The sequence below is a fragment of the Komagataeibacter europaeus LMG 18890 genome, assembly GCF_000285295.1.
Classification (GTDB): Bacteria; Pseudomonadota; Alphaproteobacteria; order Acetobacterales; family Acetobacteraceae; genus Komagataeibacter; species Komagataeibacter europaeus.
This window is the reverse complement of record NZ_CADP01000001.1, coordinates 59874-174711: the sequence shown is the minus strand read 5'-3', so window position 1 is coordinate 174711 and position 114838 is coordinate 59874. Positions and strand designations below refer to the sequence as shown.

Below are 114838 nucleotides of genomic sequence, written 5' to 3'. Positions count from 1 at the left end.
CCGGTGCTGGCGATTGATTCCAAATTCCCGACCGAAGCCTATGAACGTCTTCTGCAGGCGGTGGACGACTGCAACCCCGACGCCGAACGCGCCGCCCGCCGCGCGCTGGAAACCACCCTGCGGATCGAGGCGCGCAAGATCGCGACCAAATACATCGTGCCACCCGTGACGGTTGAATTCGCCGTCCTGTACCTGCCCACTGATGGGCTGTACGCGGAGGTCGCGCGTATTCCCGGCCTGCTGGATGAAATCGGCCGGACCTATCGCGTCATCGTGATGGGGCCGGGTCTCATGCCCGCCATGCTGCGCACCATCCATCTTGGTTACGTGACGCTGGCGCTGGAACGGCGCACGGATGACATCGCGCGCCTGCTGGGCGCCACGCGCCAGGAAATGCTGCGTATGGACGGGGTGCTGGAAAAACTGGCCCGCAATGCGTCTGCCATGTCATCCTCCATTGACGAAGCCCGCAGGCGCACCGGCCTCGTGACCCGCAGGCTACGTGAACTGGATGTGGATACCGCCGCCGCCCCTGCCGGGGATGACGGGGTGAACCCGGCTTCCGCCATGGGGGAGGGGGCAGGCGCGCAGGCCGACATGGCGCCGTCATGGTCGCGCGAAGGGGCGGGTGGGCATGGGACGTAGCTGAAAACGATTTTAATTGGCCCCGCTCCGGCACGCGCTGCATAAGGAAGGGATGATGAGTGTTCCGTCCGAAGCCCACCGTCCTGAAAGCGCGCCCGTTTCCCCCACGGGCGGGACCGCGCCGCGTGTCCTGCTGGTGGAGGATGACAGCAAGATCGCGCAGGAAGTGGTGGAGGAACTCGAAAGCCGCCATTTCCACGTCCAGCATGAGGAATCAGGCGCCGCCGGCCTGGCGATGGGGCTGAACGCGCATTTCGATGTCATGATCGTGGACCGCATGCTGCCCGAACTCGATGGCCTGACGCTGATCGAGACCCTGCGTGAGCGCAGGGTGCATGTGCCCGTGCTGGTGCTGTCCGCCCTGTCGGCGGTGGATGACCGGGTCAGCGGGCTGAAGGCGGGCGGCGATGACTACCTGACCAAGCCGTTTGCGATGGAGGAACTGGCCGCGCGGCTGGAGGCGCTGCTGCGCAGGCCTGATAATTCACGCCATACCATGCTGCGCGTCGGCCCGCTGGAAATGGACCTGATCGAACGCACGGTCACGCGCGATGGCGTGCCGATCGACCTGCTGCCGCGGGAATTCCGCCTGCTGGAATACCTCATGCGCCGGCCGGGACAGGTGCTGACACGCAACATGCTGCTGGAGGATGTGTGGAATTACCGCTTCATTCCCCAGACCAACCTTGTGGACGTGCATATCGGCAAGCTGCGCCGCAAGATCGATGAAAGCGGCAAGCCCCCCCTGATCCAGAGCATCCGGGGCGCGGGGTTCATGCTGCGTGCTTCGTAACGAACTGTTCCGTACCGCCACCTTCCGCCTGACACTGGCGGTGGTGGCGGCAATGATCTGTTCGGCGGCGTTGCAGTTCTTCTTCGGTTACAGCCAGGCCAGCGTGTTCGAGGCCCGGCGGTCCGACATGCTGCTGCTGCGCGAAGCCAGCATCCTGCAGCGCGAACCCCCTGCCGAACTTGAGCAGCAGGTGCGCGACCGCGCGACCGATGACCTGCGCATCATCATGAACGTCACCACGCTGTTTGATGCACAGCAGCATTATATCGTGGGCGACCTGCACAACTGGCCCACCGGGCTGGTGGCGGACGGGCATGTCCATGTCGTCGAACCCGAGGCAATGGGCGGTGGTTCCGCCACCCTGCTGCGCATGGTGGCGGTGCGTGTGCGGGGGGGACGTTATCTGGTGCTGGGGCGCAGCCGGCACATGCGCACCGAACTGCGGCTGATGATGCGGCATTCCATGCTGGTCTCGATCGTGCCGACCGTCCTGTTCGCGCTTATGACCGGCATCTTCCTCAGCCATCGCGCCCTGTCGCGGGTCAAGGACATGCATGAGGCGATCGACCGCATCATGGAAGGCGACCTGCATGAACGCCTGCCGGCGGGAAAACAGAATGACGACCTCCAGCGCCTGGCGGGCAGCGTCAACCGCATGCTGGACCGGCTGGAACAGCTGCTGGATGAAATACGCGACGTGGGCAATGACATCGCCCATGACCTGCGCACGCCGCTTGCGCGCGTGCGCGCGCGCCTTGACCGCGCCCTGAATGCCGGGCACTCGGCCGAGGCGCTGCGCAATGTCATTTCCCGCACCATCGACGACCTGGACCAGTCCTTTTCCATCATCACCGCCCTGCTGCGCATTGGCGAGATCGAGAACGGCCGCAGGCGCGCGGGGTTCGGCACGGTCGACCTTGGCGCGCTGGTGGCCGATATCGTGGATCTGTATGAACCCATAGCCGAAACCAAGGGTATCATCCTGTCATATGGGGACGCGGACACGCCGATACAGGTGCAGGGGGACAGGGACTTGCTGATTGAGGTGCTGGCCAATCTGGTGGACAACGCGATCAAGTTCACGCCCGAAGGCGGCCGGGTTGAAATCCGCACCCGTATGAGCGGGGACTGCGCGCTGCTGCAGGTTGTCGATACCGGAATCGGTATTCCGGCGGGGGAACGCAAGGCGGTCATGGGGCGTTTCTACCGTTCGGATAAAAGTCGCCACATTCCCGGCAGCGGGCTTGGGCTGAGCCTGGTATCGGCCATCCTGGCGCTGCATCACGCGCGGCTCGACATCATGCCGTCGCGTGTGCATGACAGCCTGCCAGGGGTTACAATGGGTATCATTTTCCCACCATCGACCTTGATTCAGGCTGGAAACTAAATTGAAATTTCATTTGCGACCCGTCATGCCCCCGTTAACACCGGAAGGACAGACGGGGAGACGAGATATGTACGAACACTACCTGTCCCGGCCCGGGTCCGTGGAAGGTCAGCCGACCGGGCGGAGGGAAACAGGCCACGCATGAACGGTATCGTTGTTACCGCGCTCAAGCGGCCCTATACTTTCGTCGTCCTTTCCATCCTGATTGTCGTATTCGGTGTCCGTGGACTGCTGCGCACGCCAACCGACGTCTTCCCCAGCATCAATATTCCCGTCGTTGCGATCTGCTGGACCTATACCGGCCTCATGCCCGAGGATATGTCCGGCCGCGTCGTCTATTATTACGAACGCGCCCTGACCGCGACGGTCAACAATATCGAACATATCGAAAGCCAGTCCTATTACGGGCGCGGCATCGTGAAGGTGTTCTTCCAGCCCGGTACCGATACCGCCGTGGCGCAGACGCAGATCACCTCCGTTTCCCAGACGGTCATCAAGCAGATGCCCGCGGGCATGACCCCGCCGCTTGTGCTGACCTACAACGCATCATCCGTGCCGGTGCTGACGTTGCAGGTGTCGTCCGATTCCATGACGGCGTCGCAGATCTATGACATGTCCTCCAACCTGATCCGCCCTGCGCTGGTATCGGTTGCGGGGGCGGCCATTCCCAACCCGTATGGCGGCCAGCCGGGCAATATCATGGTTGACCTGGACCAGAGCAAGCTGCTGGCCCATGGCCTGTCCGCGACCGATATCGGCAATGCGCTGGGCAAGCAGAACATCGTGCTACCTGCCGGCGACCAGCAGATCGGCGCATTCGACTGGATGGTCCAGACCAATGCCTCGCCTGAGGAAATAGACAGTTTCAACAACATGCCCATCAAGCAGGAAGGCAATTCCGTCGTCTACCTGCGTGATGTGGCGTGGGTGCATGCCGGCGGGCCGCCACAGACCAACATGGTGCTGGTCAAGGGGCATCAGGCCGTCCTGATCGTCATCATGAAAAGTGGCGACGCCTCCACCCTGTCGGTGGTCAGCGGGATCAAGGCGCTGCTGCCCTCCATTGTCCGCACGCTGCCGCCGGGCGTCGATATCACCGTGCTGGGCGATGCCTCGACCTTCGTGAAGGAGGCGGTGCGCGACGTGGTGCAGGAAATGGGCACCGCCGCCCTGCTGACCAGTCTCGTGGTGCTTCTGTTCCTGGGGTCGTGGCGATCGACGGTCATCATCGCCACCTCCATTCCGCTGGCCATGCTGTGTTCGGTCATCGGGCTGGGCATGGCGGGGCAGACCATCAATGTCATGACGCTGGGTGGTCTGGCGCTGGCGGTCGGTATCCTGGTTGATGACGCCACCGTCATGATCGAGAACATCGACGCCCACCTTGAAATGGAAAAGGATCTGGAAACGGCCATCATCGACGCCGCCAACCAGATCGTTATCCCCACCTTCGTGTCCACATTATGTATCTGTATCGTGTGGATGCCGCTGTTCCAGCTGACGGGTGTCGCGGGCTGGCTGTTCATGCCCATGGCTGAAGCCATCATCTTCGCCATGATTGCATCCTTCATCCTGTCGCGCACGCTGGTGCCGACCATGGCCAAATACATGCTGGCGGCACAGGTCGCGGCCCATGCGGCGGCCAAGGCGGCGGGGGGACACCAGGAACCGCGCAATATCTTCGGTCGCTTCCAGCAGGGGTTCGAGCGGAAGTTCATTGCCTTCCGCAACCGTTATCGCGCCATCCTTGAACACCTGATCAGCATACGCGGGCGGTTCGTGCCGATATTCGGCCTCGGGGCGTTCTGCTCGCTCGTGCTGCTGGTGTTCGTGGGGCAGGACTTCTTTCCCGAAATCAATTCCAATGCGCTGGCGCTGCACATGCGCGCGCCGATGGGCACCAAGATCGCCGAAGCCGGCAAGATTTCCATGCTGGTGAATTACGAGATCGAACGCCTGCTGCCCGGGCAGGTCGAAAATATCGTCAACAACTGCGGCCTGCCGTTCAGCCCGCTCAACCAGGCCTTTATCCCCACGCCCACCGTTGGCGCGCAGGACTGTGACCTGACCGTGACGCTGAAGGATGAGGAAGCGCCCGTCGCGAAATACCGCACGATCCTGCGCAAGGGGCTGGCGGAGAAATTTCCCGGCACCGAGATCACCTTCATGCCGGCCGACCTGACGGCCAAGATCCTCAATTTCGGCCTGCCCGCACCGCTGGACGTGCAGGTCACGGGGCGCAACCTGTACGCCAATTTCGACTTTGCCGAAAAGCTGGCTGAAAAGCTGCGCCATGTCACCGGCATTGCCGACGTGGCGGTGCAGGAACCGCTGAATACGCCCACGCTGCGCGTCAATGCCCGCCGGACCTACGCGCTGGGTACCGGCCTGACCGAAGCAGACGTGGCGAACAACGCGCTGGCCGTCCTGTCGGGCAGCGGGCAGGTGGCGCCGACCTACTGGCTGGATCCCAAGACCGGGGTTTCGCATCTGGTGGATATCCAGACGCCGCTGCAGTTCCTGCAGACCATGAACGACCTTGAGACCATTCCCATCGACAAGGGCGACGGCAACCCGTCGGACAAGGCGCCGCAGATCCTGGGCGGGCTGAGCGACATCGTGCAGACCGGCACCCCGGGCGAGGTCTCGCACTACAACATCATGCCGGTGTTCAACATCTACGCCTCGACCGAGGGACTGGACCTTGGCGCGGTGTCCCGGCAGGTCGCCCGCGTGGTGGACGATGTGCGCAAGGACCTGCCCGCGGGGTCCAGCCTGACCATCCGTGGTCAGGCGGAGACCATGAACGGGGCGTATACCCAGCTTATCGGCGGCCTGGCGATGTCGATCCTGCTGGTGTACCTGATCATCGTGGTCAACTTCCAGTCATGGCTGGACCCGTTCATCATCATCACGGCCCTTCCCGGAGCGCTGGCGGGGATCGCATGGAGCCTGTTCCTGACGCATACGGCGCTGTCGGTCCCGGCGCTGACGGGGGCGATCATGTGCATGGGCACGGCCACGGCCAACTCCATCCTTGTCGTATCCTTCGCGCGGGAACGGATGGATGTGCATGGCGATGCGCTGCGCGCCGCGATCGAGGCGGGGTATGAACGTATCCGTCCCGTGCTGATGACGGCGTCGGCCATGATCATCGGCATGCTGCCCATGTCGCTGAGCAATTCGCAGAACGCCCCGCTGGGACGCGCCGTGATGGGCGGCCTGCTGGTGGCGACATGCGCGACCCTGCTGTTCGTTCCCTGCGTATTCGCCCTGATCCATTCCAGAAAGTCCAAGAAGTCCGCCGCTGGCGAAGGAGAACACGCATGACCGCCACAGGCGAAACCCCCAAGCCACGCATGTCCGGGCGCGCGCGGCTGTATGTCACCCTGGGTGGGGTTGTGGTGGCCGCCATTGTCGCGGGTGGCATTCTTGAACGCCGGATCCATGTCTCGCACCTGAAGGACGTGGCGCAGGACGCGGCCATTCCCCGCGTGCAGGTCATCATGCCGCAGAAGGGACCGAAGACCCGCACGCTGGACCTGCCGGGCAATATCTCGGCCTGGTACCAGGCGCCCATCTTCGCGCAGGTCTCGGGCTATGTGCAGATGTGGTACAAGGATATCGGCGCGAAGGTGAAGGCGGGCGAGATCCTGGCCACCATCGACACGCCGGGACTGGATGCGCAGTACGCGGCATCCAAGGCCAATTTCGACGTGGCCATGGCGCGGTACAGGCTGGCCCAGATCACCGCCAAACGCTGGCGTGCGCTGCAGGGCACGCAGGCCGTGTCACAGCAGGAAGTGGACGTGCAGGCCGCCAATGCCGAAGCCCGGCAGGCGGAAGTCGAGGCCGCGCGTCACGAAGTGTCCCGCTACGCGGCCCTGATTGCGTTCAAGCAGATCGTGGCGCCGTTTGACGGCGTGGTGACATCGCGCCTGGCGGATGTGGGCGATTACGTGAACGCGGGCGGTGGCGATGTCTCGTCCCGTGGCACCGCAACCGAACTGTTCAGCGTGGCGGACGTGCACCGCATGCGCGTGTTCGTGTCCGTACCACAGGATTATGCCGACATCATCAGCCCCAAGCTGGAAGGTGACGTGTCTGTGCCGCAGTATCCGGGGCGGGTGTTCAAGGCCAAGTTCCTTGCGACCGCCAAGGCGTTCAATGTGGGCACGCGTACGGTGACGACCGAACTGGTGGTCGATAATGACAAGCGCGAACTGTGGCCGGATTCCTATGCCAATGTACACTTTGTCGCACCCGGTGATCCCGATATCCTGATAATCCCCGAAGGTGCCCTTGTGTTCCGCGCGCAGGGCATGCAGGTGGCGGTCGTGGACGCCGATGACCGCATCCGCCTGCGCAATGTAACGGTTGGCACCAATCTGGGGACAAAAGTGCAGGTTCTGGCAGGTATCGGTCCAAAGGACCGGATTGTGAACAACCCGTCGGCGGGTCTGCTGGAAGGCCAGAAGGTCTATCTGGTCGGTGCGACGCCGGGATATAATGACGCAGGTGCGACCGCCTCGCCCGCGGTGGACAAGGGGGATGACGTGCGGGCCATGCCCGCGGGCGACAGCAACGCGGGCGATACGGGGGTGCGCCAATGAACGGCGCGCCACGCGACCCGTCATGCCCCATGCTGTCCCGTCGCATGCTTTCGCTGGCCGGATGCGCCGCAATCGCCAGTACGCTGGGGGGGTGCGTGGACCTGGCCCCGAAATACCATGGCCAGCATTACATGCTGCCCGACAACTGGAAGGGGGATGCCGTGGTGCAGTTCGGCACCCCGCAGGATGGCGCGGCCAGGGGGGACTGGTGGAAGGTCTTTCACGACTCCACCCTTGATGAACTGGAAGAACGCGCCAGCCACCTGAACCCGAACCTGCAGGCGGACGCGGAAGCCTTCACCCAGGCGCGGGACATCGTGGCGGAAGCGCAGTCGAACCTGTACCCACAGATATCGGGTGGGGCCGGCGCGTCACAGAACCAGGCATCCAACCACCGTCTGTGGCGAGGCGTGGGGTCGACCGGCCCGATCTACATGTCATCCGAACAGTATAGCGCCGCGGCACGGTGGGAACCGGATTTCTGGTCCGCCATCCGTAACCGCAGGCGCGTGCAGCAGCGTCTGGCGCAGGCGGCGGCGGCCGATTTTGCGGTGGCGCGGCTGAGTATCCAGTCCGAACTGGCCAATGACTACATGCAGTTGCGCGGGATGGATGCGCAGCACGCGGTCTATCTCGACTCGATCCGGTATTACGAAACCGCGGTCAAGATCACCAAGATGCGGCAGGCTGGCGCCATCGCGGCCGGAATCGACGTATCGCGCGCCCAGACGCAGCTTTCGTCCACCCAGGCGGCGGATACGGACCTGCAGGCCCGGCGCGCCGTGATGGAGCACGCGATTGCGATCCTGGTGAACGTGACCCCGACCAGTTTCCATATCCAGCCCCGTAACCAGATTACCTTCCCCAAGGTGGCGACCCCGGTCGGCATTCCGGCCACCCTGCTGGAACGCAGGCCCGACATCGCCAGCGCCGAACGGCACATGGCGGCGGCCAACCGGGCCATCGGCGTTTCGCGCGCGGCGTTCTTCCCGCGTGTAACCTTCAGCGCGACAGCCGGTTTCATGGATAACGGCTTCACGCTCGATAAATTCGCCAACGGCATGTACTCCTATGCCGCGCAGGCGGCCATGCCCCTGTTCCAGGGCGGGTTGCGGCGCGCGGAAGTGCAGCGCAACTGGTCGCAGTACCGTCAGGCGGAAGACCAGTACCGCGGCATCGTGCTGGATGCGTTCAAGGATGTGGAAGACGGGCTGAGCCTGACGCATGACCTCAATATAGAAGCCGCCCAGCAGGCGGATGCCGTGCAGGCCTCCATGCGCACGCAGAACATGACCATGCAGCTTTATACCGGTGGCCTGACCAATTACCTCGACGTGGTGGTGGCGCAGGTCGCGGCCCTGCAGGCGCGCATTTCCGAAGTGCAGGTGGAAACCCGCTACATGCAGGCGCAGGTAGAATTGATCCGCGCGCTGGGCGGTGGATGGAGCACGGCGGAACTGCCGAACAACAAGCAGCTCAAGCCTTTCGACCCCATGCAGTACACGCATATGCGCATGCCACGGTCCTTCAGTGGCGTGAATGTCGATAATGGCCCCGATTCCCTCGACCTGTCGGGCAAGGGATTTCATGACGGGGACTTGACAGCCCCCGCCAAATAGCGGTAGGTGCGCGCCTCTTATCGGAACGCGGGAGGACGCGCTTCCTGTCCATGCGGGGCAGGGGCGGGCCACCAGAACCGCGGTCCGGGTGAAACAGTCAGGAGCCCCGGATATGGCCAAAAAAATCGTTGGCTACATCAAGCTGCAAATCCCCGCCGGCAAGGCGAATCCGTCCCCGCCGGTTGGTCCGGCACTGGGTCAGCGCGGCCTGAACATCATGCAGTTCTGCAAGGAGTTCAACGCAAAGACGCAGGGTCTCGAACCCGGTATGCCGATTCCCGTCGTCATCACCGCGTATGCCGACCGTACGTTCAGCTTCATTACCAAGACCCCGCCGAACACCTACTTCCTGATGAAGGCTGCCAAGATTTCCAAGGGCAGCTCCACGGTAGGCAAGGCGGCGGCAGTCGGTAAGGTCACGATCGCGCAGCTGCGCGAGATCGCCGAGACGAAGCAGAAAGACATGAACGCCAACGATATCGACGGCGCCGTGCGCATGCTGGCGGGTTCCGCCCGCTCCATGGGCCTCGACGTGGTGGAGGGCTGATTACAATGGCAAAGAACAAGCGTCTGACCGCAGCCCGCGCCGCTGTCGACAGCACGAAGCAGTATGGCCTGGATGAAGCCATCAACCTGGTCAAGAACAACGCCAAGGCGAAGTTTGACGAGACCGTCGAAATCTCCATGAACCTGGGCATCGACCCGCGTCATGCAGACCAGATGGTCCGTGGCCTGCTGTCCCTGCCCAACGGCACGGGCAAGACCCTGCGCGTTGGTGTGTTCGCCCGCGGCCCGAAGGCCGAGGAAGCAACGGCGGCCGGTGCCGACGTGGTTGGTGCCGAAGACCTGGCCGAAAAGGTGAAGGCTGGCGAAATCGAGTTCGATCGCTGCATCGCGACGCCGGACATGATGGCGCTGGTCGGTCGTCTGGGCAAGATCCTCGGCCCGCGTGGCCTGATGCCCAACCCCAAGCTGGGCACCGTGACCATGGACGTGAAGGGCGCGGTTTCCGCGGCCAAGTCCGGTCAGGTCGAATACCGCGCGGAAAAGGCCGGTATCGTGCATGCAGGCGTTGGCAAGGCGTCGTTTGACGAAGCCAAGCTGGCTGAAAACATCCGTGCGTTCGTGGACGCCGTCCAGAAGGCCCGTCCCACGGGCGCGAAGGGCACGTATGTAAAGAAGATCGCCCTGTCCTCTACCATGGGGCCGGGTGTTACGGTTGACACGTCCGCTTTCACCGCGGACTGACGTCAGCTGAAGAATGACCCTGCCCTGTAACAGGGGTGGGGGAACAGGGGATGGCGGCCTGGCCGCCATTTTCCGAACCTGTCCATGACCGGATGTGGCGCAAGCCTTGATTGCCCGCAGGGGCTGCAACCGGGAGACGGGGATTGCCGGATCGGGGCGAAAGCCCGCACTGGTTGTTCCGTTTGAAAGGACAGGCGAACCGGGATATGACCGGCACGCCGGAATATCCCAAGGGTAAACCCTACCTGTCGGCTTCTTGCTGGCAGGTGATGATGGAGACGGGATTTGGACCGTACGGAGAAGCGGGAGTTTGTTGCCTCCCTCGCAGCCGTGTTCGCTGAGACGTCCATGGTCATCGTCACCCGTAATGACGGGCTGAGCGTGGCTGATGTGACGGAACTCCGGCGTCGCGTGCGTGCGGCAGGAGCTACACACAAGGTCGCGAAGAACCGGCTGGCCTCTCTCGCCCTGGCAGGGACCCAGTTCGAAGGCATCAAGCCGCTGCTGAAGGGGCCGACCGCGTTGTCGTGGGCGGATGAACCCGTAGCAGTGGCGAAGGTGCTGGTCGAGTTCGCCAAAACCAATGAAAAGCTTGTTCTGCTCGGTGGATCGCTTGGTGCCCAGACGCTCAGCGTCGAAAGCATCAAGGCTCTGGCCGAGCTGCCGTCCCTGGACGTTCTGCGCGCGCAGCTGGTGGGGCTTATCTCCACGCCGGCAACGCGTATCGCAGGCGTGCTGCAGGCGCCGGCCGGACAGCTTGCACGGGTTTTTGGTGCCTATGCCAAGACGGGCGAAGCAGCCTGAGACCTATGACCCGGCCCGCCGGGTTATCAAAAAAATGGCATTTTCCTGAAAAAACGGGATTGTGCCGTGCCAACCAGTGTATAAATTAGGAAGACCAAAATTATGGCCGATCTGAACAAGATTGTTGAAGACCTGTCCGCTCTGACCGTTCTGGAAGCTGCCGAGCTGTCCAAGCTGCTGGAAGAAAAGTGGGGCGTTTCCGCCGCTGCTCCGGTTGCTGTGGCTGCTGCCCCGGGTGCCGCTGCTGGTGGCGCGCCGGCTGAAGAGAAGACCGAGTTCGACGTTGTCCTGACCAAGGCGGGCGACAAGAAGATCAACGTGATCAAGGAAATCCGCGCGATCACGGGTCTGGGCCTGAAGGAAGCCAAGGATCTGGTCGAGGGCGCGCCCAAGACCATCAAGGAAGGCGCCAGCAAGGATGAAGCCGAAAAGATCAAGAAGACCCTTGAAGACAACGGCGCTGCTGTCGAAATCAAATAAGTTGGCCAATCGGGATGCGTCGTTTATGACGCACTCAGGCTGATTGTTCAGGTGAGGGTGGAAACCGTCTGGTTTCCGCCCCCTTGGGCGTTACAGGCACCCTGGCCGCGAGGCTTCGGGTGCCTTTGGCGGTAGTGAAGGGTTGGTCGGGCCATGGGGCCGGTTGATCCGCCAAGGATTTTTACGGGCCGCGCAGTCCGCGTGACATTCGTGTCACGGTCGTGCGGACCTGTGTGGATGGGGGCTGGATAGGCGATGAACGCGATTACAAAATCGTTCACGGGACGCAAACGCATCCGCAAGAGCTTCGGGCATATACCCGAGGTCGCTCCGATGCCCAATCTGATCGACGTGCAGCGGGCAAGCTACGAGACGTTCCTCCAGATGAATGTGGCGCCCGACAGCCGGACGCCGACGGGCCTGCAGGAAGTGTTCCGTTCCGTCTTTCCGATCAATGATTTCGCGGGGCGCGGGCGTCTGGAATTCGTCAGCTATGAGCTGGAAGAACCGAAATACGACGTCGAGGAATGCATTCAGCGTGGTCTGACCTTTGCCGCGCCGCTGAAGGTGATCCTGCGCCTGATCGTGTGGGACGTGGATGAAGATACCGGGTCACGCTCGATCCGCGATATCAAGGAACAGCCGGTTTACATGGGCGACATGCCGCTCATGACCGATAACGGCACCTTCATCATCAACGGGACCGAGCGTGTTATCGTCAGCCAGATGCACCGCAGCCCCGGCGTGTTCTTCGATCATGACAAGGGCAAGACCCATTCTTCGGGCAAGTTCCTGTTCGCCGCGCGCGTCATTCCCTATCGCGGGTCGTGGCTCGATTTCGAATTCGACAGCAAGGACCTGATCTACGTCCGCATCGACCGCAAGCGCAAGCTGCCGGTCACCACGCTGCTGTACGCCCTGGAAGGCGCGGCATCCGAAGCCGCCCGCGCCGCCAAGGCCGCCGAGGGCGGCGACGTGGAGTCCATGGAAATCCGTGGCATGGATCCCGACGAGATCCTGAGCTACTTCTATGGCAAGGTCGAGTTCACCAAGACGGAAAAGGGCTGGGCCCGCCGTTTTGACGCCGATTCCTTCCGTGGCATGAAGCTGCTTGAGCCGCTGATCGATGCCCAGACGGGTGAGGAAGTCGCCCCGGTCGATGCGAAGCTGACCGCGCGCATGGTCCGCAAGATCGCGGAAACCACCAAGGAAGTGCTGGTCGGTCCGGCCGGGCTGATCGGGCGTTTCATCGCGTCCGACATCGTCAACGAACACACGGGCGAGATCTTTGCCGAAGCCGGTGACGAACTGACCGAGCAGAAGCTGGAAGAACTTGAGGAAGCTGGCCTGACCACGCTGTCCACCCTGGCGGTTGACGCGGCCAATGGCCCGTGGATCCGCAATACGCTGGCCGTGGACAAGAACGCCTCGCGCGATGAGGCGCTGACCGATATCTATCGTGTCATGCGCCCCGGTGAGCCGCCGACGCCCGAGACGGCGGAAGCCATGTTCTCCGGCCTGTTCTTCGATCCCGACCGTTATGACCTGTCCGCCGTTGGCCGCGTGAAGATGAACATGCGCCTTGGCGTGGACGTGCCCGATACGGTGCGCGTCCTGCGCAAGGAAGACATCCTGCGCACTGTCAAGATCATGTGCGAACTGAAGGACGGTCGCGGCGCGATTGACGACATCGACAACCTTGGCAACCGTCGCGTGCGTTCGGTTGGCGAACTGATGGAAAACCAGTACCGCGTTGGCCTGCTGCGCATGGAGCGCGCCATCCGCGAACGCATGGGTTCGGTCGATATCGACACGGTCATGCCGCATGACCTGATCAACGCCAAGCCGGCGGCGGCCGCGGTGCGTGAGTTCTTCGGCTCATCCCAGCTCAGCCAGTTCATGGACCAGACCAACCCGCTGTCGGAAGTCACGCACAAGCGTCGCCTGTCCGCACTCGGCCCGGGTGGGCTTACGCGTGAGCGTGCGGGCTTCGAAGTCCGTGACGTGCACCCGACGCATTATGGTCGTATCTGCCCGATCGAGACGCCGGAAGGCCCTAACATCGGCCTGATCAACTCCCTCGCCACCTATGCCAAGGTGAACAAGTACGGCTTCATCGAAACCCCGTACCGCATGGTTGAGGACGGCGTTCTTCAGGATGGCTGGAAATACCTTTCCGCCATGGAAGAGGAAAAGTTGGTCGTTGCCCAGGCGGATGCGAAGCAGGACGCGCAGGGTCACCTGACGGACGACCTGGTTTCGGTGCGCCGTGGCGGTGACTTCCGTCAGGTTCCGCCGACCGACGTGACGGCGTGTGACGTCTCGCCCAAGCAGCTTGTCTCGGTTGCCGCGGCCCTCATTCCGTTCCTTGAGAACGATGACGCCAACCGCGCGCTGATGGGCTCGAACATGCAGCGTCAGGCCGTGCCGCTGGTGCGTTCGGACGCGCCGCTGGTCGGCACGGGCATGGAAGCCGCCGTGGCCCATGACTCGGGTGCCGCGATCGTGGCCAGCCGCCATGGCGTGGTGGACCAGATCGATGGCGCGCGTATCGTTGTCCGCGCGACGGATGATGCCGGTGCGACGCAGGGCGTGGATATCTACCGCCTGCGCAAATACATGCGTTCCAACCAGTCCACCTGCATCAACCAGCGTCCGCTGGTGCGCGTGGGTGACCAGGTCCGCGCGGGTGAGATCATCGCCGATGGTCCGTCCACCGAACTGGGTGAACTGGCGCTGGGCCGTAACGTGCTGGTCGCGTTCATGCCCTGGAACGGTTACAACTTTGAAGATTCGATCCTGATTTCCGAACGGATCGCGCGTGATGACGTGTTTACCTCGATCCATATCGAGGAATTCGAGGTCATGGCCCGCGACACAAAGCTGGGCCAGGAAGAAATCACCCGCGACATCCCCAATGTCGGTGAGGAAGCGCTGCGCAACCTCGACGAAGCCGGGATCGTGTATGTGGGCGCTGAGGTGAACCCCGGCGATATCCTGATCGGTAAGGTCACGCCAAAGGGCGAAAGCCCGATGACGCCGGAAGAAAAGCTGCTGCGCGCCATTTTTGGTGAAAAGGCGTCCGATGTCCGTGACACCTCGCTCAAGCTGCCGCCCGGCACGACGGGTACCATCGTGGATGTGCGCGTGTTCTCCCGCCGTGGCGTGGACAAGGACGAGCGCGCGATGGCGATCGAGCGCGCCGAGATCGAACGCCTGGCCAAGGACCGCGACGATGAACGCGCCATTCAGGAACGTTCCTTCTACAACCGTCTGCGCGAGCACCTGATCGGCCAGACGGCCGGTACGGGCTTCAAGGGCATCCGTTCAGGCACCGAGATCACGGATGAGGTCCTGTCCGAGCACCCTCGTGGCGCATGGCGCAACATCACCGTGATGTCCGATGAGGTCATGGCGGAACTGGAAACGCTGCGTCGTGAATTCGATGCCGCCGTTTCCAAGATTCAGGCCCGCTTCGACAACAAGGTCGAGAAGCTGCAGCGTGGTGACGAACTGCCGCCGGGCGTGATGAAGATGGTCAAGGTCTTTGTCGCGGTGAAGCGCAAGCTGCAGCCGGGTGACAAGATGGCTGGCCGTCATGGCAACAAGGGTGTCGTCTCCCGCGTTGTGCCGGTTGAGGACATGCCGTTCCTTGAGGATGGCACCTCGGTTGACATCGTGCTGAATCCGCTTGGCGTGCCGTCGCGCATGAACGTGGGGCAGATCCTTGAGACCCATCTGGGCTGGGCCTGCGCCAATATTGGCCGGCAGGTGGCCCAGCTGGCCGATGAGTACCAGCGCCATGGCGAAAAGCGCCAGGAACTGCTTGATGAACTGAAGTCGGTTTATGGCGACAAGGTTTATGACGAGCAGATCGGCGACATGACCGACGCCCAGCTGCTGGAGCTGTGTGGCAACCTGCGCAAGGGCGTGCCGATTGCAACGCCGGTGTTCGATGGCGCGTCCATCCCGGATATCGAGACCATGCTGCAGAAGGCAGGCGTGGATAAATCCGGGCAGTCGCAGCTGATCGACGGGCGCACGGGTGAACCGTTCGAACGCAAGACCACGGTCGGTTATATCTACATGCTCAAGCTGCATCATCTTGTTGATGACAAGATCCATGCCCGTTCCATCGGCCCGTACTCGCTGGTGACCCAGCAGCCGCTGGGCGGCAAGGCGCAGTTCGGTGGGCAGCGCTTTGGTGAAATGGAAGTGTGGGCGCTGGAAGCTTACGGCGCGGCTTACACACTGCAGGAAATGCTGACGGTCAAATCGGATGACGTGTCCGGTCGTACCAAGGTGTATGAAGCCATCGTGCGCGAGCAGGATGATTTCGAAGCCGGCATTCCGGAAAGCTTCAACGTCCTGATCAAGGAACTGAAGTCCCTTGGCCTGAATGTTGACCTGGAACAGAGCGGTTCCTGACCGGGCCTTGTGTTGCACGTCGGTCCATACATTTTTCTTTCAGGAGTGGAAGCAGGTAACGCGGCTGCTTCCGCTTCATTCCCTCAGGGGGTTTGCGGCGCATGAATGAACTCATGAAGATCCTTGGTCAGGGCGGCCAGGCCATGACCTTCGATCAGATCAAGATCCAGCTGGCTTCGGCCGAGCAGATCCGTTCCTGGTCGTACGGCGAGATCAAGAAGCCCGAGACCATCAACTACCGGACATTCAAGCCGGAACGTGATGGCCTGTTCTGTGCGCGGATATTCGGTCCGATCAAGGATTACGAATGCCTGTGCGGCAAGTACAAGCGGATGAAATTCCGCGGCATCATCTGCGAAAAGTGCGGCGTTGAAGTCACGCTGGCCAAGGTCCGGCGTGAACGCATGGGCCATATCGAACTGGCAAGCCCCGTCGCCCATATCTGGTTCCTGAAGTCTCTGCCCAGCCGTATCGGCCTGATGGTCGACATGACGCTGAAGGATCTGGAAAAGATCCTGTATTTCGAAAGCTATGTGGTTCTGGAACCCGGCACGTCGCCGCTCAAGCAGTACAGCCTGCTGACGGAAGACCAGTACCTTGACGTCATGGACGAGCATGGCGACGAGGGGATCGAGGTCGGAATTGGCGCCGAGGCGATCAAGAAGATCCTGGAACGCATCGACTGCAAGGTCGAAAAGGAAGAACTGCGCCAGGAACTGAAGGACACCACGTCCGAGGCCAAGCGCAAGAAGCTGGTCAAGCGCCTGAAGCTGGTCGAGGCCTTTGCCGACAGTGAATCGCGCCCGGAATGGATGATCCTGGAACTGGTGCCGGTCATCCCGCCCGAACTGCGGCCGCTGGTGCCGCTGGATGGCGGCCGGTTCGCGACGTCGGACCTGAATGACCTGTACCGTCGCGTCATCAACCGTAACAACCGTCTGAAGCGGCTGATCGAACTGCGTGCGCCGGACATCATCGTCCGTAACGAAAAGCGCATGCTGCAGGAATCGGTCGATGCACTGTTTGACAATGGCCGTCGTGGCCGTGCGATCACGGGGGCGAACAAGCGCCCGCTGAAGTCGCTGTCCGACATGCTCAAGGGCAAGCAGGGCCGTTTCCGTCAGAACCTGCTGGGCAAACGCGTTGACTACTCCGGCCGTTCGGTCATCGTGGTCGGTCCGGAACTGAAGCTGCACCAGTGCGGCCTGCCCAAGAAGATGGCGCTGGAACTGTTCAAGCCGTTCATCTACTCCAAGCTGGAAAAATACGGTCACGCCACCACCATCAAGGCCGCGAAGCGGATGGTGGAAAAGGAACGTCCTGAAGTCTGGGATATCCTTGAAGAAGTGATCCGCGAACATCCGGTCATGCTCAACCGTGCGCCGACGCTGCACCGTCTGGGCATCCAGGCGTTCGAGCCGGTGCTGATCGAAGGCAAGGCGATCCAGCTGCACCCGCTGGTCTGCACCGCGTTCAACGCGGACTTTGATGGTGACCAGATGGCCGTTCACGTGCCGCTGAGCCTTGAGGCGCAGCTGGAAGCGCGCGTGCTGATGATGTCCACCAACAACATCCTCAGCCCCGCCAACGGCAAGCCCATTATCGTGCCGTCACAGGATATCGTGCTGGGGCTGTACTATCTCAGCCTCGAAACCCCGGAATTCCGCGCGACCCCTGACCAGAACAGCTATGATGACAAGGGGCAGGTGACGGTTGCGGGTGCGCCTTCCTTCTCCAGCGTGGGCGAAGTGGAATATGCGCTCAGCACGGGCGCCGTAAAGCTGCATGACAAGATCCGCGCGCGTATCGAGAATGTCGATGCCGAGGGCAAGGTCACGCGCGAAACCGTCGTGACCACGCCGGGCCGCATGCTGGTGGCGCAGATCCTGCCGCGCAACGCCGCGTTGCCGTTCTCGCTGATCAACCGCCAGTTGACCAAGAAGATCGTGTCGGACGTCATCGACGCGGTTTACCGTCACTGTGGCCAGAAGGAATGCGTGATCTTCTGTGACCGCCTGATGGGCCTTGGTTTCCGTCACGCGGCGAAGTCGGGCATTTCCTTCGGCAAGGATGACATGATCGTCCCGACCGAGAAGAAGGAACTGGTCGACCGCACCGCTGCCGAGGTGAAGGAGTTCGAACAGCAGTATCAGGACGGCCTGATCACCGCGGGCGAACGCTACAACAAGGTGGTCGATGCCTGGTCGCGCTGCACGGACGAAGTGCAGGCCGCGATGATGAAGGAGATTTCCAAGCAGGAAATCGGCAAGCCGACCAACTCCGTGTGGATGATGAGCCACTCCGGTGCGCGTGGGTCGCCAGCACAGATGAAGCAGCTGGCCGGCATGCGTGGCCTGATGGCCAAGCCGTCGGGTGAGATCATCGAACAGCCGATCATCGCCAACTTCAAGGAAGGCCTGTCGGTTCTCGATTACTTCACCTCCAGCCATGGTGCGCGTAAGGGGCTGGCTGATACCGCGCTGAAGACCGCGAACTCGGGTTACCTGACCCGCCGTCTGGTCGACGTGGCGCAGGACAGCATCATTGTCGAGGAAGACTGCGGCACCGAACGCGGCCTGACGGTCCGTGCGGTCATGGATGGCGGCGAGGTTGTCGCGTCCCTGTCCGAACGTATGCTGGGTCGTACCCTTGCCGCCGACGTGCTGGATCCGGCGACCGGCAAGATGCTGTTCCCGCGCAATACGCTGATCGAGGAAGCCCAGGCCGAGCAGATCGAGAAGGCGGGTGTCGAAAGCCTGCTGATCCGATCCGTGCTGACCTGTGACAGCCGTGTGGGCGTGTGTGGCCACTGCTATGGCCGTGACCTTGCACGCGGCACGCCGGTCAATATCGGTGAGGCCGTGGGCGTCATCGCCGCCCAGTCCATTGGTGAGCCGGGCACCCAGCTGACCATGCGTACCTTCCATATCGGTGGTGCGGCGCAGCGTGGCGCCGAACAGTCGATGGTCGAGGCGTCGCGTGACGGCAAGGTGACGATCCGCAACAAGAACGTTGTGCATAACAGTCAGAACGTGCCCATCGTCATGTCGCGTAACTGCGAAATCCTGCTGACGGATGACCGCGGCACCGAACGCGCCCGCTACCGTGTGCCTTATGGTGCGCGCCTGCTGGTGGAAGACGGGGCCGAGGTCACGCGTGGCCAGAAGATGGCCGAGTGGGATCCGTACACCCTGCCGATCATTACCGAACAGCCCGGTAAGGTCGAATACCTTGACCTGATCGACTCCATCACCCTGGTGGAGCGGATGGATGAGGTGACGGGCCTGACGTCGAAGGTGGTCGTGGACTACAAGCAGGCCTCCAAGGGGATCGACCTGCGTCCCCGCCTGCAGCTGAAGGACGCCAATGGCGATGTGGTGAAGCTGGCCAACGGCAACGACGCCCGCTACTTCCTGTCGCCTGACTCGCTGCTGTCGGTTGAAAACGGCGCACAGGTCAACGCAGGCGACGTGCTGGCGCGTATCCCGCGTGAAGGTTCCAAGACGCGTGACATTACCGGTGGTCTGCCGCGCGTGGCCGAACTGTTCGAGGCCCGCCGTCCGAAGGACCACGCCATCATCTCGGAAACCGAGGGGCGTGTGGAATTCGGCAAGGACTACAAGTCCAAGCGCCGTGTCATCGTGAAGAACGACGAGACGGGCGAGGAGACGGATTACCTGATCCCCAAGGGCAAGCACGTTTCCGTCCAGGAAGGCGACTTTGTCCAGGTTGGCGATCCGCTGGTCGACGGTCCGCGCGTGCCGCACGACATCCTGAAGGTTCTGGGGGTCGAGGCGCTGTCCGACTATCTCGTCAACGAGATCCAGGACGTCTATCGACTGCAGGGTGTGAAGATCAATGACAAGCACATTGAAGTCATTGTCCGCCAGATGCTGCAGAAGGTGGAAATCCTTGAGCCGGGCGATACGACCTACCTGATCGGTGAGACGGTGGACCGTATCGAGTATGAGGAAGAGAACACCAAGCGCCTGAACATGGGCGAGCGTCCGGCTGTTGCCATGCCTGTGCTGCAGGGCATCACGAAGGCGTCGCTGCAGACGCAGTCCTTCATCTCCGCCGCATCCTTCCAGGAGACCACACGTGTCCTGACGGAGGCCGCGACGGCAGGGAAGAAGGATACGCTGAACGGCCTGAAGGAGAACGTGATTGTCGGCCGCCTGATCCCGGCAGGGACGGGCAGCGTGATGAACAAGCTCCGTGCCGTTGCGGCGGGCGAGGACAAGCAGCGTCTGGCCCAGGCCCGCGCTGCGGTGGCCACCACCAAGGCCGCCGAATAACAATACGAGTGAAATGCCAGGTACCGCAGGCCGGTATCTGGCATGATTCGGTGCTGCACTATTGTCACCATCCGATTCAGGCGGTATCAGCGGCCTGACGGAGCGGTGCTCCGAGTCCGGTGGAACAGAGTCGCTCTGTCGGACTGCTAGCGAATCCTGCGCAAGGCTTGACTTTTGGTCAGTTTGCCCGTAGGTAACGCGCCCTCGGCTAGCCCTGTCTGAAAGACGTCGTTGGCCGTCGAATGCAGCATGCAGACATGCGGTGCCGCAGTCCGGGAATCGGGCTGCTCAGGCCGGATGTAAATATGATGCCCGAACGGATGGTTGTCATTCGTTGGGGTTTTGTTGTGAACGACAGTCGGCAACCAGATATGGGGTTGGCCGGCCGAATTTTGTAAGGATCGGGAAAGGCGTATGCCGACCATCAACCAGTTGATCGCGAAAGGTCGCGAGCCCGCAGCCAAACGCAACAAGGTTCCTGCTCTGCAGGGCTGTCCGCAGAAGCGTGGCGTTTGTACTCGTGTTTACACAACCACACCGAAGAAGCCGAACTCGGCTCTGCGTAAGGTGGCAAAAGTTCGCCTGACCAACGGGTATGAGGTTGTGAGCTATATTCCGGGTGAGGGGCATAACCTCCAGGAACATAGTGTTGTCCTGATCCGTGGTGGTCGCGTTAAGGATCTTCCTGGCGTGCGTTATCACATCCTGCGCGGCGTTCTGGACACCCAGGGTATCGCCAAGCGTCGTCAGCGTCGCTCGCTCTATGGCGCGAAGCGTCCTAAGTAAAAGGAATAACGAGGCATGAGTCGCCGTCATCGCGCAGTAAAGCGCGAGATTCTTCCCGATCCGAAATTTGGTGATGTCGTCATTACGCGTTTCATGAACGCCCTGATGTACGACGGCAAGAAGTCCACAGCCGAAGGGATCGTCTATGGCGCCCTTGAGGTGCTGCGTCGCCGTGGTGGCGCTGCTGCGGACCCTGTGGTCATGTTCCACAGCGCGCTGGACAACGTCAAGCCGGCTGTCGAGGTGCGTTCCCGCCGTGTTGGTGGCGCCACCTATCAGGTTCCGGTCGAAGTCCGGGCCGAGCGCCGTCAGGCGCTGGCAATCCGCTGGCTGATCGACGCGTCGCGCAAGCGGGGCGAGAACACCATGCAGGATCGTCTGTCGAACGAACTTCTTGACGCCGTCAACAATCGTGGCGCCGCGGTCAAGAAGCGCGAAGACACGCACCGCATGGCCGAAGCCAACAAGGCATTCAGTCATTACCGCTGGTAAAGGCGGTCTGGCCGGTCTATTGACCGGCCCGGCTTCCGAAACGGAACTTTCCAACCCGACTCTCGGCACGAGGCCGAGTTAACGGAGAAAACGATGGCAAAGGCTAAATTTGAGCGGAATAAGCCGCACTGCAACATCGGCACGATTGGTCACGTCGATCACGGCAAGACCTCGCTGACCGCTGCTATCACCAAGACGCTGGCGAAGGCCGGTGGTGCGGAATTCAAGGCGTACGACATGATCGACGCCGCACCTGAAGAACGCGCCCGTGGCATCACCATCTCGACCGCGCACGTCGAGTACGAGACCGCGAAGCGTCACTACGCACACGTCGACTGCCCCGGCCATGCTGACTATGTGAAGAACATGATCACCGGTGCCGCGCAGATGGACGGCGCGATCCTGGTTGTGTCCGCTGCTGACGGCCCGATGCCGCAGACCCGTGAGCACATCCTGCTTGCCCGCCAGGTTGGCGTGCCGGCGCTGGTCGTGTTCCTGAACAAGGTTGACCAGGTTGACGATCCGGAGCTGCTGGAACTCGTCGAAATGGAAGTGCGTGAGCTGCTGTCCGCTTACCAGTTCCCCGGTGACGATATCCCCATCATCAAGGGTTCGGCCCTGGTGACGCTGGAAGATGGCGATCCGGAAGTCGGTGAAAACCGCGTCATGGACCTGATGAACGCCGTTGACGAATACATCCCGCAGCCGGAACGTCCGATCGACCGTCCGTTCCTGATGCCGATCGAGGACGTGTTCTCCATCTCCGGTCGTGGCACCGTGGTGACGGGCCGTGTCGAGCGTGGCGCCGTGAACGTTGGCGACGAAATCGAGATCGTTGGTCTGCGCCCGACGCAGAAGACGACCGTGACCGGCGTTGAAATGTTCCGCAAGCTGCTTGATCGCGGTGAAGCAGGTGACAACATCGGCGCGCTGCTGCGTGGCACGAAGCGTGAAGACGTTGAGCGTGGCCAGGTGCTGGCGAAGCCGGGTTCCATCACCCCGCACACCAAGTTCAAGGCGGAAGCCTACATCCTGACGAAGGAAGAGGGTGGCCGTCACACGCCGTTCTTCACCAACTATCGTCCGCAGTTCTATTTCCGCACGACCGACGTCACCGGCGTCGTTCACCTGCCGGAAGGCACGGAAATGGTCATGCCTGGCGATAACGTCGCCATGGATGTGGAGCTGATCGCTCCGATCGCCATGGATGAAGGCCTGCGCTTCGCTATCCGCGAAGGTGGCCGCACCGTTGGTGCAGGTGTTGTTGCTTCCATCACGGCGTGATTGGACAGTAACTGAAGTGTGGAATCCCGGTCGGAGCGATCCGGCCGGGTTTCCATTGCGGATCGGGTTCCCCCGAATCAGGTAAAGTTGGACTGAAACAGAAAGATGGACAACCAGAACATCCGCATTCGCCTGAAGGCGTACGATCATCGGGTGCTTGACAACAGCACGAAAGAGATCGTCAACACGGCGAAGCGTACGGGTGCGCGGGTTCGGGGTCCTATCCCGCTGCCGACGCATATTGAACGGTTCACCGTGAACCGCTCCCCCCACGTGGATAAGAAAAGCCGCGAGCAGTTCGAAATTCGGACCCATCGCCGGCTGCTCGACATTGTCGAGCCGACCCCGCAGACCGTGGACGCTCTCATGAAACTCGACCTCGCCGCTGGCGTGGATGTCGAGATTAAACTCTAAGGTCCAGACGATGCGCACCGGATTGATCGCAAAAAAGCTGGGTATGACCCGGCTGTTCAAGGAAGACGGCACACATGTGCCGGTGACTGTCCTGCAGGTTGATGATCTGCAGGTGGTTGATGTCCGTACGACCGAGCGTGATGGCTACACCGCCGTCCAGCTTGGTTCGGGCAAGGCCAAGGTCAAAAATGTGTCGAAGCCGAACCGCGGCCATTTTGCCAAGGCCAAGGTCGAGCCCAAGAAGAAGCTGGCTGAATTCCGCGTTGCGGATGATGCCGTCCTGGAAGTCGGGGCTTCTCTGTCCGCTACCCACTTTGTGGTGGGACAGAAGGTGGACGTTACCGGCACCAGCAAGGGTAAGGGTTTTGCCGGCGCGATGAAGCGCTGGAACTTTGCCGGTCTCGAAGCCACCCACGGTGTCTCGATCAGTCACCGTTCGCACGGTTCGACGGGTAACCGTCAGGATCCGGGCAAGGTTTTCAAGAACAAGAAGATGGCTGGCCATCTCGGTTCCGAGCGTGTGACCACGCTGAACCTCGAGATTGCGGCTGTTGACGCCGAAAAGAACCTGATCATGATCCGCGGCTCCGTGCCGGGCGGAAAGAATGAGGCGGTTCTGGTTCGTGATGCGATCAAGAAGGCCCGTCATGCCGAGGCGCCGTATCCGGCGGCCCTGGTTGAGGCTGCGGGCTGAGGATAGAGGGCAATGGATTACGATATCAAAACCCTCGATAACGGAAGCGCAGGCAAGGCCAGCCTTCCCGACGAGATTTTCGCCGCAACACCGCGCACGGATATCATGGCGCGTGTGGTGCACTGGCAGCTGGCAAAGCGCCGGGCAGGTACGCACAAGGTCAAGGGCATGGGGGAAATCTCCGGCACGACCAAGAAGCCGTACCGCCAGAAGGGCACCGGCAGCGCCCGTCAGGGTTCGCTGCGTTCGCCGCAGTACCGTACCGGTGGCGTGGTTCATGGCCCGGTCGTGCGCGACCATGGCTATGATCTGCCCAAGAAGGTGCGCCGTCTGGGCCTGATCTCCGCGCTGTCGCAGAAGGCGGCGGAAGGGAAGCTGGTCGTGCTTGATGCGGCGACTGCCTCGGGCAAGTCCGCTGAGCTTGCGAAGAAGCTGAAGGTTCTGGGCTGGACATCCGCCCTGATCGTGGATGCCGCCGTTGAAGAAAACTTCGGCCGTGCCGCGCGCAACCTTCCGAAGATCGACATTCTCCCGACCATCGGTGCGAATGTCTATGACATCCTGAATCACGATGTGCTGGCGATCACCCGCGCAGGTGTTGAGGGACTGAAGGAGCGTCTGGCATGACCAACATCCTGGCAATCCGCAAGAAGGCGGAACGCATGTCGCGCGAAGCGATGTACGACATCATCCGCGCGCCCCTGATCACGGAAAAGGCCACGGCTCTGTCCGAGAAGAATCAGGTCGGTTTCAAGGTTGCGATCGATGCGACGAAGCCGGAAATCAAGGTAGCGGTCGAGACGCTGTTTGGCGTGAAGGTTCTGGGTGTCAATACGCTCATCCAGAAAGGTAAGGCCAAGCGCTTCAAGGGACGTCCCGGCCAGCGTTCGGATGTGAAGAAGGCGTTTGTCCAGCTTGCTGAAGGTCAGTCCATCGACCTGACAGCGAAGCTGGTCTGACGTGGGGTGACAAGAAATGGCATTGAAGCACTTTAATCCAGTTACCCCCAGCCTGCGCGGAACGGTTCTGATCGACCGCAAGGAGCTGTGGAAAGGCAAGCCCGTCAAGGGCCTGACCGAGGGGAAGAACAAGAGCGGCGGCCGTAATAACCACGGTCGCACCACCTCGCGTTTCATCGGTGGCGGACACAAGCAGTCCTACCGCTATGTCGATTTCAAGCGTCGCAAATTCGACGTGGTCGGCACGGTGGAACGTCTGGAATACGATCCGAACCGTACGGCCTTCATCGCCCTCATCAAATACGAAGATGGCGAACTGGCTTACATCATCGCACCGCAGCGCCTGAAGGTGGGCGATCAGGTTGTTGCTGGCACCCGCGCCGATATCAAGCCGGGCAATGCAATGCCCCTGTCGTCGGTTCCGGTGGGTACGATCATCCACAACATCGAGCTCAAGGCCGGTGGTGGTGGCAAGATCGCCCGTTCCGCTGGCACCTATGCGCAGCTGGTCGGCAAGGATGTGGGCTATGCCCAGATCAAGCTGCAGTCCGGTGAACTGCGTGTCGTCCGTGCGGAGTGCATGGCCACCATCGGTGCCGTGTCCAACCCGGACAACATGAACCAGCATCTGGGAAAGGCCGGCCGTAACCGCTGGCTGGGCCGCCGTCCGCATAACCGTGGTGTCGTCATGAACCCGGTTGATCACCCGCATGGTGGTGGTGAAGGGCGGACCTCGGGCGGTCGTCATCCGGTTACGCCATGGGGCAAGCCGACTAAGGGTTACAAGACCAGGGTCAACAAGCGTACGGACAGTCTGATCATCCGTCGCCGGAAGACCGGCAAGTAAGGGGCATTTAAGATGGCACGTTCCGTCTGGAAGGGCCCGTTCGTGGACGGGTATCTGCTGAACAAAGCCGATGCATCGCGCGCGTCGGGCCGTAACGAAGTGATCAAGATCTGGTCGCGTCGATCCACCATCCTGCCGCAGTTCGTCGGACTGACGTTCGGCGTCTATAACGGGCACAAATTCCTGCCCGTGCAGGTTTCCGAGAACATGGTGGGGCACAAGTTCGGTGAGTTTTCACCGACCCGTACCTTCACGGGTCATTCTTCGGACAAGAAAGCGAAGCGGGGCTGATCATGAGCAAGCCTAAGCATCCGCGCACGCTCGCGGAAACCGAGGCGCAGGCGCTGACGCGGAACATCCGCATCAGCCCGCGCAAGCTGAACCTTGTTGCGGGCCTGATCCGCAACAAGCCGGCCGCGCAGGCGATCGCCACCCTCACATTCTCCAAGCGTCGTATCGCCCAGCAGGTCAAGAAGACCCTGGAAAGCGCGATCGCCAACGCCGAGAACAACCATCAGCTGGACGTTGACCAGCTGGTCGTTGCCCGTGCAGAGGTGGGCAAGTCGATCGTGATGCGTCGTTTCCACGCACGTGGTCGTGGCCGTTCGGCCCGCATCGAGAAGTTCTTCAGCCACCTGACCATCGTCGTGGCGGAAAAGAAGCCCGAAGCTGAAACCGAAAAGAAGGCGGCCTGATCCATGGGACATAAAGTTAATCCGATCGGGCTGCGGCTCGGTATTAACCGGACATGGGACAGCCGCTGGTATGCTGATGCCGATTATGCGCGTCTGCTGCATGATGACCTGAAGCTGCGGTCCTACCTGCGCCGCAAGCTGTCCGGTGCCGGCGTATCCCGCGTTGTGATCGAACGCCCGGCCAAGAAGCCGCGCGTGACCATCTACGCGGCCCGTCCGGGCGTCGTGATCGGCAAGAAGGGCCAGGACATCGATGTGCTGCGCAAGGATCTGGCCCGCATGGCCAAGACCGATGTCGCGCTGAACATCGTCGAAATCCGCAAGCCGGAAATCGATGCGACCCTGGTGGCCGAGAACATTGCCCAGCAGCTCGAACGTCGTGTTGCCTTCCGTCGCGCCATGAAGCGTGCCGTGCAGTCCGCCATGCGCCTGGGTGCGCAGGGGATCCTGATCAACTGCTCCGGCCGTCTGGGCGGTGCGGAAATCGCACGTGTCGAGTGGTATCGTGAAGGCCGCGTGCCGCTGCATACGCTGCGTGCGGACATTGATTATGGTGTGGCGACCGCCAAGACGACCTATGGCACCTGTGGTGTGAAGGTCTGGATCTTCAAGGGTGAGATTCTTGCCCATGATCCGCTGGCGCAGGACCGTCGCGCCGCCGAACAGGCCCCGCAGCGCTAATCTGCGGGGCCCAATGGACCTAAATGCGCCAGGCGGCGCGTGAGGATTTAGAAAATGCTTTCTCCCAAGCGGACAAAGTACCGCAAGGCCCACAAGGGGCGTATTCATGGGTTGGCCAAGGGTGGCACGACCCTGAATTTTGGGGCTTTTGGCCTGAAGGCTCTGCAGCCTGAACGGATCACTGCCCGCCAGATCGAAGCTGCCCGTCGTGCCATTACCCGCGCCATGAAACGTGCCGGTCGTGTCTGGATTCGGATTTTCCCTGATCTTCCGGTCTCGACAAAGCCTGCAGAAGTGCGTATGGGGTCCGGCAAGGGGTCGCCTGAATATTGGGTGGCTCGTGTGAAACCGGGTCGTATCCTGTTCGAGATCGAAGGCGTGCCGCCGGAAGTCGCGCGTGAAGCGCTGGCTCTGGGTGCGGCGAAGCTGCCGATCAAGACCAAGTTCGTGACCCGTATCGGAGAGGCGTGAGATGGCAAAGGCAACAAAGCCGGCCGATCTGCGTGCCAAGACTGTTGAAGAACTGGATACGCTTCTCGTCGATCTGAAGCGCGAGCAGTTCAATCTTCGGTTCCAGCATGCGACCGGTCGGACCGAGGGGCAGTCCCGCATGCGCGAAGTTCGTCGTGAAATCGCGCGTGTGAAGACTGTCGCAACCGAGGTTGTGAAGAAGAGTTCCGCTGGCCACGCGCCGGCAGTAAAGTCCTGAAGGGAGACGGGCGATGCCAAGGCGCGTCCTGACCGGACGGGTAACCAGCGACAAGATGGACAAGACCGTAACGGTTCTTGTCGATCGTCGCGTTATCCATCCGTTGTATAAGAAGTTCATTCGTCGCTCGAAAAAGTATGCGGCGCATGACGGCTTGAATGAATGCAAGGTGGGCGACACGGTGCGCATTGAGGAATGCAAACCGATTTCCCGCCGCAAGACCTGGACTGTCGTTGTCCGGAATGGCCAGCCGCTCGNCGCGGCTGCCGCCGGTGCCACGTCTGGTGCGCAGGCGTAAAGAAGGGCATAGACCATGATCCATCCCGAGACCAACCTTGACGTGGCCGACAATTCCGGCGCCCGTCAGGTGCAGTGCATCAAGGTGCTGGGCGGTTCCAAGCGGAAGACTGCCTCGGTCGGCGACGTGATTGTCGTGTCCGTCAAGGAGGCCATCCCCCGCGGTAAGGTCAAGAAGGGCGACGTGCACCAGGCGGTGATCGTCCGCACCTCTTACCCCGTGCGTCGCGCCGATGGCAGCGCCATCCGCTTCGACCGCAACGCGGCCGTGCTGATCAACAAGCAGCAGGAGCCGATTGGCACCCGTATCTTTGGCCCGGTCGTGCGCGAACTGCGTGCGCGCAAGTTCATGAAGATCATCTCGCTGGCACCGGAGGTGCTGTAATGGCTGCTCGTATCAAGAAGGGTGATCAGGTTCTGGTCACCACCGGTGGTTCCAAGGGAACCCGTGGCGAGGTTGTTACAGTCCTGCCCGCAGCCAACAAGGCTGTCGTGCGCGGCGTGGCGATTGCAAAGCGTCACACCCGTCCTTCCCGCATGGGTGAGCAGGGCGGCATTGTCCAGAAGGAAATGCCGGTTCACCTGTCCAACCTGAAGCTGATCGATCCCAAGAGCGGCGACCCGACGAAGGTCGGCTTCCGCGTTCTGGAAGATGGTCGCAAGGTTCGTGTCGCCAAGGCGACCGGCGAAGTTATCGAAGGCTGAGGAGGCGGGTATGTCTGAAGTGAAAGAAACCCGTCCTGTGCCGCGCATGCAGAAGCGCTACCAGGATGAGATGCGCGCGAAGCTGCGTGAGCAGTTCGGGTACAAGAACGAGATGCAGGTTCCGCGTCTTGAGAAGATTGTCCTGAACATGGGCGTGGGCGAAGCGGCCGGCGATCAGAAGAAGCTGGATGCGGCCGTCAAGGAAATGACCCTGATCGCAGGTCAGAAGCCGGTCAAGACCGTGGCCAAGAAGGCCATTGCCGGTTTCAAGATCCGTGAAGGGCTGCCGATCGGGTGCAAGGTGACGCTGCGTCGTGCGCAGATGTTCGAGTTCCTGGATCGTTTCGTGACGATCGCCCTGCCGCGCGTGCGTGATTTCCGCGGGCTGCCGGCGAACAAGGGTTTCGACGGTCGTGGCAACTTTGCGATGGGCCTGAAGGAACAGATTGTCTTCCCGGAAATCGAATACGACAAGGTCGACGAAATCCGTGGCATGGACATCATCTTCGTGACCACCGCGAAGACGGATGCGGAAGCAAAGGCTCTGCTCAAGGCGTTTGATCTGCCCTTCGCTGCATAAAAATGTAGCGAAAGGGCTTCCGTCTGAAGTCCAGAAGACCTAATACACACGTTGTTTGGAAAACCGTTGGGACTGGCCCGACAGGTTCCGGAGGGTAAAACAAGGCATGGCCAAAATTTCCGCCGTTAACCGGAATGTCAAGCGCGAGCGCATGGCAAACCGGGACCGGGCTAAGCGGACTGCACTGAAGAACATCATCATGGACCGGTCTCTGCCGGTTGAAGATCGCTTCGATGCGTCGCTCAAGCTTGCTGAACTTCCTCGCAATGGTTCGCGCGTCCGCGTGCGTCTGCGCTGCAAGTTGACGGGGCGTCCTCGCGCCAATTACAGAAAGTTCGAACTCTGCCGTATCGCCCTGCGCGACCTGGCCTCCAATGGTCAGATCCCGGGCATGGTCAAATCGAGCTGGTAAGGGCAGGGAACGATGTCACTTTCTGATCCTTTGGGTGATCTGCTCACCCGGATCCGCAATGCGCAGCGTGCACGGCATGCTGCCTGCGTGGCGCCAGCTTCCAAGCTGCGCGCCAGTGTTCTCGAGGCGCTGCGCCGCGAGGGATATATCCGTGGTTTCTCACGTGAGGAACTGCGCAAAGGTGTGGCCCAGCTGCGCATCGAGCTGAAGTATCTCGATGGTGAGCCGGTCATCAAAGAAATCCACCGTGTGTCCAAGCCGGGACGCCGCGTCTATTCCAAGATCAAGGAACTGCCGCGCGTGTATGCCGGGCTGGGCGTGTCGATCCTGTCGACGCCGCGCGGTGTTCTGTCCGACGCGGAGGCCCGCGCTGCCAATGTTGGCGGTGAAGTCCTCTGTCGTGTATTCTGAGGAGGGATAAATGTCGCGAGTGGGCAAATATCCCGTCGAATTACCGTCGGGCGTTCAGGTTTCCATTGCTGACGGTGTGCTGACGGCAAAAGGCAAGCTGGGTGAACTCAAGCTGCCGCTGTCCAGCCACGTTTCGGTTGATGTCGCGGATGGCAAGGTTGCCGTCAAGCCGGTCGATACCCAGGCACAGGCCCGCATGATGTGGGGAACTACCCGTTCCCTGATCGCGGGCATGGTCAAGGGCGTGTCCGAAGGGTTTTCCAAGACGCTGGAAATCTCCGGGACAGGTTATCGTGCCGCGGTGCAGGGTAAGAATCTGGTCATGAATCTCGGTTATTCGCATGACATCGTCTATGCGATTCCGGCAGGGATCAAGATCACGACGCCCCGCCCCACGGCGGTCACGGTCGAAGGCATTGACAAGCAGCGGGTTGGTCAGGTCGCACTTGACATCCGCAGCTTCCGCAAGCCCGAGCCCTACAAGGGCAAGGGTGTCCGTTACGAAACGGAAACCATCCGTCGCAAGGAAGGTAAGAAGAAATAATGAGCACGCAGAAGGATCTGCGGGAACGGCGGCGTCAGCGCCTGCGTTTCCAGCTTCGCCGCAAGAGCGGTGGCCGTCCGCGTCTGTCGGTGTTCCGTTCGGGCAAGAACATCTACGCGCAGGTGATCGACGATGCTGCTGGCCGGACCCTGGCCGCGGCATCGAGCCTGGACAAGGACCTGCGTACCGCCCTCAAGGGTGGTACGGACGTCAAGGCGGCGGGTGCGGTTGGCAAGCTTCTGGCAGAGCGCGCAGTGGCTGCAGGTGTGTCGAAGGTCGTTTTCGACCGCGGCGCGTATCTCTATCATGGGCGTATCAAGGCCCTGGCGGAGGCTGCCCGTGAGGGCGGTCTCTCGTTCTGACGAAAGGGTCACGCATAATGGCACGTGAACCGAGAGAAGGCGGCCGGGGTGGTCGCGACCGTGATCGCGAAGGCGATGATCTGGTCGACAAGCTGGTCACGATCAACCGCGTTGCGAAGGTTGTAAAGGGCGGTCGCCGCTTTGCATTCGCCGCGCTGGTTGTGGTTGGTGACCAGAAGGGTCGCGTCGGGTTCGGTGCGGGCAAGGCCCGTGAAGTTCCCGAAGCAATCCGCAAGGCGACCGATCGCGCCAAGCGGACGATGATCCGCGTTCCGATGAAGGAAGGCCGCACGCTGCATCACGATGTGGCCGGTCACTTCGGTGCGGGCAAGGTTGTCCTGCGTTCCGCTGATGCGGGCACGGGTATCATTGCCGGTGGTCCGATGCGCGCGGTGTTCGAAAGCCTGGGCATCAATGACGTGGTGGCGAAGTCCCTCGGGACCCGGAACCCGCATAACATGGTGAAGGCGACATTCGCCGCGCTGGAGCGTTGCGCCAGCCCGCGTTCGGTTGCCAACCGCCGTGGCAAGAAGGTTTCGGACATCCTGGGACGTCGCGAGGCTGCGGCAACGACGGAGGCCACGGCTGATGTCTGATACCAAGGCAAAAGTGCGCGTCACCCAGGTGCATTCCGGGAACGGACAGAAGCCGGGCCAGCAGGCGACACTGATTGGTCTGGGCCTGAACAAGATTGGTCGTACGCGTGAACTGGAGGATACCCCTTCGGTTCGCGGTATGATCCGCAATGTGTCCCACCTGATCAAGGTGGAGGATTGAGATGAACCTGAACGAACTTCGTGACAACGAAGGCGCGCGTTATACCAAGAAGCGTCTTGGTCGCGGCATCGGCTCTGGCAAGGGCAAGACGTCGGGCAAGGGTGTGAAGGGTCAGAAGGCGCGTTCCGGTGTTTCCCTGAACGGTTTTGAAGGCGGTCAGCTGCCGATCTACCGTCGTCTGCCCAAGCGTGGATTCAAGAACATCTTCCGCAAGGAATATGCGATCGTGAATCTGGGCGTGCTGGACAAGGCGATTGCGGCAGGCAAGGTCGATGCCAAGGCTGTCGTGACGGAAGAGACCCTGGCCAAGGCTGGTCTGGTCGGTTCCGGCCGCTTCGCCGGCATCCGCCTGCTGGCGGATGGCGAACTGAACCATGCCGTGACCATTGAAGTGTCGGGTGCTTCGGCCGGTGCCGTTGCCGCTGTTGAAAAGGCAGGCGGCAAGGTGCAGGTCAAGGCGCAGAAGCAGCAGGCTCCTGCCGCGGAATGACCGATCCCGGGCACAGGCACGTTCTGTACCCGGAGCATAATAAAAGCGATGCTGCTTGCACTCGGCGGGCGCATCGCTTTATTACTTTTTGCGGTTTTTTTTATCATGACAGCGTCCCGCCTCCAGCGGTGGCGCTGTTCTTGTGAAAGGATGGGCGCATGGCCTCCGCGGCCGAACAGTTGGCTGCCAATCTGAATTTCAGTTCCTTTGCCAATGCAACGGAACTGAAAAAGCGTATCTGGTTCACGCTGGGTGCGCTGATCGTATATCGGATTGGCACCTATATCCCCGTCCCTGGCGTCGATGCGACGGTGATGGGGCAGCTTCTGGCCCGGCATCAGGGCGGTATTCTGGGTATGTTCGACATGTTTACCGGTGGTGCGCTGGGGCGCATGACCGTGTTTGCACTGAACATCATGCCCTATATCAGTGCCTCGATCATCGTACAGCTCATGTCGGCGGCAATTCCCTCGCTTGAAGCACTCAAGAAGGAAGGGGAGGGCGGACGGCGCAAGCTGAATGAATATACGCGCTACCTGACGGTCGTGATTGCGCTGTTCCAGGCCTACGGCATCGCCATAGGGCTTGAGAACATGCATACGGAAGCCTGGTCTGCCGTTGTCTCCCCCGGGCTCTTCTTCATCGTGTCCTGTGTGCTGACCCTTGTGGGTGGCACCATGTTCCTGATGTGGCTGGGTGAACAGATTACGTCGCGGGGGGTCGGCAACGGTATCTCGCTGATCATCTTTGCGGGTATCGTGGCGAACCTGCCCAATGCCCTGGCCAGCCTGTTCCAGCTTGGCTATACGGGCGCGCTGTCCCCGTTCTTCGTGCTGGTGTTCCTGGTGCTGGCGGCTGTTACGATCGCCTTCATCGTGTTCATGGAACTGGCGCAGCGCCGGGTGGTCATCCAGTACCCCAAGCGTCAGGTCGGCCAGCGCATGTTCGGTGGCGATTCGACCCACATGCCGCTGAAGGTAAACACGGCGGGCTCGATTCCGCCCATCTTTGCATCGTCCGTGCTGCTGATTCCGGTCACGATTGCGGGGTTCGTCAACAACAGTTCCATGCCCGGCTGGCTGTCCTTTCTGGGGCAGGAACTGGGACAGGGGCAGCCGCTCTACATGCTGTTCTATGCGGCGATGATCGTCTTTTTCTCCTATTTCTATGCGGCGGTTACCTTTAACCCGCAGGAAACGGCGGAAAACCTGCGCAAGCAGGGGGGCTTTGTGCCAGGCATCCGGCCGGGAGCGAATACGGCTGCGTTCTTTGACCGGATCCTGACGCGCATCACGACCATCGGGGCGCTGTATCTTGTCGCGGTCTGCCTGTTGCCGCAGATCCTGATCAGCCATTACAACGTGCCTTTCTATTTCGGCGGCACGAGTCTGATCATTATCGTGACGGTGACGATTGATACGGTGACGCAGGTGCAGTCGCATCTGGTCGCGCATCAGTATCAGGGACTTATGCGCCGGGGACGGGGCAGAAAGGGCAGAATGCGGTGAATATTATTTTTCTTGGCCCGCCGGGTGCCGGTAAGGGCACCCAGTCAAAGCGGCTGGAAGAACGGTATGGTATCGCCCAGATTTCAACGGGTGACATGCTGCGTGCGGAAGTCGCGGCCGGAAGCCCGCTGGGGCAGAAGGTCAAGACCATCATGGCGGAAGGCCAGCTTGTGCCTGATGACCTGATCATCGCCATGATCGAAAAGCGCATCCGGCAGCCTGATTGCGCGAAGGGGTTCATCCTGGATGGCTTCCCGCGCACCCGGGCGCAGGCAGAAGCATTGGACCAGATGCTGACACGCAGTGGCCAGCATATTGATGCGGTGCTGCTGCTGGATGTGGACGAGAACGCACTGGCTGACCGCATTGCGGGTCGTTACACCTGCGCCAAGTGCGGCGCGGGCTATAATGACCTGTTCAAGAAACCGAAGGTCGCAGGCACGTGTGATGTCTGTGGCGGGCATGAGTTCATTCGCCGGGAAGATGACCGGCGGGACACCGTGGCCGCGCGCCTGAAGGCCTACCGCGAACAGACGGCGCCGATCCTGCCTTATTATGAGGAAGAGAAGCGTCTGTACCGTGTCGACGGGATGGCGGATATCGATACAGTGACCAAGGAAGTCTTCGCTGTTATCGATCGTATCACGAAGAAGTGATGCAAAATAATTGACTCGCATGGGGGCAGCAGTATATTGCGCGCCCTCAAGGTATGAGCGTCACATGAGTCGCCCGCTGATGGTGCGGCTCGTATGGCCAGAATGAATGATGATGGGGTTGGCCGGCTCGAAACCGGTATGTTCACGGCGCTCCTGCCAATAGGGCAGGTGGTGTGAAGCAGCCCTGCCTGATAGTTAGTGCCCTGTATCAGGGCGGACGAGGAGTAAGTGGCGTGGCACGTATTGCCGGCGTGAACATCCCAACCAACAAACGGGTCACCATTGGCCTGCGTTATATCTATGGTATCGGGGCCACCAAGGCCCAGGCGATCTGCGACCAGCTGGAAATCCCGGCTGAGCGGCGCGTGAACGAACTGTCTGATGACGAGATCGGCAAGATCCGTGAACTGATCGACAGCAAGTATCGCGTGGAAGGTGATCTGCGCCGCGAAGTGGCGATGAACATCAAGCGCCTGATGGACCTTGGCTGCTACCGTGGTCTGCGTCACCGGCGTGGGCTGCCTGTCCATGGTCAGCGGACTCATACCAACGCCCGTACCCGCAAGGGTAAGGCCGTGGCTATTGCGGGCAAGAAGAAGGCAACCCGCTAATCAGCGGATTGTCCGGTATGTAAGCATGGGGGGCAGCCCGCCCCATGCGCCGTTTGAACTGACAGGATCGAGAAAACTATGGCGAAAGCTGCGGCTCCGCGTATTCGCAAGAAAGAGCGGAAAAACATCATTTCCGGTGTGGCGCATGTGCTGTCCACCTTTAACAACACCATGATCACCATCTCGGATGCACAGGGCAATGCGATTGCCTGGTCTTCCGCCGGTGCCCAGGGCTTCAAGGGATCGCGCAAGTCCACGCCGTACGCGGCGCAGGTTGCCGCCGAGGATGCGGGCCGCAAGGCACGTGAACACGGCATGGAGACGCTGGAAATCGAGGTTTCCGGTCCCGGGTCGGGGCGTGAGAGCGCACTGCGTGCCCTGCAGGCTGTCGGTTTCTCGATCACGGCCATCCGTGACATGACGCCGGTTCCGCACAACGGCTGCCGTCCGCGCAAGCGCCGTCGCGTCTGAACCGCAATCTGCTTAGTCGTATTCCCCCGCATGCGGGGGAAGATTGTCATTCCGGTATCCTGCCGCAGGGTACCATCTGCCATCGTAACGGGTGGCAGATCAGTCTTGAAAGGCCATTACCTTGGTCCTCCAGAAAAACTGGCAATCCCTGATCAAGCCGGAAAAGCTGGAAGTCGAACCGGGGGCGGAACCTTCACGCATTGCCACAGTCGTTGCCGAACCGCTGGAACGCGGCTTTGGCATGACGCTGGGTAACGCGATCCGTCGGGTTCTGCTGTCGTCCCTGCAGGGGGCTGCGGTTACGGCAATCCAGATTGACGGCGTGCTGCATGAATTCTCGTCGGTGGCGGGCGTTCGTGAAGACGTGACCGACATCGTCCTCAACATCAAGCAGCTCGCGCTGCGGATGCATGGTGAGGGGCCGAAGCGCATGGTGCTGACGGCCACGGGCCCGGGCGAAGTGCGTGCCGGACAGATCCAGACGGGTCATGATATCGAAGTCATGAACCCCGACCTCGTGATCTGCACCCTTGATGAAGGGGTGAAGTTCGGGATGGAATTCACCGTGAACATGGGCAAGGGGTATGTCACCGCGGCGGCCAACCGCCCGGAAGACGCGCCGATCGGCCTGATCCCGGTTGATGCCATCTACTCGCCCGTGCGGCGCGTATCCTACAAGGTGGAACAGACCCGTGTGGGTCAGGTCACCGACTATGATCGCCTGCTGCTGACGGTCGAGACGAATGGCGCGGTCACGCCGGAAGATGCCGTGGCGCTTGCCGCGCGTATCCTTCAGGACCAGCTGCAGCTGTTCATCAACTTTGACGAACCGCGCACCGTGCGTACGGAGGAGCCGCAGGATGACCTGCCGTTCAACCGTAACCTGCTGCGCAAGGTTGACGAACTGGAACTGTCGGTCCGTAGCGCGAACTGCCTGAAGAACGACAACATCGTCTATATCGGTGATCTGGTTCAGAAGACCGAGCAGGAGATGCTGCGCACGCCGAACTTCGGCCGCAAGTCGCTCAATGAGATCAAGGAAGTCCTGACCGCCATGGGGCTTTCACTGGGTATGAATGTCCCGGCGTGGCCGCCGGAAAATATCGAAGATCTGGCCAAGAGGCTCGACGAGCCGTTCTGATCCTCGGAACCGGATAAAACAGGAAATTACATCATGCGTCACGGTGTTGCCGGCCGTAAGCTCGGCGTTACCTCGTCCCATCGACTGGCCATGTTTCGCAACATGGCTGTCGCCCTGATCAAGCACGAACAGATCACCACCACGCTGCCGAAGGCGAAGGAACTGCGCCCGGTTGTGGAAAAGCTGATCACCCTTGGCAAGCGTGGCAATCTGCACGCCCGCCGTCAGGCTTTCGCCCAGCTGCGTGACGACAAGATCGTGTCCAAGCTGTTCGACACGGTGGCCGACCGTTACAAGGCACGTCAGGGTGGTTACACCCGCGTGCTGCGTGCGGGCATGCGCCACGGTGATGCAGCCGACATGGCTGTGATCGAACTGGTTGACCGCGATGTGTCGGCAAAGGGCAAGGACAGCGGTCCGCGTCCGGAAGCCACTCAGGAAGACCATCTGGCAGCCTGAGGCACTTCGGTTCCTGCGTGAAAAAGCCCGGCCTCTGGCCGGGTTTTTTTTATGTTGGCAGCCAGTCCGGCATTCTGTCGTCGTGATATGGATATTCGATCACGATATGTATATTTCGATACGCTTTCGACATGCAGGACCATCCCTGCGCAGCAGACAGGGCTTCAGCCATGACAGGATCAGTTTTCGGGCGTGTGATACGCCGCGGGCTTTATGCCATGACCGCCGTGATCGGCCTGTGTGGCAGTGTCCAGGCTGCGACAGTGCGGGTGGGGTACATTCCTGTCATCGGGTCGGCGCCGCTGTTTGTCATGCAGGGCAAGAACTGGGCGCGCGACGCGGGTATCGACATGCAACTGGTCCGGTTCCAGTCCGGGCCGCAGGCCATCCAGGCGCTGGTATCGGGCAAGATCGACGCCTATGTGGCGGGTGTCCTGCCGCTGCTGCAGGCGCGTGCGCATGGGGCGGATGTAAAGGTCGTGGCCAGTGCCGCGACCGAGGAACTCGAAATCGTCTCCCGCGGTGCGCTGGCGGATGGCCTGCCAGAACAGCCTGCGGGGCTGGGTGCTGATGAGGTCCGTCAGCGTTTCGCGGATTTCGCCACGAAGGCGGGGCACAGGCCCAAGATTGCGGCCCAGCCCCTCGGGTCGGTGCCCGATACGCTGCTGCGATACTGGCTCAAGGTCCGCAACGGACTGGATCCGGCGCAGGTGGCGGATATTGTCGGCATTGATATTGATGCAGCCCAGCAGGCTTTTCTGGCCGGTGCGGTCGATGGCGCCATCCTGCGCGAACCGGCGCTGACCATTATCCGCCATCGCATGCCCGGCATGCGGGTGCTGGCGTCGGGGCATGACCTCATGCCAGGGCAGCCGGGCTCCGTGCTGGCGATCGTCAACGAGGACGCACCGGATCGCGCGGCATGGAAAAACGCGTTCCTGGCCGGTTTCGTGAAGGCCACGCACCTGCTGGCCACCGATCCGGAACAGGCGGAACCCTATGTCCAGCAGGCGCTGGGTGGGGGCATGCTGCCCAGGGACATCATTATCGAGGCGCTGAAGGTATCGGCGCATGATTATGTGTCCGATCCCGCCAGCATCATGGACGCCGTAAGCAAATTGCAGGATTTCGAGGTGCAGAGCGGTTTATTACGCAAGGCGGAACCGGTGGCGGCGCTGTTCGACCTTGAAAGTTACCGGCAGATCGCACAATGACGCCTTCCCGTTCCATCTGGACGCGACCGCTGCTCGGGGTGGTGGGCCTGATTGTGCTGTTCGGGGCATGGGAAGCCTCCATCCGGCTGGGCTGGGTGCCATCCGGCCTGCTGCCCGCACCCAGCAGCCTTGGCCCGGCATGGCTGGAAGAAGTGCGCAGCGGGGCATGGATACAGGCCATCAGGGACAGCCTGACCCATTACGTGATGGGACTGGTCATCGGTTCAGTCCTGGGCATGCTGACCGGCCTGCTATGCGGCACGGTGCCGCTGCTGGACGGATTGCTGTCCGGCGTCGTGCGGGTATTGCGGCCCATACCGGGGCTGGCATGGGTGCCGTTCGCCATCCTGTGGTTCGGGCTGGATACAGCGGGGGCCACGTTCGTGATCGCCATTTCAGTGTTCTGGATCAATTTTTATGCCGCCTACGGGGCCGTGCAGGCGATTGACCCGGACCTGTATGAAGTTGCGGCGTCCTTTGGCCATGGCGGGTTCTTGGCGCGACTGCGCACGGTAGTCATTCCGGCCTCGGCCCCCGGCGTGCTGGCGGGGCTGCGCACTGGTCTGGGCCAGGCATGGATGTCGGTCGTCGCGGCGGAACTGTTCGGCGTGCCCGGCATTGGCGCGCGGATGATGCAGGCGTCCAGCCTGCTGGCGACCGACCTTGTGGTGGTCTACATGCTGACCATGGCACTGCTGTATGCCCTGACTGACACGGCGTTCATGCTGGTGCGCAAAAGGCTGCTGGGCTGGCAGGGATGAACGCGGTGGTAACGGACACGGACGATGTGGTGGTCAGGCTGGAAAATATCGGCCTGTCGCATGACCATGGGCACAGCTTTATCCTGCGGCATGTGAATCTTGAAATCAGGCGTGGCGAATTCGTGGCCGTGCTCGGCCCGTCCGGCGTGGGCAAGTCCACATTGCTGCGGGTCATCATGGGACTGGTCCAGCCCAGCGAGGGCACGGTCAGCCTGCATGCGTCCCCCACGGCGGCGCATCGCCCGGCGGCCATGGTGTTTCAGGACGCCAAGCTCATGCCGTGGCGCAGCGTGCTGCGCAATGTGGAACTGGGTCTGGAAGGGCTGGGACTGACACGCCCGCAGCGGCGCGAACGGGCCATGGCGGCGCTGGAACTGGTGGGGCTTGCGGATACGGCGGACAGGTGGCCACGCCAGCTTTCGGGTGGGCAGCGCCAGCGCGTGGGGGTTGCGCGCGCACTGACGGTGGAGCCGGACCTGCTGCTGATGGACGAACCCTTTGGTGCGCTAGACGCCATCACGCGCGGTGCCCTGCAGGATGAACTGCTGCGTATCCATGCCCGGCGGCACGGAACGGTGCTGTTCGTGACCCATGATCTGGACGAGGCCCTGATTCTGGCGGACCGGATCATCATTCTGGAAGGACAGCCTGCAGGGCTGCGGGGGGATTTCGCGGTGGGTGCACGGCCACGCGACAACACCGCGCCGGGCATGCGCGCAATGGCGGAGCGCATGCGCCGACTGATTGCGGGGGAGCCGGATCCCGGCGCGGATGCGGCCTATTGGCAGGCATCGGAGATATGATAAGTCTGCTGTCACGGGCCTGTTGCCTGCGGGCATGACGGCATGGGCAGGGGGGAGACGGGATTTCCCTTATCCCCCGATGGCAAGCAAGGGAATATCGAACATGGCAAATCCCCCCAATTTTGAAGCGCATCTGGAAGAAGGCATCGGTCGGCTTCAGGATGGTCTGGATGGCTTTGTCGGGGATACGGGCACCCCGCTGTCAGGACGGCTGCAGGGCGCGGGTGGCGTAGCCCAGCGGGGCATGGGGGAAATTCTTGATACCCTGCGTGACGTGACGGCCGACCGACCGCTGTTCGCGCTGTTTGGCGCATCGGTGCTGGGCTTTCTGGCCAGCGTGTTCCTGCGCCGGCGGGCATAGGGCAACATATACGGTGCTGTCGCGTTTAAGGCAGCATGACTGATTTGCAGGGAAAAATGCCATGCTGAAACTGGCGCTGTTCTTTTTGATTGTTTCGCTGGTCGCCGGGCTGTTTGGCTTCAGTGGCATTTCCGCCGTTTCGGCCGGAATGGCGAAAATACTGTTCTTTATCGCCATCCTGGCTTTTGTGGTCGTGGTCCTGATCGTACTGTTTTCGGCCAAATCGCTTTTTAACGGCTAGCGGCCCATTCTTATGAAAAACCCCCTGTCGCCACCGGCGCAGGGGGTTTTTTTCTACCTATTTGTTGGTGTCCTTCTGGATGAAGGAGGGCAGGAGGGGATTGTCCTTCTGCAACGAGTTCTTCGATGGCAGGCGCGAAGCATCCCATCCACCGCCCAGCGCCTGCACTAGGCTTACGCTGTCCACAATGCGCTGCTGTTGTATGCCCAGGAGGGTTTCGGCATCGCTCAGCGCCGAATTCTCGTTAGTGATGACGGTGGTATAGATTTCGGTCCCGGCCCGGTACTGGTTCAGCGAGACCTCGACCGTGCGGTTGGCGAAATCCAGTGCCTTCTGCTGCTGCTGCGCCTGCTGCGCCAGAATACGCAGGTTGGATAGCTGATCTTCCGTGCTCTGCAATGCAGTCAGGACGGTCTGGCGGTAGGTCGCCACAGCACTGTCATACTGGGCATTGGCTTCATGCACGGCGGCCGTGCGCGACCCGCCTTCAAACAGGATCTCGGTGGCGGATGCCCCCAGCGACCAGACGCGGTTCATTGCTGACATCAGCGACGTCACCGGGTCGCCGCCGCTCTGTTCATAGCTGGCGTTGATGGTGATGTCCGGATAGAACGCCGCCATGTCTGCGCCGATCATGGCGTTGTATTCCTCCATCGTGCGTTCGGCGGCGGCAATATCGGGGCGGCGCTGCAGCAGGTCGGCTGGCACCGTGACCGGAATGGGCGGCACCGTGCGCGACAGTTCCGCCGGGGGCAGGGTGACATCGGCGGGCGGCTTGCCGATCAGCACGGCAATGGCATGTTCATACTGCGCGCGGTTGATCCCGGCCTGGATCAGGGAGGCGCGGTTCTGCTCCAGTGTCGTGCGGGCCTGTAGGACGGCGGTGGGATCGGCGGTCCCGGCCTCGAACTGGTTCTGGGTGATCTGCAGCGCCTGTTCGTTGAAATGGACGTAACGTTGCAACAGGTCCGTCAGGCTGTCCTGATAGCGCATGTTGAAATAGGCCGTCGCCAGCTGTGCCTGGTATGACAGCGTGGCGTTGGCCAGATCGGCGGCGCTGGCCTGTGCCGCCGTGACCTGTTCCTGCACCTGCCGGCGGATCTTGCCCCATATGTCTAGATCCCATCTGGCGCTGGGGCCGATGTCATAGGTGTTGTATGTCGAACCCGCGCGTGCATAGTTGCTGCCCGATGAGGACAGCGAACCCGCGCCATGGCCATCGCGGTTGAAGCCCAGGCTGCCACTGATGGTCGGGAAAAGCTGCGCGCGCACGCTGTCGATCATGGCGCGGGCGTTACGGTAGCTGGCTTCGTACTGCTTGATGTTCTGGTTGGAAATCGCGACCTGTGATTCCAGCCCGTTCAGGATGGGATCGTTATAGATCGTCCACCAGTCATGCTTGGGCAGTTCGGCCAGCTTGGGGTTGGCCATTTCCCATCCCGGTTCGGGGCGCAGTTCCTTGAAGCGCGGGGACACGATCGCGGCCGGACGATGGTATTTCGGCCCCACCATGCATCCCGCCAGCGCCATGATTGGCAGGGCCACCAGCGCAAGGCGCGCGGCGGAGCGGCGGGAGACGCGGGACGGGCGGATGGCGGCACGGCCGGGGGATGGCGAAAAAGGTGTCATCCGGTTCAGGAATCCTGCTGGTGGGAAAGACGATGGCGTCGGGACAGCCGTCCATACAGCCGGTTGAAGAATGCGCGGCAGGCTATCCCCAGATGGTCGAGATAGAGATAGACAACCGGCGTCGTGTAAAGCGTCAGCGCCTGACTGACCAACAGCCCGCCCACAATGGCGATGCCCAGCGGGCGGCGCAGTTCGGCGCCATAACCATGGCCGAATATAAGGGGCAGCGCGCCCAGTGCCGCAGCAAAGGTGGTCATCATGATCGGGCGGAAACGCAGCAGGCAGGCCATGCGGATCGAATCAAGCGCGCTATGGCCTTCTTCCCGTTCGGCCGTGATGGCGAAGTCCACCAGCATGATGGCGTTTTTCTTGACGATGCCGATCAGCAGGATCACCCCGATCATGGCGATCAGCGAAAAGGCCTCGCCAAAAAACTGCAGCGCCAGCAGCGCCCCCACCCCGGCCGAGGGCAGGGTGGACAGGATGGTCAGCGGATGCACGTAACTTTCATACAGAATGCCCAGCGTCATGTACACCGCTGCCAGGGCGGCAAGGATCAGCAGCGGTTCGTTGTTGACCGATTTCTGGAACTGCGCGGCGTTACCGGCGAAATTGCCCTGGATGTTGGCGGGCATGTGCAGGCGCACGGTTTCCTCGTTGATGATCCGCACCGCCTGGCTCAGCGGGACGCTATTGGCCAGATTGAACGAGACCGTGCTGGAAACCGACTGCCCGTCATGGTTGATGCTCAGCGCCGTCTTGGTGGGCTTGAGTACCGATACCAGTGTCAGCGGCACCATGGCTTCCGAACTGGTGGACACGGCCGACCCGGTGGAGGCGCTGTTGCCACCCGCCAGCGTGTTGGCCACCTGGTTGCGGAAGGATTCTTCGCTCAGCTGTGATTCCGTGGTGCCCGTATCCGTCTTGACCCGGATGGTATTGGACTGCGTGCCACCACCCGCCGTACCACCGGCGACACTGACCCAGACCTGCTTGAGCGTGGTCGGGTCTTTCCAGAATCGTGGCTCGACTTCCATCACCACGCGGTACTGGTTGAGGGCATTGTAGATGACCGAGGCCGAACGCTGGCCATAGGCGTCATACAGCGTGTTGGACACAAGCTGGGGCGTAATGTTCAGGCGGCTTGCGGTATCGCGGTCTATCTGCACATCCAGCGCCGAGCCGCCCTGCAGCACGTCCGATGAAATATCGGACAGTTCGGGATGCTTTTGCAATGCGCTGACCAGCAGCGGCATCCATTTGTACAGGTCCTTGGAGGAATCGGAATGCAGCGAATACTGGTAGGCCGCATTGCTCTGCCGTCCGCCTATGCGCAGCTGTCCCGGCGCGGACATGTAGAATGTCGCCCCCACCATGTTGTGCAACCGGCGCGTGATGCGGGCAATGGTCTGCGCGGGCGTATCATTGCGCAGCGACTTGTCCTTCAGCGTCACGAACATGTTGGCCTGGTTGGAACTGCCGCGCCCGCCCATGAACCCCATGACATGCGCCACGTCCCGGTCCGCCATGATGGCCTGCTGCGTGGTGGCGATCTTGCCCTGCATGGCCTGGAACGAAATGGACTGATCGCCCATCAGGTGTCCCATCAGCATGCCGGTATCGGATTCGGGAAACAGGCTCTTGGGCATCTTGATGAACAGCCCGACCATGATGGCAATGGTTATGGGCAGCGACAGGATGGTGATCCGACGGTGCGTCAGCGCCCATTCTAGCGAACTGGCATATCCCTGCTGGGCCGCGCTCAGCGCATGTTCCAGCCATGCGCCAATCCGGCCGAAAACCCCCTTTGACGGGGCCGCCAGATGCGGGCGCAGCAGGCGGGAGGTCAGCATGGGCGTCAGCGACAGCGACAGCATCATGGAAATGACAATGGTCAGTGACATCGTCATGGCGAATTCATGGAACAGGCGCCCCGCCACGCCGCTGAGCAGCAGGATGGGCAGAAACACCGCGATCAGCGATACGGTAATGGACAGGACCGTGAACGCCACCTCCCGCGTGCCCAGCAGGGTGGCCTGCAGGCGGTCCATGCCCGCTTCCATGTGGCGGCTTATGTTTTCAACGACCACAATGGCGTCATCCACCACGAAACCGGTCGAAATGGTCAGCGCCATGAGCGACAGGTTGTCGATGGAATAGCCCAGCAGCTTCATCGCGCCAAAGGCGGCGATGATGGATGTCGGCACCACGATGGCGGGAATGATGGTGATGCGCGGCGAGCGCAGGAACAGGAGCACCACCAGCACCACCAGGAAGACCGATAGCACCAGCGTGAACTGCGTATCGGCCAGGGCCGCGCGGATTGTGGTGGACCGGTCCATGAATTTGCCAAGGTCCACGTCGGCCGGCAGGGCGTCGCGCAGCATGGGCAGCTTGGCGCGGATCTGGTCATTGGTGTTGATGATGTTGGCGCCGGCCTGCGCAAAGATGATGGCCAGGACCCCGTGCCTGCCATCCACGTAACCGGCGTTGCGCACGTCCTCCACACCATCATGGACATAGGCCACGTCCTCCAGCCTGACGGGGCGGCTGTCATGATAGGCCACGATCAGGTCACGGTAGGCCTGCGCATTATGCGCCTGGTCGTTGGTCGCCAGCACGAAACGGTGGTCGCCCTGGTCGATGAAGCCCTTTGGCGTATGGGCGTTGGCCGAGGCGAGGGCGGCGCGGATATCCTCGAACCCTATGCCGAATTTGTACAGCGCCAGCGGGTTCATCTCCACCCGCACCGCAGGCAGCGAACTGCCACCGATTTCGACCTGCCCCACGCCCTGTATCTGCGAGAGGTGCTGCTGCAGCACGTTCGATGCAAGGTCATAAAGCTGTGCAGCCGTACGGGTGCGCGATGTCAGCGCCAGGATCATGACCGGCGCGCCGTTGGGGTTGGCCTTGAAATAGCTCGGGTTCTGTCGCAGCGAGGAGGGCAGGTCCGCATGGGCCGCCTGCAGGGCGGCCTCCACATCACGCGCGGCCCCGTTGATGTCGCGGTCAAGCGAGAACTGCAGCGTGATCCGCTCCTGGTTGGCCGATGACTGCGATGTCATTTCGTTCAGGCCCGCGATCGCGCCCAGATGCCGCTCCAGCGGGGCTGCGACGGAACTGGCGATTTCCTCGGGGGAGCCACCGGCCTGCTGGGCCTGCACCTGTATCACCGGGAAATCCACGTTGGGCATGTCGGCCACCGGCAGCGTGGTATAGCCGATGATGCCGCCAATGATCAGCGCCACCGTCAGCAGCACCGTGGCCACCGGCCTGCGGACAAAGATCGAAAGCGGCGTCATGCCTGCGCCTGTGGTCCGGGCAGCCCATCCTTGCCCTTGTCATCAGCATTGCCAAAGCGGCGCGACAGCTTCTGGCTGATGCCGTCCATGAGCAGGTAGATGACCGGCGTGGTGAACAGCGTCAGCAACTGGCTGACCGCAAGCCCGCCGACAATGGCGATGCCCAGGGGGCGGCGCAGTTCCGAACCGGTGCCGGTGCCCAGCATCATGGGCACGGCCCCCAGCATGGCCGCCAGCGTGGTCATCAGGATGGGGCGGAAACGCAGCAGGGCGGCATGGCGGATGGAATGCAGCGAGGTCATGCCCTCCACCCGTTCGGCTTCCAGCGCGAAGTCGATCATCATGATCGCGTTTTTCTTGACGATGCCGATCAGCAGCACCAGCCCGATGATGCCCATGACATCCAGCCCCGATCCCGTGATCCACAGCGCCAGCAGCGCGCCAACACCGGCGGAGGGCAGGGTGGACAGGATGGTGATGGGATGGACGAAGCTTTCATACAGGATGCCCAGCACGATATAGACCGCGATCAGGGCAGCCAGCACCAGCCATGCCTCGTTTGACAGCGAACTGCGGAACGCCGCCGCCGTGCCCTGGAACGATGTCTGGAAGCTGGATGGCAGGTGGATGTCCTTCGCCGCGCGTTCGATCGCATCCGTCGCATCCCCCAGCGCATAGCCGGACCTGACGTTGAACGAGACGGTCGTGGCCGGGAACTGCCCCACATGGGTGATCAGCAGCGGCGCGGTATCGCGCGTGACACTGGTAACGGACGCCAGCGGCACCAGCCCCGATGTGGGCGAACGCGTCGGCCCCGACGTGCTTTCCCCCGCGTTGCCGCTGATGCCGGGCAGATAGATCTGGTTGAGCGACCCCATGTCCTGCTGGAACGCCGGCGTTGCCTCCAGGATCACGCGGTACTGGTTGGACTGCGTGAAGATGGTCGAGATCTGGCGCTGGCCAAAGCTGTCATACAGCACGTTGTCGATTGTCTGGGGCGTGATGGAGTACCGTGCCCCCGTGGTGCGGTCCAGGTCGACATGCGCCACAAGGCCCGCGGCCTGCAGGTCGGATGTGACGTCCGACAGCGCCTTTTCCTGTTGCAGGCGCGCGATGAATTTCGGCACCCATGTCGTGAACTGGTCATAGCTGGGGTTTTCCAGCAGGAACTGGTACTGCGTCGCGGCGACCGATGTATCCAGCGACAGGTCCTGCACCGGCTGCAGGTACAGGTCCGCCCCCGCGATATCCGCCGTTTCCGCGCGCAGGCGTGTCGCGACTTCCTGCGCAGTGTCGGAGCGGCTGTCCACCGGCTTGAGGTTGATGAGGAAGCGCCCCTGGTTCAGCGTCACGTTCTGCCCGTCCACGCCGACGAAGGAGGACAGGCTGGCCACGTCCTTATCGTGCAGGATCCGGTCGGCCAGTTCCTGCTGGTGGCGCTTCATGGCCGCGAACGACGTGGACTGTTCCATGACCGAAATGCCCTGGATCACGCCCGTGTCCTGTACCGGGAAAAAGCCCTTGGGAATGACCACGGCCAGCGCGCCCGTCAGCAACAGGGTCGCGCCAAATATCGCCAGTGTCAGTCGCTGGTGGCGCAGCACCACATCCAGCGCGCGGCCATAGCCATTGATTGTCGCGACCGTCCAGCGTTCGACGGCGGCCGACCATGCCGGTTCGGCATGTTTGGTGTCGCGTTCATGCAGCAGGCGTGCACACATCATCGGCACCAGGGTCAGTGAGACCACGGCGGACAGGATGATGGTGACCGCCAGCGTCATGGCGAATTCATGGAACAGGCGACCGACCACGTCGCCCATGAACAGCAGCGGAATCAGCACCGCGATCAGCGATATGGTCAGCGAGATGATGGTGAACCCGATTTCACCCGCGCCCTTCAGCGCGGCTTCCATGCGGCTGTCGCCCATTTCGATGTAACGGGCGATGTTCTCGATCATCACGATGGCATCGTCCACCACGAAACCCGTGGCGATGGTGAGCGACATGAGCGAGAGATTGTCGAGCGAGAAGCCGAACAGGTACATGACCGCCAGCGTCCCCACCAGCGACAGCGGCACCGACAGGCTGGGGATCAGTGTCGCCGGCACGTTGCGCAGGAACACGAAGATCACGCCCACCACCAGCACCAGCGCCAGGCCCAGTTCGAACTCCACATCCTCGACGGATGCGCGGATGGTCGTGGTCCGGTCGGTCAGGGGGGTTATGGTGATGCCCGGCGGCAGCGACTGCTGCAGGCGCGGCAGGGCGTATTTGATGTTGTCCACCACCCCGATCACGTTGGCGCCCGGCTGGCGCTGCACGTTCATGACCAGGGCTGGCGTGCGGTTGGCCCAGGCCGCCAGTTCGGTGTTTTCGGGACCGATGACCACGCTGGCCACGTCGCGGATGCGCACGGGACCGTTGTTCTGGTACGCGATGACCTGATTGAGCAGCTGGTCCACGCCCGAAATCTGGCCGTCAATGCGCAGCGTGGTCGCGCGCTGCGGGCCATCGAACGTGCCGGTGGGGGAATTGACGTTCACGTTGCCGATGGTGGTGCGCAGCGTATCAAGGTCGATGCCGAACGATGTCAGCTTGGGAATGTTGACCCGTACCCGCAGCGCCTTGCGGTTGCCACCCGAAAGGGTCACCAGCCCCACTCCCGAAATCTGGCTGATCTTTTCAGCCAGGCGGGTATCGACGTAATCCTCCACTTCCGTCAGTGGCATCGTCTTGGACGAAATGCCCAGCGTCATGACCGGCGTGTCGGCGGGATTGACCTTGGCATAGACCGGCGGCGCGGGCAGGTCGGTCGGCAGCAGGGAATTGGCCTGGTTGATCGCGGCCTGCACTTCCTGTTCGGCAATGTCCATGGTCATGGTCAGGCCGAAGCGCAGCGTGATGACCGATGCCCCGCCCGACGAGCGCGAGGTCATCTGCTCCAGCCCCGACATTTCACCCAGCTGGGTTTCCAGCGGCGCGGTGACGGAGGTCGCCATCACGTCCGGGCTGGCGCCGGGATAGAAGGTCTGCACCGTGATGGTGGGATATTCGACTTCCGGCAGGGCGGAAACAGGCAGGAAATGATACCCCAGCAGCCCCGCCAGCAGGATGGCCAGCATGAGCAGGGTGGTCGCGACCGGGCGGTGTATGAACAGGCGGGACGGGTTCACGCGGCAATCTCCGGCGGCGGCAGGGGCAGGCGGTCAGGCAGGGGGGCTGGCGTGGACGCGCGCACTCTAGCCCTTGTCCTTGCTTGTGGTGGCGCCCGTCGTCGTGTCGCCCGGCTGCGGGATGCTGACCTTCACGCCATCGCGCAGGTGATCCACCCCGTCGGTCACGACGCGCTCGCCTTCCTTCACCCCGTCGGTCAGCACGGTCATGGTGTTGTTGGCATGGCTGGTCTTGACGTTGCGCATCTCAACGGTGCTGTCGGCCTTGACCACATAGACGAACTGGCCGTTCGGTCCGGTCTGCAGGGCGTTGGTGGGCACCAGCAGCACATTATGGTCGGTGCTGACCAGCAGGCGGGCGTTGACGAACTGGTTGGGGAACAGTTCTTCCTGCGAATTGGCGAAGAGCGCGCGCATGCGCACCGTGCCGGTGGAGGTGTCGATCTGGCTGTCCAGCACGCTGACCTGTCCGGTCGCGATCTTGTTGAGGTTGGCGCTGTCCCATGCTTCCACCGGCAGGGGCGTGCCCTGACGCAGGCGGTCCGCCACGGGGCCGATATCATTTTCAGGCAGGGTGAAGATGACGGAGATCGGCTGCATCTGCGTCAGGGTCACCAGCCCGTTGGTCTGGCCTGCGGTAATATAGTTGCCCATGTCCACCGCACGGATGCCCACGCGCCCGTCCACCGGGGCCAGGATGTGGCAGTAGGTGATCTGCAGCTTTTCGTTGTCCACCTGCGCCTGGTCGGACTTGACCGTGCCTTCCAGCTGCTCGACCTTGTACTGCTGGTCCTTCGCCGTCATGGCCGCGACGCTGTCCTGGCGGATCAGGCGCTGGTAACGGGCGTTATCCACCTTTGCCGCCTCAAGCTGGGCAATGTCCTGCGCCAGTTGCCCTTCGTACTGCGCCAGAAGCACCTCGTACGGACGGGTGTCGATCAGGGCCAGCAGGTCGCCCTTGTGCACGTGCTGCCCCTCGGTGAACAGCACCTGCATGAGGTAGCCGTCGATACGCGACTGCACCGTGACATTGGTGATCGGCACGACCGTGCCCAGTTCCGTCAGGATGACGGGCATGTCGCCACGGCTGACGGTCGTGACCGCCACCGGCTGGTCGCCGCTGGCCGCGTGTTTCTTGGTGGTGGAATGGGGGCGCAGGAAGGCCACCGCCAGGACAACAGCCAGTGCCCCGCCCGCCAGATAAAGGACGCGCCGCCCGCGCCGTGGACGGCCAGTGGGCGGCGTGCTGTTTTCCGGGGTACTGCGGGGCGGGGGAGGAGTTGTATCCATGCGGTCGGTTTTCTGCCTGCTGTCGAACGGGCGTCCTGTCGAAGGCTACGCCTCTGAAGGACCGGGCCATGCTGATAAAGACAAGGTTTCTGATTCGCCTTGCCGCAGTATTAACATGGCTTCGAATGGGTCGAAGTTAGCGAATGTAACATTGTATCTGTGGCGGGGAAGGGGAAAACCGCACAACGGTTCAATTCCGTTTCTTTGTGGTAATGGCATTGTCATGTCCACTGATGGTGGCCCCCGCATTGGCTGACAGCCGCAGCAGGATCGGCAGCGCCATGGACGAGATCAGCGCGCATGCCACGAAGGCCACGGTGTAGTCCTGTTCGAGCCACGACGTGGGCAATACCGCGCGGCCCGCGGCCAGAATGCCCGCGGACAGGCATATGCCCATTGTCAGCATGACCTGCTGGCATGTGGAATACAGGCTGGTGGCGGCGCCCATCCGCGTCTTTGGCATGTCGGCATAGGCGATGGTGTTGTAGCCGGTATAGAGCAGCGTCTGCCCCATGCCGTTGATCGCCAGCAGGCCCAGAAGCCAGCCCATGTCCATGCCCGGCCTGAACCCGGCCAGCAGCAGGCAGGCGGCCGGCAGCACCAGGCAGGTCACGCACATGACGGCGCGGAAGCCCCGGCCACGGTAGATCCGGGGGGCGGCAAACCGCATGGCCAGCGCGCCGACGGGGGCGATGAAGGTGATCAGCCCGCTCTGCGCCGCGCTTGCGCCAAAACGTGTCTGCAGCAGGGATGGCAGGAGAAAGATGATCCCCGCTGTCGCAATGCGCGTAAACCCGCCCGCCATGACCGAGATGCGGAATGTCGCCACCCGCAGCAGCGACAGGTCCAGCACCGGGTGGTCCGTCCCACGCGCATGGCGCAGGTAGGCCACGGCGCAGAGCGGGGCAAGCAGCAGCAGCCCCGCCGATATGATGGGCGGGAAACCCGGATGGGTCAGCATTTCCATGCCGAAGATCAGCCCCGCCAGCCCGGTTGCGGACACGATGTTGCCGCGCAGGTCGAACGGTGGCGGCCGGGCCGCGCGGATCTGCGGAATGAACCGCCCCGTCAGGCCAATGGCAAGCAGCCCCAGCGGGATGTTGATGTAGAAAATCCACCGCCAGGACAGCCACGATGTCAGCACGCCCCCCAGCACGGGCCCGGCCATGGGACCGATGGTGGCGGGCAGCATGACCCACGCCATGGCGGACAGCAGTTCCGACTTGGGCACGTTCTGCAGGATCACCAGCCGCCCGACGGGAACCATCATCGCGCCACCCGCCCCCTGCACCAGCCGCGCCAGCGCCAGCACCGGCAGGCTGGGCGCCCAGCCGCACAGGAGCGAACCCGACAGGAACAGCGCGATGGCGCAGCGCAGCGTGGTCCGGCTGCCAAAGCGTTCGGCCACGTGGCCCGATGCCGGGATCAGGGCGGCAAGGCCCAGCATGTACACCGTCAGCGCGATGCTGGTCTGTGGAATATCGACATGGAAATCCCCCGCCATGGCGGGCAGCGCCGTGGTCAGGGCCGTGCCGTCGATCTGTTCCATCATCATGAGGCTTGCGACAATCAGCGCCATGATCCGCTTGCGGGCGCGTGACGGGGGCGTCACGCCGGGCGAAGGTGGGGGGAATGTGGCGGGGGCGGTCGTCAAGGGGGACATGATCATGCATGATATAGGCGGTACGGAACCGTAAGCGCCATCATGGCGTTATAGGCCAACGCTACAAACCAAGCGATACAACGGAGTGTGAACGATGTCGGAAGACAAGGCAAAGACCATCGAGACAAAGGCCGAAGGCGTCATGGACGAAGGCGTTGGCCGCCTGAAGGACGCCGCCGGTGGCCTGACGGGCAACATGGGCATGCAGGCGGAAGGCAAGATGGACCAGCTTTCGGGCATGGCGCGCCAGGAATTCGCCGACCTGTATGAGGAAGGCGAAGGCAAGGTTGAACGCGCGGTGACGTTCGTGCGCGAACGCCCGCTGTTTTCGCTGGGGATTGCAGCCGTGCTGGGCACTATCATGGGGCTGATTTTCCTGCCCCGTCGCAAGGGCTGAACCGGGTCGAGTCGTTTTTTTTTCATTTTAAGGGACTCGATGAGTCCACAGCATCTTGCGCAACCCTGCATAAAAATGGTTTCCATCCTTCCAGAACGGAAATTCGATGCGAATCGGGCCATCATGGTCCGATTCGCATACGATCAGGAAGGAATGGATGCCCGATTACGCGCTTGAAAACGCCCATGGGGGACGTGTCGCCGGTGTGGATGAGGTAGGTCGTGGCCCGCTGGCCGGACCTGTCATCGCCGCCGCGGTCATGTTCCTGTCGGGCGTTCCGGGCGCGCTGGCGGACAGGCTGGATGATTCAAAAAAGCTGAAGCCGAAAGTCAGGCAGCAGCTTTATGACGTGCTGCACGTCACCCCCGGTGTCCTGATCGGGGTGGCGGGCGCATCCGTCGCTGAAATCGAACATTACAATATTCTCCGCGCCTCATGGATCGCCATGCAGCGTGCGGTCGGTCGCCTGCCGCAATCCCCTGAACTGGTTCTGGTTGATGGAAACGCCGCACCCGATTTCGGGTGTCCGGCGCAATGCGTCGTGGGGGGTGATGCGATCAGCCTGTCCATTTCGGCGGCGTCCGTGGTGGCCAAGGTCGTGCGCGACCGGCTGATGACACGGCTGGCCCGGCGCTGGCCCGGCTATGGCTGGGACCGCAACGCGGGCTATGGTACCGCGATCCACCGCGCGGCCCTGATGGCGGATGGCGTAAGCCCCCACCATCGCGCGGCGTTCGGCACGGTGCGCCGCATCATGCAGGCTTCCGTTTCCCCTTCTTCACCCCAAAGCGCGGAGCAGCCATCATGCTGAACAATTCATGAGCGGTGCGGTTATGATGGAATTGCCCCTGGACCAGGTGTTGCGGGGGGACTGTGTCGAGATGATGCGCACCCTGCCCGCAGGGTCGATCGACTGCGTGTTCGCGGATCCGCCATACAACCTGCAGTTGAAGGGTGAACTGCGCCGTCCCGATGACAGCGTTGTCGATGGGGTGGATGATGACTGGGACAAATTCACCGACCTTCAGGCCTATGACGAATTCACCCGTGCATGGCTGACCGAAGCGCGCCGCGTGCTGCGCAAGGACGGCACGATATGGGTGATCGGATCATACCATAACATTTTCCGCATTGGCGCGATCCTGCAGGATCTGGGGTTCTGGATCCTCAATGACGTGATCTGGCGCAAGTCCAATCCCATGCCCAATTTCCGGGGCCGCCGTTTCACCAACGCGCATGAAACGCTGATCTGGGCGGCACGGGGGCCGGACAGTCGTTACCGCTTCAATTACCAGGCGATGAAGGCGCTCAATGACGATGTGCAGATGCGCTCGGACTGGTATCTGCCGCTATGTACCGGTGGCGAACGGCTGCGTAACGAACATGGCCTGAAACTGCACCCCACCCAGAAACCGGAAAGCCTGCTGCATCGCGTGCTGGTGGCGTCAACCAATGTGGATGACGTGGTACTGGACCCTTTTACCGGCACCGGCACCACCACCGCCATGGCGCGCAGGCTGCGCCGCCGCTTTATCGGGATCGAGCGCCATCCCGATTATGCCGAGGCCGCGATCGGCCGCGCCCGGCGTGAAAAGCCCGTGCCCCTGGACAGCGTGCAGACCACGCCCGCCCGGCGCGAAAGCCCGCGTGTGCCCTTTGGCGTACTGGTGGAACGGGGCATGGTGCCTGCGGGCACGGTGCTTACGGACCGGCAGAAGCGGGTGCGCGCCACCGTATCGCCCGATGGTACGCTGGTCAGTGGACGGCACCGGGGGTCGATCCATAAAATGGGTGCGCTGCTGACCAATGCGCCGTCATGCAATGGCTGGACCTTCTGGTATTTCGAGCGTGAGGGCGAGCAGACCCAGCTTGATGTGCTGCGCGGTGAAATCCGGGCGGAGCAGGCAGCCGTCGCCTCCTGAACAATGGGGCAGGGGCGGACAGCAACATTCATGGACATGGCGGCGTGAACCGGCGCCCGGATCATGGCGGCCCGCATGGCCTGCCCGCGATGGAATGGAACGCGGCCCGCCATTCCGCCCTGCAGACCGATGACTACCTGTACAGCCAGCTTATTCCCTATATCGGAAACAAGCGTAAACTGCTGGGCCTGATCGCGCAGGCCATCGCCGCCACGGAAGAAATTCCCGCCCGGACCGATTTCGTGGACCTGTTTGCGGGCACCGGCGTTGTCTCCCGCCTGGCCAAATGGCTTGGTTTCCGTGTTCTGACCAATGACTGGGAACCGTATAGCGAGGTACTGAACCGCTGCCATGTCGGCACGTCTGCACCGCCGTGTTTCCACGGTGGCCGCGACTATGCGCAGGTCATGGCCGAACTGAATGCCCTGCCACCACGGGAAGGGTGGGTGACCCGTCACCTGTGCCCCGATGATGACGTGCAGTATGATACGGCGCGTGACCGGATGTTCTACATGCGCAAGAATGGCATGCGCATTGACGCCATCCGCGAACGGATCGCGCAATGGGATCATGACGGGCTGCTGGATGCCGGGCAGAAGGCCTGCCTGCTTGCCCCCTTGTTGTACAGCGCCAGCTACAACAGCAATACCAGCGGCCTGTTCAAGGGATTTCACCGCGGCTGGGGCGGGCGTACCGGCACGGCGCTGTACCGCATCGCAGCCGACCTGCATCTGCAGCCCGCGTGTTTTATCGATAATGGACGCGACAATACGGTCGTGCGGATGGATGCGCACGCCCTTGCCACCCAACTGGCCGGACAGGTGGGGGAGGCGGCCATTGCCTATGTGGACCCGCCCTACAACCAGCACCCGTACGGCGCGAATTACCATGTCCTGAATACGGTCACGCTGTGGGACCAGCCCGACCTTGCGCCAAAGATCACGGGACGCGACAAGGCCGCGATCCGGCAGGACTGGCGCACGCAGCGGCGTAGCCCGTACAACCACCGCCGGCAGGCGCTTGCGGCCTATCGCGACCTGTTATCTGTGCTGGATACGCGCTGGATCGCCACCAGCTACAGCACCGATGGCTTCATTCCATTGCACGATATGGTCCGTGCGAATTGTGAACGCGGCGATGTGCGGGTCTTTACCCGTGGCTACAAACGCTATCGCGTCAGCCGCCAGCGTTATTCGGCGCGCCCGATGACCGTTGAATTCATCCTGCTGACCGATACGCGCGGCCGTGGCGCCAGCACCCCGGATCAGATCGTGCAGGAAATCATGGCCATGGAAGCGCGACTGAACCCGCCAGGCGATGCTTGAAAATAACGTGTTGATTAAAGAATAAAAGTTTTTCGGGTGTCGCCGTTATTTCCAAAAAAGCTTCACCAAAAAACGTCTTCTAGCTGCCCCCGAAGCCGAGGAACCCGATGGACGGGTCGGCATGTCCGCCGGATGCGTCATAACGGTGGTCGATGGTGGCGGTGGTGGAGGCATGACGCGGCATGGTCAGCGGTGGCGTGTCATCCTCGCCTTCCGCAAGGCTGTTCGATGCGAAGTGCGGGTCCGAATCCGAGAAGGTACGCATCGACAGCAGCAGGAAGGTGATGTCGTTGCGGTTCAGGTCAATCGCCATGTCCAGCGGCGTCTGCCCCAGCACGTTATGGCCCGTCATGTCCGCGCCCCGGTTCAGGGCTTCCTTCGCGGCGCCCAGGCTGCCACGGTTGATGGCGTCGAACAGCGCATCGGTCGGGTTCATGTCCGCGCTGGCGTGACCATGTTCTTCTTCACGCGATTCCGCGCCGGGCAGGGCGGCAGGCGGGGCGGCTGCCTTGGCCGCGCGGCGGGCTTCGGCCTTTTTCGCGGCTTCAGCGGCCTCGCCCTCGGCTTCCGCTTCGTCGGCATCCTGTGCGTACGCCATGTGAAGGGGCATGCACAGGCAGGGGACGCCTGCGAACAGGGCGGCGGCAAGAAGATAAATACCGGATCTGGAAATCATGTCCTGTCCCGAGAGTGAGCGAGCGTTCGACCAGGCATGCGAAACGGCCGCATGCCACCCGACAGTTCTGGTGATTACCGCAAAATTGCGGCGGATGCGATGCCTAATCATCTTTCTGTCAGGAACGGCTTTCCCGCCACCATGCCAGCAGCAGCATGACCAGCACGAACAGTCCCACCGCCCAGGCAGGCAGCATGGACGCGGCCTGCTGTCCCGATACGCTGTGGGCGTTGCGCGCGGGAAAGGCAAACCGGTCGGCTGTCGAACTGACACGTCCGTTTTCCATGACCACCCGCGGCAGGGACGGGGCCTGCGGATCATCACCCAGCCAGTGCACGCCCCCGCCGGTTGCCGCCGCCATGGGCGCCAGCAGGGACGCCGTTGCCCGCAGGTCGGCAAATTCAACCGGGTCTTCCATGCGCGGGGCGGCAAAGGCTTCATGGCCCGCGTCATCGCGCACCGTCCATATCCCCTCCTGTCGCGCGGGCAGGCGGGCGCGGGCAAGGCCGGTATTGCCCGCGGGTTCCAGCGTGATGTCCTGCGTGGCGCCATCGGGGCCGATCACGTGCACAACCGGCGGTGGCCCGGCGGTGACCGAACGCCGCGTGATGGTCATCTGCCCTGCCGATATTGCGGCTTCAAGCTGGTTTTCCTCCAGATCGGGCTCCTTCATCAGCCAGTGTGAAATCCGCCGCAGCAGTTCCGACTGCGGTCCGCCGCCGCCTTCGCCATGCGACCACAGCCATGCCTGATCCGACAGCAGGAAGGCGACGCGCCCCTTGCCTGCATGGTCAAGCACCAGCAGGGGCTGCTGGTCCGGGCCGGTCATCAAGACCTCGCCATTGGCGGAATCCGTGCGCAGCCCGCGATACCATGGTCCCCATCCCGGTTGCGCGCCCGCCCTGTCAGGCGCCCCCGGCAGGCCGGAGGTCACGGGATGGCGCATGCCGGTTTCCGTAAGGTCAGGCCGGAAGCGGCGCACGGTCATGCCATCGCCGGATGCCACATGGGCGGGCAGGATATCCGACAGCGGCGTGTCCTGCAGCGATCCGGGGGTCAGGAATTCCGGCCCCCCGATCAGCAGCAGCCCGCCGCCCGCGCGGATGTGGTTGACGATATTGCGCAGGTAGGCTTCGGGCAGGATGCCCCGGTTTTCAAACCCGTCGAGGATGATGAGGTCGAACTGATCGATCTTCTGCTGGAACAGTTCGTTCACCGGGAAGGCAATCAGCGCAAGGTCCGACAGCGGCGTGCCGTCATCACGGTCGGGCGGGCGCAGGATGGTGAAGTGGACAAGGTCAACCGACGGGTCGGCCTTCAGCAGCCGCCGCCATACCCGTTCGCCCTGGTTGGGCGTGCCTGACACCAGCAGCACGCGCAGCCGGTCCCGCACGCCGTTTATGCGCACGACATCATGGTTGTTTCGCGTCGAGACCTCGCCAGGCAGTTCCGGGGCCGACAGGCCGACCAGCATCTCGCCCGGATGGGTGACGGGCAGGGTGATGTCCTGTGGCTGCCCGATCCGCACGGGGCGCGAGAAGGTCGTGCCATCGCCCTGTGTCAGGGTAAGCTGGGTGGTGGCGTCCGGGGCCGGGTGCGCGCCCTGATCATCGATTTCTACACGGATGGTGACATCCTTGCCCACGATGGCGAATGGCGGGGCCTGCAGCACGCGCAGGTGGCGGTCCGTTTCCTCTCCCCTGCCGGTCAGCAGCACATGCAGCGGCAGCAGCGTGCGGTGGCCGTGTCCGTCATCGGGGTTGAGCATGTCGGGCACGCTGGCGGGGATGTCATGGTCCTCGCCATCGGTCACCAGCACAGCACCCGCAAGGCGGGAAGGCGGGATATCCGCCGCCGCCTGCCTTAACGCACCAAACAGCCGCGTGCCGCCATGCCGGGCCTCGCGCAGCGTGACAATGCGCGGGACAAGCCCCGGCACGCGGTTCATTTCGGCCTGCAGGCGTTCGGTGGTGTTGCGCGCCATGTCGCCCCGGTTGCGTTCGGACATGGACGCCGACTGGTCCACCACGATCAGCGCGGTTTCAGGTAACGGATGCCATGTTTCGGTAATGCGCTGCGGGTCACACAGCCACGCGATCACGCCCAGGCCAGCCAGAAGCCGCCACATGCTGCCGCGCACCCGGCGCGCCAGACCCGCAACCGCCATGACGGTCACGGCGGCCAGCAACATGTAGATGCACCACAGCGGCACCTGCGGGCTGAATGCCATCATGTGGCGTGACAGGTCGGGCATGCCCATCATTCCCCCAGCCGTTTCAGCAGGGCAGGCACATGGACCTGGTCCGCCTTGTAATTGCCCGTCAGCGCATAGATCACCGCATTGACCCCGAAACGGTAGGCCAGCACGCGCTGCTCCGCACCGTCGGGCACGGGGGCATACGGGGTATTGCCACTGTCATCCACCGCCCATGCGTGCGCCCAGTCATTGCTGCCGATGATGACGGGACTGACGCCGTCATTGGTGCTGTCGCCTTCCTGCGCCACCCATACCGGCATGCCGTCATACCGGCCGGGAAAATCGTGCAGCAGGTAGAACGTGCGCGACAGCACATGGTGGTTATCCATCCGTGCAAGGGGCGGGATATCCAGCCCCGCCGTCATGCGCCGCAGGGCCGCCGCCGTGCCGGGGGCGGAACCGGTATAGCTGCCCGCACCGTCGCCTGCCGTGGCGGGATCCTGTCCCTGCGTGTCGATCATCAGGATGCCGCCATGACGCATGTAGGTATTCAGCGCCGCCGTGCGGGCGGGCGTGGTTGTGGCATCCGCCGTCACCGGCCAGTAGATGAGCGGATAGTAAGACAGGTCGTCGCGTTCCGGCACCACGCCATCAGGGTGGCCCAGCACGGCGGAGGTCCGGGCATTGACGTAATCCGACAGCCCCTGCAGCCCTTCCTTCGAGACATCATCGACATCCGCATGCCCGGTGATGATGTAGGCCAGCCGGGTTTCCAGCGCCGCGCGCGGCACGTCGGCGGGAATGTCTGCCGCATGCGCGTGGCCGTGCGGCATGCAGGCCAGCGCCAGCGCGGCGACCGTCGCGCGGCGGGCCCATTTCCGCCCGCGCTGCAGCACGCTTATCGCGCCATCCACGACCAGCAGCAGGCCGGCCAGGACCATGAGCAGCGGTCCGATAGCCAGATCAGGCACCTGACCGCGCAGGTCAGACGCCGTGCCGATGGTGTCCTGCGCCACAAGCGGGGCCGGGCCATCACCGGGGTTGAGCGCACGGCGGCTGTTGCGCGGGCCATACAGTCCAGGCGGGTGTTCCGGTGTGGGGACCGTGTGGCCAAAGGCATCGGCCCGCAGCGCCTGCGCCCCCGCGGGCGGCGTCACCAGCGCGCCATCGCCATCCAGCGTCATGTATGGGGCCAGCAGGGTGGCGCCTGCTGGCGTCTCGATCCCCGATGCCTCGTCAATCAGGTGCTGCAGCATGCCCACGAACAGCCCCGACAGCGGCAGGTTGGACCATTCCGCCGTGCTGGTGACATGGAACAGCACGACCTGCCCCGCCCCGAGGGCGGCATGGGTCACCAGCGGCGTACCATCGGTCAGCCGCGCCCAGCTATGGCTGTCCAGATCGGTGGAGGGTTGGGCCAGGACCTGCCGCGACACCGTGACGTCGCCCGGGATGTCAAGGTCATGGAACGGGGAGGACGCGGGGAAGGGGGCAAGGTGTTCGGGCCTGCTCCATGACATGGTGCCGCCCAGCACCCGCTCGCCCCCCATCAGGGGGACTGGCAGCAGCGTATCGGCGGGTTTCGGGTCGGGGGCGGGGCTGTCGCTGCCCTTGACCAGCAGGGGGCCTGCAAAACGGATCAGGGTACCGCCACCGCGCACCCATGCTTCCACCTTCCTGCGGCTGTCGGGACTGCCCAGCGTGCCGTCGGGTGCTATGATGACCGAAAGCGGGCGGGCCAGCAGCGTGTCCAGATCCCCTTCGCGCAGTTCGGCGGTGGGCTGCAGCGCGCGGCGCAGGTAGAACAGGCTGCCCATCAGCGGCGTGTCGGATGATGTGCTGGAAATCAGCCCCACGGGGCGCTGGCGTTCACGTTCATCCAGCAGGCGCAGGCCGCCGGGCCCGTTCACGCCATCCAGCGACAGGTGATCGACCTTGTTCCGCAGTTCGGCCGGCAGGTCGGGCGTGATGTCCACATGGTCGCTGCCCGCGGGCAGGGTCGCGGGGACAAGGGCCAGCGTGCCCCCGGTGGTGGTTTCAAGCCGTAGCTGCCATGTGCGCGCATGCGGGCGCGGTACGGCGCGCAGGCGGGTGGCCAGGCCATTTTCACCACCGTCCGGCGGCGCAAGCAGCGTAATGTCCGAACCGGGCAGGTACATTCCCCGCACCGGCCCGATTTTGCCCAGTGCCGCACCAAACGCGGCATCCGCCGGTGTGGCCAGCCCGTCAGCAACGTAGATGACCGGCCCATGCCAGTTCTGCTGCATCAGCTGCCCCAGCGCATGTGTGGCCGCGGCGCGGTCCACTGACCATGCGCGGGGCAGGAGCGGGTCGATCATGCCACGCAGCACCTGTGCCTGCTGCGTGGGCTGGACCGTCATCGGGTCCAGCGCGTCATTGCGTGCGGTCAGCAGCAGGCGCGCGCCATGCCCGGTGCGCGACAGGTGATCCAGCAGGCCATCCAGCGCATGGATGCGCTGGGGCCAGGTGCCCGCGGCAGCCCAGCCATTATCCACCACGATCAGGCAGTCGGCATCAGCGGATCCCGCCTGCCCGCGTGGAAAGATCGGCTGCGCCAGCCCCAGCACCAGCAGCCCCACGGCGGCACAGCGTAGCAGCAGTCGCCACAGCGGGGCGGAGGTCGCATCCGGCGGCGGGGCGTTGAGCGCGCGCAGCAGGGCCATGGGCGGAAAGGACTGTATGCGTGGCGCGGGCGGCAGGGCGTGCAGCAGCCACCACACGACGGGCAGCGCCAGCAGCCCCAGCAGCATCCATGGCGCAAGGAGCATCATGGCCTGTTCCCCATGCCCGGCAGGGCGTGCAGCGCCAGCAGGGCCTTTTCCGGTGGCTGGTCCGTCAGGTGTGGCACCGGCGGGCTGCCCGCCGCCTGGCACAGGGTGCGCAGCCGGTCCTGATGGCGGGCCCATATCGCGGCGTAGTCATGGCGCAGGGCTGCGCTGCCATTGAGCAGCACGGTCGTGTCATCCTCCAGCCCGGTAAAGCGGGTATGCCCTTCATACGGAAAGGCGGTTTCCGCCGGGTCGATCACTTCGATCAGCGTGCAGGTCGCCTGCCGTGCGGTCGCCGCGCGCAGGAAGGCCGCCAGTTGCGTCGCGGGATACAGCCCGTCGCCAAACAGCAGCACCCGGCTGCGCGCGGGAATGGCGGCGGCCTGCGGCAGGGCGGGTTCGTCCGCCGTGGCGCGCAGGGCGGCGATCAGCGCGTGGGCCATGCGTTCCAGCGCCTGCCGCCCGCGCAGGCGCAGCGGGGGCGCCCCGGTCGGCCCCAGCAGGCGGATGTCTTCCCCCTGTCGCAGCAGCATGGCGGCGCAGGCCAGCGCCAGCAGAAAGGCACGTTCGGCCTTCAGCGGCAGGCTGTCATCGGACCGCCAGCGCATGGATGCGCTGTTATCGCACCAGATACATATGGTATGCGGGGTCTGGGCTTCGTGTTCGCGTACAAATGCCCGGTCCCCGCGTGCCGACTGCCGCCAGTCGATATGGGTCGCGGCCTCGCCCGACATGGCGGGACGGTACTGCCAGAATTCCTCGCCCGTGCCGGCCTTGCGCCGTGGGTGGGGACCAGCACCCGCATTCTGCGCGATCCGACGCGCCGCCACGATCAGGGATGGCAGGCGACTGGCGAGCGAATCAGCCAGCGCCGTGGCTGAAACCGGGTGGCGGGGCAGGAAGCCGGCATCATCCCCGCCATGGCCCGATGGGGCGGGCGTCCGGGCGGCGTCCCGTGGGGTCCGCCCGGACAGGCGCGTGAGAAAGGACAGGGCCGCGCGCAATGTCAGCCGATCCGTCCGACCAGCGTGTCGATCAGCGTGCCCAGGCGGACATTTTCCGCCCGCGCGGTAAAGGACAGCGCCATGCGGTGGGCAAGGATGGGGTGGGCAAGCGCCGCCACGTCCTCGATGGTGGGGGACAGGCGGCCATCAAGCAGCGCGCGCGCGCGGGTGGCCAGCATCAGCGCCTGCGCCGCACGCGGGCCGGGGCCCCACGCCACGGCTTCGCGTATGGTCGGGTCATCGGTCGTTTCCGGCCGGGCCGCGCGGACAAGCCGCACGATCGCATCGACCACCTGTTCACCCACCGGCAGCGCGCGCACCAGTTCCTGTGCCGCCAGCACGTCGCTGGCCGCCAGCACGGGCCGGGCCGTGGCCGTTGTGGTGCCGGTCGTGGCCAGCAGCATGGCGCGTTCCGCCCCGGCATCGGGAAAGTCCAGCGTCACCTGCATGAGGAAGCGGTCAAGCTGCGCCTCGGGCAGGGGATAGGTGCCTTCCTGCTCGATCGGGTTCTGGGTGGCAAGAACGTGAAAGGGACGGGGCAGCAGGTGGTTGGTGCCGGCGATCGCGACCTCGTGTTCCTGCATGGCCTGCAGCAGGGCGGACTGGGTGCGGGGGCTGGCGCGGTTGATTTCATCGGCCATCAGCAACTGGCAGAAGACCGGCCCCGCCACGAAGCGGAAGCTGCGGCGGCCGCTTTCGTCCTCGTCCAGTATCTCGCTGCCCAGGATGTCGGACGGCATGAGGTCGGGCGTGAACTGCACGCGCCGCGCATCCATGCCCAGCACGTGACCCAGCGTTGTGACCAGCAGCGTCTTGCCCAGCCCCGGCGCGCCCACCAGCAGCGCATGCCCCCCCGACAGGATGGATGTCAGCACAAGGTCGATCACGCGGTCCTGCCCCAGTATGACGCGGCCGATTTCCGCACGTGCGTCACGCAGGCGCACGCCCATGCTTTCGGCCTGGGCTGCAATCTGTTCGCCCGTGGGGGCGGAGGGAGATGTCATGCCCGCCTGCGGCGCCGCATGGAGGGGAGGGGTATCATCCATGGTCATCATTCCAACAGTCTGACAGGTCCGGGGGTTTCATCAACCCGGTGTTGATCCCTATATCAAGTCCAGCAGCTTCCATAGTGTCGGGTTAACGCAATTGATGGACGATTTCGAGACAGGTGAGACCATGCCCCCCCTTTCCACGGGGCGGGCGGGCACATGCGGCGCGCTGCCGTTCCTGATCAGGCGTGACGGGACATGGCTGTACCGTGGCTCCCCCATCCGTCGCAAGCCGATGGTCTGCCTGTTCGCATCCACCCTGCGGCGTGACGCGCAGGGGGGCTACCGCCTGCAGACCCCGGTCGAGCAGGGCACGATTGAGGTGGAGGACGCGCCCTTCGTCGCAAACCACCTGGAATGGCATGGCTGCGGGCGGGGGCAGGTGCTGTCGTTCCGCACCAATGTGGACCAGGTGATCTGCGCGGGGCCGGATCACCCGATTCGCTGTGCGTGGGACGTGCCGTGCGAAGGCTGCGGCACGGGGCCGGTGCCCTACCTGCATGTGCGTGACGGGGATGGCGCGCTGCCGATCGAGGCACGGATCGCGCGCCCGGTCTATTACGAACTGGCCGCGCTGGCGGTGGAAGGAAACTGCCGTGGCGTGCCCTGCCTGGGGGTCTGGAGCCAGCATGTGTTTTTCCCGCTGTCGACCCTGCCGGACGAAACCTGACCATGACCGGGATCAACCCGCTTGATGGCCTGCGCCGGGACATGCCGGACGTGTCGGGGCAGCTTGCGCGGATATGGTCCATCCTGCCCGATGCGCGGCTGGTGGGGGGCGCGGTGCGTGACCTGCTGTGCGGGCGCGGGGTGTCGGATATCGACCTTGCCACCCCGCTTGCGCCCGATGTGGTGATGGCACGGCTGAAACAGGCGGGGATGCGCGTGGTGCCCACGGGCCTGTCGCACGGCACCGTCACCGCCGTGCTGGAGGGGCGTCCATTCGAGATCACGACCCTGCGCCGGGATGAGGAAACCGATGGCCGCCACGCCACCGTGGCCTGGACCCGTGACTGGCGCGAGGACGCGGCCCGGCGCGATTTCACCATAAACGCCATGTCGTGCGACAGCGCGGGCGTGGTGCATGATTATTTCAACGGGCGGGCAGACCTGGCGGTGGGACGGATCCGCTTCGTGGGGGATGCGCGGCTGCGCATTACGGAAGATGCGCTGCGCATCCTGCGTTTTTTCCGCTTTCAGGCCCGTTACGGCGGGGATGCGCCCGAACCGGAAGCGATTGCCGCCATTGCCGCCCTGTCGGGCATGATCGACCGGCTGTCGGTCGAACGGGTGTGGTCGGAACTGCGCCGTATCCTTGTCGGGCCGCATGTGGCGCGCACGCTGGTCCAGATGCATGATGCCGGTGTGCTGGGCCATGTCCTGCCCGAAGGCTACGACATCAGCCGCCTTGGCCGCCTGCTGGCCTGTGGCGCACCGGCGGATGCGGTGCTGCGCCTTGCCGCCCTGGTGTCGGGGGATGTGCGCGAGGTGGCGCGGCGGCTGAAGCTGTCGCGCGCCGTTACCACGGCGCTGGCGCAGACGCGCGGCGAACCCGTGCCGCTGCCCGGCATGGGGGCGGACGTGCTTGCGCCCATGCTGGCCGATCATGCGTTGCGCGACCTGTCATGGCGTACATGGCTGCGTCAGGCCGACATGGCGGGACAGCGGGCGGCCACGTGGGATGCCCTGCGGGCCGGGCTGGAAGCAATGGAAAAGCCGGTCTTCCCGCTGGCGGGCCGCGATGTCATGGCGACCGGGCGCGCATCGGGCGCAATGGTGGGCCGGGTACTGGCGCGGGTGCGGCGATGGTGGCTGGAAAATGGCTGCACCGCAGGTCATGCGGCCTGTGTGGCGCGCATGGATGGGGTATTGCGTGACGGTCCCCCTGCCGAGACATAATTTGTAACCATGTGTCGCGGGCCTTTGTTTTGGGCGGCCATGCGGCTATAGGCCGGTTAATGAACGCGATTCAAACGCCCATGCCCGACAGGCAGGCCGCACCCACGCAAACGGTGTCGTCACGCAGCCTGATGCGACGGCTGTGGCATGATGAACTGGCCTGTCACAAGCTGCGCATACTGACCGTCATGGTGCTGACGGCGCTCATGGCCATATTCAGTGCGCTGTATCCGCTGGTGATCCAGCGTGCGCTGGACATGTTTGCCGACCATGATCCGCGTATCCTGTATCAGGTGCCGCTGTTGGTGGTGGTGATCACGGTGGCGAAGGCCATATCGCAGTACGGGCAGTCGATCGCGGTGCAGTCGCTGGTGCTGCTGGTGATCCGTGGCCTGCAGCAGCGCATGTTCCACCATCTGGTCCATGCCGATATCTCGCGCATTGAAACCGAGGCCCCGGCCCAGATCGCCGCCCGCTTCACCACCGACGCCGTGGCGATTCGTGAGGCGATGATCCGCGCCACCAATGCGCTGGGTGACGCCGTGACGGTGGTGGGGCTGATTGCCTCCATGCTGTACATGGACTGGGAACTCAGCCTGATTGCCGCCGTGCTGTATCCCATCGCGGCCATGCCGGTGCGCAGGCTGGGCAAGCGCCTGCGCCGCGAGTCCGGTGGCGTGCATGAACAGGTGGGCGAGACGAGCGCGATGCTGACCGAAAGTTTCAGCCAGTCGCGCACCATCCGCGTCTATCGACTGGAAGACGCGGAAGAACGCCGGGCGGGGCATGTACTGGACGGACTGCATGCGGGGCTGCTGCGCATTGCCCGCGGGCGTGCGCGCGTGGACCCGATGCTGGAGATACTGGGCGGGATCGCGGTTGCGGCCGTGCTGGGCTTTGCCGGGTGGCGCGCGACGCAGGGCGGGGCCACGCTGGGTGATTTTTCCGGGTTTGTCGCGGCCCTGCTGCTGGCCGCGCGGCCGCTGCGTGCGCTTGGCACGCTCAATATCGCCCTGCAGGAAGGTCTTGGCGGCCTGCAGCGCGTGTTTGACGTGATTGACGAACCCGTGGCCGTGGCGCAGGCGCCCGATGCGATCGACCTGCCGCCCGGCGGGGGCGACCTGCGCTTTGAACGGGTCACGTTCCGTTATCCCGATGGGCGCATGGGGCTGGAGGGACTGGATTTCGTGGCAAGTCCCGGCCTGACCGTGGCCCTTGTCGGCCCGTCGGGGGCGGGCAAGTCCACGGCGCTGTCGCTGATCCCGCGCCTGCATGACGTATCGGGGGGGCGCATCACGCTCGATGGCGTGGACCTGCGCCGCCTGATCTTGTCGGAACTGCGTGACGCGATCGCCTATGTCAGTCAGGACACGCTGCTGTTTGACCTGTCGGTCATGGACAATATCCGCATGGGCAACCCGCAGGCTGATGACGGGCAGGTGCGTGCAGCGGCCCGGGCGGCGGCGGCGGATGAATTCATTCAGGCCCTGCCACGGGGATATGACACGGTGGTTGGTCCCGGCGGGCAGCGCCTGTCGGGTGGCCAGCGGCAGCGCGTGGCGCTGGCGCGCGCCCTGCTGCGCAACCCGCGCGTGCTGTTGCTGGATGAGGCGACAAGCGCGCTGGATAGCGAAAGCGAGGCCATTGTACAGAACGCCCTGACGCATCTGCGCCACGGACGCACGACCATCGTGGTGGCCCACCGCCTGTCCACCGTCCGTTCAGCCGATCTGGTCGTGGTCATGGCGCAGGGCCGCGCGGTGGAATGTGGCACGCATGATGCACTGATGGATGAAAACGGGCTGTATGCCCGCATGGTACGCAATCAGGCCTTTACGCTGTAAACTGCGCTGAATGTGCGCCCGGGCCGGTGATGGCGGTTGAAGTGTTGCAAGCTTCGTGCAATGGATTGACCGACCCGTTCGGTCAATGCGTGGATGACAGGATCAGGGGCTGCAATAAAAGTGATGATGAGGGAAGCAGATGGCCGCGGACGAAGGCAAGGCAGCTGAAGACGGACAGACCGCACAGGACACTGGGCACGAGCAGGAAAAGGCCAAGGAAGCATCCCCCCGGCGCAAGGTGATCCTGATCGGTGGCCTGGTGGCGCTGCTTGTCCTGGGTGGGCTTTACTGGTTCCTGCACCGCAATGAAGTCGAAACGGATGACGCCTTTACCGCCGGTCGCGCGGTGGCGGTCGCCCCGCATGTGTCCGGCTACGTGACCGAACTGCTGGTGAACGACAACCAGTTTGTCCATCAGGGTGATGTCATTGCCCGCATTGATGATCGCAACTGGCGCGCCCAGCGTGACCAGGCGGCGGCGGCCGTGGATATCGCGCGTGCGCAGGTGCGCAATTACAGCCTGCTGTCCGAAGTCGCGAAAAAGAACTTCCCCGGTCACCTGATGGTGGCGCAGGGCCAGCTTGCACAGGCGCAGGCGCAGGAATTCAAGGCGGAAACCGATTACCGCCGCCAGCATGGCGTAACGCGCGAGGCGACATCGCAGCAGAATATCGACTATGCCACCGCGGCGCTGAATGCCGCCAAGGCGCAGGTGCTTGAGGCACAGGGCAACCTTGAAACCGCCCTGCCGGTCATTCCCAATATTTCCAGCACCGAGGCCCGCGTGACCGAACAGCAGGCCCAGCTTGCGCAGGCGGAAGCCAGGCTGCGCGAGATGGAACTGAACGTGGAATGGACCCAGATCCGCGCCCCGCATGATGGCTGGATTTCCCAGCGCAACATCGAACGTGGCACCTATGTCACGGCTGGCCAGACCGTGGTGTCCATTGTCGAACCTGAAATATGGGTGGTGGCCAACTACAAGGAAACGCAGCTGACCCACATGCGTCCGGGCCAGAAGGTGGACATCGCGATTGATGCCTATCCGTTCCTGAAGCTGAAGGGGCATGTTGATTCGCTGCAGCTGGGCACGGGTGCGACCTTCAGCGCCTTCCCGCCGGAAAACGCCACGGGCAACTATGTGAAGATCGTGCAGCGCGTACCGGTCAAGATCCTGATTGACGAAGGGCTGCGACAGGACCTGCCGCTGTCGATCGGCCTGTCGGTTGAACCGACGGTCCACACGGAATGAGCGCGCAGGCAGCGTCCACCGGGGCGGCGGATGGCACGAACTGGAAACCGAAACACAATCCATGGCTGATCGCCGTGGTCGTGACGGTGGCCGCCTTCATGGAAATTCTCGATACCACCATCGTCAACGTGGCGCTGCCGCATATCGCGGGCAACCTGTCATCCACGTATGATGACGCGACATGGACGTTGACATCCTACCTTGTGGCCAACGGCATCGTGCTGACGATCTCGGGCTGGCTGGGCAAGCTGTTCGGGCGCAGGCATTACTTCCTGATCTGCATTTCCATGTTTTCGCTGTCGTCCTTCCTGTGCGGCATTTCCACCAGCCTGCCCGAACTGATCATGTTCCGGCTGATGCAGGGTTTCTTTGGTGGCGGCCTGCAGCCCAACCAGCAGTCGATCATCCTTGATACCTTCCCGCCCGACAAACGGGCCGCGGCGTTCGGCCTGACCGCCATCGCCACCGTGGTCGCCCCGGTGCTTGGCCCGTCACTGGGCGGGTGGATTACCGATAACTATTCATGGCGGTGGGTATTCTTCATCAACGTGCCGGTGGGCATTCTGGCCACGATCGCGGTGTCGATCATGGTCGAGGACCCGCCATGGGCGCGCAAGCAGAAGGCGCCGCTGGATTTCGTGGGTATCGGGCTGATCACCATTGGCTTCGGCTGTCTGGAAGTGGCGGTTGACCGGGGCGAGGACGAGGACTGGTTCGGTTCGCGCATGATCGTCGTCATGGCCATCCTTGCCTTCCTTGGCATCGGGGGGGCGGTTGTCTGGCTGTTGCGGGCGAAGAACCCAGCTGTGGACCTGCGGGTGTTCAAGGACCGCAATTTTGCGGTGGGCACGGGGCTTATGGGTGCGGTGGGGGCGCTGCTCTATTCCTCGGCTATTATCGTGCCGCAGTTTTCACAGCAGATCATGGGCTATACCGCCACCATGTCCGGCCTGATCCTGTCGCCTGGCGGCATGGTGGTGATCGTGCTGATCCCGCTGGTGGGCATCGGGATGAAATACATCCAGCTGCGCTACATCATCGCATTCGGCTTTTTCCTGATGGGGGTGTCCATGCTGTGGTCGGCGCAACTGGTGCCCGATCTGGATTTCCGGCATCTGGTCCTGTTCCGCATGAGCCAGACCGGCACCATGGCCTTCCTGTTCGTGCCGATTGCCACCATTACCTACGCCACCCTGCCACGCGAACTGAACGCCGACGGGTCCGCCCTGTTCAGCATGGCGCGTAACGTGCTGGGGTCACTCAGTATTTCGGGGGCCACGGCACTGGTGACCGAACTGCGGCAGGCGCACCAGAACCAGATGGTCCATTGGATGACGCCGTATCACCAGCCATTCAACGAATACCTGGCCCACAGCCGTGCGGTCGCGGTCGCGCGCGGTTATGCGCAGGGGGTGGTGAATAACGTGGCCATGGGACGGTTGTACAAGGAATTCCAGCGGCAGGTGGCCATCCTTGCCTATAATGAGGTCTTCATGATCCTTGGCATCGGGTGCATGCTTGTCGTACCCTTCTGTTTTCTCATGTCGCCGCTCAAGGGTGGGGACAAATAGCAAAGGTTTTCGGGTGTCGCCTTTTTTCAGGGAGGCGGCATTCCCTGAGGCTTTTTGAAAAAAGCCTCACCAGGAACTTTTGTATTGAAACAGGCTGCCGGGACAGCAGGAGACAGGACATATGCCGGGTATCATCAGGGTTGTCTGTGCGGCGGTGATCGTGCGCGAACGTCTGCTGGTCGTGCGCAAGCGCGGCACGACCGCCTTCATGCTGCCCGGCGGCAAGCCCGATGCGGGGGAACGGCCCGAACAGGCATTGATGCGTGAAATCCACGAGGAACTGGGTTGTGGCATAACGCTGGGCGCGGAACTGCCCGGTGACTTTGTCGATGTTGCGGCCAATGAGCCCGGCTTTAGCGTTCATGCGCGCATCTGGACCGGGCAGTTGCATGGCGCGCCGGACGCGAGCGCCGAAATTGCGGAACTGCGCTGGATCGGGGCAGGGGATATGGCAGGCCTGGATCTGGCACCCCTGTTGCGGGGCAGGACGATGACCGCGCTGGTGCAGGCGGGGCTTATGCCTCAGGCAGCCACGGCGTAGCGGGCGAAATACGCCGCAAGCCTTGTGTAGATATCTTTCTTGATGCCGACATTCAGCTGCGGCAGCTGTTCCAGCCTGACCCATTTCCACATGTCGAATTCGGCAGGCAGGTGCGTATCCAGCCTGATATCGGAATCCTGTCCCGTAAAGCGCAGGGCAAACCATTTCTGTGTCTGGCCCCGGTAACGTCCCCCCAGCGCCTTGCCAATCAGGTGCGCGGGCAGGTCGTAGCTGAGCCATTCCGGGTAGGTGCCGATGATTTCGGCAGCATTGGTGCCGATTTCCTCATGCAGTTCGCGCAGGACGGCGGTCTGCGGGTCTTCCCCTTCGTCAATGCCCCCCTGCGGGCACTGCCATACACCCTGGTCCGGTGGGCCGCCCGCGCCTTCCATGTCGGTGCGGCGCGCGACAAGCACCATGCCCTGTCGGTTGAACAGCAGCGCCCCCACATTGGGGCGATAGGGCAGGTCGGTCATGGCGGCGGCTTCCGGCTGGATCAGGGGTGGGCAGGGACGGCCGGCGCCGTCGCCGGAGGGGTGGATGGCGCCGTGGGGCCTTCCTTTTCCGCCGGGGCGGCAGGGGTGGCGGGTGTTGTCGGCGTCGCGGGCGTGCCTGCTGGCGCGGCAGGTGCTGCCGCCTTGGGCGGGACGGAGGCGGACGGCACCGGGGTTGCCTTCGCCCTGTCATCATGGATTGGCGGTTCAGCCGCAACGGGCAGCCCCGCCATGGAACGGACGACCCTCAGCCCTTCCTGTAGCTGGAAGTCGGTCGTGGGCTTGGTCGGGTCGAATGTGGGCCAGTTTGCAGGCGGCTGTGCCGGGATGGATTTGGCGATTGCGGGCAGGTCGGTGCGCGACGGGGCCTGCGCGGTGTTTCCGCCCCGGTTCTTGATGATATGCGCCAGATCCGCTTCATGGATGCTGTAGCCCGCATCGTCATGGGCTTCACGCACGGGGATGTCGGGCATGATGCCCAGCCCCTGGATGGAACGGCCCGACGGCGTGTAGTACCGCGCCGTGGTCAGGCGGATCGCGCCTTCGCCCGGGATGGGCAAGATGGTCTGGACCGATCCCTTGCCAAAAGTCTTTTCACCCAGCAGCACGGCACGCTGGTGGTCCTGCAGCGCACCGGCCACGATTTCACTGGCCGAGGCCGAACCGCCATTGATCAGCACGACAATCGGCAGGCCGCCGGTGATGTCGGTATTGTGGGCATCCCAGCGCTGGCTGTCCTGCGGGTGGCGGGCGCGGGTGGAGACGATTTCACCGCTGCGGATGAAGTCGGACCCCACGTCAATCGCCTGTGTCAGCAGCCCGCCCGGATCGGAACGCAGGTCGATGATCAGGCCCGCCATCTTGTTATGGGTCTGGGCCTGCAGCTTCTTGTACGCGGCCAGCAGGCCGGACTGCGTTTCCTCGTTGAACTGCGCGATTCGGATATAGCCGACATTGTCGTACAGCGCGGACTTGATGACCTGCAGCGGGATGATGGCGCGGGTCAGGGTGACAATGATGGGCTTGGGCGCCTTTTCACGGATCAGCGTCAGTGTGATGCGGGTATCGGGCTTGCCGCGCATCTGGGTCACGACCTGGTCCAGCGGCTGCCCGTCAATGTTCTTGCCATCAATCGCGACAATGAAGTCACCGGGCTTGATGCCCGCGCGGGCCGCAGGCGTGTCGTCAATGGGGGAGACGACGCGCACGTGCCCGTCTTCCCCCTGGACTTCCAGCCCCAGGCCGCCGAACGATCCCTTGGTCTGGACCTGCAGGTCGGAGAACTGCTTTTCCGTCATGTAGGAGCTGTGCGGGTCGAGACCGCTGAGCATCCCGTTCAGCGAATTGGTGATCAGGTCGCGTGTCGAGACGGGCTCGACATAATTGGCCTTCACCTTTTCCAGCACGTAACCGAACAGGAACATGAGCTGTTCGATCTCGTGTGGGGAATTGTCATCCTTGGAGACAGTGTCCGCCGCATGGGCCATGGGGGCGATATCGCCCCACCTGCCTGCTGAATAATGTGCAATCTGCGGTGCTGCCGCGATCCCTGCAAGAAAGGCGCAACCGATCAGCAAGCCATTACGGAACTTCATGCGTCGTTGTCTCCTGGATGCCTGCCATCATGATCTGGCTGGCCTGCATGTACTCTTCGCGTTGCGTTGTAACGTGGTCTTGCCCATCCGTCACGGGGGCGCAGCATATACCCAACCTGCATGCGGATAAAACCGTCTCGTGCCCATATTACAGATAGGGGGCCGGATTGACGGTGCCGCCCCCATGGCGCAGCTGCACGAACAGGGTGGGCCTGCTGCCACCGCCGTTCCATTGTGGCATCTGTCCCACTGCCGCGCCATGGCTGACCTGCTGCCCCGCCGCCACCGCAATTTCACCCAGTCCCGCCAGCACGAAACGGTAATGCTTGCCACAGTCAACGATCATCATCTGCCCATAGGTGCGGAACGCACCCGCGAAATCAATGCGTCCCGTGCATGGCGCGCGTACGGTCGCGCGTGACGGCGGGGCATAGGTGATGCCCGTGGCCGGGCCGCTTTCGGTCGGGTGGCCCCATGCGGTCAGCACCGTGCCCGCCACGGGCGCGCCCGCGCTGGCGCTGGCGCTGGTGGCGGGCGTAATGCCGGGGCCTGCCCCCGTGGCCATTTCATGCGCCTGCCTGCGGGCGGCGGCGGCGGCCTGCATGTTATGGGCGCGTTCGGCGGCGCGGGCGGCTTCTTCCAGGTTCTTTTCCGCCTGTTCTTCCGTCGCCTCGATCCGGGCAATGGCGTCCTGCACGCTGGATGCGCGACGGGCGGCCTCTTCTACGGCCTGCGTGGCGGATGCGGCGGCGGCGTTGGACCGCTGCTGCGCCTCCAGCGCCGCGTGGGCGGCGCGATTGACCGTATCGCGCTGGCTTTCGCGTTCACTGACCACCTGGCGCATCTGCTGCTGCTGCTGGGCCAGTTCACCATCCAGCCGGGCCAGTTGGGTGCGGCGGTCATGGATGGCACGGGTCTGGCTGGCGATATCGCCCATCATGCCATGCACGACCAGCAGGCCGGTGACCGCCCGGTCGGCCGGCAGGGGCACGGCCAGAAGCGTATCCGCCGGGTAAAGCGACAGACGTTCGGCCAGTGGCAGCAGCGGCGACAGGCGCGCGACCTCACGGGCAAGCTGCTGGCGCAGGGCCGTCTGTTCGGTGTGCAGGCCGGTAATGCGGCTGTCCAGGTCGGCGGCCTGCTGTTCGGTACGCTGCAGGCGGGCTGTGGCGTCGACCGTGGCGGCGGACAGGCTGGCGGCCTTCTGCGCATCCTGACGGGCCTGTTCGCGGGCTTCGAGTTCCACCTTGCGGCGTTCTTCCAGGTCATGCGCCTGCTGCTGCTGGCGCGCGACAAGGTTTTCACGCGCGTTCCGCGCGGCTTCAAGCTGCTGGCGGATGCGCTGTTCGCGCGCGGTGGGCGCATGGGTAGCGGTATGGGTACCGGTCCCGGTCGCGGCATGGTGGGCGACGGGCGCGCCCCATGCCGACGGTGCCATGCAGCAGGCAAGGATGATCCCGCTGGCCATGCAGCCACGCCAGCGGGCAGTCAGGGTCAGGCCGGATGTCAGGATGGCGTCGCCCCATCCAGCAGGGAATGGCCGGTCATGGCTGCAGGCTGGGGCAGGCCCATAAGCTGCAGCAGCGTGGGGGCCAGATCGGCCAGACGCCCGTCATGCAGTTTCGCGTCCTTCACCCCGGCCAGCACGACCGGGACCACATTGAGCGTATGCGCCGTGTGCGGGCCATTGGTTTCGGGGTCGAACATGGTTTCGGCATTGCCATGGTCCGCCGTGACCAGCAGCGCGCCACCGGCATGGTGGATCGCATCCGCAATGCGGCCCAGCCCCTGGTCCACGGCCTCGACCGCCCGGATCGCGGCCGACAGCACGCCCGTGTGGCCCACCATGTCGGCATTGGCGAAGTTCAGCACGATCAGGTCGTATTTGCCGCTGTTGATGGCTTCCACCGCGCGGTCCGTCAGTTCCGGGGCGGACATTTCGGGCTGCAGGTCATAGGTCGCGACCTTGGGCGAGGGCACCATCACCCGGTCCTCGCCCGGCAGTTCGCCCTCGCGTCCGCCATTGAGGAAATAGGTGACGTGGGGATATTTCTCGGTCTCGGCCATGCGGATCTGCTTACGCCCCGCCGCCGACACCACATCGCCCAGCAGGTCATGCAGTTCCTGCGGCGGGAACAGCACGGTAATCAGTCCCGCCAGCCGGTCGCTGTAGCGCGTCATGCCGGTCACGGCGGCAAGGTTGACCAGCCGTGCCCGTCTGAAGCCATCAAAATTCGGTTCCAGCAGGGCATCGAGCAGCTGGCGGATGCGGTCGGCGCGGAAATTGAAACTCAGCACGCCATCACCGTCGCGCATGCCGCCATATTCCCCGATCACGGTGGGGGGCACGAATTCATCCGTGGTGCCCGCTTCATACGCGCGGTCCAGTACTTCCAGCGTATCGCCCGCATGGGGGCCATCGCCCGCGACAATGGCGTTATAGGCCTTTTCCACCCGGTCCCAGCGGCGGTCACGGTCCATGGCGTAGTACCGCCCGGATACGGTGCCGACACGCACGCCGTCGGGCAGGGCGGACAGAAGCTGGCTGACATAGCCATGGCCGGACTGGGGGGCCGTGTCACGCCCGTCGGTAAAGATATGGAAGGTCACGGGCACGCCCGCCTCGCGCACGATCCGCGCAAGGGCCACGGCATGGTCCTGATGGGCATGGACCCCACCGGGGGAGACAAGACCCATGAGATGGCAGGTACCACCGCTTTTTTTCAGCGCGGCAATGAAATCGCGCATGACCGCGCTGCGCGCCACCGACCCGTCGGACAGCCCGGTGGAGATACGCGGCAGTTCCTGCATCACCACCCGGCCTGCGCCGATATTCAGGTGACCGACCTCCGAATTGCCCATCTGCCCTTGCGGCAGACCCACATCCTCCCCACACGTCTTGAGGAAGGCATGCGGTCCCGCCTGCCACAGCCGGTCGAATGCCGGGGTACGGGCGGACCGCACGGCATTGTCCGCCGGGTCCTCGCGCCAGCCAAAGCCATCAAGGATGGCCAGCATGACGGGACGGGGTGTCTTGTTTACGCGAGCCTGGTCGTTCATGGGTATTGTCTCCCTGTTTTATTTTGGGTGGCATGATGCCCTAAAAGAAGCGGGTGCGAAATGCCCGTGTGCAGGAGGAAGGAAATCGTCATGACCGATACCGCGAATACCAGTGGGGCGCAGTGTGGCTGCCTGACCCCCGAACAGCTGCGCATCCTGCGCGAACATGGGACGGAACGCCCCGGTTCCAGCCCGCTGAACAATGAAAAGCGTGCCGGGGAATATCGTTGCGCGGGCTGCGGGACGCCACTGTTCCGTTCCGGCACGAAATATGAAAGCGGCAGCGGATGGCCGTCATTTTTCGATGCGATTCCGGGTGCGCTCGGCACCACGACCGACACCAGCCATGGCATGACCCGCACGGAAGTGCACTGTGCCCACTGCAATGGCCACCTCGGCCACGTCTTTCCTGACGGGCCGCCACCGACGGGCCTGCGCTACTGCATGAACGGACTGGCATTGACTTTCGTCCCGCGTGATGGCGCTACCTGATCAGAACGAACCCGATTGAAGGAATGGATATGACCCAGCCTGCCGCCACGCATGATGAAGGCGTCGTTGTCGTCAGCCACCCGCTGGTGCAGCACAAGCTGACACTCATGCGTGAACGTCATACGTCAACGGGCGAGTTCCGCCGCCTGGCGCGTGAACTCAGCCTGCTGCTTGGTTACGAGGCCATGCGGGATCTGCCGCTGGAACCGGTAGAAATCGACACCCCCATGGAACGCATGCAGGCATGGCGGCTGGCGGGCAAGAAACTGTGCCTGATTTCCATCCTGCGCGCGGGGAACGGGATTCTCGACGGGTTGCTGGACCTTGTGCCCTCGGCGCGGATTGGCCATGTCGGGCTGTACCGTGATCCCGAAACGCTGGAACCGGTCGAATACTACCTGAAGCTGCCCGATGACGTCGGCAACCGGATCTGTCTGGTGGTCGATCCCATGCTGGCGACGGGGCACAGTGCAGTCGCCGCCGTTGACCGGCTGAAGCAGGCGGGGTGCGCGCGCATGGTCTTTGTCTGCCTGCTGGCATCCCCCGAAGGGATCGCCTGCCTGCGCAAGGCCCATCCGGATGTGCGCATTGTCACCTGTGCCATTGACCGGGGGCTGGATGAACATGGCTATATCCGTCCCGGCCTGGGCGATGCGGGCGACCGGCTGTTCGGGACCAAGTAATGAAAGTTTCCGGGTGCCGCCTTTTTTCAAAAAGGCGGCGTTCCCTTAAGCTTTTTGAAAAAAGCCTCACCAAAACCTTCTATTATTCCTCAAATTAAAAAAACCTGCGGGGAAATATGCCCCGCAGGTTTTTTATGTCGTGGTATTGCCTGAACCCACAGGTTCAGGCGCGGCGCACGATATAGGTCTTGGCCAGTTCCGCTTCCAGCGCGCGGGCGTGGTCGGGGTCGCGGGCTTCGACCATGACTTCCAGTTCGGCGGCCTGCACGCTGGGCGTGGTGAACAGGCGCTGGTGCGAGACCTCGATGATATTGCCGCCTTCATCACTGATCTTGCGCGAAATATCGGCCAGCACGCCGGGGCGGTCGGGGATTTCCATTTTCAGGCACAGAAGCCGCCCGTCACGCAGCAGCGAACGCAGCAGCGTGTTGGCCAGGATGCGGCTGTCGATATTGCCGCCGGTCACCGGCAGCGCCACCCGCTTGCCCCGGAACAGTTCGGGATAGGTCAGCACGGCGGCCAGCGCCGTGGCGCCCGCGCCCTCGCTGACCTGCTTGGCCCCTTCCGCCAGCATGGTGATAGCGGTCTCGATCGCGCTTTCGGGCACGACCAGTACGCGCGACACCAGTTCGCGGATGACTTCAAGCGGCTGGCGGCCGATCTGCAGCACCGCGATGCCTTCGGCAATGGTGGGGCCACCCGGCGGCAGCACCTCATCACCGGGGAAACCGGCAAGCGAGGAGAAATTCTCCACCTGTACGCCAATGATGTCCATATTCGGCTGCAGGGCCTGCCCCGCTACCGCGCAGCCTGCCAGCAGGCCGCCACCGCCGATGGGACAGACGAAGGTGTCCAGCGGTCCCGCATCCTCGAACAGTTCAAGGGCGAAGGTGCCCTGTCCCGCCATGACTTCGGGATCGTCATAGGGGTGGACGAACACCCGGCCCTCGCGCTGGCACAGCATGTTGGCGTGCGCCGTGGCTTCGGCGAAGTTGTCGCCTTCCAGCACCACGGTCGCCCCCCACGCGGCGGTGCGCGTGACCTTGGCGGCGGGCGTGAAGCGCGGCATGACGATGACCGCGTCGATACCCAGCAGGGAGGCATGGCGGGCGACGCCCTGCGCATGGTTGCCGGCCGAGACGGTAATGACGCCGCGTTCGCGTTCGCGCGGGGTCAGCAGGGCCAGCTTGTTGGCCGCCCCGCGTTCCTTGAACGAACCGACAGCCTGCAGGTTATCGAGCTTGAGCACGATATCCGCGCCGGTCGCGCGCGACAGTGTCTGGCAGGGTACGGTGGGCGTGTGCAGCACGCGCCCCTTTATCCGCTGTGCGGCGGCGGTGATGTCTTCAAGCGTGATCACGGTTGGTATGCCTAGCCGTAGGTGACTTCCAGGATTTCATACGTCCGGTCGCCGCCGGGGGCGGGGACGGATACGCTGTCACCAATGCTCTTGCCAATCAGGGATTTGGCAAGCGGCGAGGAAATGGACAGGAGCCCCTGCTTGATATCGGCTTCGTACACGCCAACGATCTGGTAGGTGGCTTCCTTGTCGGTTTCTTCATCCACCAGCTTGACGCGCGCGCCGAATTTCACCTGGTCGCCCGACAGGGAGGCAGGGTCGATGACTTCGGCGGAGGAGACGATTTCCTCCAGTTCCTGAATGCGGCCTTCGGTAAAGGACTGGCGTTCGCGGGCCGCGTGGTATTCCGCGTTTTCCGAAAGATCGCCATGGCTCCGCGCTTCGGCGATCGCACGAATGATCGCGGGGCGTTCTTCACTCTTGAGCTTGCGCAGTTCGTCTTCAAGCCGTTCCAGGCCGGGGCCCGTCATCGGAAATTTCTGCAAGGTTTGTCCCCGAGGTGAAGGTCAGTTTCCACAACTGACTGTTGGTTGCCGTGTCCGGGCCTATCGCATCAATGCAACGCGGGTGGCCGCCGGTTTTCGGACTGGCAGGCCACCCGTTTCGATACGATACGCTCAGAATGATCCCTTAAAATAGGATTGAAGGGGCGCGACTTCAAGAACCCCCTCGCGCATGGCCGCAATGGCATGCGTTGCGGCGCGTGCGCCCGCGATGGTGGTGTAGTGGGGAATGCCATGGGTCAGCGCCGAACGGCGGATGTCGAAACTGTCGCTGACGGCCTGCGCCCCCTGCGCGGTGTTGATGACCATCTGGATCTCACCCGACCGGATGGCGTCGACACAGTTCGGGCGGCCTTCCAGCACCTTGTTGACCACGTCCACGCTCACGCCCGCTTCGCGCAGGCACTTGGCCGTGCCGCGCGTCGCCACGATGCGGAAGCCCATTTCCGACAGCAGGCGGCCGATGGATTTGACCGCGGGCTTGTCGCTGTCGCGCACCGACAGGAACACCGTCCCCGACAGGGGCAGCTTCACGCCAGCGGCAAGCTGCGACTTGGCGAATGCCCGTTCGAACGAGGCGTCAAGGCCCATGACCTCACCCGTGGAGCGCATTTCCGGGCCGAGGATCGTGTCCACGTCGGGGAAGCGGTTGAAGGGGAAAACCGCTTCCTTTACCGCCACATGCGGGGCGACCGCCCGGTCATCAAGGCGGAATTCACCCAGCTTCGCGCCAGCCATGACGCGCGCGCCGATCTTGGCCACCGGAACGCCCGTGGCCTTGGCCACGAACGGCACGGTGCGCGAGGCACGCGGATTGACCTCCAACACGAAGATTTCCTGCCCCTTGATCGCGTACTGAACGTTCATCAGGCCGACAATGCCCAGTTCCCGGGCCATGGCCTCGGTCTGGCTTTTCAGTTCGGTCACGATGGCGGGCGACAGGGTGTAGGGCGGCAACGAACATGCGCTGTCACCGGAATGGATGCCTGCTTCCTCGATATGTTCCATGACGCCCGCGACATAGACCTCGTTGCCATCGGCGATGCAGTCCACATCCGCCTCGATCGCGTCATTCAGGTAATGGTCGATCAGCACGGGGCCGTTGGCGACTTCCGCACCGGCAAGCTGCAGGGCCACGCGCATGTAACGCTGCAGGCTGGCACGGTCATGCACGATTTCCATCGCGCGGCCGCCCAGGACATAGGACGGGCGGACCACGACCGGGTAGCCGATCTTCTCGGCCACGGCTTCGGCTTCCGCCGGGCTGCGGGCGATGCCGTTGGCGGGCTGGCGCAGGCCCAGCCTGTGTAGCATGGCCTGGAAGCGTTCGCGGTCTTCCGCACGGTCGATCGCATCGGCCGGCGTGCCCAGCAGGGGAATGCCCGCGGCTTCCAGCGCGTGCGACAGCTTCAGCGGCGTCTGGCCGCCATACTGGACGATGCAGCCCAGCACGGTGCCGTTTGCCTGTTCGCGACGGATCAGGGCGATCACGTCTTCCGCCGTCAGCGGTTCGAAATACAGGCGGTCGGACGTGTCGTAGTCGGTCGAGACGGTTTCGGGGTTGCAGTTGACCATGATCGTCTCGAACCCGGCTTCGCGCAGGGCGTAGGCGGCATGGACGCAGCAGTAATCGAACTCGATCCCCTGGCCGATCCGGTTCGGGCCACCGCCAAGGATGACGATCTTCCTGCGGTCGGTCGGGCGGCTTTCGCATTCCGGCACGCCATATCCGCCTTCATAGGACGAATACATATACGGCGTGGGGGACGCGAATTCACCGGCGCAGGTGTCGATGCGCTTGTAGACCGGCAGCACGCCACGGCTTTCGCGCAGCTTCGCGATTTCATCGGCATTGGTGCCTGACAGGCGCGCCAGCTGGATGTCGGAAAAGCCCATGGCCTTCAGCGTGCGCAGGCTGTCGGCGTCTTCAGGCAGGCCGTCGCGCATTACCGTGTGTTCAGCCGCGACAATCCGCGCCAGTTCGCGCAGGAACCACGGTTCAAACCGGCAGGCGTCGTGGATGTCCTCGACACTCAGTCCCGCGCGCAGGGCCTGTGCTGCCATAAGGATACGCTCGGGGCGCGGTTGCGACAGGGCGGCGCGGAAGGCGTCGGGGCCGCCATCGCCCGGTGCTTCCACCGGATCAAGGCCGGCCAGCCCGATTTCCATCGAGCGCAGGCCCTTCTGCAGCGCCTCGGGGAAGGAACGGCCAATGGCCATCGCCTCGCCAACCGACTTCATGCTGGTGGACAGCAGGGCGGGGGTGCCCGGAAATTTCTCGAACGTGAAGCGCGGGATCTTGACCACGACGTAGTCAATCGTCGGCTCGAACGATGCCGGCGTGCTGCCGGTGATGTCGTTGGTCAGTTCATCCAGCGTGTAGCCGACCGCCAGCTTGGCCGCGACCTTGGCAATCGGGAAGCCTGTCGCCTTGGACGCCAGGGCGGAGGAACGCGACACGCGCGGGTTCATCTCGATCACGACCACGCGGCCATCAACGGGATTGATGCCGAACTGCACGTTCGACCCGCCGGTTTCCACCCCGATCTTGCGCAGGCACGCCAGCGACATGTCACGCAGGCGCTGGTATTCCTTGTCCGTCAGCGTAAGCGCGGGGGCGACGGTAATGGAATCGCCGGTATGCACGCCCATCGGGTCGATGTTTTCGATGGAGCAGATGATGATGCAGTTGTCAGCCGTGTCGCGCACGACCTCCATCTCGTACTCCTTCCAGCCCAGCACGGATTCCTCGATCAGGACTTCCGTGGTGGGGGAGGCGTCCAGCCCGGAGGAGACGATGCGGTCGAATTCTTCCTTGTTGTAGGCGATGCCGCCGCCCGAGCCGCCCATGGTGAAGGACGGGCGGATGACCGCGGGCAGGCCGACGGTCGCCAGCGCGCTGCGCGCTTCCTCCAGCGTATGGGCGATCAGGCTGCGCGGGCTTTCGATCCCGATCTCGTCCATCGCCTCGCGGAATTTCTGCCGGTCCTCGGCACGGTCGATCACTTCGGCATTGGCGCCGATCAGTTCGACATCGTGCTTTTTCAGAAAGCCTGACTTGTCCAGCGCCATGGCCGTGTTCAGCGCGGTCTGGCCGCCCATGGTGGGCAGCACGGCGTCGGGCTTTTCACGCAGTATGATGCGTTCGACGAATTCCGGGGTGATCGGCTCGATATAGGTCGCGTCCGCCAGCCCCGGATCGGTCATGATCGTGGCGGGGTTGGAGTTGACCAGAATGACGCGGTAGCCCTCTTCCTTCAGGGCCTTGCAGGCCTGCGCGCCGGAATAGTCGAATTCGCACGCCTGGCCGATAACGATCGGGCCGGCGCCGATGATCAGGATGGAGCTTATGTCTGTCCGTTTTGGCATGGGTCGGCTTTCACGCGGTCTTGGTTGTGGTGTCGATCAGGTCGACAAAACGGCGGAACAGGTAATGGCTGTCGGACGGGCCGGGGCTGGCTTCGGGGTGGTACTGCACCGAAAATGCCGGGTAACGGCTGGTGGCAATGCCTTCGTTCGATCCGTCAAACAGGCTGGTATGGGTGGCGCGCACGTCATTGGGCAGGGATTTGTCGTCCACCGCGAAACCGTGGTTCTGGCTGGTGATTTCCACCTTGCCCGTCGCTAGGTCCTTGACCGGCTGGTTCGCCCCACGGTGCCCGCGCGCCAGCTTGTAGGTCTTTGCCCCAAGGGCCAGGGCAAGCAACTGGTGCCCAAGGCAGATGCCGAATACCGGCTTGCCCGCTTCCAGCACGCCGCGAATGGCCGGGACCGCGTATTTCGCCGTCGCCGCCGGGTCGCCCGGCCCGTTGGACAGGAACACGCCAGCGGGATCGAGGGCGAGGATGTCCTGCGCCGTCGCGGTCGCGGGCACCACGGTCACGTCGCAGCCCGCGGTGGCAAGGCAGCGCAGGATGTTGCGCTTGGCCCCGTAATCGACCGCAACCACCTTCCGGCGCTTTTCAGGCAGGGCCACGGTGCCGTGCGGCCACTGCCACACGCCTTCGGCCCATGTATAGGGTTTTGCGCAGGTGACTTCGCCCGCCAGGTCCATGCCCTCCAGCCCCGGCCACGCGCGGGCGCGTTCCTGCAGGGCGGGGATGTCGAACTTTCCGTCGGCGGGATAGGCCACCACGGCCGTCTGCGGGCCGCCTTCGCGGATGCGCCGCGTGATGGCGCGGGTGTCGATGCCGCAAATGCCCGGAATGCCCTGCGCCTTGAGCCATGCGTCCAGCGATTCGGTCGAGCGCCAGTTGGCCGGCGCCGTCAGGTCTTCCTTGACCACCAGCGCGCGGGCATGCACGCGCGCTGCCTCATCATCCTCCGGCGTGGTGCCGGTATTGCCGATATGGGGGAAGGTGAAGGTGATGATCTGTCCCGCAAAGGACGGGTCGGTCAGCGTTTCCTGGTATCCGGTCATGCCGGTGGAAAAACAGATTTCACCCAGTGCGCGCTCCGTGCTGTGCGCGCCGAATCCGCGTCCCCACATAATGGTGCCATCCGCCAGGATCAGGGCGGCTGTCGCGGCTTTGGGCCTGTTGGCCGGTGCGATCGGGTTTGACGTGCTCATCATGGGCTCCGGTCGGTCGGATTCTGTATCGGGTTGCAGGTCGGACAGTGACAGGCCGGTAGCGCGCAGCACGGTTGTCCAGTGCTTGGGCGGAATGGCGCGGGCCTGCCGCCATTTGCGAATGGCCTCGGTGCTGACGCCCGTCAGGCGGGCGGCCTGTTCGGCGCCGCCGAGGCGTTCGATAATACTTTCTATCGTCATCGGCATTGGATGATGTCCCTTCCGGGAGTATTGCCTAACAGCGTCTCTGGTAATTGGGAAGAAAATTCCCACGTACCTGCGAAATGAGATGATGGGAAAATTATTCCCGGCACGAACGGGGCATCCCGCCCCGCCCGCCGGGCAGAGGAGTTGACAGTCATGTCCTTGCGCGCACGTTTCATGGATGATCTGAAAGCAGCCATGAAGGCAGGCCAGAGTGAAAAGGTCGGCACCATCCGCATGATCACCGCAAAGCTGAAGGATGTCGATATCGCCGGTCGCGCCAAGGGGGAAGACCAGGTGAGCGACGAAGCCGTGATGTCCATGCTGCGTGGCATGATCAAGTCCCGCACGGAATCAGCTTCCATGTATGAAAAGGGCGGTCGCCCCGAACTGGCGGAAAAGGAAAACGCCGAAATCGCGATCATCCGCGCCTACCTGCCGCCCGATCTGGATGACGCCACCATCGAGGCCGCCGTGCGCGAAGCCATCGAACGCACCGACGCCACATCCATGAAGGACATGGGCAAGGTCATGGCGGCGCTGAAGCAGCAGTTTGGCGCGGCCCTTGATCCCGCGCGCGCCTCCGCCGTGGTACGCGCACGCCTGGCCGCCTGAAGCGGGGGGCATGCGACACGATGGCGCTTGATCCCGCATTCCTTGACGAACTGCGTGCCCGCACGCCCATCGCCCCCATTATCGGGCGGCGGACGAAGCTGGTGCGTTCGGGAAAGAACTGGAAGGCATGCTGCCCCTTCCATGGGGAAAAGACGCCATCATTCTATGTCTATGATGACCATTACCATTGCTTTGGCTGTCAGGCGCATGGCGATGTCATCACCTTCGTGATGCAGAGCGAGGGCCGTTCCTTCCCCGAGGCGGTGGAGGAACTGGCCACCGCCGCCGGCATGGAAATGCCAAAGCCCGACCGCAACCAGCGCGAACAGGCCGAACGCGCCCGCACGCTGGGCGAGGTGCTGGATGCGGTGCAGGCATCGTGGCAGCGCAGGCTGTACCAGCCGGAAGGGCGCGAGGGACTGGCCTACCTGCAGGGCCGTGGCCTGACGGACGAAACCATCGCCGCCTTCGGCCTTGGCTGGTCGGGGGAAGGGCGTGGCGGCCTGGTGGCGGAAATGGCGGCGCTGGATATAACCCCCGCCATGCTGCGCGACGCGGGTGTGATGCGCGCGGATGAAGACGGCACGCCATCGCGCGAACTGTTCTTCAACCGCGTGACCTTTCCCATCCGTGACCGGCGCGGGCGGCTGGTGTCCTTTGGCGGGCGCATACTGGGCGATGGCCAGCCCAAATACCTCAACGGTCCGGAAACCGCCATTTTTTCCAAGCGCCGGGTGCTGTTCGGCCTTGATCGCGCGCGGGAGGCCGTGCGCGGCACGGGGCCCGCGTCCGACCTGCTGGTGGTGGAAGGCTACATGGACGTGATCGCCCTGCATCAGGCGGGCTTTCGCGGCGCGGTCGCCCCGCTGGGCACGGCGCTGACATCCGAACAGCTTGAAGCGCTGTGGCAGGTCGCCCCGGCCCCGGTGCTGTGTTTCGATGGTGACGCGGCGGGACAGCGCGCGGCGGTGAAGGCGGCGGAAACCGCGCTGCCGCTGCTGAACGTGGACCGTAGCCTGCGGTTCTGCGCCCTGCCTGAAAATGATGACCCCGACAGCCTGGTGCGCCGTGACGGTCCCGCCGCCATGGCCGCCCTGATCGCGGGGGCGCGCCCGATGGGGGACGTGCTGTTCGGCCTGCTGAGCGAGGGCGTGCGCAACCCTGGCCCGGAACAGCGCGCGGCCCTGCGCCGCAGGCTGGTGGAGGTCGCGGGCCTGATTCCCGACAAGGCGCTGGCATCAGAATACCGCTCCACCCTGCTGGACAGTTTTTTCCAGACCTTCCGCCGAAGCGGTGTGCGCGGCAGCGTGAAAAAAGCCGCTGTCGCCACGTCGCCCGTGGCCATCATGGATGCGGACCTGCAGCGCCAGTGCATCCTCAGCGCCATCATCCTCGAACAACCCGGCGTGCTGGATGAAGTGCAGGACGCCTATTGCCGCCTTGAACTGCCAGCCGACCTTGCCGCCCTGCGGGAGGACCTGCTGGACCTGTATGATGCCCGTGGCGAACTGCCGCCACCTGATGAACTGGCGGCCTGCCTGTCCACCGCGGGGCTGGATGACGTATGCCTGCGCGTGCGGGCCGTGCGCGGGCGGCGCGAAGGTGGCCAGGGGGATGACGACCTGTTCGGTACCGACCCACGGCACGAGTGGTGGCATTTTTACGCTTTGTTGAATGTTGAACGCTTTGCCGCCGAAATTCGCGCCGATACCGAACGGATGTGCGCGGGCGATCTGGATGAAGCCGCATGGGCCAGCCTGCGCACCCGCCTGCTGGCGCTTGATACCCTGCGCCGGGGTGGTACCGACCTTGATGAATAAGGCGGAAAATTGACCGAATGCATGAAATGAACCGGGGCAACCCTTGACTTCGGCCATGTTATCGACCACCTGCACCAGACAAAAGCAGATGAAAACGGTATGATTGGCCGTATCCTGTCCCGCTACATACCGGCGGGCGGAAAAGGGAACGGCCACTGTGCGCGGGCAGGGTGTGCGCGCTTGCGTAAACGGATTTGCTGGGTAGGGATTGATCGGGCATGGCGACAAAGACAGCCACGGGTACGGACACGGCTTCGGGGGATCAGGATAACGATACGACCCTGCTGGACACCCGGTCCGGCGCCGTCAAGAAACTGATCGCCCGCGGCAAGGAACGCGGTTACATCACTTTCGACGAACTCAACGCCGTCCTGCCACAGGACCAGATGTCCTCCGAACAGATCGAGGACGTGATGGCGGCCCTGTCGGAAATGGGCATGCAGGTTGTCGAGAACGAGGACAACGACGAAACCGAAACCCCGGCCCCCGCCGAAACCAAGAGCGACGACACCGCCGAGGAAGAAAGCGAGAGCGAGGAACCGGCCGCCGGTAACGTCGATACCGAAAGCCTGGGCCGCACCGATGACCCGGTGCGCATGTACCTGCGCGAAATGGGTTCGGTCGAACTGCTGTCGCGTGAAGGTGAAATCGCGATCGCCAAGCGCATCGAGGCCGGCCGGGACGAGATGATCGGCGGCCTGTGCGAAAGCCCGCTGACCTTCCGCGCCATCATTTCGTGGCATGAGCGGCTCAAGGCCGGTGAGATGCTGCTGCGTGACATCGTGGATCTCGAGGCCATGCAGTCCGGCGGCAACGACCCCGTCGAGGCCACGGAAGGCGAGGAAGCCTTTGGTGAAAACGAAGGCGCCGAAAACGAGGAAGCCGAGGAAACCGAGGGCGAAGGTGAGGGCGAAGGCGAAGGGGCCGGCCTGTCGCTGTCGGCGCTTGAGGAAAAGCTGAAGCCCGAAATCCTTGAACAGTTCGAGGAAGTCGAGGCGCTGTACGACGCGTTGCACAGGGTGCAGGCCGAGCGGCTGGAAAAATTCACGGCGGGTGAGGAAATCTCCGCCGATGATGAAAGCCGTTACGAGCAGCTGCGCATGGAACTGGTGGGCAAGGTCCAGCAGGTTCACCTGCACAATGCGCGTATCGAGGTGCTGGTCGAGCACCTGAAGGAAATCTTCCAGCGCCTGAACGGCCTGGAAGGGCGCATGCTGCGGCTGGCGGAAAGCACCCGCGTGTCACGTGATGACTTCCTGCTGAAATATCGTGGCCGCGAACTCGATCCCGGCTGGATTGACATGGTCGCCACCCTGCCGGCCAAGTCATGGAAGAACTTCCTTGCCAAGCATGGCGAGACGGTGATCCGGCTGCGCAACCAGGTGGCTGAACTGACACAGGAAACCGGCCTGCCGGTGGGCGAATTCCGCCGCGTCTATGCCACCGTGTCGCGTGGTGAACGGGATTCGGCGCGCGCCAAGAAGGAAATGATCGAGGCCAACCTGCGCCTCGTGATCTCGATCGCCAAGAAATACACCAATCGCGGCCTGCAGTTCCTTGACCTGATTCAGGAAGGCAATATCGGCCTGATGAAGGCGGTGGACAAATTCGAATACCGTCGTGGCTACAAGTTCTCCACCTACGCCACGTGGTGGATCCGCCAGGCCATCACGCGCTCCATCGCCGATCAGGCGCGGACCATCCGTATCCCGGTCCACATGATCGAGACGATCAACAAGCTGGTCCGCACGTCGCGCCAGATGCTGCATGAGATCGGGCGCGAGCCCGCACCGGAGGAACTGGCCGAAAAGCTGGGCATGCCGCTGGAAAAGGTGCGCAAGGTGCTCAAGATCGCCAAGGAGCCGATCTCGCTCGATACCCCGATCGGGGACGAGGAAGACAGCCATCTTGGTGATTTCATCGAGGACAAGGCCGCCGTCATCCCGCTTGACGCCGCGATCCAGACCAACCTGCGTGAAGCCACGACGCGGGTGCTGTCCTCGCTTACCCCGCGTGAGGAACGTGTGCTGCGCATGCGCTTTGGCATTGGCATGAACACCGACCACACGCTGGAAGAAGTGGGCCAGCAGTTCAACGTGACGCGTGAACGTATCCGCCAGATCGAGGCCAAGGCCCTGCGCAAGCTCAAGCATCCCAGCCGGAGCCGTAAGCTGCGTTCCTTCCTTGATGATAACTGAGGTTCCATGCCCGGCCGCCCGTGATGAACCGGGCGGTGATGGAACACGGGTCGGGGTGGATGTGACGTTCCTGTGCATGGACCGTGCGCCCCCCGGCATTCCGCCTGTCCTGCCACATGGCTACAGTATCCGGCAGACCTTTCGCCCCGGTGTTGCGTGGTATCGTGGCCTGTATGACGCCGTGGGGGCGGATTACTGCTGGTGGCTGCGCCGCGTCATGCCCGACGGTGACCTTGCGGCCCTGCTGTCCAGTCCGGGCATTGGCGTGCATGTGCTGTATGATGGCGACACGCCCGCGGGATTCTGTGAACTCGACAGCCGGTATGCCCCCGATATCAATATCGCCTATTTCGGCCTGTTGCCCGCATGGATCGGGCGCGGGGTCGGGCAGGTTTTCCTGCACCAGATGGTGGCGCGGGCATGGGCGATGAATCCGGCGGTGCTGCGGGTCAACACCTGTTCGGCTGACCATCCGCGCGCGCTGCCCAATTACCGGCGGGCCGGTTTTCGCAGGGTACGGACGATTCATGAAATCTGGACCATTCCCGATACGCTGGGGCTGAAGGTGCCGGCGCACCTGCGTCTGGACTGAATGAAAGACGGTCATGGTGCACGGAGCCGTGACTTCAATACTTGTTATAACAATATGACGTGACCATCTCTCCTCCCGGAGCTGCGAGGAATGGAGAGCATGGATTTCGATATGTCGTACTACAAGTTCCACGGTGTCGATCGCGCGGCGCTGCTGGACGCCCTCGGCCTGTGCGATACCGGTGAGCCCGACCCGGATGATGAAGCGCCGTACGCCATTGCGGACCTTCCCAATGGCTGGTTTGTCATCCGCACCAATAACGATAGTGGCCTGATTTCCGATTATGACCGCAAGACCCTATGCCGCGAGGGCAGGCTGGTCGACCCGCGTGGCCCGGGCAGCATGCTTGATGTGCCGCTGGAACTGGTCAGGGCCGTGACCGGATTCCGCCATGACCGCCCGCAGGATGTCAGGCCCACGCCGGTCTTTACGTGGCTGGCGCCGATTAAAAGGTCGCTGACCTGACTTTTTCCTTGTCTGTTGGCCGGGTTTGTGTTTCAAACCGCATCTTCCCTGCCGGGTGCGTGGCATCGTCCCCGGCTATACCCGTGCCCTGGTGGCAACATGGCGGACCGTGTCCGTCCATGCGGGGGTTGAAGTGATCCGAAGGGAGTCCCAATGCCGTTGTATGAAACCGTGCTGATTGCACGTAATGACGTGTCGCAGCAGCAGGTCGAAGCCATCGCCGATGGCATCGCCGCCCAGCTTGAAGCGGAATCCGGTTCCGTCAAGAAGCGTGAATACTGGGGCCTGCGTACGCTGGCTTACCGTATCAAGAAGAACCGCAAGGGGCATTACATGCTTCTGGGCCTGGATGGTTCTTCCGCCGCCATCAAGGAAATCGAGCGCCAGCTCAGCCTGAACGAAGACGTTCTGCGCGTGCTGACCCTGCGTGTGGATGAGATTGACGAAGCACCGTCGGTCATCCTGTCGCGCAAGGGTGACGAGCGTGAGCGTGGCTTCCGTGGGCCCAAGCCCTCCGGTCGTTTTGAAAGCGGTCGCGGCACGCGCCGTAATTTCGATGACCGCGAGGAGTTCCGCGCCCGTAACGAGCGTGAAGAACAGCAGCGCGCCAACGCCACTGCCAGCGCCGAAGCGGAGTAAGAGCTGATGTCCGAATCAACCGAGATCAATCCCGCCGCCCGCCGCGTTGCGGTTGGCGCGCGCCGTCCGTTCTACCGTCGTCGCAAGTCCTGCCCGTTCTCCGGCCCCAATGCGCCGAAGATCGACTACAAGGACGTGCGCCTGCTGAGCCGCTTCCTGTCCGAACGTGGCAAGATCGTTCCCAGCCGCATCACGGCAGTGTCCGCCAAGAAGCAGCGTGAACTGGCCCAGGCCATCAAGCGTGCGCGTTTCCTGGCCCTGCTGCCCTACATTGTAAGCTGAGGGAGGCAGAACCATGTCCGCAGTAGAACTCATCCTGCTCCAGCGCGTCGAGAAGCTGGGCCAGATGGGCGAGATCGTCACGGTGAAGCCGGGTTATGCCCGTAACTTCCTGCTGCCCCAGGGCAAGGCGATCCGCGCCAACGCACACAACCGCGAGCGTTTCGAACGTGAACGTGCACAGCTTGAGGCCCAGAACCTCAAGAACCGCGAGGAGGCCGAGCGCCTGTCCGAGCGGATGCACGGCCTGTCCGTCATCCTGATCCGTCAGGCTGGCGACAGCGGCAGCCTGTATGGCTCCGTCACGACCCGTGACATCGCGGAAGCCGCGACCAAGGCTGGCCTGACCATCGGCCGCAACCAGGTCATCCTGCCCGAGCCGATCAAGCAGCTTGGCCTGTATGAAGTCAGCGTCGCCCTGCACCCGGAAGTGACCATGCAGGTCACCGTCAACGTTGCCCGTTCCGAAGAAGAAGCGGAACGTCAGGCACGTGGTGAGGAAATCGGCGTCGATCAGGACGACGAACAGGTTCTGGCCGAAGAAGGCGCGGTAACCGAAGGCGAGGTTTCGGAAGAAACCGCTGTCGAGGAAACCCCGGCTGCCTGACTGACCTGATCCTGTCGCCCCAACGGGGTGCCTGACCGGTTGCGAAAGCCCGGAAGAGGAAACTCTTCCGGGCTTTTGTCGTTTCCGGGGCGGGTGCATCGGCCTGTTGCCGGGCGGGCATGCGTGAAGGGGACGAGTGATGGCATCCGTATTGCTGGACCGCGCCTTTGCACATTTCATTACCCTGGGGCGGCTGGATGTCTATTACCCCGGCGGCGACAGGCGCGTATATGTAGGTGGCCCCGGGCCACAGGCGGGCCTGTGGATCGCGGATGGGGAAACGGTGCGTGCCCTGCTGCTTGATCCCGCGCTGAAGGTGGGGGAAGCCTACATGGCGGGCACGCTGCGCCCGGTGGGCTGCACGCTGTATGACCTGCTGCATGTGCTCATGCTCAATGTCATGCGGCGCAGCCCCGCGGGGGAACGGATCTTTGGTTCCCTGCGCTATATTGCGCGGACATGGCTGCAGGATAACACCCTGCGGCGCGCCCGGCGGAACGTGGCGCATCATTATGATCTGGACAGCAGGCTGTACCGGCATTTCCTGGATGGGGACATGCAGTATTCATGCGGTTATTTTCCCACGGGCAATGAAACGCTGGCACAGGCGCAGGCGGCCAAGAAACATCATCTGGCGGCCAAGCTGCACCTGTCGCGCCCCGGCATGCGCGTTCTGGACGTGGGGTGTGGCTGGGGCGGGATGGCCCTGACGCTGGCGCGTGATTATGACGCGCAGGTGACGGGCATTACCCTGTCGGTGGAACAGTTGCACATTGCCCGCCAGCGTGCGCGGGCCGCGGGGCTGGACGGGCGCGTGCGCTTTGAACTGCTGGATTACCGCGCCGTCAGCCGGCAGTACGACCGGATCATTTCCATCGGCATGTTCGAACATGTGGGCGTGGCCCATTACCCGGCGTTTTTCGCCACCATGCGCGCGGCCCTGCGCCCCGACGGGGTCATGGTGCTGCATTCCATTGGCCGAAGGGAAGGGCCGGGCGTGACCAATCCATGGATTGACCGCTACATCTTTCCCGGTGGCTATTCCCCGGCGGTCAGTGAAGCCGTCGGCGCCGTGGAACGCGCCGGGCTATGGCTGACGGATTGCGAGATCTGGCGCCTGCATTACGCGCGCACCATTGCCCACTGGCGCAGCCGTTTCGCGGCACGGCGCCAGCAGGTCGCGCGGCTGTATGACGAACGCTTCTGCCGCATGTTCGAATTCTACCTTGTGGTGTCCGAACTGGCCTTTCGCGTGCAGGGGCACCTGAATTTCCAGTTGCAACTGGTGCGCGAAATCGATGCCGTGCCCCTGTCGCGCGATTACATGTACGCCCCGCAGCCCATGGCCGTGCCGGATCAGGACGGCGTCGCGGCCCTGCGGGCATGAAGGCGGGCCAGGCGGTCGAATTCCGCAATATCCAGTGTCTCGGCCCGGCGGCTGCCGTCAATGCCCGCTTCAGCCAGCAGGGCTTCCCCCCCGATGGATTTCAGCGCGCCGCGCAGCATCTTGCGCCGCTGGCCGAATGCCGCCGCCGTAACCTGTTCCATGGCGCGGAAAACGGCCGTATCGGGCTGCTGCGCGTGGGGGATCAGCCCGACCACGGCGGAATGGACCTTGGGCGGCGGGGAAAACGCGCCGGGGGGAATATGCATCTGCACGCCACAGCGGCACGTCCACTGCGCCAGCACGCCCAGCCTGCCGTAATGCGCCGAACCGGGGGCGGCGCAGATACGTTCGGCCACTTCCTGCTGGAACATCAATGTCAGCCGCGACCACGCCGCCGCCTGCCGCAGCCACCCGACCAGCAGCGGCGTGCCAACGTTATAGGGCAGGTTGGCAATGATCTGGCGCGGGGCAGGACACAGCGTGGTCAGGTCGCACCGCATGGCGTCGGCTTCGATGATCCGCAGGCGACCGGGCGCAAGGGCGGCAAGTTCCGTAATGACGGCAACCGCCCGTGTATCCACCTCCACCGCGACAATGCTGGTGGCATCGGTATCCAGCAGCGCACGGGTCAGGCCGCCAGGACCGGGGCCGACTTCCACCACGTGCTGTCCCGCCAGATCCCCCGCCAGCGCCGCGATACGCGCCGTAATGGCCGGGTCCAGCAGGAAGTGCTGCCCCAGCGCCTTGCGCGCATCCAGCCCGTGCCGCGCAATGGTCTCGCGCAGGGGTTCCAGCCCACGGGGCCGTTCGGTCATGGTCATGGCCCGATCAGGTCTTGGAGCGCATGTCGATGATCGCGCGGCGCTGCAGGTCACGGTTCAGCTGCCGTGATGTCTGTTCCACGCGTTCGTTCATCAGGTGGTCGGCAATCTGGCTGGGGGTCTGGATGGCGATGTTGCGCTCATCACGGGTGCAGACCATCAGCACCAGGATGCCTTCGCTTGAAACCAGCGGCTTGCTGGTCTTGCCCGGGCCCAGTGGCTCAAGGATTTCGCGCATCTGGGGGTTGAGGTGGTTCAGCATGAGTTCGCCGGGATCGCTGGGGTGCTTTTCCCCCAGGTTCTTGTTCTCGGCTTCCATCTGGTCACAGTTCTTGGCTTCGTTGGCGAACGCCGTGGCGGTGTCCAGCGTCGCTTTCTGCTGGTCGGTCGGGTTTTCCGGATCCAGGGGCGCGTCGAAGGGGAAGAAAACCTGCCGGATGGTCAGGATGGTGGCCATCTGGTGGCCGACCGTCCGCCGTTCGGCAATGGTGGCGATGACATAGCCACCCGCGACGCGGATGGGGTTGGAAATGGCGCCATCAGGCATCTTGCGCGCCACGTCCACCACCTGCGGGTCCAGCCCGTCTTCCTGTGTCCAGCCCATCATGCCGCCATCCAGCGCGCTCTGCCCCTGCGAGAACTGGGCGGCGACAATGGGAAAGGGCGCGCCCGCACGCAGTTCCTGAATGATGGTTTCGGTGAATTTCAGTTCGTTTTCCGTATGGCGCGGATCTTCCACCGGTACGAAAATCTCGCTGATCATGTATTCCGGCTTGCCATCCTCACGCTTCAGCGCGGCCATGCGCTGCTCGATCTCGGATGCGGTAATGCGGCCATGTTCGGCCGTTTCCTGGCGCAGCACCTGCGACCAGCCGATCTGCACGCGGATCTGGTCAATCAGCGTGGTCAGCGAGACGCCATCTTCCGCCAGCTTGTTGCGCAGGGCGTTCTGGGGCATGCCGTTACGCTGTTCGATGCCGGCAATGGCGTCCCCGATCTGCTGGATCGGCACGTTGATATGGCGGTCGAGCATTTCCTGCATGCGCAGTTTTTCATCGATCAGCTGCCGCACGATCTGCGGGCGCAGCCGCTGCATCACGTCGTCGCTGACATCCAGCCCCGATGACAGGGCAAACAGCCGTCCGCGCGTATCGACATCGCGCTTGGTCAGGACCGCACCGTTCACGGTGGCGATGATGGCGTCCTGGTCTTCCGCCGCCTGCGCCTGCTGGGCAATGGCGCGGGCCGTGCGGGCGCTGGCAGCCTGTTCATGACCCACCAGCGCCACGCACGCCAGCAGGGTTGCCGCAAGGGTGCGGCCGCCCATGCGGCCCCGCCGCGATGCAGGGGAGGGGACAGCGCCACGGGAGGTGGGGAAGAATGACATCCAGCTCGGTCTTTCGCGCATCAGGTCAGCCATTGATACCAAATGTACCGATGGTTTTGAACGTAAGGGAGAACATTACGGTTGAATTGCTCTGTTGGCCACCAATCGTGGTGTACTGCTTGAGATACATGACATCCAGCCCGAAACAGTCATTCTGGTATCCCGCGTCGCCACCCACCGCGACGCTTTCCTTGCGTGACAGGCTGCGGCGCAGATAGGCGGCAATGTGCCAGTTGTCCCAGTTGGACGCCGCCCCCACCGTCAGTTCGCTGACGGGCTTGTAATAGATGTCGGGCGCCGCCGTGGTGTAGGGACGCTGGGCATAATAATAATAGGGCGTGACCGGTTCGAACAGATAGCCGCCCGTGACACGGAAATGGCTGAAGCCCGCGCTGCCCAGCGCATCAGCGAAGTCAACCTTGCCGCCATAGGGGTCAAGGCGCATCTTGCCGTCAAAATCAAAGAACTGGTTGGGTACGATATGCGTGCCCATCACCACGTCCGACAGGTGGTGGTTCAGGCCGGAATAGGGCAGGCGGTTGTGGTCGATATGTTCCTGGAAGCTTTCACCGATCAGCACATCGATCTGGTGGCCGTTCCATGTCCAGTTGTTATGCAGCCCGACATTGGCGCGCAGGCCGCCATCCAGCCGGTCCGTGCCGGCATAGCGGTTGAGCGAGAACAGCGTGGAATCCGTGAATTCATACGACAGGCTGTCTTCGTTGGGAATGTTGCGCGACGTGCTGTTGCCCGTGTTGGGCGCGGCCAGGAACTGTACGATGGGTTCGAGGATCTGGGTGCCGGTATTGTGGTTGAAGCTGCGCAGGAAGGGCCAGTTCATCTTCAGGCCGACGGTGGGCAGCACCTGTCCTTCCACCTGTGCGCGGGTGGTGCGGGCGTAGTTGGGCTGCTGGTTCAGTTCGGTCGCGCGGTGGATGGCCGATTCAACATGCAGGGTCAGGTCCCATATTTGTCCCAGCGAATTGTGGAACGGCCGATCCCAGTTGAGCGAAAGCTGCCCGCGCTGGTCCGATGTCCCGTTTTCACGATAGACGTAGAAATCCGTTGTATCGAGGCTGAACCGCCCACCCAGCGAATCCGGCTGGCCAAAATAGCTGTAGGTGTAGCGCGGCAGCACCCACGGCAGGTCCTGGTTGTGGATGACGCCCTGGTTCATGCCCTGGTAGCCTTCGGCATCAAGGCGGGAATACGATCCCGTGCCGAACCCTTCCAGGTAGACGTTGGAATTGAGCGTGTCCTGCCCGTATCCGCTGACACGGTAGTCACGCATGAAATTGGGCGAACTGGCCCAGCGTATGTTCGCCCCGGCCCGCCACGTCTTGTTTATCGAAATCTGGCCATTGGCGAAGATATAGCCCTGTACGCCATGGTTTCCCGAACTGTCCACCTCCTGCCCGAAGGTGTTGACGTAGTCGGTGTCATGATGGGTATCGTACGCGATGCCACCGGTCAGGTTCAGCCGCGCATTGCTGAAATAGCGCCGGTAGTTTGCCGTAAGCTCCGGCCCGGTACGGGTGGAAAACAGGCCCTGCAGCGTTACGTCAGACTGCCGGTCGATGACCCAGTAATAGGGAATGGTGACATACGTGCCCAGGTAACGGTCATGTGGCGTGAAACCGGGGGTCAGGAAGCCGCTCTGCCGCCGGACCGACGGGTCGGTCATGGAGAAGGCGGGCAGGTAGAAAATCGGCACCCCGAAGAAGTCCACGAATGCATCACGGAATTCCAGCCGCTTGTGCTGCATGTCATGCGTGGCGTCATAGGCGCGCAACTGCCAGAACGGCGCGCGTTCGGGGTGGCGGGCGCATATCTCGCACGCCGTATAGACCACGCGCGTCAGGTCGTTGACCTTGGCGCCGGTGCGGCGCATGCCGTTCGCGGCCATGCGCGCATTATCCTGCATGCGGACATACAGACGGGTCATGATGCCGTCACGCATGCCGTTGCTCAGTTCGGCATATTCGGTAAACAGCACCGTGCCGTCTGGTTCCACCATGGCCACGTTGCCCCGGGCGGAGGCTATGCCGGTGTTGCGGTCATACACCACCTTGTCGGCGCGCATGATCTGGTCATTCTGCCACAGCTGCACGTTTCCGGTCCATGTCGCGATGCCGTTGCGGCTGTCATAGGCGACATGGTCGGCCTGGAACGTCATCGGGTCGGTATTGGAAACCGTGCCTGAAAAGGTGACGGGCGCCTGCGGCTGACTTTTCGGGGCGTGGATGGGCCTGCTGCGCCTGGGGCCGTCGGGTGGCGTATCCGCCTGGGCTGTCCCGGGGAGCAGCGCGCACATCATCCCCCCCAGCATGGTGGCCGAAAGCAGCAACCCGCGCGGGAACTGCCGCAGGACGGCAGAAAGCCGTGGCGATGACGGCGCGCGCATGAGGGGAGCAGGACGGTCCATTAACCGTCCTCTAGATGAAGAAGTAGCGTGACCGCAAGACAAAGCCCGGCCCCGGTGGGGGCCCACGCGGCAAGAAGGGGCGGCAATGTGCCCGTTTCACCAAACTGGGCGGCGATCTTGGACAGCGCGAACAGCGCGAAACCGGCCGCGACCCCGAAGCTGATCATGCGTATGACCCCGCCACGCCGCGTGGGCCGCATGGAAAAACCGGCCGCCACCAGCGCCATGGTGCCCGACAGCACCGGCAGCGTCAGCAGGGTCTGGAAATGCAGCCGGTGGCGGATGGTGGAAAAGCCCGAGCGTTTCAGCTGCTGGATGAAGCCCGGCAGCGCCCAGACAGACAATGTATCGGGGGAGGCGAAACTTTCCTCCACCCCTGCCAGCGTCAGGTCGGCATGAAGCGTCATTTCACCCATGTCGACGGGCAGTTCATCGGGGCGCAGCTGCCGCGCCCCTTCCAGCACCCAACGCTCCTTGCCCAGATAGCCGCGGTCGGCCTCGATGCGGGTCAGCAGGTTGTCATCGGGACCAAGCCGGAAAATGGTGATGCCGCGGATATGCAGCACGCTTCCCGTCAGCCTGACATGGCGTGCGTGAATGATGTCCACCCCATGGTCCACCAGCCCGTTATCCCCCTGTCGCAGCCACAGCGTGCCCCCGCTCAGGTTAAGCGACTTGCCATTGTTGTCACGCAGGAACTGGCGGTCCAGCATTTCCGCCCGCCGGTACATGACCGATGAAAGCGGGGAGATGCAGGTGGTGGCCAACGTCCCGATCAGCACGGCGCAGGTGACCGGCCCCGCCAGGAACTGCCATGCCGAAATGCCCGCCGCCCGCGCCACCACCAGTTCCGATGAACGCGCCAGCCGCCAGAAACATATGATCCCGCCCAGCAGGATGCCAAAGGGCAGGATTTCAAGACAGGCGAAGGGGATGTGCAGGAAGGCGATCTCACTGACCAGCGAGGTCGGCACGTTGGGACGGGTGGAAACCCGGCGCAGCAGGTCGATGAAGTCGAACATGGTGATCAGCCCGGTCAGGAAGGCGATCACCGACACCGTGGCATAGGTGAACTGCCGGGCGATGTACAGCGACAGCGTGAAGGCAGGCTTCATGGGCGCGTGCCGCCCGCGATCGCCCGGGCTTCACGGTCGGCGCGCAGTTCGGGCCAGAACAGGATGCCCGCGCAGATCACGCCCGGCCCGATCGTGCACACCCACATGAGTGGCATGAGCTGCAGGTTGCGCGATGCAAGGTTCTGCACCAGCAGCGTCAACGCCTGCACCGCAACCACGGCCAGTATGGCCAGCACCGGACGCATGATGCTGGCCTGCCGGGAATAGCTGCCGCCCATCGCCCCCACCAGCCCGATCATGGCAAAGGAAAAGGCGCAGAAGGGGGTGCTCAGCCTGCGCCATGCCTCGATGAACATCTTGCTTTCATCCCGGCGCGAATACAGCCGCATGTCCGGGTGGAGCAGTTGCGAGATCGGCAGTTCATTGGCGTCGGGCAGGCGCGTATGCGCGGTATGCGGGCTGGACAGGTCGATCGTGTTGCGGGTGAAGGTCAGCACGTTCAGCCGCCCGGTACGGCTGTCGATTTCCTGCCGCGATCCGTTGAACAGCACCACGCGTGGCTGGTCGTTGATGATGACCAGGTTGCCTTCTTCCGCCAGTATGGTGGCCTCGGCACCGGGGGTGCGGTCGTCTTCCACCATGATGCCGTGCAGCGTGCCGTCCTTGTCGCGTGCGCGGATATACACGGTCATGTTGTCCGATACCTGCGTGAACACCCCGTCCTGCACCAGGAAGGCGGCCATGCGGTTGCGGATCTGGAATTCGTACTGGCGGAAGGCATGGTAAGAAACCGGCACGATCCAGACATTCAGCACCAGGCACGTCGCTGTCGCGATGGCGGCGCAGGCCAGTCCGGGACGCGCCATCATGGCAGGTGACAGCCCGGCCGCCTGCATGACCGTCAGTTCCCGGTCGGTGCCAAGGCGCTGGTAGATGAACTGCACCACCACGAACGTGGTGATGGGCAGGATGACCGCGATGAAAGACGGGATCAGCAGGCTGGTCAGTTCCAGAAAGACGCGCAGCGACAGCCCGCGCCCCACCACCAGCGACACGAAGTGCAGGGACTGGGTCAGCCAGATCAGCGTCACAAGCGCGCCCGTCGTCGCCACCAGCGCCAGCAGAAGCTGGCGCAGCATGTAGCTGTCCAGAATCGACAGGCGCGGCGCAAGGCGGTCGGGAACGGGGCGGACGGCAGGCATGCCCCTGTCTAACCCTGTTCCCGCCGGTGCAAAAGGGGTGATCCCTTCATGCATTGGGGTTGGCCCCAGCCTTCAGTCTGCCGTGCGGAGGGTGACGGCCTCATGTCCCCGGCGTGACGGGCGGCAGGACCTTGCCGGGGTTCATGAGGTTTTTCGGATCCAGGGCGGCCTTGATGTGGCGCATGGCCGCCAGTTCCGCCCCGCCGCGCCATGACGGCATCATGTAGGGCTTGAGCTGCCCCACCCCGTGTTCGGCCGAGAACGAACCATCCAGTTCCTTAACGATCGCCGCCACCGTATCCATGATGTCATGGCTGCGGGCCAGGAACGCGTCGGGCGCCATGCCTTCGGGCTGGACCAGGTTGAAGTGGATGTTGCCATCGCCCATGTGGCCGAACGGGGCGGGACGGATGCCAGGTATCAGCTTTTCGCACGCCACGGTCGCGCGCGTGATCAGTTCGGGCACATGGGTCACGGGCACCGATACGTCGTTCTTGACGCTTGCACCCGCGCGGCGCTGGGCTTCGGCGTGTTCCTCACGCAGTTTCCACAATCCGGTGCGCTGGCCCTCGCTTTCGGCAATGACGGCGTCGGTGATGATGCCTTCCTCCAGCGCATCGCCCAGCACGTCCTCGGCATATTCGCGCAGGTCGGCGTCGGGACGGGGGGTGGCCAGTTCCAGCAGCACGTAGGCAGGGGCCCGTTCCCCCAGCGGCAGGGTCGTGCCGGGGATCAGGTCGATCACCATGTCCATGCCGGTGCCGGACATGAACTCGAACGCCTGCAGCAGCGCTGGGTCGCGCGCGCGCAGCAGCCCCAGCAGTTTCAGCGCCGCCTGCGCGTCATCCACCGCGCACAGGGCGGCCTCGATCGCGCGTGGTTGTGGGTGCAACTGCAGGATGGCCGTGGTGATGAACCCCAGCGTGCCTTCGGACCCGATCAGCAACTGGCGCAGGGCATAGCCCGTATTGTCCTTGCGCAGGCGGCGCAGGCCATGGAACACCCCGCCATCGGGCATGACTGCTTCCAGCCCCAGCACCAGTTCACGCGCATTGCCGTAACGCAGGGTGTTGTTGCCACCCGCGTTGGTGGCCAGCACGCCGCCAATCTGCGCCGATCCTTCGGACGAGATGGACAGCGGCAGCATGAACCCGGCTTCCCTTGCCGCATCCTGCGCCGCCTTCAGCGTGACGCCCGCCTCGATTTCCATGGTCAGGTCATTGGGGTCGATGTTGCGGATACGGTTCATGCGCGACAGGCAGATGACGACTTCACGCCCGCTGCCATCGGGGGTGGCGCCGCCCACCATGCTGGTGTTGCCACCCTGCGGCACCATGGGCACGTCATGTTCGTTACAGAACTGCACAAGCCGTGACAGTTCTTCCGTACTGGCGGGCCGCAGCACCGCCAGCGCGCGGCCGTGGTACAGGTTACGCCAGTCGGTGCAGTAGGATGCGGTATCGGTTTCGCCCGTAATCACGCCCACGGGTCCCAGCATGTCGGTAAAACGGGCAATCAGGTCCTGCCGTGCCGGTGTGGTGGGGGGGGAGACGGTCATGACGGCATGTTTCCTGCAAGAAGGGGATGGGCGGACGGCATGAGCCAGGCCTGCCCATGATGATGGACGGGTGGGTAGGTGGCGCTGGCCTGCGCGGGGCTGCCGGACATGAACAGGTGCCACGTTTCGGTCAGGGCGAAGCCGGTCAGGGCCCCCACCGCCGCCGCCACCAGCAGGCCCGAACGGCGCGGGGGGGGACGGTACTGCACGGCGGACGACAGGGCGGCCTGCGTTTCGGCACGGGCCTGCCGCGTCTGGTTCAGTTCGAACTGCAGCGCCTCATTATTCACCTTCAGGTCGCGTATTTCGGTATCCAGCCGACGGATGCTTTCCGTCAGCTGGGAAATGCGCTGGTGCGACTCCTGAATCTCCTTCGCGGCCGCCGCACTGGCCTTCGTGGCGCGGGGCGCGCGGGGCTTTGGCGGCGCCTTTTTGGGGGGATTGGGGGCGATGGCGGCAAACAGGTTTTTCAGCGCGCCGCCCGTCACCTGGTTCTTTTTCGCCCGCGTGCGGATTGCAGCCAGCGCGTTTTCCGACTGGCCAGCATGCTCTTCCAGTACGAGTGCAAGGATATCCGAAAGGATTTTCAGTTCCTTGGGGTCGATTGTGTCGCTCATTTCAGGGGCACCGGGATCGGATCATGCGGTTGAAACTATTATGCTCGCGGGCTGGCCGCACGGATCAGGCGGTCACGGATCGCACGGCCCAGCCCATGTTCGGGCACATGCTGCACGGCAATCCTGACCAGTCCCCGGCGGTGCCCCTCCATATCAAGAAACCGCAGCCCCGCGAAGAGGCGTGCTGCCGCTTCATGCAAATCACCCGTGGCGCTCAGGTTCCATGCCAGCCCGCTGCCGGGCAGGGGGGGGCCGAATGCCAGCAGGGCCTCGTCGGGTTCCACCGCCGTCGCCTCCAGCCGCACCGGCAGGCCGGGCGCGTAATGCGATGAAAGCTGGCCGGGGGCGCTGGGACGGACATCATTGCCGCGGGCGGGCAGGGCCAGCGTCATGCCGCATGCATCCTCCAGCGCCTCCAGCGTGATGCCGCCGGGGCGCAGCAGGACAGGGGCGTCGCCACCCAGGCCGATGATCGTGCTTTCCACGCCCACGCGGCAGGGGCCGCAGTCAAGGACCGCGTCAATGCGGCCATCCAGTCCCGCCAGCACATGTTGCGCGTCGGACGGGCTGACCCGCCCCGACGGGTTGGCCGAGGGCGCCACGACGGGAAACCCGCATGCCGCCAGCAGCGCCTGCGTCGCGTCCCCCGCCGGGACCCGCACGGCGGCGGTGGGCAGCCCCGCGGTGGCGATGGGGGAAATGCCGCAATGCGCCGCGCGCGGCAGCACCATCGTCAGGGGGCCGGGCCAGAACCGTTCGGCCAGCCTGCGCGCCAGCAGCGTGGCCGCGACCTGCGCGAAAGCGGCGTCCGCACTGGCGAAATGGCTGATCAGCGGGTTGATGCCCGGTCGTCCCTTGGCGGCATAGATGGCGGCGACGGCGGTATTATTGCCCGCATCCGCCCCAAGGCCGTAGACCGTTTCCGTCCCGAAGGCGACCAGCCCGCCCGCGCGCAGGATCGCTGCGGCGGTGGCGATCCCCTGCGGGTCGTTATGCAGCAGGCGTGTGTGCATGGCCCCGGGTCAGGCCGCGCCGCGACACAGGAAATGCGGGTTGCGGAAGCCTGCCTTGCCATAGCCCAGCACCTTGCCATCGGGCGTGGTGATGGAACCGCCGGCGGCCTCGACAACGGCCTGCGGGGCGGCGGTGTCCCATTCCATGGTCGTGCCGAGGCGGGGATACAGATCGGCCACCCCTTCGGCCACGCGGATGAACTTGGCCGCCGAGCCGATATTGCCCAGATGGGCTATGGTATGCCCGCCCAGGAATTCCTTCAGGCGCGGGTCATCGGCATAATGGCGCGACGCTAGCACGGTCAGCCCCTCGGCTGGTGGCTTGCGGACATGGATGGCCTGCGTGCCACTGGCGTCGATGCGGAAGGCCCCGCGCCCGGCGCCCGCGCCATATAGCTGGTGGTAGGCCGGCAGGGCCACGGCGCCCAGCACCGGGCGGCCATCGCGCACAAGGCCGATATTGACGGTGAAGTCATCGCGCCCGGCGGCGAATTCCCGCGTGCCATCCAGCGGGTCCACCAGCCAGAACTCCCGCCCGGTATCGGTCATGATGCCAGCGGCGACTTCTTCCTCCGCCACGACGGGAATGGCGGGGGCATGGGCGCGCAGCCCCGCAAGGATATGTTTTTCCGCCGCGTGATCGGCCTCGGTCACAGGGGAACTGTCGGTCTTGACCTTGGTCGCAAACCCGCGTGCGCGGATGGCGCGGATCAGTTCGGCGGCCTCATCGGCAAGGCGCAGGGACAGATCCAGAAGGAATCCGTCCTCATATGCTGGCATGGATGGCGTATTCATGCTGTTCGCATTAGCTTACTCATGGCGCGCCGTCATGCCCTTATCGGTGCCGATGGCCCCGGACAGGGTTGTATCGGTCCGGGGCGCGGCGTGCTGGCACGGGAATTTATCCTGCCTGCCCAACACCTTCGTAGCGGAGCACCGTGATCCATATGCTCGATATCGCCTTTTCCGATGCAAGCCTGCCCACCAGCGGCACCATTGCCATCCTTGCCGCCCCCGGCGCGCCCGCGGGGGCCTTCGCTGCGCTGGACGCGGCGGTGGGTGGCGCGCTGACCCGTGCGGCAAAGGCCGCAAAATTCGGTTTCGACGCCGCGAAGACCTGCGTCGTGCTTGCCCCCGGCGCTGGTTATGACCGCGTGGTCCTGGTGGGGCTGGGCAAGGTGGATGCGCTGGATGCCACCGTGGCCGAACAGGCAGGTGTCGCGGCCGCGCGCGGCCTGTCCGATGCGGGAACGGCCGGCGTGGTGGTGGCGGATACGGTGGCCCCCGACCTGGCCGCCCATGTGGCGCTGGGCGTCGTGCTGGGCAGCTACCGTTTCGATTCGTACCGTACCCAGCCGCGCAAGGGCGATGCAGGACCGCTGACGGACGTGAGCGTGGCCTGTGCCGATCCCGCACATGCGCGCACGGCATGGCAGCCGCTTTCGGCGGTGGCGCGCGGTGTCTGCCTGTGCCGCGACCTTGTATCCGAACCCGCGAACATGCTGCGCCCGCCGGAATTCGAACAGCGCATCCTCGCCCTGCGTGACCTTGGGGTGGAGGTCGAGGTGCTGGACCGCGACGCCATGCACAAGCTGGGCTTCGGCGCGCTGCTGGGTGTGGCGCAGGGCAGTGACGCGCCGCCGCGCACGGTCATCATGCGCTGGAATGGTGGTGCGCAGGGCGATGCCCCGGTGGCCTTCGTTGGCAAGGGCGTGACCTTTGATTCGGGCGGCATCTCGATCAAGCCCGCCGCCGGCATGGACGAAATGAAGACCGACATGGCCGGTGCCGCCGCCGTGGTCGGCACCATGGCGGCGCTGGCGGGCCGCAAGGCGAAGGTGAACGCCGTCGGTGTCGTGGGGCTGGTGGAAAACATGCTGTCGGGCAATGCGCAGCGTCCGGGCGACGTGGTGCGCACGGCTGCAGGCCAGACGGTGGAGGTGCTGAACACCGATGCCGAAGGCCGTCTCGTGCTGGCTGACGTGCTGTGGTACACGCAGGACCGCTTCAGGCCGCGTTTCATGGTCAACCTCGCGACCCTGACCGGGGCGATCGTTGTCAGCCTGGGCATCGAGCGCGCGGGCCTGTTCTCCAACAATGACGCACTGGCGGGCCATCTGTCGGCCACGGGGGAACAGACGGGCGAGAAGCTGTGGCGCATGCCCATGGACGCAGCCTACCTTGAACTGCTGCGGTCGGACATCGCCGACCTCAAGAACATCGGTGGCCGTCCCGGCGGGTCGATCACGGCGGCCAAGTTCCTTGAATGCTTCGTGAACGATGTGCCGTGGGCGCATCTGGACATCGCAGGCACGGCGTTTACATCCAAGCCGACATCGCACGCGCCCCGGGGGGCGACCGGCTTTGGCGTGCGCCTGCTCGATCGCATGGTCGGCATGTATTACGAAGGGTAATGCCTGCCCCGCGCGGCAGGCCGGATCGGAACAGGGAACTCCATGGCGCAGATCGGCTTCTATCACCTGACGCGTTCACCGGCGCTGGCGGTCCTGCCCGCGCTGCTGGGCCGCACGCTGGCGGCGGGCAAGCGGGCCGTGGTCCGCTGCGCGACAGCGCAGCGGGTGCAGGAACTGGATGACGGGCTGTGGCGGGCGACCGACCCGCTATGGCTTCCCCATGGCACGCAGGCCATGGGGCATGGGCAGTGGCAGCCGATCTGGCTGACGGAAGGCGGGGACGTGCCCAATGGCGCCACTTTCGCCTTCCTGCTGGACGGGGTGGAAGTCCCCGACCTTTCCCCTTTCGAACGGGTGTTCGACCTGTTTGATGGTCATGATGAAGCCGCCGTCACGGCTGCGCGCAAACGCTGGGTGGCATGGCGCGAAGGCAGCCATGAACTGAGCTATTGGCAACAGCAGCCCAAGGGCTGGGCGCGTCGTAAATAGTTCCCCTGTCCGCCATGGCAGGGGGATGGCATGGACGAAAGGCAGGTTGCGTAATGAAGACGGTTACTTTCCCCAATGGTACAACGGTGCCCGCGCTGGGCATGGGCACATGGAACATGGGGGACAGCGACAGCCGCCGCGCGGATGAAATCAAAAGCATCCATGCGGGTCTCGACGCGGGTATCCGCGTGGTGGACACGGCGGAAATGTATGGCTCCGGCCGTTCCGAAAAACTGGTGGGTGAGGCAATACGCGGGCGGCGCGACGACGTGTTCCTTGTCAGCAAGGTCGTTCCCTCCAACGCATCGCGCGATGGCGTGCGCAAGGCATGTGCCGCGTCACTGAAGCGTCTGGGCACCGACCATCTTGACCTCTACCTGCTGCACTGGCCCGGCAGCGTGCCGCTGGCGGAAACGCTGGCCGGATTCGATGACCTGATTGACGCAGGCATGATCCGTAGCTGGGGTGTGTCCAACTTCGACGCCGATGGTATGCGTGAAGTCGAAAGCACACCGGCCAGCACGCCCTGTGCCGCCAATCAGGTGCTGTACAGCCTTGATTACCGTGGCGTGGAATTCGACCTGCTGCAGCGTGACCGGGACGCGGGCATCGTGACAATGGCCTATTCCCCGCTGGGGCAGGGGGGCGACCTGCTGCGCGCGCCTGTGCTGAAACGTATCGCGCAGCGGCATACGACGTCCCTCGGGCCGGCCTCCACGGCGCAGATCGCGCTGGCATGGGTGCTGCGGCAGGAAAACGTGCTGGCCATTCCCAAGGCGGGCAGCCCGCGCCACCAGCACGAAAACCTTGCCGCGACCGAGATCACCTTGACGCGCGATGATCTGGCGGAGATTGATGAAGCCATAGCGCCGCCGCGCCGCAAGGAGCCGCTGGCCATGATCTGACCCGCCCGGCCTGCCGGGCGCATGCCGGAGGGCCGTCATCATTCCTGTCATCCTTGTCGTAACCGTATTGCTGGTGGGGGCGGCAGGGATCCTGCCGGTCTGCTGGCCACGGTCGGCTGCGGGAATGGTGCCCGTCCTGCGCGGCGGGTGGCTGGCCATGGGCGTCATGGCCGTCCTGTCCTGCCTTGGGGTCGCGTTGCCCGGCGGGGGGGCGCCATGGGCCGGTTTTTCAAATGATACGCATGATATCGCCCTGCTGGTGCCGCTGGGTATCGTGGGGTTTGCGGCATCCCGTGGTCGCGACCTTGCGGCCTGTGCCGGCGCGGCCCTTGCGGTGATTGGTGGGCCGGTCCTGTCCTGCATCGGGGCGGGATGGGTGCTGATCGCGCGCGTCCCGCATGACGATATGCCACGCATGGACGTGCGACAGGCGCCTGACCTGATTGCCCTGCTGCTCATGGTGGCGGTGCTGGTGTTTCCGGCCCATGCGGGCTGGCTGCTGCCCGGACTGTGCTGGCTGGCCACGCGTGGGCTGCTGGGCCTTTCCTTTTCCCCGCGCGTGTCGCCGCGCGGGCTGCGTTCCTTCCATATGGCCGATATCGCCGCGATGGTCGCCGCCATGGCGCTGTGGGGGCGCCTGCCTGCCGGTGGCATGGTGGCGGACATGCGCTGGGGTGGCGTGCTGATCGTGGCGGGCTGCCTGCTGTACATGACGGCGTCGTGGCGGGCGCTGTGCGCGGGCGACGGGCGCAGGGTCATGACGGGACTGCTGGGGGGCACGGGTGCGCTGGTGATCGTGCTGGCCGGGCTGGGCCTGCTGGCCCGCGCCGATGACCTGCCCGCCATGGCCACATGCGCCAGCCGCACGTTCATGCTGGTTGTGGGCACGCTGCTGACATGGATGTTCATGGCGCGTGCCATGGATGCGATGGAGCGCGAGGCCGGTGCCCTCGTGCTGTGTCGCCTGGGGGGGCTGGGCGTGCTGATGCCGCGCCTGTCGGCCCTGTTTTCCATCGGGCTTCTGGCGGAAAGCGGGCTGCCGCCCCTGCTGGGCTTTTCCATTATCTGGATGCTGCTGCACCTGCTGGCGGCCATGCCGCGTGGTGGTGGGCTGGGGGCGGACCTGCCGCTGCTGCTGGCGCTTCTGGCGTTGGGGGTGGGGTGGGCGGTGCGTATGCTTGCACTCGTGCGCATTGTCGCGGTCATGCTGTGTGGCAGGCCGCGCACCCCGCGCGGTGCCGGGGCGTCCGATCCGTCGGGGTGGGAAATGGCGACGTTGCTGCTGGCGGTGCTGCCGGTGCTGTGTGCCTCCATCTGGCCGGGATACTGGCTCGGGCTGGTGGCGGGCCATGGGCCGGGTGGCATGACGTGGCCGCTGGTGGACAATGTCGCACTGGCCTCGCCCGATGGCGCGGCGTTGCTGCATCCTGCGCGGCTGTGCCTGCTGGTGGCCCTGGTGGGGGGCGTGGTCGTGGTGTTGCGGCGCATGGCCTGTCCCACGCCCGCCCGTCAGGTCGCGGGCTGGCGGCAGGGCGCGCCCCCCGTCCCGCCGTGGATGGTGTTTGGCGACCCGCTGACGCAGGTGGGGCCGGGCAATCCCGCGCGCATGCTGCTGGACATGGTGGTGATGCCCGCGATGCGCCGGCGGTGCCTGCGTGATTACGTGCGCCTGCGGCGGCGGATGGGTCGGTCATGGCCGCTGCTGGCGCGATACGTGGATGACCTGCGGCCGGGTGGCGTCATGGCATCCGCGCCGGTGGTGATGGCCATGGCGTGCATGGCGGCGCTGATATTCATCGCGTGGCATGGGTAAGGCCGCATGATGACGTCATTTTCCATTGCTGCGCGGATGCAGGCGCTTCTGCTGGCTGGCTGTCACATGGCACTGGTCATGGTGACGGTACCCGTATGGATCGGGCTGCTGCGCTGGATGGCCGCGGTGATGGAGGGCGAACGCCGCCTGCCGGACCCGACCGCGCACTGGCGCACCCTGCTGCATGCATGGCGGCAGGTGGGCGTGCGTTCGGCGGCTGGCGCGCAGGTGACGGCGGTTGCCCCCTGGCTGGCGTTGGCCGCGGGCATGGTGGCGGTATTGCTGGTGCCATCCTTTTCCATTGGCATGCCCGGTGGCGACCTGTCGGATGTGCTGGTTATCGGCGGATTGCTGGAAATGGCCTTCCTCGCGCTGGTGGTGGCCGCCCTTGCGCCGGGCCTGGCGCGGCCGGGCCATGTGGGGCTGCGGGTCGTGGCCGGGGGGATCATGATCCAGCCGGTCATGCTGCTGGCCTGCGCCGTGCTGGGCATGTGCCTGCCCGATGGCACGCTGGCGGGACTGGTGCGGCAGGCGCATGTGGCGGACATGAACCTTGTGCGCGTGCCGCTGGCGCTGGTGGCCGGTGCGCTGGTCGTCGCGGGGGTCGGGGAAGGGGACGGCACGACATCACGGCTGTCCTCGGCCATGCTGGAGGATCTTGCCGGTCCCGACCGTGCCGTGGCCCAGTACGCGCGTGACCTGCTGGCGGTGGTGTGGATGATGCTGGCGCGTGACCTGATCTGGCCCGAAGGCATTGTGGAACCCGATATCCTGCCGCGTGCGTGGGTGCTGGTGCCCATGCTGGCTGCGGTCGCGCTGTGGGCGGTGCATATGCTGCTGGCATGCGGATGTGTCGCGGCGATACGGGTTTTCATGGTGTCGGGGCAGCGGCATGCGGGCTGGCGGGCGGGGCTGGCGCTGCTGTGCGCCGTCATGGCCGGGGTGCTGCTGTTTGCCGGACGGGGGATGGGCTGACCATGCTGGTGCTGCTGTTTGGCGTTCTGGTCATTCTTTCGCTTTCAACGTCGGGGGGACGGGGTGGCGGCCCGGTCTGGCATGGCGCGTGCATGGCTGCATGCGTGTGCCTGTCGCGCTGGACCCAGGGGCAGGTCGGGCCGGCATGTGTCATGGCGGTGGGGCTGGCGGGACTACTGGGGGTGCTGGGCGCGCAGATGCTGCATATCCCCGCGGCGGGGCGGGAACGCAGCGGCCTGCGCCTTGCAGGCGGGCTGGCCTGTATCGCGGTGCTGGCGCAGGCCGTCATGCAGGGACCACAGGTGGACATGACGGCGCGCCTTATGGGCATGACGGGGCTTTCCGCCATCCTGTGCGGCGTGTGGGGGGCGTGTATCGCCCGCGGGCCGGTCGCATTGTGCGCGGGGCTGGCCTGCGGGCTGGATGGCGTCATGCTGCTGGCGGCGCGGGCGGACAGCATGCTGGTCATGGCGGAGGTGATTATGGCGGCGATCGGCCTGAACATCCTGCTGGCCACGCATCCCCGGTCGCATGGCGGGGCGGCATGATGGCGCCGTCGCTTTACGCCAGCCTGCTGGGCGGCTGGATGGTGCTGGCCCTGACCGCCGTGCTGGTGACGGGCGGGGCGCTGGCGTTGCGTGGCCTGCTGGCTGTGCTGCTGCTGGTCCTGTGTGGCATGGGCAGCGGCCCCTCCCCCGATATGGCGCGGATCCTGACGGGATGTGGCCCCGCGCTGGCATTGTGCGTGTGGGTTTTCGGGCCGCGCCGCGGCGATGGGGTCACCCCGCGTGAAAGGGAGGTGCTGCCCTTTTTCCTGTCCGGCATTGCCGTCCTTGCCAACGCGTTCGGCCGGTGTGACCTGCTTGGGGCCTTTCTGGGTTGCGGACTGGTGGCGCGGCTTGGACTGGCGATCGGGCCGCGCGGGCTGGAGCGGGACGGGTGGCAGGCGCTGCGCATGGGGCTGGGTGGCCTGCTTGTGGCGCAGGGTGGCCTGTTCATGCTGCAGGCGGGTTGGGGGCACGTGCAGGATCAGGCCGGGGCGATCCTGCTGGTGGGCGGACTGCTGCTGGCCTGTGGCGTTCCGGGTCGTGCGGGGTTGGTTGCGCCGGGCTGGAACATGGAAATACTGGCCGTCCTGCCGGTTCTGGCGCAGGCGGCCCGTACCTGGCCGGTCCTGTTGCCTGCGCTGACCTTCATGGGGTGCGTGTGCCTGGCATGGGCGGTCCTGTCGCGGCAGGGACGATCCTTTCCGGCGGGGTACTGGGCTGGCTGGGCCGTGCTGGCTGCGGGGCTGCCGGGTGGTGCCATGGGGGGGCTGCCACTTGCCGCCTGCCTGCTGGTCATGGCCTGTATCACGCCATGGGGTGGCCGGCTGTCGGGATCCATGTTGTGGCCGCCCTCCCTGCCCGGCATGGCGGTCGTGTTGGTACTGGTGGGGGAAATGGGGGAAATTCCCCCCGTGGCACTGCTGGCTGGCGCCAGCCTGTGGCCAGTCATGGCGGCACGCATGGGGGCAGGGCATGACAGGTCAGAATGGGGGCAGGCGTCGCTGTTGCTGGCCATCGGGTGCATGGTGCTTGCCTGTGCTGCATATTACCAGATGGGAAACGGGTGGTGATGACGCAGGTGGCTGACCTGATCCGCAGCGGCACGCCTGCCGCCTGTCCCGGGCGTTTCGTGCTGGATGAACAGGGGTGGCGTGACATGGCGGCGGCCCTGTCCCATTCCGCCCTGCCGCTTCTTGGCCTGTGGTCGGACGGGGGGCAGGTGCATGCCCTGTTCATGGAGGGAACGCGTCCGCTGATGGCGAGTGTCGCGGTCACGGACGGGCGCTACCTTGCCCTGTCCCCGGCGCGGGCCGGGGCCAGTGCGTCTGAACGCATCATGCAGGATCTGTGGGGGATCGAGGCCATGGGGGCGACAGCCAGCGCCCCGTGGCTGGACCAGGGACGATGGCCGGTGACATGGCCCCTGCGTGACCGCCCCCCGCCAGCCCCTGCGCCGCCCGAGGGCGTGGAATTCATCGATGATGCAACCATCGTGCAGGCCGGTGGCACCGTGCTGGGCCATGGCCCGGCGGAGGGGGATTTCAACGCGCCCTTTCACCTGCGTCTAGGCGTGCCTGGGGAGCGGATCATGCAGGTGCACTCCCGCATGGGCTACGCCCATCGTGGCCTGTGCGCGCGCATGCGGGGGGCGACCGTGGCGCAGGCCGCACGACTGGTGGCCCGGATTGATGCAACGGCCACGGTTGCCCACCAGCAGGCCTTTGCCGACGCGCTGGCGGTGATGGAAGGCAATGGCGCCGGAGGCATGCACGATGCGGCCCTGTTCGTGGGGGAACTCGGGCGCATCATGGCCCATCTGGATACGCTGGCCGTTGCCGCCGAGCTGCTGGCAGACCGGCGTTTCGTCATTCTTGCGGCAACCCTGCTGGAACGGGTGCGGCAGGCCTGTCGGGATATGTGCGGCAGTCGCCTGCTGTTTGACGTGCTGCCGCCCGCGGGCGGGAATGAACGGGTAATGTCCCTTCCCGCTGAACTGCTGGCGGAACTGCGCGCGGGCTGCACGGCGCTGCGGCGCCTGTTCTGGCGGCCGCGTGGCATGGCGATGCAGGCGCGGGGGCGGGGTATCCTGCGGGCGGACGTGGCTGGTCACTGGGGGATCGCCGGATGCGTGGGACGGGCCGGTGGTGTTGAATCCGATCCCGGACCCTACGGATCGCGCCCGCCCGCAGTATGGCCGGATGGCTCCCGCGCAATGGCGGGCGATGTGACCGCCCGGCTTGCGCTGCGGCTGCATGAGGTCGAAACGGCGGTGGAAATCCTGTCCACGCTGGATGCGGTCGCCCTTACGGCACCACCCGTGGGTGAATATGGATCAGGCGAAGGGATTGGCTGTGCCGAAGGACCGGCCGGGCCGGTCTGGCACTGGCTACGTGTTGAAAATGGCCGGGTGGCCGCGTGGTGGTGTGGCGATCCGGCCCTGCTGCTGTTTCAGGCGCTGCCACAGGTGTTATCCGGCGCGATGTATGAGGATGTGCCACTGATCCTTGCCTCCCTCGGCCTGTCGGCGGCATCGGCCGACCTGTAGGAAGGAATGATGGCGTATCTCAACCTGTTCTGGCCCGAAGGCACGGTGCTGCCCCGCATGTTGCCGCTGGACATCTTCCATATGGAAACCGGTGGCTGCACCGGCTGTGCGCTGGAACTGCGCAGCCTGTCGCGCGCATTGGTGGAAGGGCATTCCGATATCCGTTTCGTGTCCACGCCGCGACAGGCCGGCCTGCTGCTGGTGACCGGCAGCCTGACGGTGGAAATGGCCCCGGTCGTGGAACTGGCGTGGCAGGCCATGCCCGGTACGCGGCTGCTGGCCGCTGTTGGGGATTGCGCGGTGGACGGGGGCGTGTTCACGCCCAGTTATGCGGTGCTGGGCGGGGTGGAGGGTCGTGCGCGGGCCAGCCTGCTGCTGCCGGGATGCCCGCCGTCGCCCGCGGAAATACTTGACGCCCTGATCCGCTGGCGCATGCAGGGTGAAGACGAACTGTCCGCATGAAATAAAAGAGGACGAAAGTTTTCGGGTGCCGACTCTTTTTTCAAAAAGGCGGCGTTCCCTGAAGCTTTTTTAAAAAGCTTCACCAGACACGCTTATCGGTCTGCTGGCTGCTCCGGGAACGGGGGGCGGGCGATCAGGCCGAAGGCGAGGCCAGGGGCTGATCGTCGTTTTCCTGCAGGGCCTCGGCCTCGCGGCGCAGACGGTGGAAGCTCCGCCTGCTCATGGGCAGCAGCAGGATGTAGATGATCCCGGCGGCTGCAAGCGCGCCCCACGGTTCGGCCACCAGAACGGCGGCATAGGCCCCCGTGCCCAGCATGGTGGGCAGGATCATGGGGGACGGGACCTTGAAGTTCTTGAATGACCAGACCGGCAGGGTCGAGACCAGCAGGAAGGCCGTGCCGCTGAGTGTCAGCGCGGGCAGGAGCGGGTCGCGCGTCAGTTCATACAGCCAGTCACAATGCAGGTGCTGCGCCTCCAGCCCCAGGAAGAGCGGGAACAACGCCAGCCCCGCGCCCGCGGGGGCCGGGACGCCGGTAAAGAAGTTGCTGGCGTATTTGGGCTGGTTGGCGTCGTCATCGAGGCTGGCGTTGAACCGCGCCAGACGCAGCGCCATGCAGACCGTGAACATGATGCACGGGATGTAGCCAAAACGGCCACCTTCATGCAGTGCCCACAGGTACAGCACGAAAGCAGGGGCCACGCCAAAGCACAGGAAATCCGACAGGCTGTCGAATTCCGCCCCGAAACGACTCGTGCCGCGCAGCAGGCGCGCAATGCGGCCATCCAGCCCGTCAATGCAGGCGGCGATCAGCAGCGCGGTGGCGGCGCTGCCAAAGCGTCCCTCCAGCCCGAATCGCATGCCCGTCAGGCCCGCGCACAGGCCCAGCATGGTCATCAGGTTGGGGATCATCCGGTTGAACGACAGGCCCCGGACGCGGGGGCGCTGGCGTTTTTTCAGGCGTCGTATACGGCGTACCGGTGTGGTGGGAGGGGTGGCCATGCCGGATTAAAGCCGTGCCATCACGGTTTCGCCACCAATCATGGTCTGTCCGACTTCAACCAGTGGTGTGACATCGGGCGGCAGGTACAGGTCGGTGCGCGAGCCAAAGCGGATCAGGCCGAAACGTTCACCGGTTTCGTACTGCATGCCTTCCTCGGCATCACACAGGATGCGGCGCGCGATCAGTCCCGCGATCTGGACCACGGCAACCTGCCTGCCATCCTTCAGCGTCACGCGCAGCGCGTTGCGTTCGTTCAGTTCGGACGCCTTGTCCAGGCTGGCGTTCAGGAACTGCCCGGCATGGTAGGCGATCCGTGTCACGGTGCCCGCGACCGGCATGCGGTTCACATGCACGTCCAGAACCGACAGGAACGTCGCAACCCGCCACACCGGGGCGTCGCCCATGTCCAGTTCCGGCGGGGGGGCCACTTTTTCGATCGACACGATGTGCCCGTCGGCCGGGGCGACCGCCAGGTTCGGTTCAGCCGGCGTGACGCGCTCTGGGTCACGGAAGAAATACAGGCAGAAGCCAAAGAACAGGCCACTGGCCGTGCCAAGCCACCGGGTCACCCGGAACGGCAGCAGCCGACCGATGATGGCCCCGGCCCCCGACGCGAGGAGAAAAGGGCGCGCGGCCGGGTGCGGCGGGGCGATGACGAGCTTGAGGGATTGAATCAGCGACATGGGATAATGTTCATGGAGATTTCAGTAAAATTGGTCAAGTATTCTGCATGTCGCGCGGTTGCCGCCGTGGCGTGGTATTTCGTGAAAAAACCCGTGCCTGCCGCAGGCGCAGCCCCGTCGGCACCAGTGTCGCGGGGCGCGCGGGCACGGCGGCGTATATGTCCTTGACCGCTTCGATCATGCACACCCCGCCCAGCCGGGGAAACAGGTTGCGTCCCGTCCATTCAACCATGCGGACCGGACCTGCGGGGCATGGCCCGGCGGGCGGGACATACAGCGCGTCTTCATGGCGCTGCGCCTGGAAACAGGCATTGGCCAGCCAGCGCGTGATCTGCCGGCGTGAAAATGGCGTGCCCTGCCCGAAGGGGGAATTGTCGGTATGCGCCCACAGCCCCGCCCGGTTGGGCACGATCAGCAGCAGTCGCCCGTCATCCTTCAGGATTTTCCATACCTGCCGCAGCAGGCTGTTCTTGTCCTCGCTGACCTCCAGCGCATGGATCATCACGATACGGTCGAATTTCAGGTCATCGAATGGCAGATGCGTGCCGGTTACGATACAGTCCCGCCCATGCCATGGCAGCGCATCGCGCGTGACGTGCGTGTCCAGCCGCGCCGACATGCACGGCCTGTCGGGCCGGTCCCACAGCGGCAGGAAGGGCAGCGCGTAACCAAGGCCAAGCGTGTGGCCCTGCGTGCCTTCGGGCCAGAAGGCGGCCATGCGCTGGCACAGCAGGCGGGCGGCCGCCTGACCCCGGCGGGTGGCATAGAAACTTGCGGCGGTGTGCATGTTCGCTGGCATTGGTACACACTAGCACACCCCGCCGCCCGGGCCATCACGTCATGCCGGGCATTCAGGCCAAGCAACCAAAGTGCTGGAGGACAGCCATGACGCAGAAGTTGGACATAAAGGCGATTCCCATCCTGTCGGACAATTATGCCTGGTTCGTGCATGATGGCGTAACGGGGGCGGCCGCCATGGTTGACCCGGCGCAGGAAGCGCCCCTGACTGCCGCCATCGACGCGGCGGGGGGCGGGTTGGACCTGATTTTCCTGACCCATCACCATGCCGACCATATCGCGGCGGCTGACGCCCTGCGCCAGCGTTATGGCGCGCGGATCGTGGGACCGGCAGCGGAGG

The 114838-nt window shown here is 63.8% G+C and carries 107 protein-coding genes and 1 pseudogene (2 of these 108 only partly in view); 78 read left to right on the top strand and 30 right to left on the bottom strand.

Annotation, left to right across the window (positions count from 1 at the left end):
* From GEU01_RS00885 to GEU01_RS00650, 47 genes are all read left to right on the top strand, one after another.
* On the top strand, positions 1-645 hold the 3' portion of the coding sequence (locus GEU01_RS00885) for a DNA recombination protein RmuC (RefSeq protein WP_019084561.1). Its footprint begins 696 nt before the window's first position; only the last 645 of its 1341 coding nucleotides appear in the window; its start codon lies off the left edge, out of view; the stop codon is at positions 643-645.
* Between the two features lie 55 nt (positions 646-700).
* Positions 701-1438, top strand: a complete 738-nt coding sequence (locus GEU01_RS00880; RefSeq protein WP_010506759.1) for a response regulator transcription factor — start codon at positions 701-703, stop codon at positions 1436-1438.
* A complete protein-coding gene (locus GEU01_RS00875; protein ID WP_010506758.1) occupies positions 1428-2825 on the top strand; it encodes a sensor histidine kinase in 1398 nt (465 codons plus the stop codon). The genes GEU01_RS00880 and GEU01_RS00875 overlap by 11 nt, the downstream gene beginning before the upstream one ends.
* 141 nt (positions 2826-2966) lie before the next feature.
* Entirely contained in the window at positions 2967-6155 is a 3189-nt protein-coding gene (locus tag GEU01_RS00870) for an efflux RND transporter permease subunit (protein ID WP_019084560.1), read from the top strand.
* Complete coding sequence (locus GEU01_RS00865; protein ID WP_019084559.1) at positions 6152-7438, top strand: efflux RND transporter periplasmic adaptor subunit; 1287 nt, start codon at positions 6152-6154, stop codon at positions 7436-7438. The genes GEU01_RS00870 and GEU01_RS00865 overlap by 4 nt, the downstream gene beginning before the upstream one ends.
* Positions 7435-9057 (top strand): efflux transporter outer membrane subunit, encoded by a 1623-nt coding sequence (locus tag GEU01_RS00860; protein WP_019084558.1) that lies wholly within the window; start codon positions 7435-7437, stop codon positions 9055-9057. The genes GEU01_RS00865 and GEU01_RS00860 overlap by 4 nt, the downstream gene beginning before the upstream one ends.
* Before the next feature lie 112 nt (positions 9058-9169).
* Positions 9170-9604, top strand: a complete 435-nt coding sequence (gene rplK, locus GEU01_RS00855; protein ID WP_010506752.1) for a 50S ribosomal protein L11 — start codon at positions 9170-9172, stop codon at positions 9602-9604.
* Positions 9605-9609: 5 nt separating this feature from the next.
* Positions 9610-10305 carry a 50S ribosomal protein L1 gene (gene rplA, locus GEU01_RS00850; protein ID WP_019084557.1) on the top strand — a complete coding sequence of 232 codons (696 nt, stop codon included), beginning with the start codon at positions 9610-9612 and terminating at the stop codon, positions 10303-10305.
* A 285-nt stretch (positions 10306-10590) separates the two neighbouring features.
* Entirely contained in the window at positions 10591-11109 is a 519-nt protein-coding gene (rplJ, locus tag GEU01_RS00845) for a 50S ribosomal protein L10 (protein ID WP_010506748.1), read from the top strand.
* A 102-nt stretch (positions 11110-11211) separates the two neighbouring features.
* On the top strand, positions 11212-11589 hold the full coding sequence (rplL, locus tag GEU01_RS00840) for a 50S ribosomal protein L7/L12 (protein WP_010506747.1): 378 nt from the start codon (positions 11212-11214) through the stop codon (positions 11587-11589).
* Between the two features lie 255 nt (positions 11590-11844).
* The gene (gene rpoB, locus GEU01_RS00835; protein WP_019084555.1) at positions 11845-16017 is read left to right on the top strand and encodes a DNA-directed RNA polymerase subunit beta; all 4173 of its coding nucleotides are present in this window, start codon (positions 11845-11847) and stop codon (positions 16015-16017) included.
* Between the two features lie 101 nt (positions 16018-16118).
* The gene (gene rpoC, locus GEU01_RS00830) at positions 16119-20315 is read left to right on the top strand and encodes a DNA-directed RNA polymerase subunit beta' (RefSeq protein WP_010506745.1); all 4197 of its coding nucleotides are present in this window, start codon (positions 16119-16121) and stop codon (positions 20313-20315) included.
* Positions 20316-20729: 414 nt separating this feature from the next.
* Complete coding sequence (gene rpsL / locus GEU01_RS24100; protein ID WP_003621118.1) at positions 20730-21101, top strand: 30S ribosomal protein S12; 372 nt, start codon at positions 20730-20732, stop codon at positions 21099-21101.
* A 15-nt stretch (positions 21102-21116) separates the two neighbouring features.
* Positions 21117-21593: a 30S ribosomal protein S7 gene (gene rpsG / locus GEU01_RS00820; RefSeq protein ID WP_007399617.1), complete on the top strand. Its 477-nt coding sequence runs from the start codon at positions 21117-21119 to the stop codon at positions 21591-21593.
* 93 nt (positions 21594-21686) lie between these two features.
* Complete coding sequence (gene tuf, locus GEU01_RS00815) at positions 21687-22877, top strand: elongation factor Tu (protein WP_010506739.1); 1191 nt, start codon at positions 21687-21689, stop codon at positions 22875-22877.
* 105 nt (positions 22878-22982) lie between these two features.
* The gene (rpsJ, locus tag GEU01_RS00810) at positions 22983-23291 is read left to right on the top strand and encodes a 30S ribosomal protein S10 (RefSeq protein WP_007282720.1); all 309 of its coding nucleotides are present in this window, start codon (positions 22983-22985) and stop codon (positions 23289-23291) included.
* Positions 23292-23301: 10 nt separating this feature from the next.
* The gene (gene rplC / locus GEU01_RS00805; RefSeq protein WP_010506736.1) at positions 23302-23985 is read left to right on the top strand and encodes a 50S ribosomal protein L3; all 684 of its coding nucleotides are present in this window, start codon (positions 23302-23304) and stop codon (positions 23983-23985) included.
* 12 nt (positions 23986-23997) lie between these two features.
* On the top strand, positions 23998-24612 hold the full coding sequence (gene rplD / locus GEU01_RS00800) for a 50S ribosomal protein L4 (RefSeq protein ID WP_010506735.1): 615 nt from the start codon (positions 23998-24000) through the stop codon (positions 24610-24612).
* Positions 24613-24647: 35 nt separating this feature from the next.
* The gene (locus GEU01_RS00795) at positions 24648-24944 is read left to right on the top strand and encodes a 50S ribosomal protein L23 (RefSeq protein WP_010506732.1); all 297 of its coding nucleotides are present in this window, start codon (positions 24648-24650) and stop codon (positions 24942-24944) included.
* Between the two features lie 16 nt (positions 24945-24960).
* Entirely contained in the window at positions 24961-25791 is an 831-nt protein-coding gene (rplB, locus tag GEU01_RS00790; RefSeq protein ID WP_010506731.1) for a 50S ribosomal protein L2, read from the top strand.
* Between the two features lie 12 nt (positions 25792-25803).
* The gene (gene rpsS, locus GEU01_RS00785; RefSeq protein WP_007399623.1) at positions 25804-26082 is read left to right on the top strand and encodes a 30S ribosomal protein S19; all 279 of its coding nucleotides are present in this window, start codon (positions 25804-25806) and stop codon (positions 26080-26082) included.
* Positions 26083-26084: 2 nt separating this feature from the next.
* Positions 26085-26486, top strand: coding sequence for a 50S ribosomal protein L22 (gene rplV / locus GEU01_RS00780; RefSeq protein ID WP_007399624.1), 402 nt, complete (start codon positions 26085-26087; stop codon positions 26484-26486).
* Positions 26487-26489: 3 nt separating this feature from the next.
* A complete protein-coding gene (gene rpsC, locus GEU01_RS00775) occupies positions 26490-27167 on the top strand; it encodes a 30S ribosomal protein S3 (RefSeq protein WP_019084553.1) in 678 nt (225 codons plus the stop codon).
* Positions 27168-27221: 54 nt separating this feature from the next.
* Positions 27222-27638 (top strand): 50S ribosomal protein L16, encoded by a 417-nt coding sequence (gene rplP, locus GEU01_RS00770; RefSeq protein WP_007399626.1) that lies wholly within the window; start codon positions 27222-27224, stop codon positions 27636-27638.
* A gap of 1 nt (position 27639) precedes the next feature.
* The gene (gene rpmC / locus GEU01_RS00765) at positions 27640-27876 is read left to right on the top strand and encodes a 50S ribosomal protein L29 (protein ID WP_019084552.1); all 237 of its coding nucleotides are present in this window, start codon (positions 27640-27642) and stop codon (positions 27874-27876) included.
* Between the two features lie 13 nt (positions 27877-27889).
* On the top strand, positions 27890-28174 hold the full coding sequence (rpsQ, locus tag GEU01_RS00760; protein ID WP_019084551.1) for a 30S ribosomal protein S17: 285 nt from the start codon (positions 27890-27892) through the stop codon (positions 28172-28174).
* Between the two features lie 15 nt (positions 28175-28189).
* A complete protein-coding gene (gene rplN / locus GEU01_RS00755; RefSeq protein ID WP_007399629.1) occupies positions 28190-28558 on the top strand; it encodes a 50S ribosomal protein L14 in 369 nt (122 codons plus the stop codon).
* Positions 28558-28878: a 50S ribosomal protein L24 gene (gene rplX / locus GEU01_RS00750; RefSeq protein WP_010506725.1), complete on the top strand. Its 321-nt coding sequence runs from the start codon at positions 28558-28560 to the stop codon at positions 28876-28878. Before rplN ends, rplX begins: the two co-directional genes overlap by 1 nt.
* A 10-nt stretch (positions 28879-28888) precedes the next feature.
* Positions 28889-29458 carry a 50S ribosomal protein L5 gene (rplE, locus tag GEU01_RS00745; protein ID WP_019084550.1) on the top strand — a complete coding sequence of 190 codons (570 nt, stop codon included), beginning with the start codon at positions 28889-28891 and terminating at the stop codon, positions 29456-29458.
* A 106-nt stretch (positions 29459-29564) separates the two neighbouring features.
* The gene (gene rpsN, locus GEU01_RS00740) at positions 29565-29870 is read left to right on the top strand and encodes a 30S ribosomal protein S14 (protein ID WP_010506721.1); all 306 of its coding nucleotides are present in this window, start codon (positions 29565-29567) and stop codon (positions 29868-29870) included.
* A 12-nt stretch (positions 29871-29882) separates the two neighbouring features.
* Positions 29883-30281 carry a 30S ribosomal protein S8 gene (rpsH, locus tag GEU01_RS00735; protein ID WP_010506719.1) on the top strand — a complete coding sequence of 133 codons (399 nt, stop codon included), beginning with the start codon at positions 29883-29885 and terminating at the stop codon, positions 30279-30281.
* Positions 30282-30291: 10 nt separating this feature from the next.
* Positions 30292-30825, top strand: coding sequence for a 50S ribosomal protein L6 (gene rplF, locus GEU01_RS00730; protein ID WP_010506717.1), 534 nt, complete (start codon positions 30292-30294; stop codon positions 30823-30825).
* Positions 30825-31187 carry a 50S ribosomal protein L18 gene (gene rplR, locus GEU01_RS00725; protein ID WP_010506716.1) on the top strand — a complete coding sequence of 121 codons (363 nt, stop codon included), beginning with the start codon at positions 30825-30827 and terminating at the stop codon, positions 31185-31187. The genes rplF and rplR overlap by 1 nt, the downstream gene beginning before the upstream one ends.
* Positions 31188-31204: 17 nt before the next feature.
* Entirely contained in the window at positions 31205-31783 is a 579-nt protein-coding gene (gene rpsE / locus GEU01_RS00720) for a 30S ribosomal protein S5 (protein ID WP_010506715.1), read from the top strand.
* Positions 31776-31964 (top strand): 50S ribosomal protein L30, encoded by a 189-nt coding sequence (rpmD, locus tag GEU01_RS00715; RefSeq protein WP_019084549.1) that lies wholly within the window; start codon positions 31776-31778, stop codon positions 31962-31964. Before rpsE ends, rpmD begins: the two co-directional genes overlap by 8 nt.
* A 1-nt stretch (position 31965) precedes the next feature.
* Positions 31966-32454, top strand: a complete 489-nt coding sequence (rplO, locus tag GEU01_RS00710) for a 50S ribosomal protein L15 (protein ID WP_010506712.1) — start codon at positions 31966-31968, stop codon at positions 32452-32454.
* A 158-nt stretch (positions 32455-32612) separates the two neighbouring features.
* Positions 32613-33962: a preprotein translocase subunit SecY gene (gene secY / locus GEU01_RS00705; RefSeq protein ID WP_019084548.1), complete on the top strand. Its 1350-nt coding sequence runs from the start codon at positions 32613-32615 to the stop codon at positions 33960-33962.
* Complete coding sequence (locus tag GEU01_RS00700; protein WP_010506709.1) at positions 33959-34618, top strand: adenylate kinase; 660 nt, start codon at positions 33959-33961, stop codon at positions 34616-34618. Before secY ends, GEU01_RS00700 begins: the two co-directional genes overlap by 4 nt.
* Before the next feature lie 233 nt (positions 34619-34851).
* Entirely contained in the window at positions 34852-35229 is a 378-nt protein-coding gene (gene rpsM / locus GEU01_RS00690) for a 30S ribosomal protein S13 (RefSeq protein WP_010506706.1), read from the top strand.
* Positions 35230-35307: 78 nt separating this feature from the next.
* Positions 35308-35700 (top strand): 30S ribosomal protein S11, encoded by a 393-nt coding sequence (rpsK, locus tag GEU01_RS00685; protein WP_003621069.1) that lies wholly within the window; start codon positions 35308-35310, stop codon positions 35698-35700.
* A 121-nt stretch (positions 35701-35821) separates the two neighbouring features.
* Positions 35822-36841 carry a DNA-directed RNA polymerase subunit alpha gene (locus GEU01_RS00680; RefSeq protein WP_019084547.1) on the top strand — a complete coding sequence of 340 codons (1020 nt, stop codon included), beginning with the start codon at positions 35822-35824 and terminating at the stop codon, positions 36839-36841.
* Positions 36842-36874: 33 nt separating this feature from the next.
* A complete protein-coding gene (rplQ, locus tag GEU01_RS00675; protein WP_010506694.1) occupies positions 36875-37300 on the top strand; it encodes a 50S ribosomal protein L17 in 426 nt (141 codons plus the stop codon).
* Between the two features lie 170 nt (positions 37301-37470).
* Positions 37471-38514 (top strand): ABC transporter substrate-binding protein, encoded by a 1044-nt coding sequence (locus GEU01_RS00670; protein ID WP_019084546.1) that lies wholly within the window; start codon positions 37471-37473, stop codon positions 38512-38514.
* Positions 38511-39275 (top strand): ABC transporter permease, encoded by a 765-nt coding sequence (locus tag GEU01_RS00665; RefSeq protein ID WP_019084545.1) that lies wholly within the window; start codon positions 38511-38513, stop codon positions 39273-39275. The genes GEU01_RS00670 and GEU01_RS00665 overlap by 4 nt, the downstream gene beginning before the upstream one ends.
* Complete coding sequence (locus tag GEU01_RS00660) at positions 39272-40078, top strand: ABC transporter ATP-binding protein (RefSeq protein ID WP_019084544.1); 807 nt, start codon at positions 39272-39274, stop codon at positions 40076-40078. The genes GEU01_RS00665 and GEU01_RS00660 overlap by 4 nt, the downstream gene beginning before the upstream one ends.
* 103 nt (positions 40079-40181) lie before the next feature.
* A complete protein-coding gene (locus tag GEU01_RS00655) occupies positions 40182-40439 on the top strand; it encodes a hypothetical protein (protein ID WP_010506680.1) in 258 nt (85 codons plus the stop codon).
* 61 nt (positions 40440-40500) lie between these two features.
* Positions 40501-40680: a DUF1328 domain-containing protein gene (locus GEU01_RS00650; protein WP_010506679.1), complete on the top strand. Its 180-nt coding sequence runs from the start codon at positions 40501-40503 to the stop codon at positions 40678-40680.
* A gap of 57 nt (positions 40681-40737) precedes the next feature.
* Here GEU01_RS00650 and GEU01_RS00645 read toward each other — a convergent pair whose 3' ends face one another.
* The 5 genes from GEU01_RS00645 to GEU01_RS00625 all read right to left on the bottom strand — a co-directional run bounded on the left by GEU01_RS00645 (position 40738) and on the right by GEU01_RS00625 (position 51653).
* Positions 40738-42309 (bottom strand): efflux transporter outer membrane subunit, encoded by a 1572-nt coding sequence (locus GEU01_RS00645; RefSeq protein WP_019084542.1) that lies wholly within the window; start codon positions 42307-42309, stop codon positions 40738-40740.
* Positions 42310-42314: 5 nt separating this feature from the next.
* Positions 42315-45611: an efflux RND transporter permease subunit gene (locus tag GEU01_RS00640; protein ID WP_019084541.1), complete on the bottom strand. Its 3297-nt coding sequence runs from the start codon at positions 45609-45611 to the stop codon at positions 42315-42317.
* Positions 45608-48784, bottom strand: a complete 3177-nt coding sequence (locus GEU01_RS00635) for an efflux RND transporter permease subunit (RefSeq protein ID WP_010506676.1) — start codon at positions 48782-48784, stop codon at positions 45608-45610. Before GEU01_RS00635 ends, GEU01_RS00640 begins: the two co-directional genes overlap by 4 nt.
* A 66-nt stretch (positions 48785-48850) precedes the next feature.
* Positions 48851-50074 (bottom strand): MdtA/MuxA family multidrug efflux RND transporter periplasmic adaptor subunit, encoded by a 1224-nt coding sequence (locus GEU01_RS00630; RefSeq protein ID WP_010506675.1) that lies wholly within the window; start codon positions 50072-50074, stop codon positions 48851-48853.
* Between the two features lie 190 nt (positions 50075-50264).
* Positions 50265-51653, bottom strand: a complete 1389-nt coding sequence (locus GEU01_RS00625) for an MFS transporter (RefSeq protein WP_019084540.1) — start codon at positions 51651-51653, stop codon at positions 50265-50267.
* Positions 51654-51831: 178 nt separating this feature from the next.
* On the opposite strand from GEU01_RS00625, the gene GEU01_RS00615 reads away from it, so the two are divergent.
* The 4 genes from GEU01_RS00615 (at position 51832) to GEU01_RS00600 (ending at position 55381) form a co-directional block, all read left to right on the top strand.
* Positions 51832-52134, top strand: a complete 303-nt coding sequence (locus GEU01_RS00615) for a CsbD family protein (protein ID WP_010506670.1) — start codon at positions 51832-51834, stop codon at positions 52132-52134.
* 157 nt (positions 52135-52291) lie between these two features.
* Positions 52292-52945, top strand: a complete 654-nt coding sequence (locus tag GEU01_RS00610) for a ribonuclease HII (protein ID WP_010506667.1) — start codon at positions 52292-52294, stop codon at positions 52943-52945.
* A 7-nt stretch (positions 52946-52952) separates the two neighbouring features.
* Positions 52953-54056, top strand: coding sequence for a site-specific DNA-methyltransferase (locus GEU01_RS00605; RefSeq protein WP_026018378.1), 1104 nt, complete (start codon positions 52953-52955; stop codon positions 54054-54056).
* Between the two features lie 44 nt (positions 54057-54100).
* Positions 54101-55381 (top strand): DNA adenine methylase, encoded by a 1281-nt coding sequence (locus GEU01_RS00600; RefSeq protein WP_019084538.1) that lies wholly within the window; start codon positions 54101-54103, stop codon positions 55379-55381.
* Positions 55382-55460: 79 nt separating this feature from the next.
* Here GEU01_RS00600 and GEU01_RS00595 read toward each other — a convergent pair whose 3' ends face one another.
* The 5 genes from GEU01_RS00595 to GEU01_RS00575 all read right to left on the bottom strand — a co-directional run bounded on the left by GEU01_RS00595 (position 55461) and on the right by GEU01_RS00575 (position 63102).
* A complete protein-coding gene (locus GEU01_RS00595; RefSeq protein ID WP_010506660.1) occupies positions 55461-56057 on the bottom strand; it encodes an ankyrin repeat domain-containing protein in 597 nt (198 codons plus the stop codon).
* 118 nt (positions 56058-56175) lie between these two features.
* Positions 56176-58320 carry a VWA domain-containing protein gene (locus tag GEU01_RS00590; protein WP_019084537.1) on the bottom strand — a complete coding sequence of 715 codons (2145 nt, stop codon included), beginning with the start codon at positions 58318-58320 and terminating at the stop codon, positions 56176-56178.
* A complete protein-coding gene (locus GEU01_RS00585; protein WP_019084536.1) occupies positions 58317-61046 on the bottom strand; it encodes a DUF4159 domain-containing protein in 2730 nt (909 codons plus the stop codon). The genes GEU01_RS00590 and GEU01_RS00585 overlap by 4 nt, the downstream gene beginning before the upstream one ends.
* Complete coding sequence (locus GEU01_RS00580) at positions 61043-62047, bottom strand: DUF58 domain-containing protein (RefSeq protein WP_019084535.1); 1005 nt, start codon at positions 62045-62047, stop codon at positions 61043-61045. Before GEU01_RS00580 ends, GEU01_RS00585 begins: the two co-directional genes overlap by 4 nt.
* 2 nt (positions 62048-62049) lie before the next feature.
* Positions 62050-63102 carry an AAA family ATPase gene (locus tag GEU01_RS00575; protein ID WP_010506651.1) on the bottom strand — a complete coding sequence of 351 codons (1053 nt, stop codon included), beginning with the start codon at positions 63100-63102 and terminating at the stop codon, positions 62050-62052.
* A gap of 94 nt (positions 63103-63196) precedes the next feature.
* Between GEU01_RS00575 and GEU01_RS00570 the strand changes: the two genes are divergently transcribed.
* The 6 genes from GEU01_RS00570 (at position 63197) to GEU01_RS00545 (ending at position 70203) form a co-directional block, all read left to right on the top strand.
* Positions 63197-63766 (top strand): DUF1285 domain-containing protein, encoded by a 570-nt coding sequence (locus GEU01_RS00570; protein WP_010506650.1) that lies wholly within the window; start codon positions 63197-63199, stop codon positions 63764-63766.
* Between the two features lie 2 nt (positions 63767-63768).
* A complete protein-coding gene (locus GEU01_RS00565) occupies positions 63769-64995 on the top strand; it encodes a CCA tRNA nucleotidyltransferase (protein WP_019084534.1) in 1227 nt (408 codons plus the stop codon).
* A gap of 80 nt (positions 64996-65075) precedes the next feature.
* Entirely contained in the window at positions 65076-66839 is a 1764-nt protein-coding gene (locus GEU01_RS00560) for an ABC transporter ATP-binding protein (protein WP_019084533.1), read from the top strand.
* A gap of 139 nt (positions 66840-66978) precedes the next feature.
* Positions 66979-68091 (top strand): HlyD family secretion protein, encoded by a 1113-nt coding sequence (locus tag GEU01_RS00555; protein ID WP_010506644.1) that lies wholly within the window; start codon positions 66979-66981, stop codon positions 68089-68091.
* Positions 68088-69662 (top strand): DHA2 family efflux MFS transporter permease subunit, encoded by a 1575-nt coding sequence (locus GEU01_RS00550; protein ID WP_019084532.1) that lies wholly within the window; start codon positions 68088-68090, stop codon positions 69660-69662. The genes GEU01_RS00555 and GEU01_RS00550 overlap by 4 nt, the downstream gene beginning before the upstream one ends.
* Positions 69663-69783: 121 nt before the next feature.
* The gene (locus tag GEU01_RS00545) at positions 69784-70203 is read left to right on the top strand and encodes an NUDIX hydrolase (protein ID WP_019084531.1); all 420 of its coding nucleotides are present in this window, start codon (positions 69784-69786) and stop codon (positions 70201-70203) included.
* Here the strand turns inward: GEU01_RS00545 and GEU01_RS00540 are convergent.
* From GEU01_RS00540 to gpmI, 4 genes are all read right to left on the bottom strand, one after another.
* Entirely contained in the window at positions 70185-70679 is a 495-nt protein-coding gene (locus tag GEU01_RS00540) for an RNA pyrophosphohydrolase (protein WP_019084530.1), read from the bottom strand. The genes GEU01_RS00545 and GEU01_RS00540 overlap by 19 nt on opposite strands.
* Positions 70680-70699: 20 nt before the next feature.
* Positions 70700-72292, bottom strand: coding sequence for a S41 family peptidase (locus tag GEU01_RS00535; protein WP_019084529.1), 1593 nt, complete (start codon positions 72290-72292; stop codon positions 70700-70702).
* A 148-nt stretch (positions 72293-72440) separates the two neighbouring features.
* On the bottom strand, positions 72441-73760 hold the full coding sequence (locus GEU01_RS00530) for a murein hydrolase activator EnvC family protein (protein ID WP_019084528.1): 1320 nt from the start codon (positions 73758-73760) through the stop codon (positions 72441-72443).
* A 38-nt stretch (positions 73761-73798) separates the two neighbouring features.
* Positions 73799-75352 carry a 2,3-bisphosphoglycerate-independent phosphoglycerate mutase gene (gene gpmI / locus GEU01_RS00525; protein ID WP_019084527.1) on the bottom strand — a complete coding sequence of 518 codons (1554 nt, stop codon included), beginning with the start codon at positions 75350-75352 and terminating at the stop codon, positions 73799-73801.
* 90 nt (positions 75353-75442) lie between these two features.
* Here gpmI and msrB point away from each other — a divergent pair, with 90 nt between their 5' ends.
* Together msrB and upp are read left to right on the top strand one after the other, a co-directional pair.
* The gene (msrB, locus tag GEU01_RS00520) at positions 75443-75844 is read left to right on the top strand and encodes a peptide-methionine (R)-S-oxide reductase MsrB (protein WP_010506629.1); all 402 of its coding nucleotides are present in this window, start codon (positions 75443-75445) and stop codon (positions 75842-75844) included.
* A gap of 23 nt (positions 75845-75867) precedes the next feature.
* Positions 75868-76527: a uracil phosphoribosyltransferase gene (upp, locus tag GEU01_RS00515; protein ID WP_019084526.1), complete on the top strand. Its 660-nt coding sequence runs from the start codon at positions 75868-75870 to the stop codon at positions 76525-76527.
* Positions 76528-76690: 163 nt separating this feature from the next.
* Here the strand turns inward: upp and GEU01_RS00510 are convergent, their stop codons facing one another.
* The 4 genes from GEU01_RS00510 to carA all read right to left on the bottom strand — a co-directional run bounded on the left by GEU01_RS00510 (position 76691) and on the right by carA (position 83167).
* Positions 76691-77887 (bottom strand): threonine ammonia-lyase, encoded by a 1197-nt coding sequence (locus tag GEU01_RS00510; RefSeq protein ID WP_010506625.1) that lies wholly within the window; start codon positions 77885-77887, stop codon positions 76691-76693.
* A gap of 11 nt (positions 77888-77898) precedes the next feature.
* Positions 77899-78372 (bottom strand): transcription elongation factor GreA, encoded by a 474-nt coding sequence (greA, locus tag GEU01_RS00505; protein ID WP_019084525.1) that lies wholly within the window; start codon positions 78370-78372, stop codon positions 77899-77901.
* Between the two features lie 132 nt (positions 78373-78504).
* Complete coding sequence (gene carB / locus GEU01_RS00500; RefSeq protein WP_019084524.1) at positions 78505-81759, bottom strand: carbamoyl-phosphate synthase large subunit; 3255 nt, start codon at positions 81757-81759, stop codon at positions 78505-78507.
* A gap of 10 nt (positions 81760-81769) precedes the next feature.
* Positions 81770-83167: a glutamine-hydrolyzing carbamoyl-phosphate synthase small subunit gene (carA, locus tag GEU01_RS00495; protein ID WP_019084523.1), complete on the bottom strand. Its 1398-nt coding sequence runs from the start codon at positions 83165-83167 to the stop codon at positions 81770-81772.
* 153 nt (positions 83168-83320) lie between these two features.
* On the opposite strand from carA, the gene GEU01_RS00490 reads away from it, so the two are divergent.
* The 9 genes from GEU01_RS00490 (at position 83321) to GEU01_RS00450 (ending at position 91766) form a co-directional block, all read left to right on the top strand.
* Positions 83321-83779 carry a GatB/YqeY domain-containing protein gene (locus GEU01_RS00490; protein ID WP_010506620.1) on the top strand — a complete coding sequence of 153 codons (459 nt, stop codon included), beginning with the start codon at positions 83321-83323 and terminating at the stop codon, positions 83777-83779.
* A gap of 20 nt (positions 83780-83799) precedes the next feature.
* Positions 83800-85599: a DNA primase gene (gene dnaG, locus GEU01_RS00485; protein ID WP_019084522.1), complete on the top strand. Its 1800-nt coding sequence runs from the start codon at positions 83800-83802 to the stop codon at positions 85597-85599.
* A gap of 218 nt (positions 85600-85817) precedes the next feature.
* Positions 85818-87797: an RNA polymerase sigma factor RpoD gene (gene rpoD, locus GEU01_RS00480; protein WP_019084521.1), complete on the top strand. Its 1980-nt coding sequence runs from the start codon at positions 85818-85820 to the stop codon at positions 87795-87797.
* Positions 87787-88389: a GNAT family N-acetyltransferase gene (locus GEU01_RS00475; protein ID WP_019084520.1), complete on the top strand. Its 603-nt coding sequence runs from the start codon at positions 87787-87789 to the stop codon at positions 88387-88389. The genes rpoD and GEU01_RS00475 overlap by 11 nt, the downstream gene beginning before the upstream one ends.
* 99 nt (positions 88390-88488) lie before the next feature.
* On the top strand, positions 88489-88854 hold the full coding sequence (locus tag GEU01_RS00470) for a hypothetical protein (RefSeq protein WP_026018376.1): 366 nt from the start codon (positions 88489-88491) through the stop codon (positions 88852-88854).
* A gap of 153 nt (positions 88855-89007) precedes the next feature.
* Positions 89008-89493: a 30S ribosomal protein S6 gene (gene rpsF, locus GEU01_RS00465; RefSeq protein WP_010506612.1), complete on the top strand. Its 486-nt coding sequence runs from the start codon at positions 89008-89010 to the stop codon at positions 89491-89493.
* A 6-nt stretch (positions 89494-89499) separates the two neighbouring features.
* Complete coding sequence (gene rpsR, locus GEU01_RS00460) at positions 89500-89775, top strand: 30S ribosomal protein S18 (RefSeq protein WP_007399693.1); 276 nt, start codon at positions 89500-89502, stop codon at positions 89773-89775.
* A gap of 13 nt (positions 89776-89788) precedes the next feature.
* Positions 89789-90379: a 50S ribosomal protein L9 gene (gene rplI / locus GEU01_RS00455; RefSeq protein ID WP_010506609.1), complete on the top strand. Its 591-nt coding sequence runs from the start codon at positions 89789-89791 to the stop codon at positions 90377-90379.
* Positions 90380-90518: 139 nt separating this feature from the next.
* Entirely contained in the window at positions 90519-91766 is a 1248-nt protein-coding gene (locus GEU01_RS00450; RefSeq protein ID WP_019084518.1) for an SAM-dependent methyltransferase, read from the top strand.
* Here the strand turns inward: GEU01_RS00450 and rsmA are convergent.
* The 9 genes from rsmA to cysQ form a co-directional block, all read right to left on the bottom strand.
* Positions 91736-92587 (bottom strand): 16S rRNA (adenine(1518)-N(6)/adenine(1519)-N(6))-dimethyltransferase RsmA, encoded by an 852-nt coding sequence (gene rsmA / locus GEU01_RS00445; RefSeq protein ID WP_010506605.1) that lies wholly within the window; start codon positions 92585-92587, stop codon positions 91736-91738. The two genes, GEU01_RS00450 and rsmA, sit on opposite strands and share 31 nt — an antisense overlap.
* A gap of 7 nt (positions 92588-92594) precedes the next feature.
* Positions 92595-94007 (bottom strand): peptidylprolyl isomerase, encoded by a 1413-nt coding sequence (locus GEU01_RS00440; RefSeq protein WP_026018375.1) that lies wholly within the window; start codon positions 94005-94007, stop codon positions 92595-92597.
* A complete protein-coding gene (locus GEU01_RS00435; protein WP_010506601.1) occupies positions 94000-96378 on the bottom strand; it encodes an LPS-assembly protein LptD in 2379 nt (792 codons plus the stop codon). Before GEU01_RS00435 ends, GEU01_RS00440 begins: the two co-directional genes overlap by 8 nt.
* Positions 96379-96398: 20 nt before the next feature.
* Positions 96399-97514, bottom strand: a complete 1116-nt coding sequence (gene lptG, locus GEU01_RS00430) for an LPS export ABC transporter permease LptG (RefSeq protein ID WP_019084516.1) — start codon at positions 97512-97514, stop codon at positions 96399-96401.
* The gene (gene lptF, locus GEU01_RS00425; RefSeq protein WP_019084515.1) at positions 97511-98677 is read right to left on the bottom strand and encodes an LPS export ABC transporter permease LptF; all 1167 of its coding nucleotides are present in this window, start codon (positions 98675-98677) and stop codon (positions 97511-97513) included. Before lptF ends, lptG begins: the two co-directional genes overlap by 4 nt.
* A gap of 100 nt (positions 98678-98777) precedes the next feature.
* Positions 98778-100235 (bottom strand): FAD-binding oxidoreductase, encoded by a 1458-nt coding sequence (locus GEU01_RS00420; protein ID WP_019084514.1) that lies wholly within the window; start codon positions 100233-100235, stop codon positions 98778-98780.
* Positions 100232-100852: a hypothetical protein gene (locus tag GEU01_RS00415; protein WP_019084513.1), complete on the bottom strand. Its 621-nt coding sequence runs from the start codon at positions 100850-100852 to the stop codon at positions 100232-100234. Before GEU01_RS00415 ends, GEU01_RS00420 begins: the two co-directional genes overlap by 4 nt.
* Positions 100853-100890: 38 nt before the next feature.
* The gene (locus GEU01_RS00410; protein WP_019084512.1) at positions 100891-101865 is read right to left on the bottom strand and encodes an L-threonylcarbamoyladenylate synthase; all 975 of its coding nucleotides are present in this window, start codon (positions 101863-101865) and stop codon (positions 100891-100893) included.
* A 9-nt stretch (positions 101866-101874) separates the two neighbouring features.
* A complete protein-coding gene (gene cysQ, locus GEU01_RS00405; RefSeq protein ID WP_019084511.1) occupies positions 101875-102660 on the bottom strand; it encodes a 3'(2'),5'-bisphosphate nucleotidase CysQ in 786 nt (261 codons plus the stop codon).
* A gap of 152 nt (positions 102661-102812) precedes the next feature.
* Here cysQ and GEU01_RS00395 point away from each other — a divergent pair, with 152 nt between their 5' ends.
* The 9 genes from GEU01_RS00395 (at position 102813) to GEU01_RS00355 (ending at position 112016) form a co-directional block, all read left to right on the top strand.
* Entirely contained in the window at positions 102813-104279 is a 1467-nt protein-coding gene (locus GEU01_RS00395; protein WP_026018373.1) for a leucyl aminopeptidase, read from the top strand.
* Positions 104280-104321: 42 nt separating this feature from the next.
* Positions 104322-104768, top strand: a complete 447-nt coding sequence (locus GEU01_RS00390) for a DNA polymerase III subunit chi (RefSeq protein WP_019084509.1) — start codon at positions 104322-104324, stop codon at positions 104766-104768.
* A gap of 53 nt (positions 104769-104821) precedes the next feature.
* Positions 104822-105673, top strand: a complete 852-nt coding sequence (locus GEU01_RS00385; RefSeq protein WP_019084508.1) for an aldo/keto reductase — start codon at positions 104822-104824, stop codon at positions 105671-105673.
* Between the two features lie 124 nt (positions 105674-105797).
* On the top strand, positions 105798-107486 hold the full coding sequence (locus GEU01_RS00380) for a hypothetical protein (protein ID WP_019084507.1): 1689 nt from the start codon (positions 105798-105800) through the stop codon (positions 107484-107486).
* 6 nt (positions 107487-107492) lie between these two features.
* On the top strand, positions 107493-108461 hold the full coding sequence (locus GEU01_RS00375) for a hypothetical protein (protein WP_010506581.1): 969 nt from the start codon (positions 107493-107495) through the stop codon (positions 108459-108461).
* 2 nt (positions 108462-108463) lie between these two features.
* Positions 108464-109009 carry a hypothetical protein gene (locus GEU01_RS00370; protein WP_019084506.1) on the top strand — a complete coding sequence of 182 codons (546 nt, stop codon included), beginning with the start codon at positions 108464-108466 and terminating at the stop codon, positions 109007-109009.
* Positions 109006-110079 (top strand): hypothetical protein, encoded by a 1074-nt coding sequence (locus tag GEU01_RS00365; RefSeq protein ID WP_019084505.1) that lies wholly within the window; start codon positions 109006-109008, stop codon positions 110077-110079. The genes GEU01_RS00370 and GEU01_RS00365 overlap by 4 nt, the downstream gene beginning before the upstream one ends.
* Positions 110079-111554: an NADH-quinone oxidoreductase subunit D-related protein gene (locus GEU01_RS00360; protein WP_019084504.1), complete on the top strand. Its 1476-nt coding sequence runs from the start codon at positions 110079-110081 to the stop codon at positions 111552-111554. Before GEU01_RS00365 ends, GEU01_RS00360 begins: the two co-directional genes overlap by 1 nt.
* Before the next feature lie 6 nt (positions 111555-111560).
* Positions 111561-112016, top strand: coding sequence for an NADH-quinone oxidoreductase subunit B family protein (locus tag GEU01_RS00355; RefSeq protein WP_019084503.1), 456 nt, complete (start codon positions 111561-111563; stop codon positions 112014-112016).
* A 133-nt stretch (positions 112017-112149) separates the two neighbouring features.
* Here the strand turns inward: GEU01_RS00355 and GEU01_RS00350 are convergent, their stop codons facing one another.
* From GEU01_RS00350 to GEU01_RS22155, 3 genes are read right to left on the bottom strand one after another with little or no spacing between them, the layout of a single operon-like run.
* Positions 112150-113016, bottom strand: a complete 867-nt coding sequence (locus GEU01_RS00350; RefSeq protein WP_010506573.1) for a CDP-alcohol phosphatidyltransferase family protein — start codon at positions 113014-113016, stop codon at positions 112150-112152.
* Positions 113017-113022: 6 nt separating this feature from the next.
* The gene (locus GEU01_RS00345) at positions 113023-113700 is read right to left on the bottom strand and encodes a phosphatidylserine decarboxylase (RefSeq protein WP_010506572.1); all 678 of its coding nucleotides are present in this window, start codon (positions 113698-113700) and stop codon (positions 113023-113025) included.
* Positions 113701-113734: 34 nt separating this feature from the next.
* Positions 113735-114487, bottom strand: a complete 753-nt coding sequence (locus GEU01_RS22155; protein WP_019084501.1) for a methyltransferase domain-containing protein — start codon at positions 114485-114487, stop codon at positions 113735-113737.
* 98 nt (positions 114488-114585) lie between these two features.
* Here GEU01_RS22155 and gloB point away from each other — a divergent pair.
* Positions 114586-114838 (top strand): annotated as a pseudogene (gloB, locus tag GEU01_RS22150) (hydroxyacylglutathione hydrolase); it runs 481 nt beyond the window's last position.

Excerpts from the sequence above, each read along its gene's own strand:
- GEU01_RS00880 (WP_010506759.1), top strand. The coding sequence starts at position 701 with ATGAGTGTTCCGTCCGAAGCCCACCGTCCTGAAAGCGCGCCCGTTTCC.
- GEU01_RS00870 (WP_019084560.1), top strand. The coding sequence starts at position 2,967 with ATGAACGGTATCGTTGTTACCGCGCTCAAGCGGCCCTATACTTTCGTC.
- GEU01_RS00865 (WP_019084559.1), top strand. The coding sequence starts at position 6,152 with ATGACCGCCACAGGCGAAACCCCCAAGCCACGCATGTCCGGGCGCGCG.
- GEU01_RS00860 (WP_019084558.1), top strand. The coding sequence starts at position 7,435 with ATGAACGGCGCGCCACGCGACCCGTCATGCCCCATGCTGTCCCGTCGC.
- rplK (WP_010506752.1), top strand. The coding sequence starts at position 9,170 with ATGGCCAAAAAAATCGTTGGCTACATCAAGCTGCAAATCCCCGCCGGC.
- rplA (WP_019084557.1), top strand. The coding sequence starts at position 9,610 with ATGGCAAAGAACAAGCGTCTGACCGCAGCCCGCGCCGCTGTCGACAGC.
- rplL (WP_010506747.1), top strand. The coding sequence starts at position 11,212 with ATGGCCGATCTGAACAAGATTGTTGAAGACCTGTCCGCTCTGACCGTT.
- rpoB (WP_019084555.1), top strand. The coding sequence starts at position 11,845 with ATGAACGCGATTACAAAATCGTTCACGGGACGCAAACGCATCCGCAAG.
- rpoC (WP_010506745.1), top strand. The coding sequence starts at position 16,119 with ATGAATGAACTCATGAAGATCCTTGGTCAGGGCGGCCAGGCCATGACC.
- rpsL (WP_003621118.1), top strand. The coding sequence starts at position 20,730 with ATGCCGACCATCAACCAGTTGATCGCGAAAGGTCGCGAGCCCGCAGCC.
- rpsG (WP_007399617.1), top strand. The coding sequence starts at position 21,117 with ATGAGTCGCCGTCATCGCGCAGTAAAGCGCGAGATTCTTCCCGATCCG.
- tuf (WP_010506739.1), top strand. The coding sequence starts at position 21,687 with ATGGCAAAGGCTAAATTTGAGCGGAATAAGCCGCACTGCAACATCGGC.
- rpsJ (WP_007282720.1), top strand. The coding sequence starts at position 22,983 with ATGGACAACCAGAACATCCGCATTCGCCTGAAGGCGTACGATCATCGG.
- rplC (WP_010506736.1), top strand. The coding sequence starts at position 23,302 with ATGCGCACCGGATTGATCGCAAAAAAGCTGGGTATGACCCGGCTGTTC.
- rplD (WP_010506735.1), top strand. The coding sequence starts at position 23,998 with ATGGATTACGATATCAAAACCCTCGATAACGGAAGCGCAGGCAAGGCC.
- GEU01_RS00795 (WP_010506732.1), top strand. The coding sequence starts at position 24,648 with ATGTCGCGCGAAGCGATGTACGACATCATCCGCGCGCCCCTGATCACG.
- rplB (WP_010506731.1), top strand. The coding sequence starts at position 24,961 with ATGGCATTGAAGCACTTTAATCCAGTTACCCCCAGCCTGCGCGGAACG.
- rpsS (WP_007399623.1), top strand. The coding sequence starts at position 25,804 with ATGGCACGTTCCGTCTGGAAGGGCCCGTTCGTGGACGGGTATCTGCTG.
- rplV (WP_007399624.1), top strand. The coding sequence starts at position 26,085 with ATGAGCAAGCCTAAGCATCCGCGCACGCTCGCGGAAACCGAGGCGCAG.
- rpsC (WP_019084553.1), top strand. The coding sequence starts at position 26,490 with ATGGGACATAAAGTTAATCCGATCGGGCTGCGGCTCGGTATTAACCGG.
- rplP (WP_007399626.1), top strand. The coding sequence starts at position 27,222 with ATGCTTTCTCCCAAGCGGACAAAGTACCGCAAGGCCCACAAGGGGCGT.
- rpmC (WP_019084552.1), top strand. The coding sequence starts at position 27,640 with ATGGCAAAGGCAACAAAGCCGGCCGATCTGCGTGCCAAGACTGTTGAA.
- rplN (WP_007399629.1), top strand. The coding sequence starts at position 28,190 with ATGATCCATCCCGAGACCAACCTTGACGTGGCCGACAATTCCGGCGCC.
- rplX (WP_010506725.1), top strand. The coding sequence starts at position 28,558 with ATGGCTGCTCGTATCAAGAAGGGTGATCAGGTTCTGGTCACCACCGGT.
- rplE (WP_019084550.1), top strand. The coding sequence starts at position 28,889 with ATGTCTGAAGTGAAAGAAACCCGTCCTGTGCCGCGCATGCAGAAGCGC.
- rpsN (WP_010506721.1), top strand. The coding sequence starts at position 29,565 with ATGGCCAAAATTTCCGCCGTTAACCGGAATGTCAAGCGCGAGCGCATG.
- rpsH (WP_010506719.1), top strand. The coding sequence starts at position 29,883 with ATGTCACTTTCTGATCCTTTGGGTGATCTGCTCACCCGGATCCGCAAT.
- rplF (WP_010506717.1), top strand. The coding sequence starts at position 30,292 with ATGTCGCGAGTGGGCAAATATCCCGTCGAATTACCGTCGGGCGTTCAG.
- rplR (WP_010506716.1), top strand. The coding sequence starts at position 30,825 with ATGAGCACGCAGAAGGATCTGCGGGAACGGCGGCGTCAGCGCCTGCGT.
- rpsE (WP_010506715.1), top strand. The coding sequence starts at position 31,205 with ATGGCACGTGAACCGAGAGAAGGCGGCCGGGGTGGTCGCGACCGTGAT.
- rpmD (WP_019084549.1), top strand. The coding sequence starts at position 31,776 with ATGTCTGATACCAAGGCAAAAGTGCGCGTCACCCAGGTGCATTCCGGG.
- rplO (WP_010506712.1), top strand. The coding sequence starts at position 31,966 with ATGAACCTGAACGAACTTCGTGACAACGAAGGCGCGCGTTATACCAAG.
- secY (WP_019084548.1), top strand. The coding sequence starts at position 32,613 with ATGGCCTCCGCGGCCGAACAGTTGGCTGCCAATCTGAATTTCAGTTCC.
- rpsK (WP_003621069.1), top strand. The coding sequence starts at position 35,308 with ATGGCGAAAGCTGCGGCTCCGCGTATTCGCAAGAAAGAGCGGAAAAAC.
- rplQ (WP_010506694.1), top strand. The coding sequence starts at position 36,875 with ATGCGTCACGGTGTTGCCGGCCGTAAGCTCGGCGTTACCTCGTCCCAT.
- GEU01_RS00670 (WP_019084546.1), top strand. The coding sequence starts at position 37,471 with ATGACAGGATCAGTTTTCGGGCGTGTGATACGCCGCGGGCTTTATGCC.
- GEU01_RS00665 (WP_019084545.1), top strand. The coding sequence starts at position 38,511 with ATGACGCCTTCCCGTTCCATCTGGACGCGACCGCTGCTCGGGGTGGTG.
- GEU01_RS00660 (WP_019084544.1), top strand. The coding sequence starts at position 39,272 with ATGAACGCGGTGGTAACGGACACGGACGATGTGGTGGTCAGGCTGGAA.
- GEU01_RS00655 (WP_010506680.1), top strand. The coding sequence starts at position 40,182 with ATGGCAAATCCCCCCAATTTTGAAGCGCATCTGGAAGAAGGCATCGGT.
- GEU01_RS00650 (WP_010506679.1), top strand. The coding sequence starts at position 40,501 with ATGCTGAAACTGGCGCTGTTCTTTTTGATTGTTTCGCTGGTCGCCGGG.
- GEU01_RS00645 (WP_019084542.1), bottom strand. The coding sequence starts at position 42,309 with ATGACACCTTTTTCGCCATCCCCCGGCCGTGCCGCCATCCGCCCGTCC.
- GEU01_RS00640 (WP_019084541.1), bottom strand. The coding sequence starts at position 45,611 with ATGACGCCGCTTTCGATCTTTGTCCGCAGGCCGGTGGCCACGGTGCTG.
- GEU01_RS00630 (WP_010506675.1), bottom strand. The coding sequence starts at position 50,074 with ATGGATACAACTCCTCCCCCGCCCCGCAGTACCCCGGAAAACAGCACG.
- GEU01_RS00625 (WP_019084540.1), bottom strand. The coding sequence starts at position 51,653 with ATGGCGCTGATTGTCGCAAGCCTCATGATGATGGAACAGATCGACGGC.
- GEU01_RS00615 (WP_010506670.1), top strand. The coding sequence starts at position 51,832 with ATGTCGGAAGACAAGGCAAAGACCATCGAGACAAAGGCCGAAGGCGTC.
- GEU01_RS00610 (WP_010506667.1), top strand. The coding sequence starts at position 52,292 with ATGCCCGATTACGCGCTTGAAAACGCCCATGGGGGACGTGTCGCCGGT.
- GEU01_RS00605 (WP_026018378.1), top strand. The coding sequence starts at position 52,953 with ATGAGCGGTGCGGTTATGATGGAATTGCCCCTGGACCAGGTGTTGCGG.
- GEU01_RS00595 (WP_010506660.1), bottom strand. The coding sequence starts at position 56,057 with ATGATTTCCAGATCCGGTATTTATCTTCTTGCCGCCGCCCTGTTCGCA.
- GEU01_RS00590 (WP_019084537.1), bottom strand. The coding sequence starts at position 58,320 with ATGATGGGCATGCCCGACCTGTCACGCCACATGATGGCATTCAGCCCG.
- GEU01_RS00585 (WP_019084536.1), bottom strand. The coding sequence starts at position 61,046 with ATGATGCTCCTTGCGCCATGGATGCTGCTGGGGCTGCTGGCGCTGCCC.
- GEU01_RS00575 (WP_010506651.1), bottom strand. The coding sequence starts at position 63,102 with ATGATGACCATGGATGATACCCCTCCCCTCCATGCGGCGCCGCAGGCG.
- GEU01_RS00570 (WP_010506650.1), top strand. The coding sequence starts at position 63,197 with ATGGACGATTTCGAGACAGGTGAGACCATGCCCCCCCTTTCCACGGGG.
- GEU01_RS00565 (WP_019084534.1), top strand. The coding sequence starts at position 63,769 with ATGACCGGGATCAACCCGCTTGATGGCCTGCGCCGGGACATGCCGGAC.
- GEU01_RS00560 (WP_019084533.1), top strand. The coding sequence starts at position 65,076 with ATGCCCGACAGGCAGGCCGCACCCACGCAAACGGTGTCGTCACGCAGC.
- GEU01_RS00555 (WP_010506644.1), top strand. The coding sequence starts at position 66,979 with ATGGCCGCGGACGAAGGCAAGGCAGCTGAAGACGGACAGACCGCACAG.
- GEU01_RS00550 (WP_019084532.1), top strand. The coding sequence starts at position 68,088 with ATGAGCGCGCAGGCAGCGTCCACCGGGGCGGCGGATGGCACGAACTGG.
- GEU01_RS00545 (WP_019084531.1), top strand. The coding sequence starts at position 69,784 with ATGCCGGGTATCATCAGGGTTGTCTGTGCGGCGGTGATCGTGCGCGAA.
- GEU01_RS00540 (WP_019084530.1), bottom strand. The coding sequence starts at position 70,679 with ATGACCGACCTGCCCTATCGCCCCAATGTGGGGGCGCTGCTGTTCAAC.
- GEU01_RS00535 (WP_019084529.1), bottom strand. The coding sequence starts at position 72,292 with ATGAAGTTCCGTAATGGCTTGCTGATCGGTTGCGCCTTTCTTGCAGGG.
- GEU01_RS00530 (WP_019084528.1), bottom strand. The coding sequence starts at position 73,760 with ATGGCCAGCGGGATCATCCTTGCCTGCTGCATGGCACCGTCGGCATGG.
- gpmI (WP_019084527.1), bottom strand. The coding sequence starts at position 75,352 with ATGAACGACCAGGCTCGCGTAAACAAGACACCCCGTCCCGTCATGCTG.
- msrB (WP_010506629.1), top strand. The coding sequence starts at position 75,443 with ATGACCGATACCGCGAATACCAGTGGGGCGCAGTGTGGCTGCCTGACC.
- upp (WP_019084526.1), top strand. The coding sequence starts at position 75,868 with ATGGATATGACCCAGCCTGCCGCCACGCATGATGAAGGCGTCGTTGTC.
- carB (WP_019084524.1), bottom strand. The coding sequence starts at position 81,759 with ATGCCAAAACGGACAGACATAAGCTCCATCCTGATCATCGGCGCCGGC.
- carA (WP_019084523.1), bottom strand. The coding sequence starts at position 83,167 with ATGCCGATGACGATAGAAAGTATTATCGAACGCCTCGGCGGCGCCGAA.
- GEU01_RS00490 (WP_010506620.1), top strand. The coding sequence starts at position 83,321 with ATGTCCTTGCGCGCACGTTTCATGGATGATCTGAAAGCAGCCATGAAG.
- dnaG (WP_019084522.1), top strand. The coding sequence starts at position 83,800 with ATGGCGCTTGATCCCGCATTCCTTGACGAACTGCGTGCCCGCACGCCC.
- rpoD (WP_019084521.1), top strand. The coding sequence starts at position 85,818 with ATGGCGACAAAGACAGCCACGGGTACGGACACGGCTTCGGGGGATCAG.
- GEU01_RS00475 (WP_019084520.1), top strand. The coding sequence starts at position 87,787 with ATGATAACTGAGGTTCCATGCCCGGCCGCCCGTGATGAACCGGGCGGT.
- GEU01_RS00470 (WP_026018376.1), top strand. The coding sequence starts at position 88,489 with ATGGATTTCGATATGTCGTACTACAAGTTCCACGGTGTCGATCGCGCG.
- rpsF (WP_010506612.1), top strand. The coding sequence starts at position 89,008 with ATGCCGTTGTATGAAACCGTGCTGATTGCACGTAATGACGTGTCGCAG.
- rpsR (WP_007399693.1), top strand. The coding sequence starts at position 89,500 with ATGTCCGAATCAACCGAGATCAATCCCGCCGCCCGCCGCGTTGCGGTT.
- rplI (WP_010506609.1), top strand. The coding sequence starts at position 89,789 with ATGTCCGCAGTAGAACTCATCCTGCTCCAGCGCGTCGAGAAGCTGGGC.
- GEU01_RS00450 (WP_019084518.1), top strand. The coding sequence starts at position 90,519 with ATGGCATCCGTATTGCTGGACCGCGCCTTTGCACATTTCATTACCCTG.
- rsmA (WP_010506605.1), bottom strand. The coding sequence starts at position 92,587 with ATGACCATGACCGAACGGCCCCGTGGGCTGGAACCCCTGCGCGAGACC.
- GEU01_RS00440 (WP_026018375.1), bottom strand. The coding sequence starts at position 94,007 with ATGGCTGACCTGATGCGCGAAAGACCGAGCTGGATGTCATTCTTCCCC.
- GEU01_RS00435 (WP_010506601.1), bottom strand. The coding sequence starts at position 96,378 with ATGCGCGCGCCGTCATCGCCACGGCTTTCTGCCGTCCTGCGGCAGTTC.
- lptG (WP_019084516.1), bottom strand. The coding sequence starts at position 97,514 with ATGAAGCCTGCCTTCACGCTGTCGCTGTACATCGCCCGGCAGTTCACC.
- lptF (WP_019084515.1), bottom strand. The coding sequence starts at position 98,677 with ATGCCTGCCGTCCGCCCCGTTCCCGACCGCCTTGCGCCGCGCCTGTCG.
- GEU01_RS00420 (WP_019084514.1), bottom strand. The coding sequence starts at position 100,235 with ATGACCGTCTCCCCCCCCACCACACCGGCACGGCAGGACCTGATTGCC.
- GEU01_RS00415 (WP_019084513.1), bottom strand. The coding sequence starts at position 100,852 with ATGAGCGACACAATCGACCCCAAGGAACTGAAAATCCTTTCGGATATC.
- GEU01_RS00410 (WP_019084512.1), bottom strand. The coding sequence starts at position 101,865 with ATGCACACACGCCTGCTGCATAACGACCCGCAGGGGATCGCCACCGCC.
- cysQ (WP_019084511.1), bottom strand. The coding sequence starts at position 102,660 with ATGAATACGCCATCCATGCCAGCATATGAGGACGGATTCCTTCTGGAT.
- GEU01_RS00395 (WP_026018373.1), top strand. The coding sequence starts at position 102,813 with ATGCTCGATATCGCCTTTTCCGATGCAAGCCTGCCCACCAGCGGCACC.
- GEU01_RS00390 (WP_019084509.1), top strand. The coding sequence starts at position 104,322 with ATGGCGCAGATCGGCTTCTATCACCTGACGCGTTCACCGGCGCTGGCG.
- GEU01_RS00385 (WP_019084508.1), top strand. The coding sequence starts at position 104,822 with ATGAAGACGGTTACTTTCCCCAATGGTACAACGGTGCCCGCGCTGGGC.
- GEU01_RS00380 (WP_019084507.1), top strand. The coding sequence starts at position 105,798 with ATGGTGCCCGTCCTGCGCGGCGGGTGGCTGGCCATGGGCGTCATGGCC.
- GEU01_RS00375 (WP_010506581.1), top strand. The coding sequence starts at position 107,493 with ATGATGACGTCATTTTCCATTGCTGCGCGGATGCAGGCGCTTCTGCTG.
- GEU01_RS00370 (WP_019084506.1), top strand. The coding sequence starts at position 108,464 with ATGCTGGTGCTGCTGTTTGGCGTTCTGGTCATTCTTTCGCTTTCAACG.
- GEU01_RS00365 (WP_019084505.1), top strand. The coding sequence starts at position 109,006 with ATGATGGCGCCGTCGCTTTACGCCAGCCTGCTGGGCGGCTGGATGGTG.
- GEU01_RS00360 (WP_019084504.1), top strand. The coding sequence starts at position 110,079 with ATGACGCAGGTGGCTGACCTGATCCGCAGCGGCACGCCTGCCGCCTGT.
- GEU01_RS00355 (WP_019084503.1), top strand. The coding sequence starts at position 111,561 with ATGATGGCGTATCTCAACCTGTTCTGGCCCGAAGGCACGGTGCTGCCC.
- GEU01_RS00350 (WP_010506573.1), bottom strand. The coding sequence starts at position 113,016 with ATGGCCACCCCTCCCACCACACCGGTACGCCGTATACGACGCCTGAAA.
- GEU01_RS00345 (WP_010506572.1), bottom strand. The coding sequence starts at position 113,700 with ATGTCGCTGATTCAATCCCTCAAGCTCGTCATCGCCCCGCCGCACCCG.
- GEU01_RS22155 (WP_019084501.1), bottom strand. The coding sequence starts at position 114,487 with ATGCACACCGCCGCAAGTTTCTATGCCACCCGCCGGGGTCAGGCGGCC.